This is a genomic window from Streptomyces sp. SD31, assembly GCF_052068475.1.
Taxonomy (GTDB): domain Bacteria; phylum Actinomycetota; class Actinomycetes; order Streptomycetales; family Streptomycetaceae; genus Streptomyces.
Genome location: NZ_JBQHCX010000023.1, coordinates 54,728 through 170,070, shown reverse-complemented (window position 1 = coordinate 170,070; position 115,343 = coordinate 54,728). Strand labels below are relative to the sequence as shown.

97 protein-coding genes, 1 pseudogene and 1 riboswitch (2 of these 99 running past the window's edge) are annotated in these 115,343 nt (G+C 70.8%); of the genes and pseudogenes, 52 read left to right on the top strand and 46 right to left on the bottom strand.

Annotated features, from left to right (window positions below; all coding sequences use genetic code 11):
- Positions 1–1,118, bottom strand: the 5' portion of a protein-coding gene (locus ACTMVF_RS38395) for an endonuclease/exonuclease/phosphatase family protein (protein WP_441275715.1). Its footprint begins 712 nt before the window's first position; the window shows 1,118 of its 1,830 coding nt (coding positions 1–1,118); its start codon is at positions 1,116–1,118; the stop codon falls past the left edge of the window.
- Between the two features lie 317 nt (positions 1,119–1,435).
- On the opposite strand from ACTMVF_RS38395, the gene ACTMVF_RS38390 reads away from it, so the two are divergent.
- The 5 genes from ACTMVF_RS38390 (at position 1,436) to ACTMVF_RS38370 (ending at position 8,199) form a co-directional block, all read left to right on the top strand.
- The gene (locus ACTMVF_RS38390) at positions 1,436–2,872 is read left to right on the top strand and encodes a hypothetical protein (RefSeq protein WP_441275714.1); all 1,437 of its coding nucleotides are present in this window, start codon (positions 1,436–1,438) and stop codon (positions 2,870–2,872) included.
- Between the two features lie 232 nt (positions 2,873–3,104).
- The gene (locus tag ACTMVF_RS38385; RefSeq protein ID WP_441275713.1) at positions 3,105–4,559 is read left to right on the top strand and encodes an alkaline phosphatase PhoX; all 1,455 of its coding nucleotides are present in this window, start codon (positions 3,105–3,107) and stop codon (positions 4,557–4,559) included.
- A gap of 482 nt (positions 4,560–5,041) precedes the next feature.
- Positions 5,042–6,625, top strand: a complete 1,584-nt coding sequence (locus ACTMVF_RS38380; RefSeq protein WP_441275712.1) for a TROVE domain-containing protein — start codon at positions 5,042–5,044, stop codon at positions 6,623–6,625.
- Positions 6,626–6,829: 204 nt separating this feature from the next.
- Complete coding sequence (locus ACTMVF_RS38375) at positions 6,830–7,867, top strand: LacI family DNA-binding transcriptional regulator (protein WP_441275711.1); 1,038 nt, start codon at positions 6,830–6,832, stop codon at positions 7,865–7,867.
- Between the two features lie 200 nt (positions 7,868–8,067).
- Positions 8,068–8,199 (top strand): hypothetical protein, encoded by a 132-nt coding sequence (locus tag ACTMVF_RS38370; protein ID WP_441275710.1) that lies wholly within the window; start codon positions 8,068–8,070, stop codon positions 8,197–8,199.
- Positions 8,200–8,238: 39 nt separating this feature from the next.
- On the opposite strand, the gene ACTMVF_RS38365 is transcribed toward ACTMVF_RS38370, so the two are convergent.
- The 9 genes from ACTMVF_RS38365 to ACTMVF_RS38325 form a co-directional block, all read right to left on the bottom strand.
- Positions 8,239–9,633, bottom strand: a complete 1,395-nt coding sequence (locus tag ACTMVF_RS38365; protein WP_441275709.1) for a TIR domain-containing protein — start codon at positions 9,631–9,633, stop codon at positions 8,239–8,241.
- Positions 9,630–13,073, bottom strand: coding sequence for a TIR domain-containing protein (locus tag ACTMVF_RS38360; RefSeq protein WP_441275708.1), 3,444 nt, complete (start codon positions 13,071–13,073; stop codon positions 9,630–9,632). The genes ACTMVF_RS38365 and ACTMVF_RS38360 overlap by 4 nt, the downstream gene beginning before the upstream one ends.
- Positions 13,074–13,240: 167 nt before the next feature.
- Positions 13,241–14,461, bottom strand: a complete 1,221-nt coding sequence (locus ACTMVF_RS38355; RefSeq protein ID WP_441275750.1) for a TerD family protein — start codon at positions 14,459–14,461, stop codon at positions 13,241–13,243.
- 226 nt (positions 14,462–14,687) lie between these two features.
- On the bottom strand, positions 14,688–15,677 hold the full coding sequence (locus tag ACTMVF_RS38350) for a zinc-dependent alcohol dehydrogenase family protein (protein WP_441275707.1): 990 nt from the start codon (positions 15,675–15,677) through the stop codon (positions 14,688–14,690).
- Positions 15,674–16,522 (bottom strand): carbohydrate ABC transporter permease, encoded by an 849-nt coding sequence (locus ACTMVF_RS38345; RefSeq protein WP_441275706.1) that lies wholly within the window; start codon positions 16,520–16,522, stop codon positions 15,674–15,676. Before ACTMVF_RS38345 ends, ACTMVF_RS38350 begins: the two co-directional genes overlap by 4 nt.
- Positions 16,519–17,457, bottom strand: coding sequence for a carbohydrate ABC transporter permease (locus ACTMVF_RS38340; RefSeq protein ID WP_441275705.1), 939 nt, complete (start codon positions 17,455–17,457; stop codon positions 16,519–16,521). The genes ACTMVF_RS38345 and ACTMVF_RS38340 overlap by 4 nt, the downstream gene beginning before the upstream one ends.
- A complete protein-coding gene (locus ACTMVF_RS38335) occupies positions 17,454–18,824 on the bottom strand; it encodes an ABC transporter substrate-binding protein (protein ID WP_441275704.1) in 1,371 nt (456 codons plus the stop codon). Before ACTMVF_RS38335 ends, ACTMVF_RS38340 begins: the two co-directional genes overlap by 4 nt.
- Before the next feature lie 121 nt (positions 18,825–18,945).
- Positions 18,946–19,725, bottom strand: coding sequence for a DeoR/GlpR family DNA-binding transcription regulator (locus ACTMVF_RS38330; protein ID WP_441275703.1), 780 nt, complete (start codon positions 19,723–19,725; stop codon positions 18,946–18,948).
- A 301-nt stretch (positions 19,726–20,026) separates the two neighbouring features.
- Positions 20,027–20,836 carry an NAD-dependent epimerase/dehydratase family protein gene (locus ACTMVF_RS38325; protein WP_441275702.1) on the bottom strand — a complete coding sequence of 270 codons (810 nt, stop codon included), beginning with the start codon at positions 20,834–20,836 and terminating at the stop codon, positions 20,027–20,029.
- A 177-nt stretch (positions 20,837–21,013) separates the two neighbouring features.
- On the opposite strand from ACTMVF_RS38325, the gene ACTMVF_RS38320 reads away from it, so the two are divergent.
- Positions 21,014–21,967, top strand: coding sequence for a 5-dehydro-4-deoxyglucarate dehydratase (locus ACTMVF_RS38320; protein ID WP_441275701.1), 954 nt, complete (start codon positions 21,014–21,016; stop codon positions 21,965–21,967).
- Entirely contained in the window at positions 21,964–23,127 is a 1,164-nt protein-coding gene (locus ACTMVF_RS38315) for a hypothetical protein (protein WP_441275700.1), read from the top strand. The genes ACTMVF_RS38320 and ACTMVF_RS38315 overlap by 4 nt, the downstream gene beginning before the upstream one ends.
- Here the strand turns inward: ACTMVF_RS38315 and ACTMVF_RS38310 are convergent.
- Positions 23,064–24,302 carry an MFS transporter gene (locus ACTMVF_RS38310; RefSeq protein WP_441275699.1) on the bottom strand — a complete coding sequence of 413 codons (1,239 nt, stop codon included), beginning with the start codon at positions 24,300–24,302 and terminating at the stop codon, positions 23,064–23,066. The genes ACTMVF_RS38315 and ACTMVF_RS38310 overlap by 64 nt on opposite strands.
- 257 nt (positions 24,303–24,559) lie before the next feature.
- Between ACTMVF_RS38310 and ACTMVF_RS38305 the strand changes: the two genes are divergently transcribed.
- The 22 genes from ACTMVF_RS38305 (at position 24,560) to ACTMVF_RS38200 (ending at position 49,037) form a co-directional block, all read left to right on the top strand.
- A complete protein-coding gene (locus ACTMVF_RS38305) occupies positions 24,560–24,772 on the top strand; it encodes a DUF4287 domain-containing protein (RefSeq protein WP_441275698.1) in 213 nt (70 codons plus the stop codon).
- A 116-nt stretch (positions 24,773–24,888) separates the two neighbouring features.
- Positions 24,889–25,098, top strand: coding sequence for a hypothetical protein (locus ACTMVF_RS38300; RefSeq protein WP_441275697.1), 210 nt, complete (start codon positions 24,889–24,891; stop codon positions 25,096–25,098).
- A 601-nt stretch (positions 25,099–25,699) separates the two neighbouring features.
- Entirely contained in the window at positions 25,700–26,287 is a 588-nt protein-coding gene (locus ACTMVF_RS38295) for a TIGR03086 family metal-binding protein (RefSeq protein ID WP_441275696.1), read from the top strand.
- Between the two features lie 40 nt (positions 26,288–26,327).
- Positions 26,328–27,092: an MBL fold metallo-hydrolase gene (locus ACTMVF_RS38290; protein ID WP_441275695.1), complete on the top strand. Its 765-nt coding sequence runs from the start codon at positions 26,328–26,330 to the stop codon at positions 27,090–27,092.
- A gap of 168 nt (positions 27,093–27,260) precedes the next feature.
- Positions 27,261–27,929, top strand: coding sequence for a GntR family transcriptional regulator (locus tag ACTMVF_RS38285; protein WP_403345265.1), 669 nt, complete (start codon positions 27,261–27,263; stop codon positions 27,927–27,929).
- Positions 27,926–28,834: a dihydrodipicolinate synthase family protein gene (locus ACTMVF_RS38280; RefSeq protein WP_403345267.1), complete on the top strand. Its 909-nt coding sequence runs from the start codon at positions 27,926–27,928 to the stop codon at positions 28,832–28,834. The genes ACTMVF_RS38285 and ACTMVF_RS38280 overlap by 4 nt, the downstream gene beginning before the upstream one ends.
- Positions 28,831–30,567 (top strand): L-arabinonate dehydratase, encoded by a 1,737-nt coding sequence (gene araD, locus ACTMVF_RS38275; RefSeq protein WP_441275694.1) that lies wholly within the window; start codon positions 28,831–28,833, stop codon positions 30,565–30,567. The genes ACTMVF_RS38280 and araD overlap by 4 nt, the downstream gene beginning before the upstream one ends.
- A gap of 166 nt (positions 30,568–30,733) precedes the next feature.
- A complete protein-coding gene (locus ACTMVF_RS38270; protein ID WP_441275693.1) occupies positions 30,734–31,669 on the top strand; it encodes a carbohydrate ABC transporter permease in 936 nt (311 codons plus the stop codon).
- Positions 31,666–32,562, top strand: a complete 897-nt coding sequence (locus tag ACTMVF_RS38265) for a carbohydrate ABC transporter permease (RefSeq protein WP_441275692.1) — start codon at positions 31,666–31,668, stop codon at positions 32,560–32,562. The genes ACTMVF_RS38270 and ACTMVF_RS38265 overlap by 4 nt, the downstream gene beginning before the upstream one ends.
- Entirely contained in the window at positions 32,559–33,863 is a 1,305-nt protein-coding gene (locus tag ACTMVF_RS38260; RefSeq protein ID WP_441275691.1) for a pectate lyase family protein, read from the top strand. Before ACTMVF_RS38265 ends, ACTMVF_RS38260 begins: the two co-directional genes overlap by 4 nt.
- Positions 33,860–35,026 carry a Gfo/Idh/MocA family protein gene (locus ACTMVF_RS38255; RefSeq protein WP_441275690.1) on the top strand — a complete coding sequence of 389 codons (1,167 nt, stop codon included), beginning with the start codon at positions 33,860–33,862 and terminating at the stop codon, positions 35,024–35,026. Before ACTMVF_RS38260 ends, ACTMVF_RS38255 begins: the two co-directional genes overlap by 4 nt.
- Complete coding sequence (locus ACTMVF_RS38250; RefSeq protein WP_441275689.1) at positions 35,026–35,871, top strand: PmoA family protein; 846 nt, start codon at positions 35,026–35,028, stop codon at positions 35,869–35,871. Before ACTMVF_RS38255 ends, ACTMVF_RS38250 begins: the two co-directional genes overlap by 1 nt.
- Positions 35,868–37,385, top strand: coding sequence for a family 43 glycosylhydrolase (locus ACTMVF_RS38245; RefSeq protein WP_441275688.1), 1,518 nt, complete (start codon positions 35,868–35,870; stop codon positions 37,383–37,385). Before ACTMVF_RS38250 ends, ACTMVF_RS38245 begins: the two co-directional genes overlap by 4 nt.
- A gap of 28 nt (positions 37,386–37,413) precedes the next feature.
- Complete coding sequence (locus ACTMVF_RS38240; protein WP_441275687.1) at positions 37,414–39,432, top strand: pectinesterase family protein; 2,019 nt, start codon at positions 37,414–37,416, stop codon at positions 39,430–39,432.
- A gap of 79 nt (positions 39,433–39,511) precedes the next feature.
- Entirely contained in the window at positions 39,512–40,864 is a 1,353-nt protein-coding gene (locus tag ACTMVF_RS38235) for an ABC transporter substrate-binding protein (protein ID WP_441275686.1), read from the top strand.
- Between the two features lie 175 nt (positions 40,865–41,039).
- Complete coding sequence (locus tag ACTMVF_RS38230; protein ID WP_441275685.1) at positions 41,040–41,834, top strand: rhamnogalacturonan acetylesterase; 795 nt, start codon at positions 41,040–41,042, stop codon at positions 41,832–41,834.
- 31 nt (positions 41,835–41,865) lie between these two features.
- Positions 41,866–43,179: a pectate lyase family protein gene (locus ACTMVF_RS38225; protein WP_441275684.1), complete on the top strand. Its 1,314-nt coding sequence runs from the start codon at positions 41,866–41,868 to the stop codon at positions 43,177–43,179.
- Positions 43,180–43,305: 126 nt separating this feature from the next.
- Complete coding sequence (locus ACTMVF_RS38220; protein ID WP_441275683.1) at positions 43,306–44,436, top strand: pectinesterase family protein; 1,131 nt, start codon at positions 43,306–43,308, stop codon at positions 44,434–44,436.
- A 1-nt stretch (position 44,437) separates the two neighbouring features.
- Complete coding sequence (locus tag ACTMVF_RS38215) at positions 44,438–45,460, top strand: pectinesterase family protein (protein WP_441275682.1); 1,023 nt, start codon at positions 44,438–44,440, stop codon at positions 45,458–45,460.
- A complete protein-coding gene (locus ACTMVF_RS38210) occupies positions 45,453–46,736 on the top strand; it encodes a pectate lyase family protein (protein ID WP_441275681.1) in 1,284 nt (427 codons plus the stop codon). Before ACTMVF_RS38215 ends, ACTMVF_RS38210 begins: the two co-directional genes overlap by 8 nt.
- Positions 46,729–47,886 carry a dienelactone hydrolase family protein gene (locus ACTMVF_RS38205; protein ID WP_441275680.1) on the top strand — a complete coding sequence of 386 codons (1,158 nt, stop codon included), beginning with the start codon at positions 46,729–46,731 and terminating at the stop codon, positions 47,884–47,886. The genes ACTMVF_RS38210 and ACTMVF_RS38205 overlap by 8 nt, the downstream gene beginning before the upstream one ends.
- A gap of 38 nt (positions 47,887–47,924) precedes the next feature.
- On the top strand, positions 47,925–49,037 hold the full coding sequence (locus ACTMVF_RS38200) for a right-handed parallel beta-helix repeat-containing protein (protein WP_441275679.1): 1,113 nt from the start codon (positions 47,925–47,927) through the stop codon (positions 49,035–49,037).
- A gap of 1 nt (position 49,038) precedes the next feature.
- Here ACTMVF_RS38200 and ACTMVF_RS38195 read toward each other — a convergent pair whose 3' ends face one another.
- The gene (locus ACTMVF_RS38195; RefSeq protein WP_441275678.1) at positions 49,039–51,267 is read right to left on the bottom strand and encodes a family 43 glycosylhydrolase; all 2,229 of its coding nucleotides are present in this window, start codon (positions 51,265–51,267) and stop codon (positions 49,039–49,041) included.
- 245 nt (positions 51,268–51,512) lie between these two features.
- Between ACTMVF_RS38195 and ACTMVF_RS38190 the strand changes: the two genes are divergently transcribed.
- Positions 51,513–52,667, top strand: coding sequence for a right-handed parallel beta-helix repeat-containing protein (locus tag ACTMVF_RS38190; protein WP_441275677.1), 1,155 nt, complete (start codon positions 51,513–51,515; stop codon positions 52,665–52,667).
- Between the two features lie 63 nt (positions 52,668–52,730).
- Here the strand turns inward: ACTMVF_RS38190 and ACTMVF_RS38185 are convergent, their stop codons facing one another.
- From ACTMVF_RS38185 to ACTMVF_RS38170, 4 genes are all read right to left on the bottom strand, one after another.
- A complete protein-coding gene (locus tag ACTMVF_RS38185; protein WP_441275676.1) occupies positions 52,731–54,413 on the bottom strand; it encodes a rhamnogalacturonan lyase B N-terminal domain-containing protein in 1,683 nt (560 codons plus the stop codon).
- 59 nt (positions 54,414–54,472) lie between these two features.
- Positions 54,473–55,303 carry a pectate lyase gene (locus ACTMVF_RS38180; protein ID WP_441275675.1) on the bottom strand — a complete coding sequence of 277 codons (831 nt, stop codon included), beginning with the start codon at positions 55,301–55,303 and terminating at the stop codon, positions 54,473–54,475.
- 84 nt (positions 55,304–55,387) lie between these two features.
- On the bottom strand, positions 55,388–56,239 hold the full coding sequence (locus ACTMVF_RS38175; protein WP_441275674.1) for a hypothetical protein: 852 nt from the start codon (positions 56,237–56,239) through the stop codon (positions 55,388–55,390).
- Entirely contained in the window at positions 56,236–56,802 is a 567-nt protein-coding gene (locus ACTMVF_RS38170; RefSeq protein ID WP_441275673.1) for a SigE family RNA polymerase sigma factor, read from the bottom strand. Before ACTMVF_RS38170 ends, ACTMVF_RS38175 begins: the two co-directional genes overlap by 4 nt.
- A 252-nt stretch (positions 56,803–57,054) precedes the next feature.
- Between ACTMVF_RS38170 and ACTMVF_RS38165 the strand changes: the two genes are divergently transcribed.
- Complete coding sequence (locus ACTMVF_RS38165; RefSeq protein ID WP_441275672.1) at positions 57,055–58,506, top strand: NCS2 family permease; 1,452 nt, start codon at positions 57,055–57,057, stop codon at positions 58,504–58,506.
- 33 nt (positions 58,507–58,539) lie between these two features.
- Here ACTMVF_RS38165 and ACTMVF_RS38160 read toward each other — a convergent pair whose 3' ends face one another.
- From ACTMVF_RS38160 to ACTMVF_RS38135, 6 genes and pseudogenes are all read right to left on the bottom strand, one after another.
- A complete protein-coding gene (locus ACTMVF_RS38160; RefSeq protein WP_441275671.1) occupies positions 58,540–59,985 on the bottom strand; it encodes a peptidoglycan D,D-transpeptidase FtsI family protein in 1,446 nt (481 codons plus the stop codon).
- 55 nt (positions 59,986–60,040) lie between these two features.
- Positions 60,041–60,703 carry a response regulator gene (locus ACTMVF_RS38155; RefSeq protein ID WP_441275749.1) on the bottom strand — a complete coding sequence of 221 codons (663 nt, stop codon included), beginning with the start codon at positions 60,701–60,703 and terminating at the stop codon, positions 60,041–60,043.
- 5 nt (positions 60,704–60,708) lie between these two features.
- Entirely contained in the window at positions 60,709–62,040 is a 1,332-nt protein-coding gene (locus tag ACTMVF_RS38150; RefSeq protein WP_441275670.1) for a sensor histidine kinase, read from the bottom strand.
- On the bottom strand, positions 62,037–63,038 hold the full coding sequence (locus tag ACTMVF_RS38145; RefSeq protein ID WP_441275669.1) for a hypothetical protein: 1,002 nt from the start codon (positions 63,036–63,038) through the stop codon (positions 62,037–62,039). The genes ACTMVF_RS38150 and ACTMVF_RS38145 overlap by 4 nt, the downstream gene beginning before the upstream one ends.
- 80 nt (positions 63,039–63,118) lie before the next feature.
- Positions 63,119–63,588, bottom strand: a pseudogene (locus tag ACTMVF_RS38140) (GNAT family N-acetyltransferase).
- 79 nt (positions 63,589–63,667) lie between these two features.
- Positions 63,668–64,441, bottom strand: a complete 774-nt coding sequence (locus ACTMVF_RS38135) for an IclR family transcriptional regulator (RefSeq protein WP_004002235.1) — start codon at positions 64,439–64,441, stop codon at positions 63,668–63,670.
- Positions 64,442–64,573: 132 nt separating this feature from the next.
- On the opposite strand from ACTMVF_RS38135, the gene ACTMVF_RS38130 reads away from it, so the two are divergent.
- Positions 64,574–66,103, top strand: a complete 1,530-nt coding sequence (locus ACTMVF_RS38130; protein ID WP_441275668.1) for an aldehyde dehydrogenase (NADP(+)) — start codon at positions 64,574–64,576, stop codon at positions 66,101–66,103.
- A 149-nt stretch (positions 66,104–66,252) separates the two neighbouring features.
- Entirely contained in the window at positions 66,253–66,861 is a 609-nt protein-coding gene (locus tag ACTMVF_RS38125) for a DUF1349 domain-containing protein (protein ID WP_441275667.1), read from the top strand.
- On the opposite strand, the gene ACTMVF_RS38120 is transcribed toward ACTMVF_RS38125, so the two are convergent.
- Complete coding sequence (locus ACTMVF_RS38120; RefSeq protein ID WP_441275666.1) at positions 66,821–68,209, bottom strand: MFS transporter; 1,389 nt, start codon at positions 68,207–68,209, stop codon at positions 66,821–66,823. The genes ACTMVF_RS38125 and ACTMVF_RS38120 overlap by 41 nt on opposite strands.
- Positions 68,210–68,280: 71 nt before the next feature.
- Here ACTMVF_RS38120 and ACTMVF_RS38115 point away from each other — a divergent pair, with 71 nt between their 5' ends.
- The 4 genes from ACTMVF_RS38115 to ACTMVF_RS38100 all read left to right on the top strand — a co-directional run bounded on the left by ACTMVF_RS38115 (position 68,281) and on the right by ACTMVF_RS38100 (position 71,724).
- On the top strand, positions 68,281–69,276 hold the full coding sequence (locus ACTMVF_RS38115; protein ID WP_441275665.1) for a GlxA family transcriptional regulator: 996 nt from the start codon (positions 68,281–68,283) through the stop codon (positions 69,274–69,276).
- Positions 69,273–69,779 carry an N-acetyltransferase family protein gene (locus ACTMVF_RS38110; RefSeq protein ID WP_441275664.1) on the top strand — a complete coding sequence of 169 codons (507 nt, stop codon included), beginning with the start codon at positions 69,273–69,275 and terminating at the stop codon, positions 69,777–69,779. The genes ACTMVF_RS38115 and ACTMVF_RS38110 overlap by 4 nt, the downstream gene beginning before the upstream one ends.
- A 76-nt stretch (positions 69,780–69,855) precedes the next feature.
- Positions 69,856–70,572 carry a DsbA family oxidoreductase gene (locus ACTMVF_RS38105; RefSeq protein WP_441275663.1) on the top strand — a complete coding sequence of 239 codons (717 nt, stop codon included), beginning with the start codon at positions 69,856–69,858 and terminating at the stop codon, positions 70,570–70,572.
- 99 nt (positions 70,573–70,671) lie between these two features.
- Positions 70,672–71,724: an aminotransferase class V-fold PLP-dependent enzyme gene (locus ACTMVF_RS38100; RefSeq protein ID WP_441275662.1), complete on the top strand. Its 1,053-nt coding sequence runs from the start codon at positions 70,672–70,674 to the stop codon at positions 71,722–71,724.
- Between the two features lie 93 nt (positions 71,725–71,817).
- On the opposite strand, the gene thpD is transcribed toward ACTMVF_RS38100, so the two are convergent.
- The 6 genes from thpD to ACTMVF_RS38070 form a co-directional block, all read right to left on the bottom strand.
- The gene (gene thpD / locus ACTMVF_RS38095) at positions 71,818–72,720 is read right to left on the bottom strand and encodes an ectoine hydroxylase (RefSeq protein WP_441275661.1); all 903 of its coding nucleotides are present in this window, start codon (positions 72,718–72,720) and stop codon (positions 71,818–71,820) included.
- A 7-nt stretch (positions 72,721–72,727) separates the two neighbouring features.
- Positions 72,728–73,132 carry an ectoine synthase gene (locus ACTMVF_RS38090; RefSeq protein ID WP_030051576.1) on the bottom strand — a complete coding sequence of 135 codons (405 nt, stop codon included), beginning with the start codon at positions 73,130–73,132 and terminating at the stop codon, positions 72,728–72,730.
- 28 nt (positions 73,133–73,160) lie between these two features.
- A complete protein-coding gene (ectB, locus tag ACTMVF_RS38085; RefSeq protein ID WP_441275660.1) occupies positions 73,161–74,432 on the bottom strand; it encodes a diaminobutyrate--2-oxoglutarate transaminase in 1,272 nt (423 codons plus the stop codon).
- Between the two features lie 52 nt (positions 74,433–74,484).
- Complete coding sequence (gene ectA, locus ACTMVF_RS38080; RefSeq protein ID WP_441275659.1) at positions 74,485–74,991, bottom strand: diaminobutyrate acetyltransferase; 507 nt, start codon at positions 74,989–74,991, stop codon at positions 74,485–74,487.
- Positions 74,992–75,296: 305 nt separating this feature from the next.
- Positions 75,297–75,824 (bottom strand): DinB family protein, encoded by a 528-nt coding sequence (locus tag ACTMVF_RS38075; protein WP_441275658.1) that lies wholly within the window; start codon positions 75,822–75,824, stop codon positions 75,297–75,299.
- A gap of 157 nt (positions 75,825–75,981) precedes the next feature.
- Positions 75,982–77,082, bottom strand: a complete 1,101-nt coding sequence (locus ACTMVF_RS38070) for a pyridoxal-phosphate-dependent aminotransferase family protein (RefSeq protein WP_441275657.1) — start codon at positions 77,080–77,082, stop codon at positions 75,982–75,984.
- A gap of 184 nt (positions 77,083–77,266) precedes the next feature.
- Here ACTMVF_RS38070 and ACTMVF_RS38065 point away from each other — a divergent pair, with 184 nt between their 5' ends.
- The 10 genes from ACTMVF_RS38065 (at position 77,267) to ACTMVF_RS38020 (ending at position 88,711) form a co-directional block, all read left to right on the top strand.
- Positions 77,267–78,118 carry a transporter substrate-binding domain-containing protein gene (locus ACTMVF_RS38065; RefSeq protein WP_441275656.1) on the top strand — a complete coding sequence of 284 codons (852 nt, stop codon included), beginning with the start codon at positions 77,267–77,269 and terminating at the stop codon, positions 78,116–78,118.
- Between the two features lie 4 nt (positions 78,119–78,122).
- Positions 78,123–78,965, top strand: a complete 843-nt coding sequence (locus ACTMVF_RS38060; RefSeq protein ID WP_441275655.1) for an amino acid ABC transporter permease — start codon at positions 78,123–78,125, stop codon at positions 78,963–78,965.
- Positions 78,962–79,771, top strand: a complete 810-nt coding sequence (locus ACTMVF_RS38055) for an amino acid ABC transporter ATP-binding protein (protein ID WP_441275654.1) — start codon at positions 78,962–78,964, stop codon at positions 79,769–79,771. The genes ACTMVF_RS38060 and ACTMVF_RS38055 overlap by 4 nt, the downstream gene beginning before the upstream one ends.
- 35 nt (positions 79,772–79,806) lie before the next feature.
- Positions 79,807–80,901, top strand: coding sequence for an amidohydrolase family protein (locus ACTMVF_RS38050; protein WP_441275653.1), 1,095 nt, complete (start codon positions 79,807–79,809; stop codon positions 80,899–80,901).
- Positions 80,902–81,068: 167 nt separating this feature from the next.
- Positions 81,069–82,001, top strand: coding sequence for an SCO1860 family LAETG-anchored protein (locus tag ACTMVF_RS38045; protein ID WP_441275652.1), 933 nt, complete (start codon positions 81,069–81,071; stop codon positions 81,999–82,001).
- 179 nt (positions 82,002–82,180) lie between these two features.
- Complete coding sequence (locus tag ACTMVF_RS38040; RefSeq protein WP_441275748.1) at positions 82,181–83,035, top strand: ABC transporter permease; 855 nt, start codon at positions 82,181–82,183, stop codon at positions 83,033–83,035.
- A 59-nt stretch (positions 83,036–83,094) separates the two neighbouring features.
- Positions 83,095–83,955, top strand: coding sequence for a carbohydrate ABC transporter permease (locus ACTMVF_RS38035; protein ID WP_441275747.1), 861 nt, complete (start codon positions 83,095–83,097; stop codon positions 83,953–83,955).
- A gap of 37 nt (positions 83,956–83,992) precedes the next feature.
- Positions 83,993–85,630, top strand: coding sequence for an extracellular solute-binding protein (locus ACTMVF_RS38030; protein WP_441275651.1), 1,638 nt, complete (start codon positions 83,993–83,995; stop codon positions 85,628–85,630).
- 31 nt (positions 85,631–85,661) lie between these two features.
- Positions 85,662–86,756 (top strand): LacI family DNA-binding transcriptional regulator, encoded by a 1,095-nt coding sequence (locus ACTMVF_RS38025; RefSeq protein ID WP_441275650.1) that lies wholly within the window; start codon positions 85,662–85,664, stop codon positions 86,754–86,756.
- A complete protein-coding gene (locus tag ACTMVF_RS38020; RefSeq protein ID WP_441275649.1) occupies positions 86,753–88,711 on the top strand; it encodes a DUF2264 domain-containing protein in 1,959 nt (652 codons plus the stop codon). The genes ACTMVF_RS38025 and ACTMVF_RS38020 overlap by 4 nt, the downstream gene beginning before the upstream one ends.
- On the opposite strand, the gene cobC is transcribed toward ACTMVF_RS38020, so the two are convergent.
- From cobC to ACTMVF_RS37940, 16 genes are all read right to left on the bottom strand, one after another.
- On the bottom strand, positions 88,659–89,735 hold the full coding sequence (gene cobC, locus ACTMVF_RS38015; protein WP_441275648.1) for an Rv2231c family pyridoxal phosphate-dependent protein CobC: 1,077 nt from the start codon (positions 89,733–89,735) through the stop codon (positions 88,659–88,661). The two genes, ACTMVF_RS38020 and cobC, sit on opposite strands and share 53 nt — an antisense overlap.
- The gene (locus ACTMVF_RS38010) at positions 89,710–90,651 is read right to left on the bottom strand and encodes a sirohydrochlorin chelatase (RefSeq protein WP_441275647.1); all 942 of its coding nucleotides are present in this window, start codon (positions 90,649–90,651) and stop codon (positions 89,710–89,712) included. Before ACTMVF_RS38010 ends, cobC begins: the two co-directional genes overlap by 26 nt.
- Positions 90,648–91,238 (bottom strand): precorrin-8X methylmutase, encoded by a 591-nt coding sequence (locus tag ACTMVF_RS38005; protein ID WP_441275646.1) that lies wholly within the window; start codon positions 91,236–91,238, stop codon positions 90,648–90,650. The genes ACTMVF_RS38010 and ACTMVF_RS38005 overlap by 4 nt, the downstream gene beginning before the upstream one ends.
- Positions 91,235–92,926: a precorrin-3B C(17)-methyltransferase gene (gene cobJ, locus ACTMVF_RS38000; protein ID WP_441275645.1), complete on the bottom strand. Its 1,692-nt coding sequence runs from the start codon at positions 92,924–92,926 to the stop codon at positions 91,235–91,237. Before cobJ ends, ACTMVF_RS38005 begins: the two co-directional genes overlap by 4 nt.
- Complete coding sequence (cbiE, locus tag ACTMVF_RS37995; protein WP_441275644.1) at positions 92,923–94,197, bottom strand: precorrin-6y C5,15-methyltransferase (decarboxylating) subunit CbiE; 1,275 nt, start codon at positions 94,195–94,197, stop codon at positions 92,923–92,925. Before cbiE ends, cobJ begins: the two co-directional genes overlap by 4 nt.
- Positions 94,194–95,012, bottom strand: coding sequence for a precorrin-4 C(11)-methyltransferase (gene cobM, locus ACTMVF_RS37990; RefSeq protein ID WP_441275643.1), 819 nt, complete (start codon positions 95,010–95,012; stop codon positions 94,194–94,196). Before cobM ends, cbiE begins: the two co-directional genes overlap by 4 nt.
- 84 nt (positions 95,013–95,096) lie before the next feature.
- Positions 95,097–95,849: a precorrin-2 C(20)-methyltransferase gene (gene cobI, locus ACTMVF_RS37985; RefSeq protein ID WP_441275642.1), complete on the bottom strand. Its 753-nt coding sequence runs from the start codon at positions 95,847–95,849 to the stop codon at positions 95,097–95,099.
- Positions 95,846–97,369, bottom strand: a complete 1,524-nt coding sequence (locus tag ACTMVF_RS37980) for a cobyrinate a,c-diamide synthase (RefSeq protein WP_441275641.1) — start codon at positions 97,367–97,369, stop codon at positions 95,846–95,848. The genes cobI and ACTMVF_RS37980 overlap by 4 nt, the downstream gene beginning before the upstream one ends.
- 4 nt (positions 97,370–97,373) lie before the next feature.
- On the bottom strand, positions 97,374–97,973 hold the full coding sequence (cobO, locus tag ACTMVF_RS37975) for a cob(I)yrinic acid a,c-diamide adenosyltransferase (RefSeq protein WP_403345757.1): 600 nt from the start codon (positions 97,971–97,973) through the stop codon (positions 97,374–97,376).
- On the bottom strand, positions 97,973–99,970 hold the full coding sequence (locus ACTMVF_RS37970) for a putative cobaltochelatase (protein WP_441275640.1): 1,998 nt from the start codon (positions 99,968–99,970) through the stop codon (positions 97,973–97,975). Before ACTMVF_RS37970 ends, cobO begins: the two co-directional genes overlap by 1 nt.
- On the bottom strand, positions 99,967–103,623 hold the full coding sequence (gene cobN / locus ACTMVF_RS37965) for a cobaltochelatase subunit CobN (RefSeq protein ID WP_441275639.1): 3,657 nt from the start codon (positions 103,621–103,623) through the stop codon (positions 99,967–99,969). The genes ACTMVF_RS37970 and cobN overlap by 4 nt, the downstream gene beginning before the upstream one ends.
- Positions 103,620–105,131 (bottom strand): cobyric acid synthase, encoded by a 1,512-nt coding sequence (locus tag ACTMVF_RS37960; protein WP_441275638.1) that lies wholly within the window; start codon positions 105,129–105,131, stop codon positions 103,620–103,622. Before ACTMVF_RS37960 ends, cobN begins: the two co-directional genes overlap by 4 nt.
- Positions 105,128–106,072 carry a cobalamin biosynthesis protein gene (locus ACTMVF_RS37955; RefSeq protein WP_441275637.1) on the bottom strand — a complete coding sequence of 315 codons (945 nt, stop codon included), beginning with the start codon at positions 106,070–106,072 and terminating at the stop codon, positions 105,128–105,130. Before ACTMVF_RS37955 ends, ACTMVF_RS37960 begins: the two co-directional genes overlap by 4 nt.
- 102 nt (positions 106,073–106,174) lie before the next feature.
- Positions 106,175–106,314, bottom strand: a riboswitch (cobalamin riboswitch).
- A gap of 122 nt (positions 106,315–106,436) precedes the next feature.
- Positions 106,437–106,658 (bottom strand): hypothetical protein, encoded by a 222-nt coding sequence (locus ACTMVF_RS37950; RefSeq protein ID WP_441275636.1) that lies wholly within the window; start codon positions 106,656–106,658, stop codon positions 106,437–106,439.
- 43 nt (positions 106,659–106,701) lie between these two features.
- Positions 106,702–107,937 carry an anion permease gene (locus ACTMVF_RS37945; protein ID WP_441275635.1) on the bottom strand — a complete coding sequence of 412 codons (1,236 nt, stop codon included), beginning with the start codon at positions 107,935–107,937 and terminating at the stop codon, positions 106,702–106,704.
- A gap of 175 nt (positions 107,938–108,112) precedes the next feature.
- A complete protein-coding gene (locus tag ACTMVF_RS37940) occupies positions 108,113–108,862 on the bottom strand; it encodes a lysozyme (RefSeq protein ID WP_441275634.1) in 750 nt (249 codons plus the stop codon).
- A gap of 217 nt (positions 108,863–109,079) precedes the next feature.
- Here ACTMVF_RS37940 and ACTMVF_RS37935 point away from each other — a divergent pair, with 217 nt between their 5' ends.
- From ACTMVF_RS37935 to ACTMVF_RS37925, 3 genes are all read left to right on the top strand, one after another.
- Positions 109,080–109,811 (top strand): class II aldolase/adducin family protein, encoded by a 732-nt coding sequence (locus tag ACTMVF_RS37935; RefSeq protein ID WP_441275633.1) that lies wholly within the window; start codon positions 109,080–109,082, stop codon positions 109,809–109,811.
- Positions 109,812–109,952: 141 nt separating this feature from the next.
- Positions 109,953–111,080, top strand: a complete 1,128-nt coding sequence (locus ACTMVF_RS37930; protein WP_441275632.1) for an alpha/beta hydrolase — start codon at positions 109,953–109,955, stop codon at positions 111,078–111,080.
- A gap of 226 nt (positions 111,081–111,306) precedes the next feature.
- The gene (locus tag ACTMVF_RS37925; RefSeq protein WP_441275631.1) at positions 111,307–112,716 is read left to right on the top strand and encodes a hypothetical protein; all 1,410 of its coding nucleotides are present in this window, start codon (positions 111,307–111,309) and stop codon (positions 112,714–112,716) included.
- Between the two features lie 12 nt (positions 112,717–112,728).
- On the opposite strand, the gene ACTMVF_RS37920 is transcribed toward ACTMVF_RS37925, so the two are convergent.
- Positions 112,729–113,166: a VOC family protein gene (locus tag ACTMVF_RS37920; RefSeq protein ID WP_441275630.1), complete on the bottom strand. Its 438-nt coding sequence runs from the start codon at positions 113,164–113,166 to the stop codon at positions 112,729–112,731.
- Positions 113,167–113,419: 253 nt separating this feature from the next.
- Between ACTMVF_RS37920 and ACTMVF_RS37915 the strand changes: the two genes are divergently transcribed.
- Both ACTMVF_RS37915 and ACTMVF_RS37910 read left to right on the top strand, forming a co-directional pair.
- Positions 113,420–114,238 (top strand): hypothetical protein, encoded by an 819-nt coding sequence (locus ACTMVF_RS37915; protein ID WP_441275629.1) that lies wholly within the window; start codon positions 113,420–113,422, stop codon positions 114,236–114,238.
- A gap of 92 nt (positions 114,239–114,330) precedes the next feature.
- Positions 114,331–115,343 carry the 5' portion of an ABC-F family ATP-binding cassette domain-containing protein gene (locus ACTMVF_RS37910; RefSeq protein ID WP_441275628.1) on the top strand. Its footprint extends 586 nt past the window's final position, so 1,013 of the gene's 1,599 nt are visible here — the first part of the coding sequence; the start codon lies at positions 114,331–114,333; its stop codon lies off the right edge, out of view.

Below are 115,343 nucleotides of genomic sequence, written 5' to 3'. Positions count from 1 at the left end.
CCCGCGGCCACGATCGCGTCGATCAGCTTCCGCATCGTCTGGTCGGCGGCGACCGTACCGTCGTTCGTCGCGCCGTTGTTGTCCTGGATCTCCTCCAGGGACACGATGTCGGGCGACTGGAGGTTGTTCACGATCGCGGAGGCGTGCTCGGCGAAGGTGGCGTCGGACGGGTCGAGGTTCTCGACGTTGTACGTCGCGACCGCCAGCTCGCCGCGCCCCTGCTTCTGGGTCGTCTCCCGCTTGAGGTCACCGCTCTTGAGCGTGCCGAGCTCGCTCGCCACCAGGGTGTAGCCGCCGAACTGGGTGTAGTCCAGCGGACCGGTGGTGGTGCCGGCGAGGGTGTCGCCGACGTTCGCGACCGGGAAGTCGGCCGGGGCGCCCAGCGACTGGATCTGCAGGCGTCCGGTGTTCTGCGAGTCGTAGGAGCCGTAGACCGTGCCGCCGCGGCGGTTGGCGTGCTCGCGCGGCTTCACCGTGACCCACAGCTCGTTGAAGTCGTCGGTGCCGGTGACCACCCGGGCGTCGGCGACCCGGACGTTCATGTGCTCCAGGGACTCGTAGTAGTCCAGGGCGTACGCCGACGGCTGGAGCGTCAGGCCGTTGATCGAGCCGTTCGCAGTGGTGTCGCCGGCGGGGGTGTACGCGGCCGGCACGGACTCGGCGGAGATGACCGCGGCGGCCGGGAGGGCGTTCCCGCTGGAGACGACGGTGAACGTCGGCTTGGTGATCTCGGTGATCGACTGGTTGCCGGTGGCGGCGCCACCCGGGACGTACTCCTGGACCGTGCCCGACACCGTGACCGCGTCGCCGACGGCGACGCCCTTCGGCGTGGAGTTGGTGTAGACGAAGATGGCCTCGCTGGTGGCCGCGTTGTCGTCCGCCTGCGGATCCTGGATCCAGAAGCCTCTGGACGAGCCGTAGGTGCGCACGCCGGTGACGATTCCGGTCACGTCCGTGACCTGCTGGCCGGCGTACGGCGATATTCGAGTACTGCCCTGGATGTCATGGATGCGCACCGAGTCTGCGTGCGCGGGCAGGGTGAGGACGACGGTGGACGCCGCGGAACAGACGGCGGCGACGGTGAGCGCGGCGAGACGCGCGGACTTCTTGCTCGGCAACGGAAATCCCTCCGGGGACGTACATGGGCGCCGGGACGAGGGTGGTGCGTGGAACGGTCGGTGCAGGCGCGACCGGTGGGGCGGTGGCGACGCGCGTAGAAAATACAGTGAACAGATGTCCGCCCGATTTCTACGCGCGTCAATCTCCTGCCTGCTCAGGCCACTTGTCAAGGTTTCGGCCATGTACACATCCTGACGAGGAGATGAACCAGGCGGCATGGGTGGAAATCCGTCTAGGCTGAGCGGTTGAGCCGTGATGTACAGCGGCCGGGCCGTGATGCGTACGGCCCTGCGGAACGCCCTAGGAGAACCAGCCGATGTCAGACAGCTCCCCCCTGCCGCCGGTGCGGCTGCACCCCGAAGCGGAGCTGGCGCGTGACGCCCTGTCCACGCCGTTGCTCTCCCGGGCCGCGCGGCTGGCCCGCTGGGCCGGGCCCGACACCCGGGTCGACGCCGGGGGCGGGCTCGTCGACGAGCAACTCCCGGCCGCCGCCGAGCTGCTCGGGCTGAGCGGGGACGACGCCGCCGCGTACGCGAGCGAGGCCTGGCGGGTGGCCGTCGACACCGGACTGGTCGAGGTCGTCGACGAGGAGGAGGGCACCGTCGCGCCCGGCGCGGAACTGGCCCTGCTGACCGGCGGCTCGCCGCAGGACGTACTCGGCGTGTGGACGGCGGCGCTGGAGACGGTGCTCGCGGACGCGAGCGTGCCCGACCTCGACGACCTGGTCGACGCCATGGACGCGGGCGGCGAGGTCGACCTCTCCTCGCTGGACTGGGACCCGGACGCCGAGGCGGAGTTCCTCGACGGCGTGCTCGGCAACCTGTACCTGCTGACGGTCAGCGAGGACGGGCCGGCCGACGGGCCCGTGCCGCTGCCCGCCCTCGCCGCCTCGATGATCGTGCCCAGCGACATGGGCGAGCCCACCAACGACGTGCTGGAGCAGGTGTCCGACGCGATGATGCGCCTGGACGACCAGTTCCGGCTGCTGGAGCCGGTCGGCCTGGTGGAGTACCAGCCGGTGGACGAGGCGCTGATGGCGGACACCGAAGGCGCCGGCGAGGATCCGTCGGCCGCCGTCGACGACACCGACGTGTCGCGCTACGGCATGGTGCGGCTGACCCCGCTCGGGCTGTACGGGCTGCGGGCCCGGCTGCTGGAGGCCGGGTTCGAGGCGCCCGCCGTCGGAGACCTCGCGGACAAGGGCGCCGACGCGCTGCTCGACGGGACGGCCACGTTCCCGCAGCGGGCCGCGCAGGCCGAGACCGAGCAGTGGCTGGCCCGGCGCGAATCCCGCACCGCGGCACGGGAGTTGCTGGCGGCGGCACGCGGACTGGACGCCGGGGCGCCGCTGCGGCGGCTGCGCTGCCAGCAGGCGCTGTCCCTGGTGGGCGCGGAGGCCGAGCCCGCGCTGCGGGAGGTCCTCGACGATCCTGAGCTGGGCGGGCTGGCCCGGGTCTGGCTGACCGAGGCCGGGTTCGCCGACGTACCCGCGCCCTCCCAGGAGCTGGTGTTCTGGCTGACCGTCGACACGGTGGCTGCGCAGCTGGCGGCCGAGGGGAACTCCGATGAGCTGAGGGCGCTGGTGGAGGGGCTGGCCGCGCAGCACAGTTCGTTCTTCGCGGCGGCCTGGCGGGTCGATCATCCGGCCACCGCGGATGTGCTGGAGGCGATGGGGCGGTTGCATTCGGACAAGAAGATCGCGAAGGAAGCGCGGAAGGCTGCGTTCAAGGCGCGATCGCAGCAGGGGGGTTGACGGCCGGTTGGCGGGTGCGGATGCGTGGGGGCTGGTCGCGCCCACGCGGCGGAGCCGCATAGCGACACAGCCCCGCGGCCCTTCAGGGCGTTGCCCTGGTCCGGTGCGGATTCATCCAGGTAGCTCCACTGAATCCTCTCCGTGTTCAACCGGCATTCAGACATGGGCGGGACCGTTGCGCCGACCGGAGTCCGCCACCTCCCACGGCACACCCACTGTCACAGGAGACACCATGTCGCTCACCCGCAGGGACTTCGCCAGGAAATCCGCGATCACCGGTGCCGGTGTCGCGCTGGCGGGCAGCGCCGGCGTGCTGGCCACCGCACCGAACGCGCTCGCGTCCCAGGAGTCCGAGACCGCGAGCGAGGAGTCCGCGGACGCCCACGGTGGCGGTGTCGGGTACGGACCGCTGATCCCGGACCCCGACGGCATCCTCGCCCTGCCCGCCGGGTTCGCGTACCGGATCCTCACCTACAGCGGCAGGACGAGGCTGGAGTCGGGTGAGTACACGCCCTCCAACCACGACGGCACCGCCACCTTCGACGGCCCGCGCGGCACCACCCTCCTCGTCAACAACCACGAGCTGAAGGGCCCGCGCGCCAACTGGAAGTACCCGGTCCCGCTCACCGAGGGCCTCGTCTACGACCCCGCCGCGGCCGGCGGCTGCACCGTCGTCGAGGTCCGCCCCGGCGGCCAGGTCGCCGAATGGGTCGGCATCGCGGGCACCTCCACCAACTGCGCGGGCGGCAGCACCCCTTGGGGCACCTGGCTCACCTGCGAGGAGAACTCCGACAAGGCCGGCGTCAACGGCATGACCAAGGACCACGGCTACGTCTTCGAGGTCGACCCCGGCGACCGGCGCGCCAACCGCGACCCCAAGCCGCTGAAGTTCTTCGGCCGTTACGACCACGAGGCCGTCGTCATCGACCCCAAGCGTGGCCACGCCTACCTCACCGAGGACGCGGCCTCGCCCAACGGCCTGTTCTTCCGCTGGACCCCGCCGAAGGGCTTCGAGTACGGCCGCGGCAAGTTCCGCACGCTCGCCGACGACGCCGGTGTCCTCCAGGCGCCCAAGTGCTTCGACTCCGGCGGCAAGTTCGTCGACGACCTCTCCCGCGCCACGAAGGTCGGCACGGTCTACGGCGTCGACTGGGTGGACGTCCCTGACCGCGACGCCAGGACCGTGGCCGTGCGCAAGCAGTTCGCCGCAGGCGAGGTCACCCGCGCCCGCAAGCTGGAGGGCATGTGGTGGAGCGACGGCGGCGCCTACATCGTCTCCTCGTACGCCCGTGCGGAGAGCCCCGGCGCCGCGCACGACGGCCAGGTCTGGTTCTACGACCCCAAGCGCCGCACCCTCACCCTCAAGGTCCTCCTCGGCGTCAACCCCGACCCGTCCCAGGACGGCGCCTTCGACGGCCCCGACAACATCACCGTGTCCCCGTACGGCGGCATCATCCTCGCCGAGGACGGCGAGGGCGTCTCGCACCTCTTCGGCGCCACCGACAGCGGCCGTACGTACCCCATCGCCCGCAACGACCTGAACGTCGGCACCGAAGAGGAGCCCGAATACAGCGAGTTCGCCGGCGTCACCTTCTCGCCCGACGGCAGGACGCTTTACGCCTGCATCCAGACGCCCGGCATCATGCTCGCCATCACCGGGCCCTGGAAGCGGCAGAAGCGCGGGTAATTAATTCACTCGCCCGGCCCGCGGCACCCCTCTTAGAGTGATGAACGTCCAGGTGCGAAGGCAGGACCTACTTCCACTCTTAATGGGGAGGCCGCGGGTTCGAATCCCGCCACCGGTTCCACGAGCCGGTGTAGCTCAGTGGCAGAGCACCACGTCGGTTCCGCCGACCTCGATCTCTGGACACCACAACTTCATGCACCTCCCGGTGCGCAGGCTGCGGCTACTTCTTCTCCTAAAAGAATCCCAGGCCGCCGCCGACTTGATCTCGGGAGGCGCAGCTCAAGGTGGGTGCCCGGTGCGCAGGCAACGGTTACTTCATTGGATCTGGCGGTTGCGGGTTCGAGTCCCGTCATCGACTTCGGGTCGGTGTAGCTCAATTCGGCAGAGCACCAGGCTAAAGTCCGTCGCCGACTCCTGAACTCGGGCACCCTCCTTTTGCTGCGCCTCCTCCGAAACACGAATGAATTCGGGGGGAATTCACCATGGCGCGATTCAACACGCGTGCCGCCAAGGCGCGTCCGACCTCGCGGGTCACCTCGACGGGGCGAGTGCTCCGTACGTACCAGGGCGGCCGCGGCCGTGAGCGGGACCCGCGCTCCGAGCTCTTCCTGCTCGCCGTCTCCCACTTCGTCACCCAGCAGACCTTCTACGAGACCGGCGCCGACCGCGACGACCGGTTCGCCAAGCTCGTGCGCGAGCTCGCCGTCACCGACCCGGTGTGGACGGCCGGCCTGCTCGGCTGGCTGCGCGGCGAGGGCAACCTCCGTACGGCGGCCCTCGTGGGCGCCGCCGAGTACGTGCAGGCCCGCCTGGCGGCCGGGGCCGCCGACGGTCCGTCGAACCGGCAGGTCATCGCCTCCGTGCTCCAGCGGCCGGACGAGCCCGGCGAACTGCTCGCGTACTGGACGGCGGTGTACGGCCGTAACGTCCCGAAGCCGGTCAAGCGCGGCATCGCCGACGCCGTACGGCGTCTGTACAGCGGTAAGTCGCTGCTGAAGTACGACACCGCGTCCAAGGGCTACCGCTTCGGCGACATCCTCAACCTGGTGCACGCGGCGCCGGACCCGGACAAGCCGTGGCAGGGCGAGCTGTTCCGGTACGCCCTCGACCGTCGGCACAACCCGGACACCGCTGTGCCGCCCGCGTCCAACCGGACGCTGACCGCGCACCGCGAGCTGATGGCGCTGCCCGTCGCGGAGCGGCGTGCGGTGGTCACGTCCGAGGGCGGTGCCGAGCGGCTCGCGGCGGCCGGGATGACGTGGGAGGCGCTGGCCGGCTGGCTGCAGGGGCCGATGGACAAGTCGGCCTGGGAGGCCGTGATTCCGTCCATGGGTTCGATGGCGCTCGTTCGGAACCTGAGGAACTTCGACGAGGCCGGTGTCTCGGACGAGGTCGCCGCGCAGGTGGCGGCCCGCATCAGTGACCCGGCGGAGGTCGTGCGCTCGCGGCAGTTCCCCTTCCGGTACCTCGCCGCGTACCAGCACGCGCCGTCGCTGCGCTGGGCGTACCCGCTGGAGCAGGCGCTCGGCCACTCGCTGGCCAACGTGCCCGCGCTGCCCGGCCGGACGCTGGTCCTCGTCGACCGCTCGGGCTCGATGTTCTGGTCGCGGCTGTCCGACCGCTCGCAGCTCAACCGGGCCGACGCGGCGGCGATCTTCGGCACGGCGCTCGCGCTGCGGGCGACGGACGCGGACCTGGTCCAGTTCGGCACGGACAGCCGGGGGATCTCCTTCCGTCGCGGCGAGTCGGTACTGAACGTGCTGGAGCGGTTCGGGGACCTCGGCGGCACCAACACCACCGAAGCGGTGCGCCGGCACTACCGGAAGCACGACCGCGTACTGATCGTCACCGACGAGCAGTACGCACCCAGCCACCACGGCGACCCGACCGAGCAGGTCCCGGCCGACGTCCCGGTCTACACCTGGAACCTCGCCGGATACCGGGCGGGGCACGGTCCGTCCGGGAAGGGCAACCGGCACACCTTCGGGGGCCTGTCGGACGCGGCTTTCCGGATGGTGCCGTTGCTCGAGGCCGCCCGGGACGCCGACTGGCCGTGGGCTGTCTGACGGTCCGAGACGCGGGGCCCGCACTCCAGTGCGGGCCCCGCGTGCTCTACACCCACCTCGGTCGGGCAGCCCGTGCTGAACGCGTACAGCGCGCTGCTCCAGGGGCGCCCGGCACTTCGACCCGCTTCGACCTGCGGAGCTCGGGCCGTCCTCGCGGGACCGGGCCCTGCCGTGGTCCGCGCCTGGCCGGATACAGTGCACAGCGTGCGGGCGGACGATCAGCAGTGGGAGCCGAGTGTCGAGCGGCCTGACGGCGCCAGCCGCCGGGCCACGATCCACGACGTCGCACGACTGGCCGGAGTGTCCCGCCAGACGGTCTCCCGCGCGGTCAACGACAAGGGCGAGATCGATCCCGCCACGAAGCAGCGCGTGCTGGAGGCGGCGCGGCTGCTGGACTACCGGCCCAGCCGGTTCGCGCGCGGCCTGGTGCAGAAGGGGACCGTGACGGCGGGTCTGGTGATCCCGGACCTGATGAACCCCTTCTTCCCCGAGGTGGCCGCAGGCGTCCTGGAGGCGGCCGAGCAGCGCGGCTGGCAGGTCGTCGTCTGGGACTCCCGTAACGACGAGGCCCGGGAGCGGGAGGCGCTCGATGTGCTGTCCCATCAGGCGGACGCGGTCGTGGGCTACTTCAAGAGCCCGGACGACGTGCTCGCCCGGCACCTCGGCGGCGTACCGCTGGTGCTGCTGGAGCGTGGCCCGCAGCAGACCCGTTTCGCGGCCGTGGGCATCGACGCCGCCGCCGGTCTCGAACAGGGCATGGCACATCTGGTGGGTGCCGGTCACCGCAGGATCGGCATGCTCGACGGTGTGCACGGGCCCGGTCCCCGCAGACAGGCCTTCCTGGAACAGGCTCGGCGGCACGGTCTGCCGGTCGACGACAGCTGGATCGCGCTGTGTCCCGAGCACAGCGTGGCCGGGGGTGAAATCGGGATGGAGCAACTGCTGGACGCCCGGCCCGACATCAGTGCCGTGTTCGGGTTCAACGACCTGATGGCGGTCGGCGCCATGCGTGCCGCCCGGCGCCGCGGCCGGCGAGTGCCGGACGACCTGGCCGTCCTGGGCTTCGACGGACTGTCGCTGGGCGAGCTCATCGAGCCCGCCCTGACCACCCTGCGCATCGACAAACGGCGGCTGGGACGGCTGGCCGTGGAGCAGGTGGCCCGGCTGCGTGCCGGTGAGGAACCACTGCGGGGCACCGAGGCGTGGGTGGTCCCCGAGCTGGTGGTGAGGGCTTCGGCCTGAGGCGCCGGCGTGCCGCGAACGCCTCAGTGCATGGGCGGTGACGCCTCAGCACACCGCCTGGTGCCACCCTGCTGGGGCTGTCGGGTGCGGAGCCGCCGACGGGTTCGGCCTCCGCGGGCACCGACCACCTCAGCCTCCGGTACGGGAAGGGCGCGCTGAGCGACAAGCTGCTCGCCACCGCCAGGCGCGGCGTCCCCGGGATGCCTGGGCTGAAGGTGCAGGGCTCGCAGATCCCCGACGGCGACATCGACTCCAAGGTGCGCACCGGCCTCGCCGCCCGCGGGGCGCGGCATTTCCTTCGGGATCTGGCGGCGGGGGCGACGAAGATGTGACCGGGGTGACTGGGGCGTCCCGGCGCCCTCCCGTCCCCCTCATGACTCCGAACCGGACTCGTGGCCGTCGACGAGCTTACGTACCTCGGTGCTCTCCGGGCTCTCGGGGGCGACGGCCTGCAGGGCGAGGGCGAGGCGCCGATAGCCGTCGGGCTGCTTCCTGGCGAGTGCCAGGACCGACATGAGCCAAGTGCGCAGGGGGTATCGGGAGTCGGGTTCTGCGGCGGCGTCGAGTCCGGTCGCCTCGAACCAGTCGCGCCGCATGCTCTCGTCCATCAGAGGCGACGCCAGGGAGAGCTTGTCGGTCAGGGCACGTTCGAACTTGGTGACGGAGCCCTCCGGGTAAGCGGGTGCGGTCCGGTGGGCGGTGGCAGGTGTGCGAACGGCAGCGGCGACGGCCTTGAGGAGGATCTCCCGCTTGGAATGCCAGTCGGGGATGCCGTACAGCATGATGCCGCCGTCGGGGGCGAGAGCAGTCGGGAGTTCCTCCTCAGGGACAGGCTCGATGAACATCGGGATGAGCCGTGGCAGATCAGGGGTGAGCGTCGGATCCGCGTAGAGCTCCTCCAGAACCTCTCGGTGCAGACAACGTTCGGTGAGGCTGCCCCGGGACAGCAGCACGACCACGCGCTGCGCGCGGCTCAACGACGATCTGAGGAGTCGGCCAGGTGAGCGGTCGAAGCACTCCGGAGGGAGGACGTCGACCTCGCGTCTCTCCGAGAGCTGGCTGTACGCCCACTCGCCCCAGCGGCGATCCGTGCTCCGGTCGGCGTAGGCGAGTACGCAGTCGACGGGCAGGTCCGACTCGGCCCCGAAGAGCGGGCGCAACCCGTCGACGCCCTCGGCTCTGAGGGGTTCGAGGGCGGCGGCGTGCGCGCCGACCAGGAGGTCGGCCACTTTGGTGACGAGTTTCTCGTACTCGTCCCGCGCCGGCTCGTCTCCGCGCGGAACTATGTAGTAGAGGCCGCGTTTCTCGTAGTCGGTCGTGGGATCGTCGAGTCGCACGTACTGGCGCGCGGTGACGGCGGCCGGCCACTTCCGCCCGCCTCTCTGCCACAGCACCCCGACGAGGCAGCGGGTGTCATCTGTCCGGTAGGGCCCGAGCCGGGCGTTGAACACCGCCCACTCATGGGCGCACCAGTGGCTCTGGAAGTAGCTGGGCGAGTACAGGGCCAGCATGGCCCTGGCCGTGCACACACCGCGCTCCACGACCCGTTCCTCCCAGCGTTCGCCCGGGACGATGTCCTTGAAGTCCACGAAAGCGTCGCCGGGGACCGCGTTGCCGAGCATCAACTTGACTCGCGCCTGGACGTCGTTGTGGAAACGTTCGACCAGGGGGAAGTTGCCCCTGACGTCCGAGTAGCCGGTGAAGAACCAGTGCGGGACGGGTGGCGGGTCCTCGACGACCGCGCCCGGCGGGACGGGGGCGGTCATCGGGGCGCCGCGCCGTGCTCGATCTGCCCGACGATGTGGCGGGCCTCCGCCACCGCGAGACTCTCTCCTTCGATCTCCTCGAGGGCGTTCACGAGCAGCGCCAGACCGCCCGGGCGGGCCTTCAGCCTGCGGACGACCTCGAACAGCTGGGTACGCGCCGACAACTCGTCGCGGACGGGTACGTCGAGATGGGCGACCAGGGCGTGGAAGCCGCCCCGGCTCTGTACGGCGGCCGAGCGCTGCAACGCGTTGACGAGGCGTCGGGTCAGGAGCGCCTCGCCGTCCTCGTCCGACCCGGTCGTTCCCGGGAAGTCGGGGACATGGACAGGGCGGGTCGGCTCGTCGAGGGTGAACCGCAGCAGGTCGCGGGCGGCATCGGGGTCGAGGTCGTACAGGGCCGGAGCGATCCGCGCCCGGAGCACGGGCGGGAGCTGCTCGGTCTCGACGGGATGGACGAAGATCGGCACGAGGCGCCGCCGGCCGAGGGCGTCATCGCGCATCAGCTCGGTCCACTCCTCGGAGGCCCAGGCGGTGGCGGTCATCGACGCCAGATAGCTGGGGGACAGCATGACGAGCACGATGTCGGACTCCCCGGACAACGGCCGCACGAGATGGCTGTCCTCGGCCTCCGCCACCACCTCGTAGCCGAGTTGTTCCAGCTCGTAGGTGACCCAGTCGGCCCAGACGCGGTCCGCCTCGACATGGCTGACCAGCACGCGCTCCCGGCCCGGACGGGACGCCGCAGGACGGGCGGACCGGGACTCCGACGGTTGCGACGGCCTGGTGGCGCGGATGCCCGGCTCGGGGTCGTCACCGATCGTGCGGGACCAGTTGTCGAGGAGCTGGACGACGGCCTGCTCCGCGTCTGCGAGGAGCAGGTCGTCGGCGGGGGGCGGGTCGGCGAAGCGGTTTCCGCGCAGCACCGCCCGTGCTTCGTCCGTCCGACCGGCCGCGTGGAGACACAGGGCCATGAGCGCCGCGCTGTCCCGGGTGCCGGAATGGTTGGCTCCCAGAGTGCGCAGCTGCTTCTCGTGCGTACGGCCGGCCCAGTCCAGCGCGGCGTCGACGTCGTGGGCGCAGAGATGGGCACCGGCCAGCAGCCAGGAGGTCCGCAGGGTGTCGAGGTGATCCGAGCCCAGCGTCTCGGACTGGTGGTCGTACGTGGCATGGAGGAGCCGTTGGGCTTCCTCGTGGCGACCCAGGCGGATCAGCAGCGCGGCCAACGGGCCGGCAGCCCGCAAAGTGGCCGCGTCGCTGGGGCCGAGGGTCAGGTGGAGTTCGCGGAAGATGTGGTCGTTGAGGGACCGTGCCGACTCCAGATCGCCGAGGTCGACGAGCAGGGCGGCCAGCCGGGCGGCGGTACGGAGGGTTTCCGGGTGTTCCGGACCGAGCACGCGCCGCTGCCGCGACAAGGTGTCCTCGCCGAGCAGCCGGGCCTCCGCCCCCATGCCCAACGCCCGCATCGGCTCCAGCAGGTGAGTGGAGAGGCTGAGCGCGAGGGGGTGGTCCGGCTCCAGCATCTCGTGCAGCCGAGCCCGAGTCGTCATGCCGAGGGCCACGGCCGCCGCCGGGTCTCCCGCGGCGGAGAGCAGCGTCGCGAGTTGCGCGGCGGCGCCGAGCGTCATCGCGTCCCCGTCGCCGAAGGTGCCGTGGGCCCAGTTCAGCAGCGTTCCGGCGAGCGGAAGGGCTTGTTCCGGCGCTCCTGTTGCCTGCAGCGCATCGACCAGATAGGACGTGATCGTCATCGTGGTGGGATCGTCCGGGCCGTGCGTGAGCTGTGAGAACTCGCGGAGTTCCGTCAGCCGCGGCACGCTGGCCGACGCTTCGCCGTCCCGCAGCAGACGGGCGCACCCCAGGCCCGCGGCCGCCAGACCCTCGCGCCTGGTCAGCTCCTGGGCTGCCACCCCCAGCAGGTGCGGCATCAGCGGTGCCCACGCCTCCGAGCCGGCGTGCAGGGAAGGCAGGGCCGCCACCAACAGCGCCTGGGCTCCGAGAGCGGCGGCCGGGCGGCCGTCGGGGGACAGCAGGTCGCGCAGCGCGGATTGCGTGGCCGGATGGATACGGAGGATGCCGTCGCCGCCCTGGGCGAGCCCGGACCGGTTCACGGCCCGCAGCACCGACTCCCTCGCCTCCGGATCCCGCAGCAACTCGGCCAGATCCTCGGGGGTCCAGTCCGGTACGCGCACGCAGTCACGGAGCCGGAAAGGCTGCGGTGCCAGCAGCGAGCAGGCCGCCAGGAGCGCGACCGCCCTCGAGTCCTGCTCCGTCAGCCGCTCCAGGCTGATGCGTACGGCGTGCTGGAGCCCCTGTGGGTGGTTCTCCGAATGCTCCGGTGATGACAGGCCCCGCAGGACGATCCCGATGGGGGTCCCGGAGGTGAGGGAGCCGGCCACCATTCCGACGGCCAGCGGACTGTTCCCCACGTCGGCCGCTACCGCCTTGGCCTCTTGATCGCTCAGCGTGGGCACCATGGTGCGGAGCAGTGCGTAGGACTCGGGGGAGGCGAGCGGACCCACAGTGACGTGTTCCCACAAGTCGGCCCGGTCCCGGTCACGGGAGACGGCGAGGAACTGGCCGTGTCCGGTGTCCCGCATCAGCTCCTCGGGCAGTTGGCCGGCGCCCAGGACGTCGTCGAACACCAGCAGCCACCGGTTGCGGGTCCGCAGTTCGTCGGCGAGGGCGCTGACCGCTTCTCCGGGAGCCGAGTCGGGCGAGGCGGCACCGAGCCGCACCGCGAGGTCGGCGAGCTGGGAGGGCACGGAGCCGCGCCCCGGCCCGATCCACCACACGAGTTCGTACTCGCCTGCGAAGCGATGTGCGTACTCGACGGCCAGCTGGGTCTTGCCCATCCCTGGGTCTCCGACGAGGACCACCCGGCACTGCTCGGTCAGCGCGGCCCGCAGCTGCTTCAGCAGGTCGACCCGGCCCACGAACCAACCGTTGCGCTCGGGCACGTTCCACACCCGGGGCCGACTGCCGGGCAGCCGGGGGCTGGTCGCACCGAGGCGGCGCAGCCGGCCGCCGGACGGTGAGTGCTCGGGAGCGACTGCGCGCAGCAGAGCGTCACGGGCGGCCTGGTCATTCAGGCCGCTGAGGCGTAGGGGCTGCCGCTCACGGAGGATGTCGAGTCCGTCCGGGAAGGGGCCGTCGGACAGCAGAACGGGGATCAGCCGCTTGCCCGCGGCGACGGCGGCATCAAGTTCCGCCCGGGCGTACCGACTGAGCGCGTACGACTTCGAGACGAGCACCAGCATGTGACCGGATGCGCGGACCCAGGTCAGGATCGTGTCCTGCCAGTCAGCGCCCGGCGCGAGTGACCAGGTGTCCAGCCACACCTCGTAGCCGGCGTCCTTGAGTTGCCAGGCCGCCCACTCGGCCCAGACCTGGTCGTCCCGCGCGTAACTGATGAAGCACGAGTTCGCTCCGTCGCCAACGGCCATGTGCCCGCCCCCCGTTCACAGCCCGGGCGCAAGGCTACTGTGCGTCTTCCGTCCGACGAGGAGCTTTCGGACTTGTTACGGACGGCGATGGCCGGCCGGGCGGGTCCAGGGCGTCGGCACGCCCGGATCCGCCCGGCTGAGCCCCGCCGAGACCGGCTGATGGCCTCCTACAGCGCCTGCGCCGCCGGCTTCACCATCCCCCTCACCGTGCGGGACTTCACGAACTCGCCCATGGCCGTCATCTCCCACTCGCCGGAGAACTGCTTGATCAACTTCGCCATCATCACGCCCGTTTGCGCCTCGGCGTTGGTGAGGTCGAAGCGGACGAGTTCCTCGCCGGATGCGGCGTCGATCAGCCGGCAGTAGGCCTTGGCGACCTCGGTGAACTTCTGTCCGGAGAAGGAGTTGACCGTGAAGACGAGTCCGGTGACCTCCTGCGGGAGGCGGCCGAGGTCGACGGTGATGACCTCGTCGTCGCCTCCGCCCTCGCCCGTGAGGTTGTCGCCGGAGTGGCGGATCGCGCCCTGCACGATCTGGAGCTTGCCGAAGTAGCAGCTGTCGATGTGGTTGCGCTGCGGGCCGTACGCGATGACCGAGGCGTCCAGGTCGATGTCCTTGCCGCGGTACGCCGGCTCCCAGCCGAGGCCCATCTTGACCTGGGACAGCAGGGGGCGGCCGCCCTTGACGAGGGAGACGGTCTGGTTCTTCTGGAGGCTGACGCGGCCCTTGTCGAGGTTGATCTTGCCGGCGCCGGGCGCGGGAGGTGCGGGCGGGGCCGGGGGCGCGGCGGGGGCCTGGGGCGCCGGGGGAGTGGACATCGGCGGGGCCGGCGGGGCGACCGGAGGCTGCATGGCGGGCTGCGGCGGGGCCACGGGGGCGGCCGGAGCCGGGGCCGGTTCCTCGACCGTGACGCCGAAGTCGGTGGCGATGCCGGCCAGGCCGTTGGCGTAGCCCTGGCCGACCGCGCGGGCCTTCCAGGCGCCGTTGCGGAGGTACACCTCGACGATCACCAGCGCCGTCTCGGCGCCGAGCTGTGGGGGCGTGAAGGTGGCCAGGACGCTGTTGTCGTCCGCGTTGCGGATGGTGGCCGTCGGTTCGATGCCCTGGAAGGTCTGGCCGACGGCGTCCGGGCTGGCGGTGACGACGATCTTCTCGATGCCGGGCGGGACGGCCGCGGTGTCGACGATGATCGCGTCGGGGGCGGTGCCGCCGCCCGAGCGGTACGTCACGCCGGGCCCTGTCGGCTGGTTGTAGAAGATGAAGTCGTCGTCGGAGCGCACCTTGCCGTCGGCGGTGAGCAGCAGGCCCGATACGTCGAGCCGCACCGGGGCGGCGACGTCCACCGTCACGCGCGCGGCGGAGAGAGGGATGTTCGAGCCGGGGGTCATAGCTGTCATGCCGGGTGAACGAGTGGGGGCGCTTTACCGTTCCCTTACCCGGGGCCATTCGGCGGGCCTTGGGTTTCGCCCCCGCCGCCCCTACCCGTCCCATCCTGAAGGGGCTCCGCCCCTTCGACCCCGTCCAGGGGGCTCTGCCCCCTGGACCCCCGCTCCTCAAACGCCGGAGGGGCTGGATTTACCTGGGGGAGGGTAGGGGCGGCGGGGGCGAGGAACGCTACGGCACCACCACGATCTTGCGGCCGACACCGGACGCGAACTGCTCCAGTGCCTCCGGGTACCGCTCCAGCGGGATGCGGTCGCTGATGAAGATGTCCGGGTCCAGGACGCCGCTCGCGAACAGTTCCGCCGCGCGTTCGAAGCTGTGCAGGACCGCCATCGAGCCCGTGATGGTGATCTCCTGGTTGTAGATGCGGTACGGGTCGATCGTCACCCGTGTCGCGTAGTCCGCCACCCCGAACTGCAGGAACGTGCCCGCCTTGGCCACCCGGTCCAGGCCGTCCTGGATCGCCGTCGCGTTGCCCGTGGCGTCCACCACGAGGTCCCAGCCCTGGGGGCGGTCCAGCTCGTCCGGGTTCGCGGCGGACGCCGAGACGCCGAGGCGCCGTGCCGTCTCCAGCCGGGCCGGGTTCACGTCCACCACGTCCACGCTCGCCGCGCCCGTCCGCTTGGCCAGCTCCAGCATCATCAGGCCCATCGTGCCGGAGCCGTAGATCAGGACGTGGGCGCCCAGGCGGGACTGCAGGACGTCGTAGCCACGGACGGCGCAGGACAGGGGCTCCACCAGTGCCGCGTCCTGTGTGCGCACATGTTCCGGCAGCTTCACGCAGTTGGCGACCGGCGCCACCGCGTAGCGCGCCGCGCCCCCCGCCGTCGTCACGCCGATCGCCGCCCAGCGTTCGCAGAGGTTGTTGTGGCCGGTACGGCAGTACCGGCACTCGTAGCAGTACAACGACGGGTCCACCGCGACCCGGTCGCCCACCGACACTTCCGTGACCTGGGTGCCGACCCCGACCACCTCGCCCGCGAACTCGTGACCGGGCACGATCGGCAGCTTGGGTGCGAACTCGCCCTGGAGGATGTGGAGATCGGTTCCGCACAGGCCGCAGGCCGCTACCTCGACCACCACCTCCCGCGGGCCGGGCGTCGGGTCGGGGACCTCGGCGACGACTGCCTTGCCCACGGACTCGATGACGGCGGCCTTCATTTCACGGCTCCCAACGACAGGCCCTGGACCAGCTTGTCCTGGGCGGCGAACCCCGCGGCGAGCACCGGCAGGGAGATGACGAGCGACGCGGCGCACACCTTCGCCAGGAACAGGCCCTGGCTGGTGATGAAGCCGGTCAGGAAGACGGGGGCGGTCTCCGCCACCACGCCGGTCAGTACGCGGGCGAACAGCAGCTCGTTCCAGCTGAAGATGAAGCAGATGAGGGCTGTTGCGGCGATCCCGGGGAGCGCGATGGGGGCCACCACGCGGGTCAGGATCGTGGGCAGCCTCGCGCCGTCCACTGTCGCCGCCTCGATCACCGCGACGGGTATCTCGGCGAGGAAGGACTGCATCATCCACACCGCGATCGGCAGATTCATGGAGGTGTAGAGGATGACCAGCAGCCATATGTTGTCGAGCATGTCTGTGTTCTTCGCGAACAGGTAGAGCGGCAACAGGCCCGCCACCGCGGGCAGCATCTTCGTCGACAGGAAGAAGAACAGGACGTTCGTCCATTTCCTCACCGGGCGGATCGACAGCGCGTACGCCGCCGGGAGGGCGAGGACCAGGACGAAGAGCGTCGACGCGACCGACGCCACCGTCGAGTTGATCAGCGCCGGCCAGGGACTCGCCCCGCCGCCCGCGCCGAAGAACTCGCGGTAGCCGTCCAGCGTCAGCGACGCGGCGAAGGACGGCGGGTTGGTCGCCGCGTCCTCCTCGGAGTGGAAGGACGTCAGGGCCATCCACGCGATCGGCAGGAAGAACATGATCCCGAGCAGCCAGGCCACCAGGCCCAGGCCGACTCCCTTGCGGCGGCTGCGAAGTCGTACGGCCACTGCACTCATGCGCGCGACACCTCCTCGCGGAACAGGGACGACACCACGCGCAGCGCGAAGGTCGCGATGATGATCGAGCCGATGACCACCAGGACGCCCGCGGCCGAGGCGAGCCCGTTCTCGTGGGCCTGGTAGAAGCTCTGGTAGACGGTGTAGGGGAGGTTGGCGGTGCCCAGGCCGCCGGACGTGATGGTGAAGACCGCGTCGAAGTTCTGGACGATGTAGATCGAGCCGAGGAGTGCGCCGAGTTCGAGGTAGCGGCGCAGGTGGGGGAGTGTCAGATGGCGGAAGATCTGCCAGTCGCCGGCGCCGTCGACTCTCGCCGCCTCGATCTGCTCGTTGTCGCGGCTCTGGAGGCCGGCCAGCAGGATCAGCATCATGAACGGCGTCCACTGCCAGACGAGGGAGGCCTCGACCGCGAGCAGCGGGGTGTGGGAGATCCAGTCGGGCTGTGGGCCGCCCACATAGTGCAACAACCCATTGAACAGGCCGTATTCAGGGTTGTAGAGCACATGTTTCCAGAGCAGGGCCGCGGCTACGGGCACCACCAGGAACGGGGCGATCAGCAGGGTGCGGACCACTCCGCGGCCCTTGAACTTCCGGTCCAGGAGCAGTGCCAGGATTAGGCCGAGCACCAGGCTGGCCAGGACCACCGCCACCGTCAGCAGCACGGTCGTCCACACCGAGTGGCGCAGGTCGGCGTCGGTGAGGACTTCCTTGTAGTTGTCGATGCCGGTGAAGTGGCGGGCGTCGGGGTAGAGGGAGTTCCAGTCGAAGAACGAGATCACCAGCGTCGCCACGAAGGGCAGCTGGGTCACCACGATCATGAAGATCAGGGCGGGCAGCAAGGGGGCCCGGGTCGCCCAGGCGCGCAGCCGGGCGGAGGGCGGACGGGTGGTGCGTACGGGAGTCGTGGCCACGGGGGCCGTTGTCGTCGCTGTCATCGCCCCTCGTACTCCTCGGAGATCTTCTCGGCGAGCTGCTGTGACTTCCTCAGGGCCGACTCGACGGACTGGCGTCCGGCGATGGCCGCGCTGATCTCCTGGGAGACCTTGGTGCCGAGGTCGGTGAACTCGGGGATGCCGACGAACTGGATGCCGGGCGCGGGGCGCGGCTGGACGCCGGGGTCGTTCGGGCGGGCGCCCTCGATGGCCTCCTTCGTCATCTCCTGGAAGGCCGCCGCCTCCTTGCGGTAGGCCGGGTCGGCGTAGGTGGAGGCACGTTTGCCGGCCGGGACGTTGGACCAGCCGATCTCGTCGCCGACCAGCTGCTCGTACTGCTTGCTGGACGCCCAGGACACGAACTTCCAGGCGTTGTCGGGGTTGCGGGACGCCTGCTGGATGCCCCAGGCCCAGGTGTAGAGCCAGCCGGAGGACTCCGTCTTCTCGACGGGCGCCGGTGCGTAGCCGACCTTGCCCTTGACGGGGGAGTTCGCCGACTCCAGGGAACCGGCCGCGGAGGTGGCGTCGTACCACATGGCGACCTTGCCCTGCGTCATGTTGTTCAGGCACTCGGCGAAGCCGGACTGGGCCGCTCCCGACTCACCGTGCTCACGGACCAGGTCGACATAGAACTTCGTCGCCTTCTCCCACTCGGGGGAGTCCAGCCGGGCCTTCCAGTCCTTGTCGAACCAGGTGCCACCGAAAGTGTTCACGACGGTGGTGAGCGGGGCCATCACCTCGCCCCAGCCGGGCAGGCCGCGCAGACAGATGCCCTTCATGCCGGGCTCGGCGCCGTCCGTCTTCGCCGCGAGGTCCGCCACCTGCTGCCAGGTGGGGTGCGCGGGCATCGTCAGGCCCTCCTTGGCGAACACGTCCTTGCGGTACATCAGGAAGGACGACTCGCCGTAGAAGGGCTGGCCGTAGAGCTTGTCGTCGTCGCCGGTGAGGGACTGACGCATCGGCCCCAGGACGTCCTGCTCGTCGTACGCCGGGTCCTTGGCGACGTAGGAGTTCATCTCCTTCAGCCAGCCGTTGCGGGCGTAGATCGGTATCTCGTAGTTGGAGAGGGTGGCCACGTCGTACTGGCCGGCCTGGTTGGCGAAGTCCTGGCTGATCTTGTCGCGGACGTCGTTCTCGGGCAGGACGGTGAAGTTGACCTTGATGCCGGTCTCTTCGGTGAACCGTGGCGTGAGCTTCTGCAGCTCGGTCATCTGGGGGTTGTTGACCATCAGGACGTTGATGGCGTCGCCCCCGGAGCCTGCCCCGCCCGCTCCGACCCAGCAGCCGGAGAGCAGTGGGGCGAGCAGCGTCCCTGCGGCGGCCGTGGCGAGCATGGCTCGCGGTGGCCGTCGTCGGCTCTGGGTTCGCATGGATCGCTCCTGGACATTGAAAGGGGATGTACGGGGATGTACGGGGATGTGCAGGTATGTATAGGGAGATAAGGGGTGTCGGCGGGCATGAAAGTGCCCTATGGAGGAGTGAGTTGGCTTTTCAGACGCGGATGACCTGTGGTCCCAGCAGCGAGTAGCGGTGGGCCTCGGCGGCCGGAAGCAGCGTGCTCGTGACGATCGACTCCAGCGCGCCGACATCGGCGAACCGGCAGAAGCTGACCGCTCCGAACTTGTTGTGCGCGCCCGCGAAGACGGTGCGCCGCGAGGCTCGGATGGCCTGCGCCTTGACCTCGCTCACCGCGGGGTCGGGGGTGGTCAGACCGTGTTCGCGGGAGATGCCGTTGGCTCCGATGTACGCCAGGTCGATGACGAAACCGGCCAGCATCTTCGTGGTCCAGTGGTCGACGGTCGCGAGGGTGCCGGACCGCACCCGGCCGCCGAGCAGCAGCACCGAGACGTTCTCCGCCTCGGCCAGCGCGCCGGCCACCGGCAGGGACGCGGTGACCACGGTGAGCGGCCGGTCCCGGGGCAGTGCCTCGGCGATGAGCTGCGGGGTGAAGCCCTCGTCGACGAAGACGGTCTCGGCGTCCCCGAGCTGCTCGGCCGCGGCGGCCGCGATCCGGCGTTTTTCGGGGACATGGCTGGTGGCGCGGAAGGCGAGCGTCGTCTCGAAGGCGGCGCTCTCCACGGGGTAGGCGCCGCCATGGGTACGGCGGAGCAGCCCGTGGTCCTCCAGGACGCGCAGATCCCGCCGTACGGTCTCCTTGGCCACGCCCAGCTCGGTGGCCAGCGCGGTGACGTCGACCGAACCGCTGGCCCGGGCGACCCGCACGATCTCCCGTTGGCGCTCTTCGGCGGTTCTCGCAGTATTCGCCGTCATCGCCGACACCTGCCTTACGTCCTTGCTTGCCCGAGTCCTTGCCTGCCCGTTCGGGCCCGGTGGGGTCCGTGCAGCAAGTTCTACCGGGGGTGCGGGGGGCTGACCAGGCTTGTTGCGGGCTCGATACTGCCCGTTCATGACCGTTCGACTCGGCGTGTGCCCGCGGCGGACCTGCGCCGTCATCGGGTCCGGCGTGGGATCGGGCAGAGGACGTGCCCGAATACGGCGGCGGGCGGGCCCGTTCGGTGCCCGCCCGCCGCCGCGAACGATCGTTTTCCGCCGCGTGGCGGAGTCGGTGACGTCAGTACGGCCAGATCGGCGGGTCGCTGACGAAGTGGCCGCCCAGATGGGCGTGCGCGATGTTGTCCGGTTCGAGGTCGCCCTGCTCGGCGATGAGCTTTTCGGCGTACGGCTCGGAGTCGTCCTGCGGCTCGTAGCCGAGGGCGCGTGCGGTGCCGAGGTCCCACCACAGGCGGGTGTTCGCGGAGGAGCCGTAGACGACGGTGTGCTCGACGTTCTCGGCGGTCAGGGCCGCGTGGAAGAGGCGGGCGCCGTCGGCCGGGCTCATCCACAGCGAGAGCATGCGGACGCTGGTCGGCTCGGGGAAGCAGGAGCCGATACGGACGGACACCGTCTCCAGGCCGTACTTGTCCCAGTAGAACTGCGCGAGATCCTCACCGAAGGACTTGGACAGGCCGTAGAAGGTGTCCGGGCGGCGCGGGGTGTCGATCGGGATGAGGGGATCGTCGCCCTGGGGGCGGGGCGTGAAGCCGACGGCGTGGTTGGAGGAGGCGAAGACGATGCGCTCCACGCCCTCCTCGCGGGCGGCCTCGTACAGGTGGTAGGTGCCCTCGATGTTCGCGCGGAGGATCTTCTCGAACGGGGCTTCCAGGGAGATGCCCGCGAGATGGATGATCGCGTCGACGCCCCGGACGGCCTCGCGCACCGCCTCCTTGTCGGCGAGATCGGCGACGATCGCGTCCGGCTCGCCCTCGACGGGGCGCAGATCGAGCAGCCGCAGCTCGTAGCCGTACGCCGGAAGCAGGTCCCGCATCAGGGTGCCGAGGCCGCCGGCGGCTCCGGTGAGCAGAACGGTGCGGGGTGCGGGCATCCTCGGGGCTCCTTGAGCGATCGGCCGCGTGCGTGCACGGTATTCACATGCGTGGACAAGTTAAGGATCACGACCCTTGCGAGTCAAGGGTGGTGTAGCCGTCGTTCATAAACGTAAACTCTGATCACTATCCTGCACTCGTCCTGTACGTTTCCGTACTTGCCCCAGGGAGAGCCCGTGACGTCAGCCCCCCTTGCCGCACGCCTCAGCATTCCCGGCGGGCCGCTGTTCTTCCCCGTCACCGCCTACGGCCCCGACGGCTCGGTCGACCTCGACACCTACCGCACCCATGTGCGCCGAGGAGTCGAGGCAGGGGCCGCCGCCGTGTTCGCGTGCTGCGGCACCGGGGAGTTCCACGCGCTCACACCCGAGGAGTTCGAGGCGTGCGTGCGGGCGGCCGTCGAGGAGGCGGCGGGACGTGTGCCGGTCGTCGCGGGCGCCGGGTACGGCACCGCCCTCGCCGTGCGGTACGCGCGGCTCGCCGAGGCGGCCGGAGCGGACGGGCTGCTCGCCATGCCGCCGTATCTCGTCGTCGCCGGGCAGGAGGGGCTGCTGCGGCACTACCGGGAGGTCGCCGCGGCGACCGCGCTCCCCGTCATCGTCTACCAGCGCGACAACGCCCTGTTCACCCCGGACACCGTCGTCGAACTGGCCCGCACGGACGGGATCATCGGGCTCAAGGACGGCCTCGGCGACCTGGACCTGATGCAGCGGATCGTCAGCGCCGTACGCACCGAGGTCCCCGGCGACTTCCTCTACTTCAACGGCCTGCCCACCGCCGAACAGACCCAGCTCGCCTACCGGGCCATCGGCGTCCCGCTCTACTCCTCCGCCGTGTTCTGTTTCGCCCCCGAGATCGCCCTCGCCTTCTACCGGGCGCTGGAGGCGGGCGACGACACCACGGTGAACCGGCTTCTCGACGGCTTCTACCGCCCGTTCGTCGAACTGCGCGCCCAGGGCCGCGGATACGCCGTCGCCCTCGTCAAGGCCGGCGTGCGGCTGCGCGGGCCGGCCGTGGGGGAGGTCCGGCCTCCGCTGCACGAGCCGAGCGAGGATCATGTCAAGCAGCTCGCCGACGTGATCGAGCGCGGATACGCGCTGCTGGACAAGGAGCCGGAGGAAACCAAGTGAAGGCGTCGACATTCGTCTACCCCTGGGACGTCAACGGAGACCCGGAGGCACCCGCCAGGATCGCCGCCCTCGGCGTCCGGCAGGCGACCCTCGCCGCCGCCTACCACTCCACCCGCGCCCTCACCCCCCGCCACCCGCGCCACCGCATCGTCACGGCCGAGCACGCCGCCGTGCTCTACCCGACGGACGACCGCTGGAAGGGCCGCGCGTTGCGCCCGTACCCGGCGGGGGGCTGGGCGCCCGGGGACGCGTACGGCGAGGCGGCCGCCGCGCTCGCCGACGCCGGTCTGGAGGTGCACACCTGGGTGGTCCTCGCGCACAACTCCCGCCTGGGCGCCGAGCACCCCGACACCTCGGTCGTCAACGCCTACGGCGACCGCTACCCCTGGGCGCCCTGCATCGCCCAGCCCGCCACGCGCGCGTACCTCGTCGACCTGGCCGCCGAGGCCGCCGTACGCCCCGGGGCGCGCGGCACGGAACTGGAGTCCCTCGGCTGGTACGGCCTCCAGCATCTGCACGCGCACGACAAGACCGGCGGGGTCCCGCTCGGCGACGCCGGGATGTACCTGATGGCGCTCTGCTTCTGCCCCACGTGCCAGGAGGGCTACGGCGACCAGGGCCTGGACGCCGACGAGCTGGCCACCGCCGTACGCGCCGCCCTCGAACCGCTGTGGCAGGGCACGGTCGCCGATGAGGGCTGGGCCGGGGTCGAGAAGCTGCTCGGCGAGTCGAAGGCGGCGGCCACGCGCGCGTGGCGCGACGAAACCGCCCGCACACTCCAGGAGTCGGCGGTCCGGGCGGTCCGCGCCGCCGCCCCCGACGGCTTCCAGATCCTGCTGCACGCCGACCCGGTGACGTACCACGTCGGCGCCAACCCGGGCGTCGATCCCGAGCACATCCTCTCCGTCGCGGACGGCGTGGTCGTACCCTGCGCGGGCGGCCCCGGCCTGCTGACGCCCTTCACCGAGCAGGGTCGCGAGGGCGCGGTCGTCGCCGCCAACTTCGGTGTGGTCTCCGGGATGGGCGGAAGCCCCGGCACGCTGGCGTCGGACGCGGCACGCGCGCGTGAGCTCGGAGCCACGGAAATCCGGCTCTATCACGCGGGGTTGGCCTCGGACGGCGACTTGGAGTCGGTGCGGGAGGCGCTCGCCGCCCTCTGAAGCGGCGGCAGCGCGGTCACCAGCCACACCAGGCCCACTACGGCCGACAGCAGCCGCACGTCGAGGAGTTCGACCAGTGCCGCCCCGGCCGCCAGCCCGATGACGTTCGGCGTGAAGACGAGGGTGTTGGCCGTGGCGGCCGTACGGCCGAGCAGCGCGTCCGGCGTCTCGCGCTGTACGGCGGTGAGCGCGGCGATCAGCACGCAGGGCAGCCCCACGCCGACCGCCGCGCTGCAGAACAGGGCCACCGGGTCGGACGGGATCGCCCGCAGGCTCGCGGCGACGGCCGTGAGGGCGATGCCGTACGCGGCGAAACGGCGTTCGCCGAGGCGGCGCAGCGCGGGGCCGGAGAGTAGGCCGATGGCCACCGAGCCGGCGCCCTGGACGGCGTACAGCACACCGGCGTACGCCGGGGCGTGCCCGAGGCCGTCGATCACGGCATAGGTCAACGCGCCGTTGAGCCCGGCGAAGAGCATGGTGGTGCCGCCGGCCAGGACGAGCGGGCGCAGCCGGGGGTGCGTCCAGAGGTAGCGGGCGCCCTCGGCGGTCTGCGCCCGCCAGCCGTCGGCCGGCGGCTCGGGTGTGCTCTCGCGGACGCGGAGACAGGCGTACAGCCCGGTCGCGACCGCGAACGTCACGGCGTCGAGCAGGGCGACGCTCGCACCGCCGTACGCCGCGTAGACGCCCGCGCCGGCCAGCGGGGCGAGGAGTTTCATGCCCTCGGTCGCCGTCATCCGCAGCCCGTTGAAGTCGCCGAGCAGGGGCGCGGGCACGGCGGAGGCGACGAGGGCGGATTCGGCGGCGTCGTGCACGACGCCCGCGGCGCCGTAGACGAACAGGACCGCGAAGAGCAGCCAGAGGCGGTCCGGGGAGTCGACGGTGAAGAGGGTGAGCAGGAGGGCGGCCATGAGGAGGTTCGCGCCGATCAGCAGCGGTTTGCGGCGGGTGCGGTCCGCGAGCGTGCCGAGGAGGGGGCCGGCCAGGGTGGGCGCCCACATGGCGAGCATGCACAGCGCGGCCAGGCCGTCGGACCCGGTGAGGTCCTTGACCCAGACGCCGGACGCCAGCCACAACGCCGAGGTGCCGAAGCCGGAGACCACGACTCCGGCGAGGTAGAGGGCGGCGTTGCGGTCGCGCAGGACACGCGCGAGTGCCCAGGTGGTGGTCGTCGTCATGGCACGCCATCGTGCGTCTAAGGCGGGGGTGTGCGGATCGGGGAAGTGCCTTAGCCGTTGAGGCCCGGGAGGGTGTGCCGTTCGGTGGGCGTAGGCGGCAGGGGGGATGAACGGTCTCGGAGCCGGCTTCCGGGGCAGGGCTGCCCGAGATCCGTAAGGTGACGCAGCACACCTTCGCGGGGCGATGAGTTCTGTGGAGCCCACTGGTCATAGGTGGTGACAACACGCCGCCCCACAAACGGATGGACGCTGCCGACATGACTGACGCCGTCAAGGGCCCCGCCAGCTACTTCCCCGCCATCGAGAAGAAGTACGGTCGCCCGATCGCGGAGTGGAAGGACCTCATCCGCTCCTCGCCCCTGACCAAGCACATGGAGCTCGTGAACTGGCTCAAGACCGAGCACGGGCTGGGGCACGGCCACGCCAACGCCCTCGTCGCGCACACGCTCACAGAAGCCCGCGGCAAGTAAGCCGCTCATCGAGGCCGGGTGGGCGTGCGAGGTGAACAGTGCGCCAATTCCCTGTGTGCGAACGTAATTTGATCGTGACACCGGCATGGGCGGCAAGGTAATGTTCAGGCAAAGAGGTGTTCGCGGCGGCCAAGGGAGCCGCGACCGGACAAAGCTCGAAGGAGGCAATGGTGTTCGATCTCCGGACCGAGGCGGAAATGAGGCTGTTCTCGGAAAAGACGGCCCGGGAACTCGCTCTGAAGAAGCAGCGGGATGAGGGTGTCGAGTCCGAAGAGTTCACGAGCATGGAGACGTCGGCCACCATTGCCGCGGAGCCGGTCGGCTGACGGTCTGCTCGGAGCACGGTGACGGTCCGTCGGATTCTCGGCGGGCCGTTTTGGCTGTCCGGAAAGGGGAGTCGATGAGGACCTTGCACTTCGGCCTACGCGTCACCGACCTCGAACGATCGCTCGCGTTCTAGACGGCCGTCGGTCATGAGGTGATCGGGAGCGCCCCTGATACCCCGTTCGGAAGCCTGACCCTGCTGAAGCTCCCCGGTGACGAGACAGCCGGAAACCGGGCGCCGGCGCGCCCGTGCCCCTGGGGAGCGCCGGCCCGCCCATGAGCCCACGGGCCGCAGCCGGCCAGGGCAACGGTGACCGGACCGTAATCCGGGGGCGACCGCGTGGCCCGCCCCAGGTGGCCTGCGCGTCCCGCGTGGCCCGTCGGGCCTGTTTCAAGCGGTACCTCTCCTCCCGCGTCGACCGCCCGGCCTGCTCCAGGCAGCACCCCTCCTCCCGCACCACCCCCTCGGCGTCCCCCGAGCGGCACGCCCCGCCTCACGTCAGAGGCCCTCCCACCTCACCGACAGCGTCACCGGCGTCACCGATGAGTTTCGCGACCCGGGACGGTCCACTTCTCAGGAACATATCTGTGAGGAGCCGGCCCATGACCGACACGACCTTCGACCTCGGACCGCAGGCCCGCATCGTGGCCCGTCTCGCGGAGGGCGTCACCGACGAGCAGCTCTCGGCGCCGACGCCCTGTCCCGACATGGCGGTGCGCAATCTGCTGGGCCACCTGATCGGCCTGGCCGTCGCCTTCCGTGACGCCGGGCGCAAGGATCTGGGCGTCACGACCGACACCAGCCCCGAGGCAGCCGTACCGGACATCGGGCCGGGCTGGCGCGCGGAGCTGCCCAAGGTGCTCGACGAACTGGCCGAGGCGTGGCGCGACCCGGACGCATGGGCCGGCATGACCCGTGCCGGCGGCGTGGACCTGCCCGGCGCGGTGGCGGCGGCGGTGGCCGTGGACGAGCTGGTGATCCACGCTTGGGACCTGGCCGTGGCCACGGGCCTGCCGTACGCACCGGACCCGGCCGCCCTGAAGTCGTCGTACGACTTCCTTCGCGCCGCCGCCGACGAGGGCGACCGGGGCGGCGGCATCTTCGGCCCGGTCGTTCCGGTGCCGGAAGGCGCGCCGCTGCTGGACCGGGCCGTGGGGCTCAGTGGGCGGGACCCCGGCTGGGCGCCGTAATCCCGGGCGCACCGAAGCAGCGGGGACATACGCTCCCCGCATGTCTCCCCGCATACCGCTCACCCTCACTGTCCTCGGCACCGCATCGCCGCACCCCGGCCCCGGGCGCCCCTGCTCCGGCTATCTGGTGCGTGGCGGAGGGGCCGAGGTGTGGGTGGACGCCGGGACCGGGAGCTTCGCGGAGTTGCAGCGGCACACCGATCCGGCGCGGCTGAGCGCGATCTGGATCTCCCACCTGCATGCCGATCACAACGCCGATCTGCTCGCCGCCGTGTACGGGCTGGCCTATGGCGGGCTCACTCCGGACGCGCCCATTCCGGTCTATGCGCCGGCGGATTGCGCGCAGCGTCTCGCCGGGTTCTTCGGGCGGCCGGACGCCGGGTTCCTGAGCGGCGTCCTCGACTTCCATGCCCTGTACGACGGCCACACCGCCCGGCACGGCGACATGCTGCTCACCTCGCGTGCCGTCGTGCACGACGTCGAGGCCTACGGGCTGCGGGTGGAAAGCGGCGGGCGGGTTCTCGCGTACTCCGGGGACAGTGGTCCCTGCCCCGCCCTCACCGAACTCGCCCGCGACGCCGACCTGTTCCTGTGCGAGGCCGACATCGACGAGCATCGCGATGGCGAACAGGTTCACCTGACGCCCGAGGACGCCGGAACCGCCGCCCGCCGGGCGGGCGTACGGGAGCTCGTCGTCACGCATGTCGGGCCCACGCTCACCCCGCAAGCGGCGACCTCCCGCGCCGCCGCGGTCTTCGGCGGCCCCACCCGCACCGCGCGTGAAGGCCACATCCTGCACATCTGAGGCAACCTCAACTTCCTTTGCAAGAAGCATTGACGAAACATGCGCCCCCTCTTACCTTCATCGCGTCGTACTTCGTACGTCATATATGAGACGCGATACGTGAGATCCCATACCTGAGATCCCATACGCGAGATCCATCCCGATCCCGCGAAGATCCGAGAGGCGCGCATGACCTCTGTGCCCACGCCGATCCCCTCCCGCACGCAGTACGTGCTGGAGGAGATCAAACGCCGCATCCTCACTGGGCAGTTGACGCCAGGTCAGGCCCTGGTCGAGACCGAGCTCGCCGCGCAGTTCGGCGTGTCGAAGACCCCGGTGCGCGAGGCGCTCAAGACGCTGGCCGGGACCGGGCTGGTCGTGATGAGCCAGTACAAGGGCGTCACGGTGCGCATGGTGGACGCGGACATGGCGCGCGAGGTCTACGACGTACGACTGCTCCTGGAGCCCGAGGCCCTGAAGCGGGCGGTCAGGCGGGGGGCCTCCCTCGACGCCGCCCGGGATGCCCTGACCCGCGCCGACGCGGCCGACGACACCGCCGAACGCTCCCTCGCCAACCGGGAGTTCCACCGCGCCCTCTACCTGCCCTGCGGCAACCCGCTGCTCGGCCGGATGCTCGACGAGGTCCGCGACCAGGCCGCCCTGGTGTCCGCCGTCGCCTGGGCCGCCTCGCCCTCCTGGGAGCGGGAGGCCGGCGAGCACCGGGAGATCCTGCGGCTCGCGCTCGAAGGGGACGCGGACGGCGCCGCGCGCGCCCTGCACGCCCACATCGCGTCGTTCGTCGAGCGGGCCTTCCCCGAAGCGGGTTCCGAGGCCCAGGGAGAGGACGGTCCGGCATGACCACGACGTTCGAGACCCAACGGACGGCCCTGGCCGACGTGGTGGCGATCCCGGTGACCCCGTTCGCCGAGGACGGACGCGTGGACCAGGACGTCCACCGGGCCCTGCTGCGTCGTCTCCTGGACGGGGGCATCACCACGCTCACCCCCAACGGCAACACCGGCGAGTTCTACGCCCTCACCCCCGAAGAGCGCCGCCTCGTCACCGAGTGGACCGTCGACGAGGCCGGCGACCGCGCCGTCATCCTCGTCGGCGTCGGTCACGACGTGCCCACCGCCATCGCCTCCGCCCGGCACGCCCGCGAGCTCGGCGCCCAGATGGTGATGGTCCATCAGCCCGTCCACCCGTACGTCTCCCAGAACGGCTGGGTCGACTACCACCGCGCCATCGCCGAGGCCGTGCCCGAGCTCGGTGTCGTGCCGTACATCCGCAACGCCCAGCTCAGCGGCGCACGCCTCGCCGAACTCGCCGACGACTGCCCGAACGTCATCGGCGTGAAGTACGCCGTGCCGGACGCCGCCAAGTTCGCCGCCTTCGCCCGTGACGCCGGCCTGGAGCGCTTCGTGTGGGTCGCCGGGCTCGCCGAGCCGTACGCCCCCTCGTACTTCTCCGCGGGCGCCACCGGCTTCACCTCCGGACTCGTGAACGTCGCCCCGGCCGTTTCGCTGAACATGATCGAAGCGCTTCGATCCGGTGACTACCCGGCCGCGATGAAGGTCTGGGAGCAGATCCGCCGCTTCGAGGAGCTGCGCGCCGCGAACGGCTCCGCCAACAACGTCACCGTCGTCAAGGAGGCCCTCGCCTCTCTCGGCCTGTGCCGCCGCGACGTCCGCCCGCCGAGCCGGCACCTGCCCGAGGACGAGCGCGCCGAGGTCGCCGCGATAGCCGCCGGGTGGTCGATATGACCGACAGACAGCGAAAGCGCCCCGAGGAACTCCGGAGCCATCAGTGGTACGGCACCGAGGGCCAGCTGCGCACCTGGTCGCACAACGCCCGGATGCGTCAGCTCGGCTACGAGGCGGAGGAGTACCGGGGCCGCCCGGTGATCGCCGTCCTCAACACCTGGTCCGACATCAACCCCTGCCACGTCCATCTGCGTGAGCGTGCCGAGGCGGTCAAGCGGGGGGTGTGGCAGGCCGGGGGCTTCCCGCTCGAGTTCCCGGTCTCCACTCTCTCGGAGACGTACCAGAAGCCGACTCCGATGCTCTACCGCAACCTGCTCGCGATGGAGACGGAGGAGCTGCTGCGGTCGTATCCGATCGACGCGGCGGTGCTGCTCGGCGGGTGCGACAAGTCGACGCCCGCGCTGCTCATGGGCGCGGCCTCGGCCGACGTACCGTCGATCTTCGTTCCCGCGGGGCCGATGCTGCCGGGGCACTGGCGCGGGGAGACCCTCGGGTCCGGTACCGACATGTGGAAGTACTGGGACGAGCACCGCGCGGGCAACCTGTCGGACTGTGAACTGCGAGAACTCCAGGGCGGGTTGGCGCGTTCGCCCGGTCACTGCATGACCATGGGGACCGCCTCGACGATGACCGCCGCGGCGGAGACTCTCGGCATGACCTTGCCGGGTGCCTCCTCGATCCCGGCCGTCGACTCGGGACACGAGCGGATGGCCGCCGCCTCCGGGCGCCGCGCCGTGGAGCTCGCCTGGACCGGGCTCAAGCCGTCCGAGATCCTCACCCGCGAGGCCTTCGAGGACGCCGTCACCACGGTGCTCGGACTGGGCGGCTCCACCAACGCGGTCATCCACCTGATCGCCATGGCCGGCCGCGCGGGCATCAAGCTCACCCTCGACGACTTCGACCGCATCGCGCGTACCGTGCCGGTGCTCGCGAACGTCCGCCCCGGCGGACAGACGTACCTCATGGAGGACTTCTACTTCGCCGGCGGCCTGCCCGCCTTCCTCTCGCGGATCACCGATCTGCTGCACCTGGACCGACCGACCGTGGGCGGCACCCTGGGGGAGCAGATCGAGGGCGCCGTCGTCCACAACGACGACGTCATCCGCACCCGCGAGAACCCGGTCGCCCGTGAGGGCGGGGTCGCGGTCCTGCGCGGCAACCTCTGCCCCGACGGCGCCGTCATCAAGCACATCGCCGCCGAGCAGCACCTGCTCAAGCACACGGGTCCGGCCGTCGTCTTCGACGACTACAAGACGATGCAGCGGACCATCAACGACCCGTCCCTCGACATCACCGCCGACAGTGTGCTGGTGCTGCGCGACTCCGGGCCCAAGGGCGGCCCCGGCATGCCCGAGTACGGCATGCTGCCGATCCCCGACCACCTGCTGAAGCAGGGCGTACGGGACATGGTGCGGATCTCCGACGCCCGGATGAGCGGCACGAGTTACGGCGCCTGCGTGCTCCACGTGGCGCCCGAGTCGTACATCGGCGGGCCACTGGCGCTCGTGCGGACGGGGGACCTGATCACCCTGGACGTCGACGCCCGGGTCCTCCATCTCAACGTGGAGGACGCGGAGTTGGAGCGTCGCAGGGCGGAGTGGACGCCGCCGCCCGCACGGTACGAGCGCGGCTACGGCGCGCTCTACAACGAGCAGATCACGCAGGCCGACACCGGCTGCGACTTCGAGTTCCTGGCCAGACCAGGCAAGGTGCGGGACCCCTACGCCCTCTAGGGGCGCGGGGAACTGCGCGACCAGCCACAAGGCACCCGCAGTCGCCACACAACGTCAAGAGGCACCCCATGTAGCGCGACCAGGGCAACCCCTACTCACCGAGAAAGCGCTTCCTGCACCACGAAAGCAAGCCGCACGCACGACGTACCAAGAACGGAGACCAGTCATGGCCCAAGCCGCAGCCGTGGCGAAACCGCCCGCGCCACCCCGGCGACGCCGTGCCTCCGCCACGCCGCGCAGGCTCCCGTATCTGCTGATCGCCCCGGCGGCCCTGCTCATGCTGGGCTTCATCGCCTACCCGGTCATCAGCGTCTTCTACTACAGCCTGCAGGAGTACAACCCCACCAAGCCCTGGCGGAACGGCTTCGCGGGCTTCGACAACTTCGTCCACGCCTTCACCGAGGACCCGCTGTTCTGGGACACGCTGGTCTTCAGCGCCAAGTGGGTGTTCGTCGAAGTCGGGCTCCAACTGCTCTTCGGACTCGCGCTCGCCCTGATCGTCAACCAGACCTTCGTGGGCCGCGCCCTCGGCCGAGCGCTGGTGTTCTCGCCGTGGGCCGTCTCCGGCGTGCTGACCTCGGCGATCTGGGTGCTGCTCTACAACTCCCAGACCGGCATCACCCGTTACCTCGCGGACGTGGGCATCGGGTCCTACGGCACCAGCTGGCTGTCGGACACCTCCACGGTGTTCCCGGCGGCCGTCGTCGCCGATCTGTGGCGCGGTGTGCCCTTCTTCGCGATCCTCATCCTCGCCGACCTCCAGTCCGTCTCGAAGGACCTGTACGAGGCCGCCGAGGTCGACGGGGCCAGCCGTATCAAGCAGTTCTGGCACATCACGCTGCCCCATCTGAAGGACGCCATCGTCCTGTCCACGCTGCTGCGCGCGGTGTGGGAGTTCAACAACGTCGACCTGCTCTACACCCTCACCGGCGGCGGACCGGCCGGCGAGACCACGACGCTCCCGCTCTACATCGCCAACACCAGCGTCGACGCACACAACTTCGGCTACGCGTCCGCCCTGACCACGGTCGCGTTCGTGATCCTGCTCTTCTGCTCGATGGTCTATCTGCGGCTGAGCAAGTTCGGAGGTGAGGACAAGTGAGCGTCAAGGAAGCCACCAAGGCCGCGCCCGCCCCCATGCGTGCCGCCCCCGAGCCGCCGCGTCCGTCGAAGAAGAACCGTTCCTGGGACGAGGTCCCACGCTGGCAGATCTACCTCCCGCTGTCGATCTACCTGGTCTTCACCCTCATCCCCTTCTACTGGATCCTGCTCTTCTCCCTGCGTCCGGCCGGCTCGACCTCGCTCGTGCCCTGGCCGATGACCTTCGACCACTTCGAGAAGGTCTGGACGGAGCGGGCCTTCGGGACCTACTTCCAGAACAGCGTGCTGGTCGGCGTCGTCACCCTGCTGATGACGACCCTCGTCGCCCTGGCCGGCGGCTACGCCCTCGCGCGCTTCAACTTCAAGATCAAGCGCGCCTTCATGCTCGCCCTGCTGTGCTCCCAGTTCGTGCCGGGCGCGCTGCTCCTGGTGCCGCTGTTCGAGATCTTCGCCGAGCTGCAGATGATCAACTCGCTGGGCAGCGTCATCATCGCCGAGACGGTCTTCCAGCTGCCGCTGTCGATGATCCTGATCAGCAACTTCATCAAGAACGTGCCGTACTCCCTGGAGGAGGCGGCCTGGGTCGACGGCTGCAACCGCTTCACCGCCTTCCGGATCGTCGTCCTGCCGCTGCTGCGGCCCGGTCTGATCGCCGTCGGCTCCTTCGCCTTCGTGCACTCCTGGAACCACTTCCTGTTCGCCCTGATGTTCCTCAACAACCAGGAGAAGCAGACCATCCCGGTCGGCCTCAACACCCTGATGGGCGCCGACAGCGTCGACCTGGGCGCGCTCGCCGCGGGCGGCATCATCGCGGCCGTACCGGTCGTGATCGTGTTCGCCTTCATCCAGAAGTGGCTGATCACGGGCTTCAGCGCGGGGGCGGTGAAGGGATGAGGAGCCGAAGGGGACTTCAACTGGCCGTCGTCGCCGGGATGCTGGGCCTCGCGTTCGGCGCCCCGGCCGGGGCCGAGGCCCGCGACATCAGCCGCGACACCCTCGCCGCGAACGACGGCTGGGCGGCGGCCGACGGTGGTACCACGGGGGGTTCCACCGCCGCCGACGCCCACGTCTTCACCGTACGCAACCGCAGTGAGCTGGTCCGTGCCCTCGACGGCGGCAGCGCCACCCCGAAGATCATCAAGATCGCGGGGACGATCGACGCCAACACCGACGACGAGGGCAACCACCTGGACTGCGCCGACTACGCCACCGACGGCTACAGCACCAGGAAGTACCTGGCCGCCTACGACCCGCGGACCTGGGGCTCGGCCAAGCCCAGCGGCCCCCTGGAGGAGGCCCGCCAGGCCTCGGCGGCCAAGCAGGCCGAGCGGATCGAGCTGCCCGTCGGCTCCCACACCACCATCGTCGGCCTCGGCGACAGCGCGGTCCTCAAGGGCGCCAGCCTCCAGCTCGAGGGCGCGGACAACGTCATCGTCCGCAACCTCGAACTCCGCGACGCCTACGACTGCTTCCCTGTGTGGCAGCCCAACACAGGCGGCCTCGGCGACTGGAAGACGGCGTACGACAACATATGGCTGCGCGGCGCCACACATGTGTGGATCGACCATGTGACCCTCAGCGACAAGGGCCACTCGGACGAGCAGGAGCCCACCTACTTCGGCCGCAACTACCTTCGCCACGACGGCCTGCTGGACATCACCAACGCCTCCGACCTGGTCACCGTCTCCTGGAGCCGGTTCGCCGACCACGACAAGGCGATCCTCATCGGCAACGGCGACACGGCCACCGGGGACCGGGGCAAGCTGCGGGTCACCCTGCACCACAACGAGTTCGAGTCCGTCGTCCAGCGCGCGCCCCGCGTCCGCTTCGGGCAAGTGCACCTCTACAACAACCGGTACGTCGTCCCGGCCGACGCCCACGACTACCGCTACTCCATCGGCGTGTCGACCGAGTCCGCCGTCCACGCCGAGAACAACGCCTTCAGCACCCCCGGCCACATCGAGGTCGCCGACCTGGTCAAGAGCTGGAACGGCACCGCCTTCCACCAGTCCGGCACCCTGTTCAACGGCTATCCGGTGGACCTGCTCGCCATCCACAACGCCTACAACTCCGGCAGCGAGCGTGATCTCACGGCCGACGTCGGCTGGACACCTACCCTGCACACAAAGATCGACAGCGCCGCCACGGCCGACCGAGAGGTGGCACGCGGTGCGGGCGCAGGGAGGACCCCATGAGCACTGCCGTACCCATCGTCCTGGCGGGCGCGCGCGGCCACGGCCGCTGGCACCTCGACAACATCCGCCGGCTCCAGGACAAGGGGATCGTCCGGCTGGCGGGGATCTGCGAGCTGACCCCGCTGAGCGCGGACGAACTCCCCGAAGGTCTGGGATCGCCGGAACAGTCCGCCGACTTCGGTGCCCTCCTCGACGCCACCGGCGCGAGCGTCGCCGTGATCTGCACGCCGATCCCGACCCACACCGACCTGGCGTTGACGGCCGCGCGCAGGGGCGTGCACATCCTGCTGGAGAAGCCGCCCGCCCCGTCGTACGCCGAGTTCCGGCGCATGGCCGACGGGGTCGCCGAGACCGGGGTCGTCTGCCAGATCGGCTTCCAGTCGCTGGGCTCGGGCGCGGTGCCGGCGATCCGGACACTGATGGCCGAGGGCGCCATCGGCGAGATCGTCGGGATCGGCGGGGCCGGGGCCTGGGCACGCGCCGAGGCGTACTACCGGCGGGCGCCCTGGGCGGGCAAGCGGCGCCTGAACGGCGTCGACGTGATCGACGGCGTCCTGACCAACCCGCTCGCGCACACCGTCGCCACCGCCCTCGCGCTGGGCGGCACGGTGCACGCCGAGGACGTCACCGCCATCGAGACCGAACTGCTGCGCGCCAACGCCATCGAGTCCGACGACACCTCCTGCGTCCGCGTCACCACCGCGCACGGCCCGCAGATCGTCGTCGCCGCGACCCTGTGCGCGGAGGACCCGGACGATCCGTACGTCGTCGTGCACGGCGACCACGGCCGGATCACCTTCTGGTACAAGCAGGACCGCGTCCTGCTCCAGCGCGCGAACCACGGCCCAGAAGAGTACGAGTACGGCCGCACCGACCTGCTGGAGAACCTCGTCGAGCACCTCACCGACGGCACCGACCTGCTGGTCACACCCGACGCGACCGGCGCCTTCATGAAGGTCGTCGAAGCGATCCGGCTGGCCCCCGACCCGGCCCCGCTGCCGGACGAGGCCTGGCAACTGCTCCCCGGCGAACCCGACGAGCAGCGCCGGGTCGTGCCCGGCATCGACGGCCTCGTCGCGGCCGCCGCCGACACTCTCGCCCTCTACTCCGAGCTGGGCGCCCCCTGGGCGCCCGAGGCACGAACGAAAGAGGTGAGCACCTGATGACCCCCCACGACACCGCGGTGCTGCGCGTCGCGGGCCGCCCGGTCGGCCGGTACATCACCCGGCCCGAACTGCCGGCCCGGCTCTCCCCGCGCCCGTATCTGCACCCCGTCACCACCCTGGCCGGCACGGCGGTCACCGAGCTCAACCCCGCCGACCACATACACCACCTCGGCGTCGGTGTCGCCGTTCCTGACGTCGAGGGGCACAACTTCTGGGGCGGCCGCACCTACGTCCGCGGCCAGGGCCCGACCGAGCTCGACAACCATGGCGCCCAGCGCCACACCGCCTTCCAGCTGCGCGACCCCGACGGCTTCGTCGAGGAACTGCGCTGGGTGGCCGCGGGGGCCGAGCTGCTGCGCGAGCGCCGCACGGTCGCGGCCACCGAACTCACCGAGTCCGCCTGGGCGTTGGACTTCACCTTCTCCCTGACGAACGTCACCACGGGCCCGCTGTCGATCGGCAGCCCCGCCACCAACGGCCGCCCCGGCGCGGCGTACGGCGGCTTCTTCTGGCGGGCCCGCAAGGAGGCCTCGGCGCCGGACGTGTTCACCCTCGACCGCGAGGGCGAGCAGGAGATCCACGGCACCCGCGCCCCCTGGGTCGCCCTCACCGGCTCCACCTGGACCCTGATCTTCGCCGGCGCCACCGAAACAACCCGCCGGGATCCATGGTTCGTGCGCGCCGGGGAGTACCCGGGCGTCGGTTCCTCCCTCGCCACCGAGGAACGGCTGCCGATCCCGGCCGGCGAGACCGCCGTACGCCGGATCGTCACCGTCGTCGCCGACGGCCGCATCAGCCGGCCCGAAGCGGCAGCCCTGGTCCGCAAGGCGGTGAGCCCGTGACCACCGAGACCGTGGGGACCTACACCAACCCGATCCTCGACGCCGACTGGTCCGACCCGGACGTCGTCCGCGTCGGCGACGACTTCTACCTCACCGCCTCCAGCTTCGGCCGCGCCCCGGGCCTGCCCCTCCTGCACTCTCGCGACCTGGTCAACTGGACCCTGGTCGGCCACGCCGTCGACCACCTCGAACCGGCCGAGGAGTTCGCGACCCCCCGGCACGACCGCGGCGTCTGGGCCCCGTCCCTCCGCCACCACGACGAACGCTTCTGGATCTTCTGGGGCGACCCCGACCAGGGCATCTTCCAGGTCAACGCCCCCGAGATCCGCGGCCCCTGGACCCGCCCGCACCTGGTGAAGCAGGGCAAGGGCCTGATCGACCCCTGCCCCCTCTGGGACGACGCGACCGGCGACGCCTACCTCGTGCACGCCTGGGCCAAGTCCCGGTCGGGGGTGAAGAACCGCCTCACCGGCCACCGTATGCACCCCGACGGCACCGAACTCCTCGACGAGGGCAAGCTGATCGTCGACGGCGACCGGATCCCCGGCTGGTTCACCCTCGAAGGGCCGAAGCTCTACCAGCACGACGGCTGGTTCTGGATCCTGGCGCCCGCCGGGGGAGTGGAGACCGGCTGGCAGGGCGCCTTCCGCTCGCGCGAGTTCTTCGGGCCGTACGAGGAGAGGATCGTCCTCGAGCAGAAGGACACCGACGTCAACGGACCCCACCAGGGCGGCTGGGTGCGCACCCCGTCCGGTGAGGACTGGTTCCTGCACTTCCAGCAGCGGGGCGCGTACGGCCGTGTCGTCCACCTCCAGCCGATGCGCTGGGACGCCGACGGCTGGCCGGTGCTCGGCGACGACGGCGCCCCCGTCGTCGTACACCGCGTCCCCGACCTGCCGCCGCAGCCGCCCGCCGGGCCCGCCACCGACGACGACTTCCCCGGCGGACGCTTCGGCCGCCAGTGGTCGTGGACCGCCAACCCGCAGGACGGCTGGGCCACCCAGCACTCCGGCGACGGCCTGAAGTTGGCCTGCGTCCGCTCGGCCGACGCCCACGACCTGCGCAAACTGCCGAACATCCTCACGCAGCGGCTGCCCGGCACCCCGTGCGCGGTCGAGGTCGAGCTGCGGCTGGACAGCGCGGAGCCGGGAGCGCGGGCCGGGCTCGCGGTGCTCGGGGACGCGTTCGGCTGGATCGGGCTCCAGCGGGGCGCGGACGGGGCGGTGCATGTCGTGCACCGGTTCGCGGAGGCCGTCGCGGAGAGGGAACGGGACGCCGAACACGCGCGGCTCGCGCCTCAGGGGCGGGTGCGGCTGCGGATCGAGATCGGGGCGGGGGCACGCTGCCGGTTCTCCTACGACGTGGGGGAGGGCCCGCGCCCTTCCGGCCCCGTCTTCGCGGCCACCCCCTGGCGCTGGGTCGGCGCCCTGCTCGGCCTGTTCGCCCTCGCGCCCACCGGCCCGGGACACGCCGGCGCGGCGACCTTCACGCAGTTCCGGATCACCCCCTTGTAACCCACCCGTACGCCTGTTGGGAGCCGCAATGACGCACCTCCATGGCAAGCGCTTGCCGAGACCGGGACACGGCAGGGTCGTGGCCGCCGTGCTCGGCCTGGTGGCCGCCCTGTGCCTCGGGGCGGTCGGCGAGGCGCAGGCCGTGAGCCCTGCTCCGACTGCCCCGACCGCATCGTCCGCATCGTCCGCATCGCCCGCCTCGTCGGCCGACCGCTGGACCGATCAGCCGCATGGCTTCGCCTCCCTGGCCGGAGGGACCACCGGCGGCGCGGGCGGCAAGGTCGTGACGGTCACCGACCAGGCCTCGCTCGCGAAGTACGCGGCGGCCGAAGAGCCGTACGTCATCCGGGTGTCGGGGGCCATCGCCGTCGAGCCGTTCGGCTCGGACATCGTCGTTACCTCGAACAAGACGATCATCGGCGTCGGCGACACCGGCGAGATCGTCCACGGCGAGCTGCATCTCAACCCCGGCACGAGCAACGTCATCATCCGCAACCTGACGATCCGTGACTCCTACGTCGAGGGCGACTGGGACGGCAAGACGACCGACTTCGACGCCATCCAGATGGACACCGTCGACCACGTCTGGATCGACCACAACCGCTTCACGCACATGGGCGACGGACTGCTCGACATCCGCAAGGACAGCCGGTACATCACCGTCTCCTACAACCAGTTCACCCACCACAACAAGGCGTTCGGGATCGGCTGGACCACCAACGTCCAGACGGAGATCACGATCGACCACAACTGGTTCAAGGGAACCAAGCAACGCAACCCGTCTGCCGACAACTGCGCCTACGCCCACCTCTACAACAACTACCTCTCGGCGCAGGTGGCCGACGGCGACCCGACGTGGACGTACGGGAACTGGTCACGCGGACGGACCAGGATGGTCATCGAGAACAGCTACTACGACGGTGTCCAGCATCCCTACCAGGCCGACGCCACCGCCGAGCTGGTGCAGCGCGGCTCGATCCTGAAGAACGTCAGCGGGCGTCAGGACGCGTGGGGGACGGCCTTCGATCCACGCGAGTTCTACGACTACCGGCTCGACCCGGCCGCCGCCGTACCGGCGCTGGTGAAGAAGTTCTCCGGACCGCAGCAGCGGATCGGCACGACCCTGCACGTCCCGGCCGACTACCCGACCGTGCAGGCCGCCGTGGACGCCGTCCCGGGCGGGAACGCCGTGCCGGTGACGATCGCGGTGGCTCCGGGGACCTATCGCGCGAAGGTGTTCATCCCCGCGACCAAGCCGAACATCGTGCTGCGGGGGACTGGACACGACCGGTCCGACACCATCATCGTCTTCGACACGCCTGCCGCGTACGGCGGTTCGACGGGGAGCGCGACGGTCCGGATCGCCGCGAACGACGTCACCGCCCGCAACCTCACCTTCAGCAACGACTTCGACGAGGCCGCGCACGAGCTGAACGGCGAGCAGGCTCTCGCCATGAAGACGACCGGCGACCGGATCGTCTTCGAGAACACCGCCTTCCTGGGCAACCAGGACACGCTGATGACCGACAGCCCCAAGCTGGACGTGATCAGCCGGGTCTACATCCGCGACTCCTACATCGAGGGCGACGTCGACTTCGTGTACGGGCGGGCGACCACCGTCATCGAGCGTTCGGTGATCCGGGCGCTGAGCCGGGGTTCGGACTCCAACAACGGGTACATCACGGCCGCTTCGACGTGGACGGGCAACCCGTACGGGTTTCTGATCACCGATTCGAAGGTCGTGAGCGACGCCCCGGCCGGGACGTTCCATCTGGGGCGGCCCTGGCATCCCGGCGGTGAGCCCGCGGCGGTCGCCCAGGTGCTGATCCGGAACACCGAGCTCCCCGCCGCGATCAAGTCCTCCCCGTGGACCGACATGGGCGGCTTCTCGTGGAAGGACGCGCGCTTCACCGAGTACCGGAACTTCGGGCCGGGGGCGGAAGTGACCGCGGACCGGCCGCAGATGAGCGCGGACGAGGCGCGGGTTCACACCGTCGCCGACTACCTCCAGGGCACGGACGGCTGGGCGCCGTACGCCCGCCACTGAGACCCCCACAACTGCATAGCCCACTCGACGCAGAAGCGTTTGATCCAGAAGCGTTGATCCAGAAGAAGAGAGCCGACCAATGAAGATCAGCATTCGCAGAAGCAGGCGCGCCGCCGCGGCCGTCGCCCTGGGTTCCGTCCTCGCCCTGACCGCCACCGCCTGCGGTGACGACGGCAGCGGCGGCGGTGGCGGCGACAAGGGCGCCGAGGGCAGCGGCACGGGGAAGATCGTCTTCTGGGACAACAACGGCGGTGTGCGCACCGACATCTGGAAGGAGGTCATCGCCGACTTCGAGAAGGCGAACCCCGACATCGACGTCGAGTACGTCGGGATCCCGTCCGCCGACTACCAGTCCAAGGTGGACACCGCCATCCAGGGGGGCGGCCTGCCGGACGTCGGCGGTGTCGGCGCGGCGATGCTCGCCGGGTTCGCCGCGCAGAACGCGCTGGAGCCGCTGGACGACCGGCTCGCCAAGTCCTCCCTCAACGGCAAGCTCAACGAGGACATGGTCAGCTCGCTGAAGGCCGCGGGCGGTGGCGACGACAAGCTGTACTCGATTCCCACCTCCGCGAACAACGGTGTGCTGTACTACCGCACCGATCTGTTCGAGAAGGCCGGGCTGGACGAGCCGACCACGTGGGACAAGTTCTACGAGGCCGCGGACAAGCTCACCGACGCCAAGAAGAACGAGTTCGGTTACACCATCCGTGGTGGTGCCGGTTCCATCGCCCAGGCGCTGGACGCGATGTACGGGCAGTCCGGGATCACGTCCTTCTGGGACGCGAGCGGTGAGAAGACGACCGTCAACGACGCGAAGAACGTGGCCGCGCTGGAGAAGTACGCCGCGCTCTACAAGAAGACCACTCCGGCCGCCGACCTCAACAACGACTTCACCAAGATGGTCGCCCAGTGGGATTCCGGCACGATCGGGATGCTGAACCACAACCTGGGGTCGTACCAGGACCATGTGAAGGCGCTGGGGACGGAGAAGTTCCGGGGCATTCCGCAGCCGGTCGGCTCCGCCGGTAAGCGGGTCCAGGTGTCCAACCCCGTTGACGGGATCGGGCTGTTCAAGAGTTCCAAGAACAAGGAGGCCGCCTGGAAGTTCATCGAGTTCGCCCTCTCGCACGACGAGAACTCGAAGTTCAACGAGTCGGCGGGACAGGTGCCGGCGAACAACGACGCCGCCAAGGACGCGTGGATCTCCAAGGCCGAGCCCACGAAGCTGGCTGCCGCCGCGCTGACTGACGGTTCTACGACGATTGTGCAGCTGCCGTACTACCTGCCTGACTGGAACACGATTTCCAAGGCCGACAACGAGCCGAACTTCCAGAAGGTGCTGAACGGTGACATGAGTGCCAAGGAGTTCCTGGACACCATGGCCGACCAGCTGAATGAGGCTCAGGCCGAGTGGAAGTCGCGTAACGGCTGAGAGCTCGGGTGGTTCTGTGCGCGGCCGGCTGCGGGTTGGTTGTGGCTGGTCGCGCCACGCGGCGGAGCCGCAAATCGATGCGGCCCCGCGCCCCTAGGAAGTTGACACCCCCCACGTTTGAAAGGCACCGCCGAACGTACCTCCCCCCGTAGCCCTGTTGAGAAAGGCACACCCCGTGTCACTCACCCGCAGACAGGTCACCCTGGCCGCCCTGGCCGCCGCACCGCTCACCTTCGCGGCCACCGGTACCGCCCAAGCAGCGCAGCGCCCCCGCACTCTCTACATCGCCGGTGATTCCACCGCCGCCCAGAAATACGCCGACGCCGCCCCCGAGACCGGGTGGGGCATGGCACTCCCCTTCTTTCTGCACAAAGACCGGCCCGTTTCCAATCATGCGGTGAACGGGCGCAGTTCGAAGAGCTTTGTCGATGAAGGGCGGCTCGACGTCATTCTCCAGGCCATTCGGCCCGGTGACTTCCTGCTCATCCAGTTCGCGCACAACGACGAGAAGGTCGCCGACCCCACCCGGTACACCGAGCCCTGGACGACGTACCAGGACTATCTGCGGCTGTACATCGACGGAGCCCGTGCCCGAGGTGCCCGGCCCGTCCTCGCCACCGCCGTGGAGCGCCGGAAGTTCGACGCCGCCGGCAACGCCGTGCCGACCCACGGCGACTATCCGGCGGCGATGCGCGCGCTCGCCCAGGAGGAGCGGGTCACGCTGCTCGACATCCAGGCCCTGTCCCTCGCGCTGTGGCAGCGGCTCGGGGTCGAGGGGACGAAGACGTACTTCAACTGGACCGCCACCGAGCAGGACAACACGCACTTCAATCCGCCCGGCGCGATCGCCGTGGCGCGTCTCGTGGCGCGGGAACTGCTGCGCACCCGCGTGCTGGCCCCGCAGGACGTGCGCCGGCTCGACGCGGAGATCCCGGAGTCCTGGATCACCTGGCCGCAGGCCGCCGCGTAACCACCCCGACCGCAGAAGAGAGAGCCGCACAATGAACGCACAGGTATGGCATGGGCATGCCACAATGAAGGCGGCCGTGCTGATCGGCTGCACGGCGCTCGTCCTCGGACTCACCGGCACCAGCGCGGAGGCGGGCCCCCGCGATCTCGGCCGACAGGTCCTGGGAGCGAACGACGGCTGGGGGTCGGAGGGCGCCGGTACGACCGGCGGTTCGGCCGCCGACGCCGAGCACGTCTACACCGTCACCACCTGGGCCGAGTTCAAGGCCGCGCTGAAGGCGGGCGGCGACGCACCCAAGATCATCAAGGTCAAGGGCATGATCGACGCCGTCTCCGAGGGCTGCGAGGCCTTCGTCACCGACGGCTACGACCTCCAGCAGTACCTCAAGGACTACGACCCGGCCGTCTACGGCAACGACGAGGTCGCCAAGGGTCCGCAGGAGGACGCCCGGGTCGCCTCCGCCGCCAAGCAGGACACCGAGATCAAGGCCAACATCCCCAGCAACACCACCATCGTCGGCGTCGGCAGGAACTCCGGCATCCTCGGCGGCAGCCTCCAGATCAAGGGCGTCTCGAACGTCATCATGCGCAACCTCACCATCGAGGCCCCGCTCGACTGCTTCCCCAAGTGGGACCCGACCGACGACAACAAGACCGGCAACTGGAACTCCGAGTACGACGCCGTGGTCGTCTACGGGACGGACCACGTGTGGCTCGACCACAACACGTTCACCGACGGGCGCTACCCGGACAGCGAGCGGCCGGTCTACTTCGGCAAGGTCTTCCAGCAGCACGACGGGCTGACGGACATCGTGCGCGGCTCCAACTACGTGACCGTGTCCTGGAACCGCTTCGAGAACCACGACAAGAACATGCTGATCGGCAACGGTGACGGCCTCGCCGCCACCGACGGCGGCAAGCTCAAGGTCACCATGCACCACAACCGCTTCGACGGGATCCTCCAGCGCTCCCCGCGCGTGCGGTTCGGGCAGGTCGACGTCTACAACAACCACTATGTGGTGACCGAGGAACAGAAGGACGACTACTACATCTTCGGCGTCGGCATCTCCTCACAGCTCCACGCCAGCGACAACGCCATCTCGCTGCCGGCCGGCGCGAGTGTCGGCAAGGTGCTGAAGAAGTGGAACGAGTCGCCGCTGACCGCCGAGAACAACTACGTCAACGGCAAGCTGACGGACCTCATCGCGGTCCACAACGCCGAGATCCCGGCGGAGACCCTCCAGTCCGGCGCCGGATGGACACCGACCCTGCGCACGAAGGTCGACAACCCCAAGGCGCTGCCGGGGATCGTCGACGGCTGCGCGGGCGCCGGCCGCCTGCGCTGACCCACCCGCACCGGGCCGGGGCCCGTGGCCCCGGCCCACCGCACCACCCCCCACGGCGAGGAACTCCCCGATCAACCCGAACACCCCGCTCACCCCTGAAGAGCCGCACCGCGAAGGAGCACCCGCATGCCCTCGCCCGACCGCCAACTCCCCCTGACCAGACGGCGATTCCTGCTGACGAGCGCCGGAGCCGGCGCCGCCCTGGCGCTCGCGTCGGCCCCCGCGCGGGCCACCGCCCGACCGCGTCCGTTCGGCCGCTACGGTTCCCCGGCCGCGCGCCTGACCGCGCAGACCCTGTACGTCGACGCGTCCGGCCAGGGCGACTTCACCTCCGTCCGGGCCGCCGTGACCGCCGCGACCGGCAGCGGCTGGACCCTGGTCATCGCGCCGGGAACATACCGGGAGACCGTCGCCGTCGACGTCACCCGCACGGGGATGACCTGGCTCGGCGCCGGTGACGACCCGCGTGACGTCGTCATCGTCTACGACAACGCCGCCGGCACCCCCAAGCCCGGCGGCGGCACCTACGGCACCACCGGCTCCGCCACCACCACCGTGCAGGCCAACGGCTTCACCGCCCGCCACATCACCTTCGCCAACGACTGGCTGCGCGCCGACCACCCCGGCGTCTCCGGCACCCAGGCGGTCGCCATCAAGGTGCAGGGCGACCGGTCCGCGTTCCACCACTGCCATTTCCTCGGCCACCAGGACACCCTGTACGCCGACTCGATCGCCCTCGGTGTCTTCGCCCGCCAGTACTTCTCGCACTGCTACGCCGAGGGCGACGTCGACTTCGTCTTCGGGCGGGCCACGGCCGTGTACGAGCACTGCCACTTCCGGACCCTGACCCGGACCGACCTGACCTCGGCGCCCTACGGCTTCGTCTTCGCGCCCTCGACGGCGGGCGCCAACCCGCTCGGCTACCTGGTGACCAGGAGCCGGGTCAGCAGCGAGGCCCCGGACGCCTACTACAAGCTGGCCCGCCCCTGGGTTCCCAGCTCCGACACCACCGCCCGCCCGTCCCTCGTCGTCCGGGACACCCACCTCGGTCCCGGCATCGACGCCGTCGCGCCCTACACCAACATGTCGGACGCCTTCCCCTGGCAGCGCCAGCGCTTCGCCGAGTACCGCAACACCGGCCCCGGCGCGGTCGTCCCCGTCCCCGAGAACCGGCCCCAACTCACCGACGAACAGGCCGAGTCGGCGACCCGCGCGGCCTACCTCGGTGACTGGCAGCCGTGGAAGGAGGCGTGCTGACATGCGCAGACGCGCTCTTCTCGCGGCCGGGGTGGGTCTCGTCGCCGCCGGGGGCACCCCGGCCTTCGCGACCGGGTCCCGTCGTGTCCTGCACGTCCGCCCCGGCGACTCCGTCCAGGCGGCGGTGGACGCGGTGGACGGGCCCGGCCGGACGATCGTCGTGCATCCGGGGACGTACCGTGAGGTCGTCAACGTGCCCGCCGACAAGGATGGGTTGACCCTGCGCGGCGCCTCCTGCGACCCGCGCGACACCGTCATCGTCTACGACAACGCCAACGGCACGAAGAAGCCCGACGGCACCCCATACGGCACCGCGGGCTCCGCCACCTTCACCTCGGCCGCCCCCGGCCTCACCGTCCGCGACCTGACCCTCGCCAACGACTGGCTGCGCGCCGACCACCCCGACATCACCGGCACCCAGGCGGTGGCGGCGTACACGTACGGCGACCGCACCCACTTCGAGAACGTCCGGCTGCTGGCCCACCAGGACACGCTGTTCGTCGAGACGAGCGCGCTGAGCGCCTTCGACCGGCAGTACTTCCACCGTTGCTACATCGAGGGCGACGTCGACTTCGTCTTCGGCCGGGCGACCGCCGTCTTCGAGGAGTGCCACTTCCACACGCTCCAACGGGCCGTGGACTTCACCCCCAAGGGCATGGTCTTCGCCCCGTCCACCGCCCGCGCCAACCCGTACGGCATCCTCGCCGTCCGCTCCCGCGTCACCTCCGGCGCCGAGAACGCGGCGTACAAGCTCGCCCGGCCATGGGTGCCGACGTACGAGACGACCGCCTGGCCGTCCCTCGTCGTGCGGGACACCCGGATCGGGCCCGGCATCGACCCGGTGGCGCCGTACACCAACATGCGGGAGCAGTACCCCTGGCAGACCATGCGGTTCCGGGAGTACCGCAACTCCGGGCCGGGTGCGGTGATCTCGGTTCCGGAGAACCGGCCTCAACTGACCGCGACGGAAGCCGAAGTGCACACCAAGCGGACGTATCTCGGCGACTGGCGGCCCGGTGCGTAGGGCCGCCGCCGTTCTGCTCGCCTGGGCGTGCCTGCTCGGGGGAGCACCCGGGACCGCCACCGCCGCCTCCGCCGCCGAGCAGCGCGACCCCGTCGGCTGGGCCGCCACCGGCCCCGGCACCACCGGCGGGGCGGGCGGCACCGCCTGGACGGTGCGCACCCGCGCCGAGCTCAAGGAGGCCCTCGCCAACCACGGCGACCCCACCGCGCCCAAGGTGATCCGGATCGTCGGCGCCATCAACGGGCATGAGGCGGCCGACGGTTCACTGCTCGGCGAGCAGGACTACGCGCCCGGGTACGACCTCGCCAAGTACATGTCCTGCTTCGGCGAGGACGGCGCCACCTGGTCCGACACCCGCTACGACTACTGCAAGCAGCAGCGTCAGCTCCGCCAGACCGGGTCGAACAAGGAGAAGGCGCAGATCCAGCTGACCGTGCCGAGCAACACCACGCTCGTCGGCATCGGCGACGACGCCCGGCTCCTCGGGGTCTTCCTGACCGTCAACACCGGCACGAACATCGTCGTGCGGAACCTGCGTCTCGAAGCCCCCGTCGACCACTTCACCAGCTGGTCACCGGGCGACGGCACCCAGGGCAACTGGGACGCCCGCTTCGACGCGATGACCGTCATCACCGGCAAGCACATCTGGATCGACCACTGCACCTTCACGGACGGACGCTTCCCCGACCGCGACGCCCCCCTCGGCTTCCACGGCGAGCACGTCCAGCGGCACGACGGGCTGCTGGACATCGAGGACGGCTCCGACTTCATCACCGTCTCCGACAGCCGCTTCGACGACCACGACAAGGCGCTCCTCATCGGGTCGGGCGACGGACGCGGCGACCGCGACCGCGGGCACCTGAAGGTGACCTTCGTCCGCAACCTGTTCACCGGCATCGTGCAGCGCGGGCCCCGTGTCCGCTTCGGGCAGGTGCACGTCGTCAACAACGTGTACCGGGGGAGCACCGAGGACACCCTCTACGCGCTCGGTGTCGGCCTGGAGTCCGCGATCTTCTCGGAGCGCAATGTCTTCAGCTACCCGGGGGGCGAGCCGTCCCTCGCCGTCGCCGCCTACGGAGGCGAGCACTTCCACGACACCGGCTCCTGGTTCAACGGCCGCCCGGCCCGGCTGAACGCGGTGGCCGACGGCCTCGGACTCACCGATGACGTCGGCTGGCACCCGGCCGACGTGTACGCGTACCGGCCGCTGATGTCCCGGGCGGCGGTCGAACACTACGTCCTGACCCACGCCGGCGCCGGGAGGCCGCATGCCTGACGCGATGGGACGCCGGACGTTCGTGACGGGAGCCGCCGCCGTGGCCCTCGCGGCGGGCACCGGGAGCACCGAGGCGGCCGACCTCGTCGGCGGCAACCTTCCCGACTTCCACCAGGCTCTCAAGGACGAGCTGACCTTCCCGCTCGCGTGGGGCACTTCACCCATCCGCGACTTCCGGGCCTGGCGGCGCGCCGCCCGCGCCAAGGTCGAGGAGCACCTCCTCGTCGACGGCCAGGACGGGACGCCGTACGCACCGGAGTTCACTGCCGGACCTCAAGGCGACGGGTACACAAGGGAGTTGGTCACCCTCTCCCTCAGCCGCCACGAACGCGTGCGCGCCGCTCTCCTCACCCCACAGGGCGCCGGCCCCTTCCCCGCCGTCCTGCTCCTCCACGACCACGGGGCCAAGTTCGACATCGGCAAGGAGAAGCTCGTCCGGCCCTGGTACGACGACACCCGGCTCGCCTCCGCGCAGGCCTGGGCGGACCGGTACTTCAGCGGGCGGTTCGTCGGCGACGAGTTGGCCCGTCGCGGCTATGCCGTCCTGTGCGCGGACGCCCTCGGCTGGGGCGACCGGGGCCCGCTCACCTACGACCAGCAGCAGGCCCTGGCCTCCAACTTCTACCACCTCGGCTCCTCGCTCGCCGGACTCATGGCCCGCGAGGACGCCCGTGCCGCCGGATTCCTGGCCGGCCTCGATCGCGTGGACGCACGCCGGGTCGCGGCCATCGGGTTCTCCATGGGCGCCTACCGCGCCTGGCAGACCGCCGCGCTCAGCGACCACATCGCCGCCACCGCCGCCGTCTGCTGGATGACCGGCCTGAAGGAAATGATGGTGCCCGGCAACAACACGCTGCGCGGGCAGTCGTCGTACTACATGCTCCACCCCGGGCTGCCCCGGTTCCTCGACTTCCCCGACGTGGCGAGCATCGCCGCACCCAGGCCGATGTTCTTCCTCCACGGCGGACTCGATCCGCTGTTCCCCGCCGACGGCGTCCGCGTGGCGTACGACAAGCTGCGCGCCGTCTGGCGTTCCCGCCGCGCCGAGGAGCGGTTGCATCTCACGACCTGGCCCGACCTCGGCCATGTCTTCGTGGACCGCATGCAGGACGAGGTCTTCACCTGGCTCGACACGGTCCTGTGCACGTGAACCATCCCCCCACCCGCACGAGAAGGGACCCGCACTCCATGTCTCGTCGTACCGCACTCGCCACCATGGCGGCCCTCACCCTGGGCGCCGGCCTGGCCGTCCTCCCCACCCAGGCCCAGGCCGCGACCGTCGTGGTCGACACCTCGGCCGAACTGTCCAGCGCGCTGTCCAGCGCCACCGCCGGCACCGTCATCCAGGTCCGCGGCGGCACCTACTACCCGACGGCCACCCTGCAGTCCACGGCCAACGGCACCTCGTCGTCGCCGGTCACACTCACCGCGTACGGCTCGGAGACCGTGAAGATCGACGGCTCGAACCTCCCCGGCGGCGACTGGATCCTCAAGCTGACCGCCGACTACTGGAACGTCTCCAACATCACCTTCCAGAACTCCCCGGACAGCGCGGTCGTCTGCCAGTCCTGCACCGGCACCAACTGGAACAACATCAAGACCATCAACGGCGGCGACTCCGGCTTCACGCTCACCGGCGACGGTACGGTCAACAACACCGTCCGGAACATCGACTCCTACGGCCACTACGACGCCGCCACTCACGGTGAGAACGCCGACGGCATCGCCGTGAAGTTCGGCTCCGGCACCGGAAACCTGATCACCGGGGCCCGCCTCTACAACAACTCGGACGACGGTCTGGACTTCTGGTCCTTCTCCTCGCCGGTCACCGTCGAGCACACCTGGGCCTTCGGCAACGGCAAGAACCGCTGGTCCGACTCCGCCTTCGCGGGCGACGGCAACGGCTACAAGCTGGGCGGCGACGGCGAGGTCGTCGCGCACGTCGTCAACAACTCCGCCGCCTGGGACAACGCCGGCAACGGCTTCACCGAGAACAGCAACAAGGGCGCGATCGTCATCAACCGCACCACGGCCTACGCCAACGCCAAGTGGGGCTACTACTTCGCCACCGGTGCGGCCCGGCTCGGCAAGAACCTCGCCGTGCGCAACGGCAGCGGCACGGTGAGCAAGGGCTCGTCGGTGGTGTCGGCCGGCAACAACTGGGACTCCGGGACATCGACCCCGGCCTTCCGGTCGACGGACGCGTCGAGCACGTACAACGCCCGGCAGTCCAACGGAGCGCTGCCCGTGACCACGTTCCTGACCACGGGCAGCACCACCATCGGGGCGACGATGAACTGAGCTACCGCCGTGCGGGCTTGATCCCCTCCAGCGTCGGCACCACCGGCTCGATCGTGTCGTCGGCCGCGAAGCGCATCCGGTCGATGGTCGTCTCGCGGTGCATGCCGTCACCGCCCGGCCTGCCGGGGCCGTTCAGGGCGAACCGGTGGTAGACGACGTACCAGTCGTCGGTGCCGGGGGCGTTGACCACGGAGTGGTGACCCGTGCCGAGGATCCCGTACTCGGGACGCTTCTGCAGGATGGTGCCCCGCTTGGTCCACGGGCCGAGCGGGGACGGCCCCGTGGCGTAGGCGACGTGGTAGTTCTCGCTGCGGGTGTCGTCCTCGGACCACATGAAGTAGTAGGTGCCCTTCCGCTTGATCACGAAGGAGCCCTCGCGGAAGTTGTCGGGCGTGATGTCCTGCACCTTCGACGCGTCGTACGACACCATGTCGTCGTTCAGCGGGACCACGTACCCGTGCCCGTTGCCCCAGTAGAGATACGACGTCCCGTCGTCGTCCGTGAAGACGGCCGGGTCGATCATCTGGCCCTTGAGCGCACCGCCCTTGGCGACCAGCGGCTTGCCCAGCGCGTCCTTGAACGGTCCGGCCGGCGAGTCGGCCACCGCCACGCCGATCTGCTGCTCGGCGCAGAAGTAGAAGTAGTACTTGCCGTCGCGCTCGGCGATCGCGGGCGCCCAGGCGTACTTGTCGGCCCAGCTCACGTCCGGCCCCAGGTCCAGGATCACGCCGTGGTCCTTCCAGTGGACCAGGTCCTTCGACGAGTACGCCTTGAACTTGGTCCCGCTCCAGCCCTGGAAGCCGTCGGTCGTCGGGTAGATCCAGTACTCGCCGTCGAGGTAGTGCACGTCCGGGTCGGCGTTGAGGCCCGGCAGGACGGGACTGCCGGTCCGTACCGCCTCGACCGTCCAGGTGCGCTTCGTGCCGTCCGCCGCGGTCACCGTGTACGTCTGCGGCTTGCGGAAGTCGCGCCGGGTGCCGGAGCGTGGGCTGACCGTCGCGCCCTCACCGACCCACAGCTTCGGGGCGAGGCGCCCGAGGTCGGCGTCCGGCCGCATCGGGAGTACGACCTTGGAGGCGCTCTCGGTGACGATCGCGTACCCCTTCTGGTCCCGCGCCGTCGCGTCCACGACCGAGGCCGGGCTCGCGGGGTACGCGGCCAGCAGTCGGTCGTACTCCGCCTGCGTCACCGGAATCACCGTGCCGTGCCGGGGACTTGCGGGCAGCTGGTAGTCGGTGGACGGGGTCCACTTGCCCGAGTCGAGGTCGGTCGTCTCGAAGGGGAGGTAGCCGCGGCCGCCGTACTCGTCGATGAACAGGTACCACTTCTCCTCGGTGTTCGACTTGAACACCGTCGGACCCTCGCCCCGGTCCATCGCGCCGCTGCCGATGCAGTCGGCCACGAAGTCGTACGACGTGTCGGTCAGGCTCGTCGACTTCTCCGCGGTGATGAACTTCGAGCAGGGGCTGGAGGAGCTCGGGTCCCGCTCGTCCTTGGTGTAGCGGTAGTAGGTGTCCTTGTGCTTGACCACGGTCGAGTCGATGACCGAGTAGCCGGGGTCGTCCCAGACCTTCGGCGCGCTGAAGGTGCGGAAGTCCTTCGTGGTCGCGTACAGCATCTTGTTGTACGTCGATCCGGTGTGGTCGGGGTCGTCGTCGGCGTACAGCTTCGACGCCCAGAAGACGACGAACTCACCCAGGCTGTCGTCCCAGTACGCCTCCGGCGCCCAGGTGTTGCCCGCGTTGTCGGGGGAGACCTTCACCAGGCGCTGGTCAGTCCAGTGGACCAGGTCGGTGGACTCCCAGACCATGATCGACTTGCTGCCGTGCCGCTGGACCTGGTCCCAACTGCCGCTGCTGTTCCGGTACATCCGCAGGTCGGTCGCGATCATGTAGAACTTGTCGCCCTCGGGGGAGCGGATCACGAACGGGTCGCGCAGGCCCTTCTCCCCGATCGTGGACGTGAGGACCGGCTTGCCGGCGTTCAGCTCCCGCCAGTGCAGCGCGTCGTTGCCGCGGCTGAGGGCGTAGCGGATCTGCTCGCCGTCGGCGGTGCCCTCGCCGGTGAAGTAGGCGAAGAGATAACCGGCGTACTTGGGCTGGCTGACGGGCTGTGTCACGGGTGGTGCTCCGGAGTTCGCGGTACTGGGGGGTGCGGCCAGCAGGCCGAGCAGGAGAGCCAGGAGGGGGATCAGTGGGGTCAGGAGCGTGCGGGCGGTGCGGGGGCGCATGACACATCCTGTGTGAGTCTGGGGGTTCGGGTGGGGGGTTCTGTTTGTTCGGCTGACTCGGAGTGTCATCGGTGGGGGACAGGGCGTCAATCGGTGCGCAGGTGACGGACGGGGACCGAAAGTTTCGCTCGCTTTCGGCGGGGTGCGGCAACCTTCCTGGTCGCGGCGGCGACCAGATGCCAGAAGCGGGCCGGGGCGGCCCCTCCGGCCCGCTTCGGCCCCATTCCCCAGGAAAGGAACGCTCCGTGCGCTTGAGCACCGGCCGTCACCGCAGGACCCGTACCTTGTCCATCGCCGCGGCGATCGCCGTGGCGTCGGGGGCGGGCGGCGTCTGCGTCGGCCTCTCCGACGGTGGTGCCGAGGCCGCCGCGACGACGGTCACCGTGTCCACCACCGCTCAGCTGGAGTCGGCCGTCAAGAACGCCACCGCCGGTACGGCCATCCAGGTCCGCGGCGGCACCTACCAGCCGACCGCCACCCTCAAGTCCACGGCGAACGGCACCGGTTCGGCCCGGATCACGCTGCAGGCGTACGGCAGCGAGAAGGTGAGGATCGACGGCGCCAAGCTGCCCGCCGGCTCCTGGCTGGCCGGGATCTACGGCGACTACTGGACCGTCCAGAACCTCACCTTCGTCAACGCCCCGGCCCAGGGCTTCGTCGCCACCTCGTCGGTGGGCGGCGTCTTCAAGAACCTGGTCACCGCGAACAACGGCGACTCCGGCTTCACCCTGCGCGGCGACGGTACGACGAACAACCTCGTGCAGAACCTGGACAGTCACGGCAACTACGACCCGTCCGGGCACGGTCAGAACGCCGACGGGATCGCCATCAAGTTCGGCTCCGGAACGGGCAACAAGCTCACCGGGGCGCGCCTGTACAACAATTCCGATGACGGTCTCGACCTCTGGCAGTTCTCCTCGCCGGTCACCGTCGAGCACACCTGGGCCTTCGGCAACGGCAAGAACCGCTGGGCCGACTCCGCCTTCGAGGGCAACGGCAACGGCTTCAAGCTGGGCGGCGGAGGGGCCTCCGTCGCACACGTCGTCAACAACAACGCGGCCTGGGACAACACGCTGCACGGCTTCACGGAGAACTCCAACACCGGGGCGATCGCCCTCAACCGCAACACCGCCTACGCCAACACCGCCTCCGGCTTCTACTTCGCCACCGGCAAGGCGCGCCTCGCCCGCAATCTCGCGGTGAGCAACAAAGGCGGGCTGTCCAAGCTGGGGTCGTCGACCGTCAGCGCGGCGAACAACTGGGACAACGGGGTGGCGACCCCGTCCTTCAAGTCGAAGGACGCGACAACGGCGTATGCCTCCCGGCAGGCGAGCGGGGCGTTGCCGTCGACCACGTTCCTGACGACGGGGTCGGCGACGATCGGGTCGACGATGAACTGACTGCCGCGAACGCCCCCGCCGGTCGTCACCGGCGGGGGCGTTCCACTGCTGACCGAGGGGGGCTCAGGTCAGCAGGTCCAGACAGTCGAACGAGGTGCCCGGGCTGAGGTGGGCCGAGCCGCTCGAACCACTGACGATGTTGATCCTCAGGACGTTGTACTGGGTCGTGTCCGTCTTCCACGCACTCTTAGGGACGTTGAAGACGAACGTGTGGTTGTTCCCGCGGTAGGAACCCGTGGTGAGGGAACGCGTCGAGGGTTGTGTGGGAGCTGTGGGGGCGGCCGAGACCCAGTCGTTCACGGCGATGCGCGGCCGGCCGTTCAGGAACGCGTCCGTCACCCCGACCCGCAGGGTGTGCGCCGCCGCGGCCTGCTCCTTGGTCAGCTTGAAGTAGACCAGGACACCGTCGTTGACGTCCTTCCACAGGTACGCCGGGAAGGCCGCGGCCTCGCTGCCGCCGCCGATCGTGACGTTCCCCGTCCACTTCGCCGCGCGCCCGTCGGACGGATGCGCGTACGTCATCAGCTCGGCGTTCTTGAACCCGCCGGGCGTGCCGTCCCAGTCGCCGAGCCGCCAGATGGCCTTGGCGGCCGACGGGTCGCCGGCGATGGTGATGCTGTGCAGCGACGTCGCGGCGCCCGCGGTCACCTTCACCCTGCCGCTGTGCACGGCGAGTTCGCCCTTGTAGACGGTCATCGTGTACGTCCCCGGCAGCATCCCCTTGCAGGAGAACGCCCCCGACCCGGCCGCGGCCTTCGCCCAGTACTGCGCGTCCTCGTTCGCGAAGCCCACGGTGTACGCGTACTTCGCGTCCATGCCCTTCAGGCCCACGCCCGCCACCTTGCCGCGACCGGACGCGCCGACCCAGCCGGTGATGCCGAGGCCGTCCACCCAGGAGGTGTCGAGTCGCGCGTGGAAGAGGGACGACGACGGTGCCCCGCCGTCCGTGAACGACAGCACGTACGGGCCCTGGAGACCGAAGCGCTCCGGCTCCGTCTGTGCCTGGTTGTAGTGCAGGATCTCGTAGAGGCCGGCGCCCAGGTCGTTCGAGTGGCGCAGCAGTGAGCGGTAGAACGGTCCGCCCGACGCCTTCTCGTGGTTGGAGCGCACCAGCCACAGACCGACCGAGCCGGTGGTGAAGCCGACGTGGTCGTAGTCGATGACGCGCTTGCCCGAGTAGTGCTTGGAGTGGGTCGTACCGTCCGCGCGCTTCCAGACGTCCCCGGCCTCGATGACCTTGTCGGAGGCCTCGATCCAGGTGTCCGGGCCTTCGTTGGGGAAGATCCCCGGCTTCAGACGGACGAGGAAGCGAGTCGCCGTGAAGGAGGCGTCGGCCTTGTTCGTCCACAGGTAGACGTTGTTCTGGCCGCTGCGCGCCGCGTACCACTGGGTGATCGCCCCGTGTACGACCTTCACCAGGATCGTCGAGCCCGACTGCTTGATCGTCACCGTGGACGCGCCCAGCCCGGACTCGACGTGCGAGTGCTTGCCGCCGTACCCCTCGTACTCCTTGCCCTTGTACACGAGGGACGTCAGGTCGCCGGTCGACTTGGAGACCTTGAGGACGAGCGAGGCTCCGGTGTCGATGACGTAGTGGGAACCGTCGTCCTTGTAGCCGAAGGTCGCGGCGGAGGCGGAGGAGAGGAGGCCGGTGCCGCCCGCGACGGCGGCACCGGTGGCGGCGACGCCGATCGCGGAGGCCCCGAGGACCCGCCTGCGGGTGAGGCTTCTCTTGTGCGTGCTCACAGGTCGTGCTCCGGGGGATGGCCCGGGAGACGCCCCGGGGGAGGTGCTTGAACGTTCACTCACTGGTACGTGATGTCAGATGACGAGAACTTGCAGGAGGTTCCGTCAGCGCCGGTGCCGATTTCCGTCGGCTCGTCGCCCGAGCTGTTGCCCTTGAAGCGGACGCAGGTCTTGATCTTCTTGCCGCTGTCGCCGTGGATGCGGACCTTGCGCAGGGCGGCCGTGTCGCCGTAGTTGGCGTTGATGCCGACGATCGAGTTCATCGGCGCGGTGACGTCCACGTCGTTGATGATGATCGTGCGCTTGTACTGCGTGGAGCAGTTTCCGCAACTGCGCACCAGCTTGCCCGAGCCCGCCACCTGGAACTTGCTGACGACCAGCTTGCCCGCGCCGTTGAACTGGAGGACCTTGTCCGACCCGTTCTTCGCGCCGCCGCCGTAGACCGCGTACACGGCCGAGGACGACTTGCCCTTGAACGTCGCCGCGTCCTCGCCGACGTCGTTCCACCACACGTTCCGCAGCGTGCAGCTGCCCAGGCAGTGCACGCCGTCGGCGGCCGGACTGCCGAGGATCACGTTCTTCAGAACGGCGCCGTCCGCCAGCTGGAAGATCGGGTCCTGGCCCTCTTCCTGGCCGTTGCCGCCCAGGGCGCCGCTGCCGTAGTACTCCTTGTAGCCACCGTCAAGCGTGCCGGAGACCTTGATCGTGCTGGTCACGGCCTGCTTGCCCTTGGCCGTCGGCCAGGAGGCGGTGGCACCGGCGGTGGACAGCATCGTCGTCGTGACGATCGCGGCACCCGTGATGCCCAGGGCCGAGGCTCCGGCGATCACCGCCCGCCGCTTCGTGACCTTGCGGCGGTGGCTGACGCGCTGTTCGGCTCGTGCTGTCATTACCCGATTCCTTGCGTGGGGGGATCGTTGCGACTCTTGGTCGCCCCCGGGTGAAGGAAGGGTTGCCGCGCGCTCGGGATTCTTTTACGAATCCCCTTCATCTGTAGCGGAGTTGTCGTCGTGATCTGCGAAGTCGCCCGCCACGGACAGCTGTTCGCCGCCCGCCGTGGCCGTCATCGCATAGCTGTCGTCCTTGGCGTCCCGGCCGCCGCGCTCATGGTCGTACTGCCCCGCGAACACCCACTCGCCCGCGCGGACCGTACGGCCCTCCTTGAGCACCCAGGTGTAGACGAGGAAGCCGTCCTTCTCCTCGACCGTCAGCGTGAAGTCGTCCTCGGGCAGCGAGCGCCAGGCGCCGGCCGAGGTGACCCCGCCGGTCTGGGCGACCTTCAATCGTACGGTGAGCGCGGTGAGCTGCTCGCTCGTCTTGAGGGTGAGATTGCTCTGCGCCCAGAAGTCGTTGCTGTGCGGGTCCACCGAGCCGTCCGACCACAGCGGGCCGTCCTCCGCGCCCTCGGCGGCCGGCAGCGGGGCGGTCACGGACGGCTGCTGCGAGGGGGACCTGCTCGGCTCGGGCGTCTGCCGCGGTTTCTCCGGCGTGGGGTTCACGGGCGGCACCGGCGCGCGGCTCGTCGCGTCCGGCGACGGCGTGGGCGTCGGCGAGGTCGCCACCGTCTGCTGCGGGGTGTCCTCCTTCACGGCGGACGCGACCGCGTACCCGCCGACCGCGAGGACACCGGCGACCGCGGCCGTGGCGGTCACCACCCGGAACCAGCCGTAGACCGGCGGACGGGTCGCCCGGTGGTCGGGGCGGGTCTGTTCGCTCATCCCGCGCTCGATCCGGGCCAGCATCCGCTCCCGGTCGGGCTCGTGCGCCTCGGCCGCCTGGTGCAGCCGGGCGCGCAGCTCGTCGTGCACGTCCCGCCGCATCGTCATCGGTCCCTTCCTCCGGTGTCACCGGTGCGCACCATCGCCGCGTGCACCCTGAGCGGAGCTCCCTGTGCCCCGAGCAGCCGCTGCAACTCGGCCATGCCCTTCGAGGTCTGGCTCTTCACCGTACCGACCGAGACGCCCAGGGCGAGGGCGGTGTCCTTCTCGGACAGGTCGAAGGCGTGCCGCAGCACCACACAGGCGCGTTTGCGGAACGGGAGTCTACGCAACGCCTCCTGGACATCGACGACGCCCGCGACGTCCGGGTTCTCCGTCTTCTCCTCGCGTTGCGACCAGAACAGGGCGATGCGCCGCCGTTCCCGGACCGCGCTGCGGATTTTCGTGCGGGCCAGATTGGCGACCACCCCGCGCGCGTAGGCCACCGGATGGTCGGCCGCGCGTACCCGGTCCCAGCGGTGCCACAGCGCCAGCAAGGCGTCCGCCGCCAGATCGTCCGCGGCGTCCGCCTCGCCCGTCAACAGATGGGCGAGGCGGGACAGTTCGGCGTAGTGGCGTTCGAAGAAGGCGTGGAACTCCACGGAGGCGGTGTCGTCGACGACCGTGCCCACGGGTGATCCCCCTCCTGCCTGTGCGTGCCATGTGAATGACATGTGATCGTCCGGAGGTCATCCGGAATGGAGATCCGGAAGCGTAGCAGTGATCGAGTGCTTGGTCGTACAGAGCTTCGAACGCCGTATGGCAGGCCGTACGGTGAGCAGCACTGATTCCGTAACACGGAGAAAACCTGAAACGCGTTCAACGCGGGAACAATCCAGCCAGCATCCGCACACCGATCAGTCAGGCAACAAGGAGCGACCGCCATGTCCGAATCCCAGAAGGTGACCGACCGGCCAAGTGCCCCGCCACCAGGCGTGAACAGCGTCGACCGGTTCTTCAAGATCTCCGCACGGGGGTCCACCTTCGCCCGTGAGATACGCGGCGGCTTCGCCACGTTCTTCACGATGGCCTACATCCTTGTCCTGAATCCCATCATTCTCGGCAGCGCGAAGGACAAGTTCGGCGACCAGCTGGACGCGGTCCAACTCACCACCGCCACCGCCCTGGTGGCCGCCGTCATGACGATCATCATGGGTGTCGGCGGCAACCTCCCGCTCGCGCTCGCCGCCGGCCTGGGCCTCAATGCCGTTGTCGCCTTCCAGATCGCCCCGTTGATGTCCTGGGACGACGCGATGGGCCTGGTCGTCCTCGAAGGCCTGCTGATCTGCGTGCTCGTGGTCACCGGTCTGCGCGAGGCCGTCATGCACGCCATCCCGCAACCGCTCAAGCAGGCCATCAGCGTCGGCATCGGCCTGTTCATCGCCTTCATCGGCTTCGTCGACGCCGGGTTCGTCAGCCGCATCCCGGACGCCGCGAACACCACCGTGCCGGTTCAGCTGGGCGGCACCGGCCAGCTCACCGGGTGGCCGATGCTCGTCTTCTGCCTCGGAGTCCTGCTGACGATCGCCCTGCTCGCCCGCAAGGTGAAGGGCGCCATCCTGATCAGCATCGTCACCATGACGGTCGTCGCGATGGTCATCAACTCGATCGCCGACATCAAGGCCTGGGGTCTGACCACACCGGCCTGGCCGGACAAGGTGGTCGACACCCCCGACTTCGGACTCATCGGCGACTTCAGCCTGTTCGGCGCGTTCGGCGAGACCACGGCCATCACCGTCGTCCTGCTGATCTTCACGCTGATCCTGTCCGACTTCTTCGACACCATGGGCACGGTCGTCGGCATCAGCGCGGAGGCCGGTCTCCTCGACGAACAGGGCAAGGTGCCCAACCTCGGCCGGGTGCTGCTGATCGACGGCGCCGCGGCGGCCGCCGGCGGTGCGGCCTCGTCGTCCTCCGCGACCTCCTACATCGAGTCGGCGGCGGGCGTCGGCGAGGGCGCGCGCACGGGCTTTGCCAACCTGATCACCGGCGGCATGTTCGCCCTGGCCCTCTTCCTGACCCCGCTGCTCACGATCGTCCCGCTCCAGGCCGCGGCCCCCGCCCTCGTCGCCGTCGGCTTCCTGATGATGACCCAGGTCAAGCACATCGACTGGGACAAGTACGAGATCGCCATCCCGGCGTTCCTGACCATCGCCGTGATGCCGTTCACGTACTCGATCACCAACGGCATCGGGGCAGGGTTCCTCGCCTACGTCGTGATCAAGGTCGTGCTGGGGAAGGCGAAGGAGATCCACTGGTTGCTGTGGGGGACCTCGGTGCTGTTCCTGGTGTACTTCGCCATCAACCCGATCGAGCAGATCCTGGGCGTGAAGTAGGGAAGAGCCCCGGTGTTGAGCCGGGGCCCTTCGCTAGTTCTTCAGCGCGGCCTCCATCACGGCCTTGGCCACCGGCGCCGCCAGCCCGTTACCGCTGACCTCCGAGCGCGCCGCGTTCGACTGCTCGACGATCACCGCCACGGCGACCTCCTTGCCGTCGGCCTTCCCGTAGGACGTGAACCAGGCGTACGGCGTCTTGCTGTTGTTCTCGCCGTGCTGGGCCGTGCCCGTCTTGCCGCCCACCGTCGCGCCCGAGATCTGCGCGTTCGTGCCTGTGCCCTTCTCCACGACCGTCTGCATCGCCGACTGGAGCTGCTCGGCCGTGTCGGAGCTGACGATCTCCTTGGTGTCGGCGTCGTCGTCGTAGTTCTCCAGGACGTCGCCGCCGCCGTCGGTGATCTGGGACACCATGTGCGGCGAGACCAGCTTGCCGTCGTTGGCTATGGCGGCCGACACCATGGCCATCTGGAGCGGGGTGGCGGTGACGTCGAACTGGCCGATGCCGGTCAGGGCGGTCGACGCGTCGTCCATGTCGGAGGGGTACACGCTGGTGTACGCCCGCACCGGCACGTCCTGCTCCTTGTCGTTGAAGCCGAACTTCTCGGCCATCTCCCGGACCTTGTCCTGGCCCAGGGCGACGGCCATGCTCCCGAAGACGTTGTTGCACGAGTACTGCAGCGCCACCCGGATCGAGGCGTTCTCGCACGGGGCGGACAGGTTCTCGTTCGTCAGCTTGTCGCTCGACTGCGGCAGCGGGTACGGGTCCGGACTGTCCGTCTTCTCGTCCACCGACGAGTACAGGCCGTCCTCCAGCGCGGCCGCCGCCACGACCAGCTTGAACGTCGAACCCGGCGGCAGCGGCTGGCGCAGCGCGCGGTTCGTCATCGGCTTGTCGGCGTCCTTGGTCAGCTGCTTCCAGGCGGCGGAGTCACCCGTGGTGATCCGCGACGGGTCGTACGACGGAGTGGAGGCGACCGCCAGGATCTTCCCGGTGGTGGGGTCGATCGCGACGGCGGCGCCCTTGTTGTCGCCGAGCGCGTCGTACGCCGCCTTCTGCACATCCGGGTCGATCGTCGTGATCACGTTGCCCGGATCGGCCCGCTTGCCGGTGACCGTGTCCATCACGCTTTTCAGGCGGTTGTCGCTGCCGTCGAGCAGGTCCTGGTAGATGCCCTCCAACTGTGTGGCTCCGTACGCCTGCGAGCTGTAGCCGGTCACGGCCGAGTACAGCGCGCCGTCGGTGTACGTCCGCTTGTACGCGAGGTCACCGCTCTTCGTCGGCGCCGAGCCGGTGATGGCTTCGCCGCCCACGATGATGTTGCCGAGCGGCTCGCTGTACAGCGCGATCGTGTTCCGCCGGTTGTCCTTGTCGTCCGCGAGCGCCTGGCCTTCGTAGAACTGCACCCAGGTCGCCCTGACCAGCAGAGCGAACACCAGCAGCAGCGCGAAGACGGACGCCCGCCTGATCGTCTTGTTCATCCCACTCAAGAAGACGATCAGGATGGGACGGAACGTTCCCTTCCGCCCTGTTTTCTCATCGAGCGTTCATGAAACCCGCCTCGTACGCGGCGATCACGGCCTGTGTGCGGTCCCGGGTGCCGGTCTTGGCCAGCACCGCAGCCACATGCGACTTCACCGTGGCCGGACCGACCTCCATGCGCCGCGCGATCTCCGCGTTGGTCAGGCCCTGTGCCATCAGCCGCAGCACCTCGCTCTCGCGGCCCGTGAGCTTCGCCACCCAGGGCGGCGGGGCGGGGTACGCGCGCGCGTGCTCGGCCGCGAGGCTGCGGACGGCCGACGGGAACAGCAGGGTGTCGGTGCGCGAGACCAGCCGTACGGCCTGGACGAGCGCGTCGGCCTCCGCCCGCTTCAACAGGAACCCGGCGGCTCCCGCGCGCAGGGCGTCGTACACATAGGAGTCGTTCTCGAAGGTGGTGACGACGACGATGCGGGGAGGTTCGTCGAGCGTGGCCAGGATCTGCTCGGTGGCCCGGATGCCGTCGATCTCCGGCATCCGGACGTCCATGAGGACCACGTCGGGCCGCCGCTCCCGCACCACGGACACCGCCTCGGCGCCGGTCGCCGCCTCACCGACCACCTCCAGGTCCGGCTCGGCGGAGAGGATGGCGCGCAGGGCGGTGCGGACCATGCGCTCGTCGTCGGCGAGGACGATACGGATGGGTGGGCTGGTCGTCATGCTCGTCATGCGGGTCCCTTCATGGGCAGCCGTACGTGCAGTCGCCAGGTGCCCTTCGTCGTGCCTGCCTTCGCCGGTCCCGTCGCTGCCGCCCCGGCCTCCGCCGCTCCCGCCTCCACCGTCCCCGCCTCCACCGTCCCCGCCTCCACCGTTCCGCCCAGCAGCCGCGCCCGGTCGGCGATGCCGCGCAGGCCGTGGCCGCCGCCGGGGCGGCAGGGGGAGGCGTGGGCCAGGGGGTTCTCGACGGTGATCTCCAGGTGCTCGTCGGCGACCTCGATCCGCAAGCTCACCCTCACCTGGTCACCGGCGTGCTTGAGGGCGTTGCTCAGCCCCTCCTGCACGATGCGGTAGCCCTCGCGGGCCAGGACGGGCGGCAGGGCTTCGGCGTCGGCCTCGACCGTGGCGGTCACCCGCGCCCCGCCCGCGCGGGTGCGGCGCAGCAGGCCCTCCAGGTCGGCGGCGAGGGTGGGCGCCGGAGCCGTACCGGGTGTGCCGCCGTCTCTCAACACGCCCAGGACGGCGTCGAGTTCGCCGACCGTGCGCCGGGTGGTGTCCTCGATCGCGGCGAGGGCCTCGCGAACGAACTCCGGGTCCGTGTCGAGGAGTCGGCGGGCCGCGCTCGCCTGGAGGGTGACGGCGCTGAGGGCGTGGCCCACGGAGTCGTGCAGTTCGCGCGCGAGCCGGTTGCGCACGGCGAGGTCGGCGGCGCGTGCCTCGGCCGCCGCGAGCCGGTCCTCGGGCGTGGGCCCGAGCAGCGCGGGCGCCCAGCGGGCGAGGAGCGCGCCGGAGGCGGCCGCGCAGCCGGCGAGCGCCAGCAGGGACGCCACGCCCGCGACCGGCGCGAGCGCCAACACCCAGGGCTGGTCGAGGGATTCGGGCAGCTCGACGGCCTCGGCACCGCCCAGCCGGACGATCAGCGGCAGTGCGGCGAGGAAGCCCGCGAACGGCGGCACCGCCAGCGACATCCCCGAGATGATCCCGCCGAACCCGAGATGCAGCGTGAACCAGGCCGCCGTACGCCCCTTCGCGGCCCGCGTCCGGGCGGGGCCGTGGGCGAGCAGCCCCGCGTCGACACCGCACAGCGACCGCACGGCACCCGCCTCCAGGGACCGGGTCAGCGGGAACAGGGCGGCGGTGAGGGCGGCGAGGGGCAACCCGACGGTGAAGGAGAGGAGTTGCAGGGGCAGGTCCTGGAAGACGTACCTGGAGTCGGTGGCGGGGCCGACGACGAGCTGACCGACGAAGACGTACGGCATGGCGAGCGCGCCGCCGAGGATCAGATGGATCCAGCGCCGGCGCGCCCGCCGCCCGAACAGATGGCGGATGAACTCACTCATGCCGTACGGCACTTCTGCCTCGCGGAGCGCTCCGCGAGGAAGTGGACGCCGAGGCAGGCGACGAGGATGCCGACGATCATCTGGCCAGCGTAGGTGAGGCTCAGCACCGGTGTCGGGCCGTCGGCGATGTCGGTGAGCGGGGCCAGCGACAGCCAGCCCGCCCAGCAGACCGTGGCGGCGGAGCCGACCCAGGCGAGGGTGAGGGGCAGTCCGACGGGCAGCGCCCGGCCGCGCCGGAAGGCGAGGAGGAGGCCGCCGGTGACGGCCATGGCGAGGAACAGGGCGGACAGAGCCTCCATGACGTAGAAGCCACTGGTGCGGTCGGCGAGGTGGGCCTCGGCCAGCCCGGTGGTGCCGCCGCACGCCCACAGCAGGTGGGCGGTCAGCGGCGGCAGCCCGCACCCGGCCGCCGCGACGGCGACGGCACGCTGGGCCGCCCCGATGAGGCCGACCGGAAGCTCCCAGATCCGTCCCTCCCACAGCCGGCCCCAGCGGTCACGGGCGTACAGCACGAGCAGGGCGCCGAGGCTGAGTCCCTGCACGATGAACCCGGTGTAGACGACCCCGAAGACCCAGGCGTCGAGGAACGGTTCACCATCGGCTGCGGTGGTGTTCGCGGGCCCGCCGAGCGCGTCGACGAGCACCTGGAGCGGGAACCCGGCCATGATCGGCGCGAGCAGTCCGGTGGCCACCCAGGCGGGGAGGACGAGCAGCCACGCGGGCACCCGCAGCCCCCACGGCCGGGTCAGCACCAGCGCGAGCACGATGACGGCCGCGTCCATGAGCACGGTGACGCTGTTGGCGACAGCCATGGTCGCCCGGTGCTCCAGCAGGGAGCTGCCGTCCGGGATGCCGATCCGGCTCCCGGCGATCCAGACGATCTTGAGCGAGAGGTACGGCAGGCAGGAGACGATGGCGACGGCCCGCAGGGCGCGACGGGACCTGCCGAGCCCGACGGCGTGGTCGGTCTCCTGGGCGGGAGCGAGTGTCTGCGTCATACGGCCACGCTCCCGCGAGAGCGCCCGTCGGCACCTCCTGCGCGGCGATGATCCGTCTCCGTCTGACGGGGGAGAGGCCCTCAGCCCCCCAGGTGGAGGACGACCTCGTCGATCTCCTCGCCCCGCGCGTTCGCGAAGCCCCTGGCCTGCGCGGTCACCCGGAATCCGCACTTGTGCAGCACCCGCAGCGAGCCCGCGTTGTCCGCCGCCGCCCGGGCGTACAGCGGGCGCTCGGGGACCTCGGTGAGCAGCCCGCGCAGCGCGGCAGTGGCGATGCCCCGCCCCCAGTACGCCCGGTCCCCCAGTACGTCACCTCCCGCTCGCCCGGCTCCCCGTACACCGCCGTGCTGCCCACCACGTCACCGTCGGCCAGGATCGTCCGCAGCACGGCGTCCGAGGACCGGATCCGTTTCCAGTGCGCGTCGAAGGCGTCCCGGTCGGCCGGGTCCTTGGGGGTGAAGGCCGCCATGCGCAGGGCCTCGGGGTCGTTCATCTGCCGGTAGAAGACCGGCAGGTCGCTGTCGTGTACCTCGCGGAGTTCCACATCCATGGGGTCAGAGCCTAGGAGGGAGATCAGGGCCCGCGGGGGAGATCTGGGTCTGCGGGCGAGATCTGGGTCTGCGACGGAGTCAGAGCCTCCGCGTGGCCAGCGTCAGTCTGTCGCGTGCGTCGAACAGCGCGTCCTTGACCATCTGCTCGTGGGCGGGCGTCAGTCGGGCCACCGGCACCGAGCAGCTGATCGCGTCGCGGGCCGGGGTGCGGTACGGAATCGCGACGCCGAAGCAGCGCAGCCCCAATGTGTTCTCCTCACGGTCGACGGCGAAGCCCTGCTCGCGGACCTGGTGGAGCTCCTCGATGAGCTTCTCGCGGTCGGTGATGGTGTTCTCGGTCAGCGCGGGGAGCGTCTCCGGGAGCATCTTGCGGACCTGTTCGTCCGTGTAGGTGCTCAGCAGCGCCTTGCCGAGGGAGGTCGAGTGGGCGGGCAGGCGACGGCCGACCCGGGTGAAGGGGCGCAGGTAGTGCTGGGACTGGCGGGTGGCCAGGTAGACGACGTTCGTGCCGTCCAGACGGGCCAGGTGGATGGTCTCGGTTGTGTCGTCCGACAGCCGGTCCAGCGTCGGACGGGCCGCCGCGACCACCTCGTCGCCGTCGATGTAGGAGGTGCCGACCAGCAGTGCCCGTACGCCGATGCCGTACCGCGTGCCCGTCGCGTCCGTCTCCACCCAGCCCAGCTCGACGAGCGTGCGCAGCAACATGTAGAGGCTGGACTTGGGGTATCCCACGGCCTCCTGGACCGACGCGAGGGAGTGCATGCCGGGGCGTCCGGCGAAGTATTCGAGCAGTTCAACCGTCCGTACCGCGGACTTGACCTGCGCCCCGCCGCCCGTCTCGCCAGCCGACATCGCCCTTGACCCCTTCGTTCGACGGGAAATAGTCTCCGAAGCATATTCATCATCAGAGACAGCGTTCAGCATATCGAACGACCCTGGTGGATGACCCCGTACTGCGGCAATACATGTGTGGAGGGACCCGCGGTGGCAGCAGCACCAGTCTGGAGTGTCGACCCCCGAACCGGGAAGCAGCGTGAACAGGTTGCGGTGGAGGCCACAGCCCGGGAGGTGGACGCCGCCGTCCGCGCCGCGGACGACGCGCGCGGCGCGCTCGCCGACCGCACGGTCCGCGCGGCCTTCCTGCGCACCGCCGCCGACCAGCTCCAGGCGGCCAAGGACCAGCTCGTCGAGGCCGCCGACGCGGAGACCGCGCTAGGCCCGGTCCGCCTCACCGGCGAACTCGCCCGCACCTGCTTCCAGCTGCGGTCGTTCGCGGACATCGTCGACGAGGGCGCCTTCCTCGACGTCGTCATCAACCACCCCGACGACACCGCGACCCCGCCGATCCCGGACCTGCGCCGCTACAAGGTGCCCCTCGGCGTGGTCGCCGTCTACTCGGCGTCCAACTTCCCCTTCGCCTTCTCCGTCGCCGGCGGCGACACCGCGAGCGCGCTGGGCGCGGGCTGCCCGGTCGTCGTCAAGGCCCACCCCGACCACCCGGCGCTGTCCGAGCTGGTCGCGGCCGTCCTGCGGCGGGCCGCCGGTGAGCACGGCATCCCCGAGGGTGTCATCGGCCTCGTGCACGGCTTCGAGTCGGGCATCGAGCTGATCAAGCACCCGCTGGTCACCGCGGCCGGCTTCACCGGTTCGATCCGGGGTGGCCGCGCCCTCTTCGACGCGGCGGCTGCGCGGCCGGTGCCGATCCCGTTCCACGGTGAGCTGGGGTCACTGAACCCCGTCGTGATCACCGAGGCCGCGGCCGCCGAGCGCGCCGAGGCGATCGGTACGGGGCTCGCGGGCTCGATGACGCTGGGCGTCGGGCAGTTCTGTGTGAAGCCGGGGCTTGTGCTGGTGCCGTCCGGTGCCGCGGGTGACGGCCTGGTCAAGTCGCTCACGGACGCCGTGAGCGACACCGACGCCGGTGTCCTCCTCGACCACCGCATGCGGGACAACTTCGTCGCCGGGGTCGCCGAGCGTGCCGGGCTCGCCGAGGTGGAAGCCCCGGTGACGCCGGGTGCGGGGGGCGAGCACACGGTCAGCGCCGGGTTCCTGACGGTCGCGGCCGAGAAGCTGACGAGTGAGGGGGAGTACGACCTGCTCCTCGAGGAGTGCTTCGGTCCGGTGACGGTGGTGGCCCGCTACGACGACGACGCGCAGGCGCGGGCCGTGCTGTCCCGGCTGCCCGGCAACCTCACGGCGACGGTCCACCTCTCCGCTGAGGAAGCGGCGGGTGAGGGCCGTGGTGCGGAGATCCTCGCGGAGCTGACGCCGCTGGCCGGGCGTGTGCTGGTGAACGGGTGGCCGACGGGGGTCGCCGTCGCGCAGGCGCAGCATCACGGTGGGCCTTACCCGGCGACGACCTCGACGTCGACGTCGGTCGGCGGTACGGCGATCGAGCGGTGGATGAGGCCGGTTGCCTATCAGGGGGCGCCCGAGGCGCTGCTGCCCAAGGAGCTCCGGGACGACAATCCGCTGGGACTGCCTCGCAGGTTCAACGGTCGTTTGGAGCGGTGACGCTCCGCGGGATTCGCCACAGGGGTGCGGGTGTGATGCGCGGTGCCGGTCCGCAGTGGCCGGTCGCGCAGTTCCCCGCGCCCCTTTGGGGCGTGGCAGATCCCGGCGCTGCCAGGATGCCGCGCGAGTTCTACTGAGACACTGTGGCGATGGACGTCGAACTTCCCCAACTGCCTTTCCCGCTCCGTAGCTACGGCCCCGACGGTCACTGGGCCTACGAGGACGGCATCCTCTCCGGATGGGCCGGCCCCCGGCAGGACCGGTTCGTGCCGCCCACCGGGGAGGCTCTGGATCCCGCCTCCGATGCGCCGCGGCTCCTCGGGGCGCCCGAGGGCGACTTTCAGCTCATCGCCCGTGTCACCGTCGGGTTCGCCGCCGCCTTCGACGCCGGAGTGCTCTACGTCCATGTCGGCGACCGCGCCTGGGCCAAGCTCTGCCTGGAGTACTCCCCGGACGTGCCCACCGTCTGCACGGTGGTCACCCGGGGGCACTCCGATGACGCCAACTCCTTTACGGTGGAGGGAAGTTCGGTGTGGCTCAGAGTCAGCCGCACCGGGCGTGCCTTCGCCTTCCACGCCTCCCGGGACGGCCGGCACTGGACCTTCGTCCGCCTCTTCACCCTCGGTGACGAGAAGGAGAGCGACGCCGCCCTGGTCGGTTTCATGACCCAGTCGCCGATGGGGGAGGGGTGTGTCGTGACGTACGACCACATCGAGTTCAGCCCGAACTGGCCGAAGGACCTGCGAGACGGCAGCTGAGCAGGCCCGTCACCGCCAGCAGGCCCGCGCTGATCACCAGGCTCAGCCGCATCCCCGCCACGAAGCCGTCGGAGATCAGCGCCCCGAAGACGGCGATGCCCAGCGCCCCGGCCGTCTGCCGCGCCGAGTTGAGGACACCGGCCGCCAGCCCCGCCCGCTCGGCGGGTACGGCGTCCAGCATCGCCGCCGTCAGCGGCGGCACCGTCAGGGCGCAGCCCAACGCCATGGGGACGAGGAGCAGGGCCACCAGGACGGGAGACGTCCCGGAGTCTGCGTACAGCATCGCGAGCAGCCCTACGACGGCCAGGCCCTGCCCCACCACCATGGGCACCCGGGCGCCATAACGGCCCGCGAGCTTGCCCGCCACCACGTTCGTCACCGCGATCAGGCCCGTCATCGGCAGGAACATCAGCCCGGCCTGGAGTGCGGAACGGCCCTGCACCTGCTGGAAGAAGAGCGAGAAGACGAACACCATGCTGTAGAAGGCCACGCTCACGGCCGCTCCCGCGGCCACCGTCACCGCGACGGTCCGGTTGCGGAAGAGGCCGAGGGGGACGACCGGGTGCGGCCCGCGTGCCTCGACCCGGAAGAAGGCCACAGCGGCCACCACGGCCACCGCCAGCGCCGCCCAGCCCGCCGTCCCGCCCTCGATCACCGCGAACGTCAGCGCCGTGAGCGCCACCACCGCCGTCACCTGACCGGGCACGTCCAGCGGCGCCGGGCGGCGCGCCGAGCGCGGGGCCCGGAGCAGCAGCAGGAGGATCAGCGCACCGACGGGAAGGTTGACGAAGAAGATCCCGCGCCAGTCCCAGGCCGAGGTCAGCACACCGCCCGCCACCGGACCCAGCGCCACCGCCGCGGAACCGCCCGCCGCCCACACGGCCACCGCGCGCGCCCTCCGCGCCGGATCGGCGTACGCCTGCCGCACCAGCGACAGCGAGGCCGGTAGTACGACGGCCGCCGCCACCCCCTGCACCACCCGCGCGCCGATCAGCGCCGGCAGGTTCGGCGCCAGACCGCAGGCCGCCGAGGCGAGCGTGAACACGGCGGTACCGAGCGCGTACGCCCGGCTCGCTCCCACCCGGTCCGAGAACGCCCCCGTGGACAGCATGAGCGCGGCGAAGGCCAGGGTGTAGGCGTCGACCACCCACTGAAGGCCGGACATCCCGCCCCCGAGGGAGGAACCCATCGCGGGCAGGGCCACGTTCACGATGGACGCGTCGAGGCAGACCAGTGCGAAGCCGAGGAGTCCGGCGGTCAGGGTGAGGGCGGCGGAGCGCCTGTCGGGCTCCAACCCGCCGTCCGGCAAGGCGACTTCGCCGCCCTTCAGGGTCTGGTTCGTTGACATGCCCTCCATGCTGCGGATCCGGACCGTCGTACAGTAGTGGCCGGAATGCCATGTACCCGGAGGTTCTGGCCATGTCCCAGTCGCGCGCCCCGCACCGCATCGCCGTCGTCGCGCCCTCGCCGGTCTCGATGTTCAACCTCGCCATCCCGGAGATGCTGTTCGGCAAGGTCGAGGTCGACGGGCGGCCCGGCTACGAGGTGGTCATCTGCGCGGCCGAGCCGGGACCGGTGCCCACCACCGGCGGCCTCGACCTGTACGTGCGGCAAGGGCTCGACGCCGTGCGCGAGGCGGACACGGTGCTCGTCGCCGGGACCGGGGAACCCTTCGAGCCGGAGCCGCGGATCGTCACCGCCGTACGTGAGGCGGCCGCCGACGGCAGGCGGATCGCGTCGCTGTGCACCGGCGCCTTCCAACTCGCCGAGGCGGGCCTGCTGCACGGGCGCAGGGCGACGACGTACTGGGCGCACGCCGAGGAGTTGCGCCGCCGGTACCCGCAGGTCCAGCTGTGCGGAGACGTGCTGTACGTCCAGGACGGGCCGTATGTGACCTCCTCCGGTTACGCCGCCGGCATCGACCTGTGCCTGCACATCATCCGCACCGACTACGGCGCCGCCGTCGCCAACGAGGTCGCCCGGCGTGCCCTCGTCGCGCCCGTACGGCCCGGCGGCCAGACCCAGTTCACGCAGACCCCGCTGCCGCCCGAGCGCGGCACGGCCTGCGCCGACACCCGCGGCTGGGCCATGCGCAACCTCGACAAGCCGCTCACCCTCACCGACCTGGCCCGCCACGCCGGTGTCAGCGTCCGCACCCTCACCCGCCGCTTCCACGCCGAGAGCGGGGTGAGCCCGCTGCAGTGGCTGCTCCACCAGCGCATCGAGCGCGCCAAGGAACTGCTGGAGACCACCGCCCTGCCCATGGACCAGGTGGCCCACGCCAGCGGCCTGGGCACGGCCGACTCGCTGCGGGGACATCTGGTCCGGCGTACGGGGTTGACGCCGAGCGCCTACCGGGCGCAGTTCAGTCGGCTAGGAACCGGAGCGGCGGCGGTCACGTCCTCCGCTGCATGATCAGCGAACGAGCAGTGATGCCGGGCAGAGTCATCCGCACCGCCGTGCCCGCCGAGGTGGAGTCCATCGTCACGCTGCACGCGCGGGCCCGGGCCACGTACTACCCCGACGGCGTCCCGGACGACGGCACCGACTGGCACGGCGCCTGGCGCAGTGCCGTCGAGCGGCCCGACGGACACGTCCTGTGTGTGGTCGAGCGGGGCCGGATCATCGCCCTCGCCTCCTTTCGCACCCCCGAGGGCGGCGCCGCGGACACGGTCAAGCTCTTCCAGTTCCACGTCGACCCCGACCACTGGCGCGGCGGCGTCGGTACGGCCCTGCACACCGCCTGCGTCGAGGAGTGGCGGGCGGACGGCAAGCGCACGGCCGTCCTCGACGTGCACGTCGACAACCGGCGCGCCCAGGCCTTCTACGCCCGCCAGGGGTGGATCCCGGACCCCGAGAACCCGCCTGTCGAGGGTGACCACCATCTGTTCCTGCGCTTCTCCGTGACCGGGGAATGAACGCGGCTACTTGAACGTTCACGTATGGGAGCGGAGAGAGCCTCCGCATCCCTACGAGCCGGAGAGAGCCACAGACATGCGCGTCGAGATCTGGAGCGACATCGCCTGCCCCTGGTGCTATGTGGGCAAGGCCCGCTTCGAGAAGGCGCTGGAGGCCTTCCCGCACCGCGACCAGGTCGAGGTGGTGCACCGCTCGTTCGAGCTGGACCCCGGGCGCGCCAAGGGCGACATCCAGCCCGTGATCACCATGCTGACCAGGAAGTACGGCATGAGCGAGGCGCAGGCGCGGGCCGGGGAGGAGAACCTCGGCGCGCAGGCCGCCGCGGAAGGCCTCGACTACCGCACCGAGGGGCGCGACCACGGCAACACCTTCGACATGCACCGCCTTCTGCACCTCGCCAAGGAGCACGGCAAGCAGGACGAGCTGATCCAGATCCTCTACCGGGCGAACTTCGCCGAGGAGCGGTCCGTCTTCTCCGAGGGCGACGAGCGGCTGGTGGAGCTGGCCGTCGCGGCCGGGCTGGACGCCGACGACGTCCGCAAGGTCCTCGCCGACCCGGACGCCTACGCGGACGACGTCCGCGCCGACGAGCGCGAGGCCGCCCAGCTCGGTGCGAGCGGCGTGCCGTTCTTCGTTCTCGACCGCAAGTTCGGCGTCTCCGGCGCCCAGCCCGCCGAGGTCTTCCAGCAGGCGCTGACGCAGGCTTGGGGTGAGCGGTCGCCGCTGACGTTGATCGACCAGGGTGACACGGACGGGTGCGGTCCGGAGGGGTGCGCGGTGCCGCAGCGCTGAGCAAGTCCGCAGGTCAGGGCCGTTCTATAAGCGTTGCTTAGCGGAACCACGCAAAGACTCGCAATGGACTGAGAGGTCTTCAGGGCACACAGTGGAGCCATGGAGAACTTCGAGAGCCTGGTCCGTGCCGAGTTCGCCCCGAAGAACGTCTATCTCAACACCGCGAGCACCGGGCTGCTCCCGGCCCGCACCGTGGCCGCCCTCGCCGAGGCGGCACGCATGCGGGCCGAGGGCAGGCCGCTGGGCCCCCTGCACGCGGACGTGGAGGCCGCCCGGGCCGCCTTCGCCCGGCTGGCCGGCGTTCCCGTCGAGCGGGTGGCGGCAGGTTCGTCCGTCGCCGCCTACACCGGGCTGGTCGCGGCCTCGCTGCCCGCGGGCGCCGAAGTTCTCACCGCCGAGGACGACTTCACCTCCGTCGTGAACCCCTTCCACGCCCGCGGCGACCTCAAGGTGCGCATCGTGCCCCTGGAGCGGCTCGCCGAATCCGTGCGGCCCGGCACCGCGCTCGTCGCGGTCAGCGCCGCGCAGTCCGCCGACGGCCGGATCGCCGACCTGCCCGCCCTGCGCGAGGCGGCCCGCGAGCACGGCGCGCGTACGTGCATCGACTTCTCCCAGGCCGGCGCCTGGCTGCCGATGGAGGCCGACGCGTACGACTTCACCGTGTGCGTCTGCTACAAGTGGCTGATGGGCCCGCACGGCGCGGGCTTCCTCGTCGTGCCGGAGGACTTCGGCGGACTGCTGCCGCTCCTGGCCGGCTGGGTCGCCGGGGAGAACCCGTGGGACAGCTGCTACGGCCCGGTGACCGAACTCGCCCACTGCGCCCGCCGGTTCGACCTGCCCCCCGCCCTGTTCAGCTTCACGGGACTGCGCCGCTCCCTCGAACTCCTCGAGGAACTCGGCGTGGACGCCGTACGCGCCCACGACCTCGCCCTCGCCGACCGCTTCCGGTCCGGTCTCGCCGACCTCGGCCACGCACCGGTGCCGGCACTCGGCTCGGCCATCGTGTCCGTACCCGGACTCGGCCACCGCCAGCCCGAGTTGAGCGCGGCCGGAATCGAGGTCTCCGACCGCATGGGCAACCTGCGCGCGTCCTTCCACCTCTACAACACGCCCGACGATGTCGATCGGCTGCTGGACGCCCTGTCTCCCTGAATGCCGAGGGACGAAACGGGCGACGCGGCCGCCGTACGGAACGTACTGGAGCGGGCCGCGTCGCCGGTGTGGCTGTGAGGGCACTACACGGGATCACTTCACCGGCGTGAAGTCCCTCGCGCCGATGAACTCCGGTCGCCGTACGGGAGCCGCGAAGGGCTCGACGGCCGTGTTCTCCACGCTGTTGAACACGATGAAGACGTTGCTGCGCGGGAACGGCGTGATGTTGTCCCCGGAGCCGTGCATGCAGTTGCAGTCGAACCAGGTCGCCGAACCGGCCTTGCCCGTGAAGAGCTTGATGCCGTACTCGGAGGCCATGGCGGTGAGCGCCTCGTCGGACGGGGTGCCCGCGTCCTGCATCTGGAGGGACTTCTTGTAGTTGTCCTCCGGGGTGGCTCCCGCACACCCGAGGAAGGTCTTGTGCGAGCCGGGCATGATCATGAGCCCGCCGTTGGTGTCGTAGTTCTCGGTCAGCGCGATCGAGACGGACACCGTCCGCATGTTGGGCAGACCGTCCTCGGCGTGCCAGGTCTCGAAGTCGGAGTGCCAGTAGAAGCCGCTGGCCCCGAAGCCAGGCTTGACGTTGATCCGCGACTGGTGGACGTACACGTCGGAGCCAAGGATCTGCCGGGCCCGCCCCACGACCCGCTCGTCGCGCACCAGGGAGGCGAACACCTCGCTGATCTTGTGCACTTCGAAGACGGACCGGATCTCCTTGGACTTCGGCTCGATGATCGAGCGCTCGTCCGCACGGATCGCCGGGTCGGTGACCAGACGCTCCAACTCCTGCGCGTAGACCGCGACCTCGTCCTCGGTGATGAGCTGGTCGATGGCGAGGAAGCCGTCGCGCTCGAAGGACTGCAGGTCGGTGGTCGTGATCGGACCGGGCGTGTCGGGGGAGCCCCACACGACGGGGTCCTGACGCGGGGTCGCCACCTCGGTGGCGCCGCGGCTGGGGTAGAGATCGGTGACGTTCGCGGTCATGGCGGTGGTCATGGGTTTCTCACACCTCCTCGGGCTCGGTGAGCAGCGGGTACACACCGTTCTCGTCGTGGTCCTCCCGGCCGGTCACGGGCGGGTTGAAGACACAGAGGCAGCGGAAGTCCTCCTTGATCCGCAGCGTGTGCCTCTCGTGCCCGTCCAGGAGGTACATGGTCCCGGGCGTGATCGCGTGCGTCCGCCCGGTCTCGTGGTCGGTCAGCTCGGCCTCGCCCTCGACGCAGACGACGGCCTCGATGTGGTTCGCGTACCACATCGACGTCTCCGTACCCGCGTACAGGATCGTCTCGTGCAGGGAGAAGCCGACCTTCTCCTTGGCGAGGACGATGCGCTTGCTCTCCCAGGTACCGGACGCCGATTTCACATGGCGGTCGGTTCCTTCGATGTCCTTGAACGAACGGACGATCACGGTGCTGCGATGCCTCCTAGGTGGTGTTTCAGATGGTTTCCCGGACGGAGCGGGCGAGGACGCTGAGTCCCTCGTCCAGCTCCTCCGGGGTGATCGTGAGCGCCGGAAGCAGCTTCACGACCTCGCTCTCGGGGCCCGACGTCTCGATGAGCAGCCCGAGTTCGAACGCGCGGTGCGCGACGCGTCCGGCGCGCTCCTTGTCGTGGAACTCCAGGCCCCACACGAGCCCGCGCCCGCGGTACTCCTTCACGTCGGCGAGGTTCTCCTCGGTGATGGAGATGAGCGCCTGCTCGATCTGCTCGCCGCGCCCCCGGGTCTGCTTCTCCATCGCGGACCCATCCGCCCAGTACGTCTCCAGGGCGGCGGTGGCCGTGACGAAGGCGGGGTTGTTGCCGCGGAAGGTGCCGTTGTGCTCGCCCGGCTCCCAGATGTCCAGCTCGGGCTTGAACAGGCAGAGCGACATGGGCAGTCCGTAGCCGCTGATCGACTTCGACACGGTGACGATGTCGGGCGTGATGCCCGCCTCCTCGAAGGAGAAGAAGGCACCGGTACGACCGCAGCCCATCTGGATGTCGTCGACGATGAGCAGCATGTCCTGCCGCTCGCACAGCTCGGCGAGCGCCCGCAGCCACTCCGGGCGGGCGACGTTGATGCCGCCCTCGCCCTGCACGGTCTCCACGATCACGGCGGCGGGCTTGTTCAGCCCGGACCCCTGGTCCTCGAGCAGCCGCTCGAACCAGAGGAAGTCCTCGACCTTGCCGTCGAAGTAGTTGTCGAACGGCATCGGCGTGCCGTGCACGAGCGGGATGCCGGCACCGGCCCGCTTGAAGGCGTTGCCGGTGACGGCGAGTGAGCCCAGCGACATGCCGTGGAAGGCGTTGGTGAACGAGACGATGGCCTCGCGCCCCTTCACCTTCCGCGCCAGCTTGAGCGCCGACTCGACGGCGTTCGTCCCGGTCGGCCCCGGGAACATGACCTTGTACGGCAGGTCGCGCGGCCGCAGCACGATGTTCTGGAAGGACTCCAGGAACGCCCGCTTGGCGCTGGTGGACATGTCGAGCCCGTGCGTGACGCCGTCCCGCTCCAGGTAGTCGATCAACGCCCGTTTCAGGACGGGGTTGTTGTGCCCGTAGTTCAGCGAACCGGCGCCGGCGAAGAAGTCCAGGTACTCGTGGCCGTCCTCGTCGTACATACGGCTGCCGCGCGCGCGGTCGAACACGGTGGGCCAGCCGCGGCAGTAGCTGCGCACTTCGGACTCCAGGGTCTCGAAGACGCTGAGGTCGGGCTGGGTGATGGTCACGACGAATCGCTCCTCGGTGCGTGGGGGGAGTCGGGGAAGTCAGTGGGGGAGGTCACAGGGAGAGGGGACCGATGCGGTACAGGACCTCGGGGTCGTGGGGCCCGTCCGGGAACACACTCGTGGGGAACAGCACCTCGCGCTCCAGGGCGGCCCCGTGCCGCTCGGCGAAGGAGCGGAACAGCCGCTCGGAGGCGGTGTTGCCGGGTGTGATGGTGGTCTCGACGCTGGTGACGCCGTACTCGGCGCCGACGCGTGCGACGAGCCCGTCGAGCAGCGAGGCGGCGACCCCGCGTCCGCGCTGGGCGTCATCCACGGCCACCTGCCAGACGAGCAGGGTGCGCGGGCGCTCCGGCCGTACGTACCCGGTGACGAAGCCGACCGGCTCCCCGCGCTCGTCGCGGGCGACGGCCGATGTGCCGGCGAAGTCGCGGCACCACAGCAGATAGCTGTACGACGAGTTCAGGTCGAGGGCCTTGGAGTCTCTGGCAATCCGCCACAGCGCGGCCCCGTCGGCCACCGCCGGACGGTCGATTTGCAGGTCTGCTTGTGCGGCAGTCATGCGAATTGAATTTACCGAGGGAAATTCGAAATTGCATGGCCGTGAGGGGTTACGTGTGCGGACCGGGTGTGTTATCACGCGGGCGTGAGTGGCAGCGCGGGGCGGGGGTGAATCACACTGTTTGTCCGGTTAATACCGGGCAAAAAGGTCGCGATGTGGAACGCGTCACAGCCATGTAACTCCCACGAGATCTGCCCGAATTCCCCCGGTTGGTGTTCGCGGAATCTTTGCGTTTAGGTCTGGCGAAAGCGGGCAGAAGAGAATGGGAAGCTGCCCTGGAAAGGAATTCGAGAATTGCGCCGAATTCAGGCTCCGGTAACTCCGTCGATACGCTCGCGCAGAATGTCGGCGTGGCCGTTGTGCCGCGCGTACTCCTCGATCATGTGAATGAGCACCCATCGCAGACTGACCTCGACCCCGGCCATCGGCCCGTCCACGATCCGCCCGACGCTGTCCGGCGTCCGACCGGCGTACACCTCCCGGCCCCGCGCGATCTCGTGCCGCCACGCCGTGAGCGCCTCCTCGATGCCGCGCCCGGGATCGAGGGCGTACCCCGTCTTCTCCTCGAACACCGGTGGCACGTCGAGTCCCCCCACCACCCGCTGGAACCAGTTCCGCTCGACCTCGGCGAGGTGCTGCACGAGCCCGAGCAGCGTCAACATGGACGGCTCCGCCGAGGCCAGCCGCACCTGTGTGTCGTCCAGCCCCGCGCACTTCAGCGCCAAGGTGGCCCGGTGGAACTCGAGCCAGCTCTCCAGCATGGGGAGCTCGTCGCCGGTCGTGACGGGGATGGGGCGGCCGTCGGGGAGGGTCTGGGGCGTGTCGGTGGTCATGCGGGCAGCATGGCAGGAGGGACTGACAGCGGCACAGGCTTCAGTCCCTCCGGCGTTTGAGGAGCGGGGGTCCAGGGGGCGGAGCCCCCTGGCGGGGGCGAAGGGGCGGAGCCCTTTGAGGATGGGATGGGCAGGGGCGGCGGGGGCGAAGAGCCCACTACCGCCGGCCGGCATCCACCGCCCGCAACGCCCCCTCCAGATCCACACCCAGCCCCTTCTCCGCCAGCGCAGCCCCCAGCGCCGCCACACACCCCCGCACCACATCCACCGTCGCATCCACCCCGTAGTGATTGACCCGAATCATTTCCTTGGCCAACGCCCCGCCCCCCGCGGCCAGCGGCAACGCGGGATCCGACGCCAGCGCCCGAGCCACCACCTCCGACGCCACCACCCCCGCCGGCGCCCGAAGCGTCGTAGCGACCGGCGCAGCCTCCGCGCAGTCGTACACGTACGGCTCCAACCCCCCACCCAGCGCAACCGCCCCGGCCCGAGCAGACAGCGCGGCGGCCCGGTGCCGGGCCATCACCGCATCCAGCCCGGCCACCTCGATCCGCTCCACACACGCCTCCAGCGCCAGCATCTCCAGCTGCGCGGGCGCATGCAGCAGCGCCTTCCGCCCCCCGTCGATCCACCGCTCCTTCCAGTCGAGCAGCGACAGATACGACCGCCGCGGCGCCCTGGGATTCGCCGCCATCCGAGCCCACGCCCGCTCGCTCACCGACACCGCCGACACCCCGGCCGGCCCGCCCATCGCCTTCTGCGCCCCGATGACGCACAGGTCCACGCCCCACGCGTCCGGCAACACCGGCTCGGCCCCGATCGACGCCACGGCGTCCAGGTAGAACAGCGCCCCGTGCGCCTTCACGACTTCACCGATCTCCGCGACGGGATTGGTGTTGCCGGTGGCCGCCTCCGCGTGCACCAGGGACACGAAGTCGATCTCCGGATGCTCGGCGAAGGCCTGCCGGATCTGGTCCGCCGTGACCGCCGTATGGAAGGGCACCGCCAGATCGATCACGGTCGCGCCGCAGTCCCGCAGCCAGTCGCCGAAGGTCTGCCCGTACGGACCGGTGATCACGTTCAACGCGACCGTGCCGGGCCCGGCCGTCCCCCGGATCGCCCCCTCCAGCGGCAGCAGCGCCTCGCCCTGCATGATCACGACGTCCTGCCCGGTCCCGAGCAACCGCGCCACCCGGTCCTCGATGGCGGCGAATCGGGCGGCGCTCAGCGGGGCCAGGTCCAGGAAGGGATGGGTCACGGCGGGGCTCTCTTCGCTCTCTACGCTCCGGGGATCGACGTGACGAGCGTAACCGCGAACCCCAACACCCCTTCCCGTGCCCGACTTCTTAGGTCGAACGGCCCCTTAACCATCGGTTTGGTTTGGGGATCCCAAACCTCTCCTTATAATCGGAACCCACAGTTCCCTGACAGGAGGCCCCCCCGTGAAGACGACCCTCGGGCGCCGGACCCGCATTCTGGCCGCCACCACCGCGACGGCCGGGCTGGTGCTCGTGGCCGGCTGCTCCTCCGACGACAACGGCGGCAGCGCTACGAAGACCGCGGCCGGCGGTGTCGAAGTCGTCAAGGCGGGCCAACTCACCACCTGCACCCACCTGCCTTACCCGCCCTTCCAGTCGGAGATCGACGGCAAGGTGCAGGGCTTCGACGTCTCCCTCGTCGACCTGGTCGCGGAGGACCTCGGCGTGAAGCAGGCGATCGTCGACCAGCCCTTCGAGAACTTCAAGACCGGCGGTTCCCTCAACGCCGGCCAGTGCGACCTCGCCGCCGCCGGCATGACCATCACCGAGGAGCGCAAGAAGAACGTCGACTTCTCGGACCCGTACTTCGAGGCCACCCAGGCCGTCCTCGTCGACAAGAAGAGCGGCATCTCCTCCTTCGCCGACCTCAAGGGCAAGAAGGTCGGCGCCCAGGCGCAGACCACCGGCGAGGACTACGCCAAGAGCAAGGGCCTGGACCCCGTCTCCTTCGAGTCCTCCGACGCCGTGATCAACGGCCTGCGCACCGGCCAGGTCCAGGCCGTCGTCATCGACTACCCGGTCGTCCAGGGCTGGCTGAAGGACAAGGCCAACGCCGCCGCCTTCGAGGTCGCCGAGCAGATCAACACCGGTGAGCAGTACGGTTTCACGGTGAAGAAGGGCAACGACAAGCTCCGCGAGGCCATCAACAAGGCGATCAAGGACGCGAAGGCCGACGGCACGTATAAGAAGCTCTACGAGCAGTGGATCGGCCCGTACGACGAGTCCGCCGCCTCCGCCTCGCCCGCAGCCTCCTGACCTCATGACCGACACAACCGGCAACGACGTACGACTCCAGCCGAAGAAAAAGGGCCTGACCCGGCGTCAGAAGCGCAGCCTGTCGCGCGGCGTCCAGTACGTCGTCTTCGTCGCGGCCGTGATCGCCTTCGCGGTCGCGGCCGACTGGGACCGGCTGCGGAACCAGTTCGCGCAGAAGGCCATCGCGGAGCAGATGTTCCCCGAGGTCCTCACCCTCGCGCTGAAGAACACCGTGCTGTACACCGTCTCCGGCTTCGCCGTCGGACTGGTCCTCGGCATGGTGATCGCGCTGATGCGGCTGTCGTCCGTGGGGCCGTACCGCTGGCTCGCGGGTGTCTACATCGAGATCTTCCGCGGTCTGCCCGCCCTGCTGATCTTCATCTTCATCGGGGTCGCCGTACCGCTGGCCTTCCCGGGGACGGAGATTCCCGGCGGCACCTACGGCAAGGTGGCCCTCGCGCTCGGCCTGGTGGCGGCCGCGTACATGGCGGAGACGATCCGCGCGGGCATCCAGGCGGTGCCCAAGGGGCAGATGGAGGCGGCGCGTTCGCTCGGCTTCTCGCCGGCCCGCGCCATGATCTCGATCATCATCCCGCAGGCGTTCCGGATCATCCTCCCGCCGCTGACCAACGAACTCGTCCTGCTCTTCAAGGACTCCTCGCTGGTGCTGTTCCTCGGTGTGACGCTGGAGGAGCGGGAACTGTCCAAGTTCGGCCGCGACCTGGCCAGCCAGACCGCCAACTCCACGCCGATCCTGGTCGCCGGCCTGTGCTATCTGCTGGTCACGATCCCGCTCGGCTTCGTCGTACGCCGTATGGAGGCGAAAGCCCAGGAGGCCGTGAAGTGACAGAGAAGACGCTTGGCTCCCGACCGGAGATCGAAGTCCGCGGCCTGCACAAGTCCTTCGGCGACAACCAGGTGCTGCGCGGCATCGACCTGGAGATCGGCCAAGGCGAGGTCGTGTGCGTCATCGGCCCGTCCGGCTCCGGCAAGTCGACGCTCCTTCGCTGCGTGAACCTGCTCGAAGAGCCCACCAAGGGCCAGGTCTTCGTCGGCGGCACCGAGCTCACCGACCCGGACGTCGACATCGACGCCGTACGCCGCCGGATCGGCATGGTCTTCCAGCAGTTCAACCTGTTCCCGCACCTCACGGTGACCGAGAACCTCAGCCTGCCGCAGCGCCGGGTCCTCAGGCGCGACAAGGCCGCGGCCGCGAAGGTCGCCGCCGAGAACCTGGAGCGGGTGGGCCTTGCGGAGAAGGCGACGGCGTACCCGTCCTCCCTCTCCGGCGGCCAGCAGCAGCGCGTCGCCATCGCCCGCGCGCTCGCCATGGGCCCCGAGGTGATGCTCTTCGACGAGCCGACGTCGGCGCTGGACCCGGAGCTGGTGGGGGACGTCCTGGCCGTCATGCGCATGCTCGCGAACGAGGGCATGACGATGATGGTCGTCACCCACGAGATGACCTTCGCCCGCGAGGTCGCCGACCGCGTCGTCTTCATGGACGGCGGAGTGATCGTCGAGGACGGCACCCCCGACCAGGTCATCGGCAACCCGCGGCACGAGCGCACCCGCCACTTCCTGTCACGGCTCCTGGACCCGGCGATGGCCGAGGTGGAGGAGGAGACCTCGGACCAGGTGGGCAAGGGGGACTAGCCGGTCATCCGGGTCCGGTCACTAAGGTGCAGTACATGAGCGATCGCGCGGGTGTGCTGCACGTGAAGGGCCGGGTCCTCGTCGGGCCGGACGATGTCCGGGACGAGCTGTGGGTCGTCGACGGCCGGATCTCGTACGACCGGCCCGTCGGCGCCCGCGACATGCGGACCGTCGAGGGCTGGGCCCTGCCCGGCCTCGTCGACGCGCACTGTCATGTGGGCCTCGGCGCGCACGGCCCGGTCGACGACGGCACCGCGGAGAAGCAGGCGCTGACCGACCGCGACGCGGGCACCCTGCTGATCCGTGACGCGGGCTCGCCCTCCGACACCCGCTGGGTCGACGACCGCGAGGACCTGCCGAAGATCATCCGGGCCGGCCGGCACATCGCCCGCACCCGCCGCTACATCCGTGGCTACGCCCACGAGATCGAACCGGAGGACCTGGTCGCCTATGTCGCCCAGGAGGCCCGGCGCGGTGACGGCTGGGTCAAGCTGGTCGGCGACTGGATCGACCGCGATCTCGGAGACCTCGCGCCCACCTGGCCGCGGGAAGCGGTCGAGGCCGGCATCGCGGAGGCGCACCGGCTCGGCGCCCGGGTCACCGCGCACTGCTTCTCCGAGGACTCGCTCCAGGACCTGGTCGAGTCGGGCATCGACTGCATCGAGCACGCGACGGGACTGACCGACGACCTGATCCCGCTGTTCGCCGAGCGCGGGGTGGCGATCGTCCCCACCCTCGTGAACATCGCGACCTTCCCGAAGCTGGCCGACGGCGGCGAGTCCAGGTTCCCCCGCTGGTCGGCCCATATGCGCCGGCTCCACGAACGCCGCTACGACACGGTCCGCGCCGCTTACGACGCCGGCATCCCGGTCTTCGTGGGCACCGACGCGGGCGGCACCCTGCCGCACGGTCTGGTGGCGGCCGAGGTGGCGGAACTGGTCACCGCCGGCATCCCCGCGGTCGAGGCGCTCGCGGCGACGACCTGGTCGGCCAGGGCGTGGCTCGGCCGTCCCGGCCTGGAGGAGGGGGCGGCGGCGGACCTCGTGGTGTACGACTCCGACCCGCGGGCAGACGTACGGGTGCTGGCGGCGCCTCGGCGGGTCGTCCTGAACGGGAAGATCATGGGCTGAGGCGGCCGTTGCGCCCGTGGCTGTGGAGAACGTGCGTGCCCTGAGGTTCGAAAACCTGCACGGGAGACACACGTAGGGGTGAATGCCCGTCAGGAAGCTGACCGGGCACCCCGCATGCGTGATTCTTGGCAGGTCCCGAGCAAGTCTCCCTCCGAGGGGTCCCCACCTTGAACGGCAAGAACCTCCCCATGCCCGCACGCCGCCTCGCCACCGTTGCGACGGCCACCGCCCTGGCCGTCGGCCCCGCGGCCCTGGTCGCCGCGGGACCCGCGTACGCGACCGGTGACGAGGGTCGCGCGAGCGCCGTCGTGCTGCGCACCGGGCTCGACGTGTCCCTGCTCAACAAGACCGTGAACGTCCCGCTCGCGGTCTCCCTGAACGAGGTGCGGGCGCCCGAGAGCGCCGAAAAGTCCACGCTGACGGCCCAGTTGAACGGCGTGGACGGCGGAAAACCGTTCAGCGTGCTGAGCGCGGAGGTCGCCTCGTCGAAGGCCACGGTCGCCGACGGCAAGGCCGAGGGGTACACCAACCTCGCCCACGCCAAGGTCCACGTCCCCGGCCTGCCGCTGCTTTCCCTCATCGAGGTCGGCCAGGTCACCTCCAAGGCGACCTGTGAGGCCGGGAAGACGCCGACCGCCTCGTCCAACCTGCTGGGCGACGTCACCGTGCTGGGCAAGAAGGTCACCCTGACCGCGGGCGGCACCACGCAGGTCGAGGTACCGGGCGTGGGCGACGTGCGGCTGGACTACTCCAAGACGCAGACCACGTCACGTACGGCCGCCGCCACCGCCCTCGAACTCAAGGTCTCCGTCAACCCGTCGAAGCTGAACGTGGCCGAGGTCGAAGGCGCTCTGACCCTGGCCGAGGCGACTTGCGAGACGCCGGACGCGCCCGCGCAGGAAGCCGCCCCGAGCGCCGACCCCAGTTCCACCCCGGGCAGCGGTTCGGTCGGCGACGTCAAGCCCCAGGGTGAGTCCGCGGAGGGCGGCCTCGCCGAGACCGGCGGCAGCCCCATGACGCCGTACATCGCGGGCGGCGCGGTCGCTCTGCTCCTCGCGGGTGGGGCAGCGGTGGCCCTGGCGCGGCGCGGCCGGAGCTGATCCCGCCGGGGGGCGACCCCGTCCGGGAGAGTCCGGCCAGTCAACCCAGTCAACAGCCCTTCTTGTCAGGGCTGTTGACTGGCGTCTGAAAACGTTTTAGCTTCCCCTCACTCCGACTTCGAGAGACGAGGGGATCAGTGGAGCGCAAACGCTTTCAGTCCCGCGCCCTCCTCCTGCTCATGCTCCCCGGCCTCGGCTACTTCCTGCTGTTCCATTACGGCGCCCTGGTCGGCAATGTCATCGCCTTCAAGGAGTACGTCCCCTTCGACGGCCTCTGGGGCAGCCCCTGGGTGGGCCTCGGCAACTTCCGGCGGATGTTCGAGGACGCCGCGTTCTGGGACGCCGTCCTGAACACCGTGTGGATCGCGGTCCTCCAGCTCGTCTTCTACTTCCCGGTGCCGCTCGCCCTCGCCCTGCTCCTGCACAGCCTCACCTGGAGCACGGTCCGCCGCTTCGTGCAGTCGGTGGCGTATCTGCCGCACTTCATCTCGTGGGTGATCGTCGTCGCCCTCTTCCAGCAGGTCCTCGGCGACACCGGGCTGCTCAACTCCGGCCTCGACGGCATGGGGCTGCGCACCGTCGACATCATCGGCGACCCCGACGCCTTCCGTCCGCTGGTCGTCGCCCAGGTCATCTGGAAGGACGCCGGCTGGGGCACGATCATCTTCCTCGCCGCCCTCGCCCAGGTCGACGACCAGCAGTACGAGGCCGCCGCGATCGACGGCGCCGGCCCCTGGCGGCGCTTCTGGCACGTCACCCTGCCGGCCATCCGCCCGGTGATCGTGCTGCTGCTGATCATGCGGCTCGGCGAGATCCTCTCCGTCGGCTTCGAGCAGATGCTGCTCCAGCGCGACGCGGTCGGCCCCGAGGCCGCCGAGATCATCGACACCTTCGTCTACTACCAGGGCATCGTCGGCGGCGACTACGGATTCGCCGCCGCCGCGGGCCTGTTCAAGGGCGTCATCGGCGCGCTGCTCGTCTACGCCGCCAACAAGGTCGCCCACCGCCTCGGCGAACAGGGGGTCTACAAGTGAGCAGCCGGGTCCGTCCGGTCCGCCCGGTCCGTCCGGTCCGCCCGGTCCGTCCGGGGTGGATGGAGAAGCCGAAGCCGGTGACCCAGGCCGGCAAGGCGCTCGCCCTCGCCGCCGTCGTCCTCCTGGTCTGTGTGCCGTTCCTCGTCATCGTCTCGACCTCGCTGGCCTCCACCGACGAGGTCGTCGCAGGCGGCGGCTGGGTGCTGTGGCCGACCGAGCCGACCCTCGACGCCTACCGCGACATCCTCGACGGCGGCATCGTCACCCACGCCCTCGGCGTCAGCGCGGGCGTCACGATCGTCGGCACCCTGCTCAGCCTCGCCTGCACCGTCGCCCTCGCCTACGCCCTCTCCCGCCCCGGCGTCTTCGGCGGCAGGCCGGTCCTGCTGCTCGTGCTGTTCACGTTCCTCTTCCCGCCCGGCATGATCCCGAGCTTCCTGCTGGTCAAGGAGCTGGGACTGCTGGACAGTTACGCCTCGCTGGTCCTGCCCGTCCTGGTGAACGTCTTCAACCTGGTCGTCCTGCGCGGCTTCTTCCAGGGCATCCCCGAGGAGCTGTACGAGGCCGCACGGCTGGACGGCGCGGGGGACTGGCGGGTGCTGTGGTCGGTCGTACTGCCGCTGTCCAAGGCCGCGTTGGCCGTCGTGGGCCTGTTCTACGCGGTGGCGTACTGGAACTCCTGGTTCTACGCCTCGCTCTACCTGGAGAGCGACCACTGGCCCCTCCAGCAGGTCCTGCGCGCCTATGTGATCTCGGGCTCCGGACTCACCGACGCCACCACCGGCGAGCAGACGGTCACCGCCCCGCAGACCGTGCAGATGGCGGTGCTCGTGATCGCCACCGTGCCGATCCTGCTGGTCTACCCCTTCCTGCAGAAGTACTTCACCAAGGGCGTGCTCACCGGCGCCATCAAGAGCTGACACAAGCTGAGACAAGCCGACACGAGGTGATTCACCCATGCACCGCATGTCCCGACGAACCCTGCTCGGTTCCCTGGCCGCGGCCTCCGTCCCGGGTGTGCTGACCGCCTGCTCCCCGGGCTCCGGCGACAGCGACGTCTCCAACGCGGGCAAGAAGCTCGCGCCCTGGCCCGCCCACACGCCCGCCCCCGGCCCCAAGCCGGACCTCGCCCCCACCGAGGCCGGCGTACAGGCGGGATACACCGCCTACCCCTCCGACCTGGTGCGGTCCGTCTCCCGCCCGCCGGGCGACGGCTCCACCGTCAAGGTCATGTCGGTGTCGTTCGGCACGCCCCCGAAGCCCGCCTCCGCCAACCGGTTCTGGGCGGCCGTCGAGAACGCCCTCGGCGTGAAGATCGAGTACACGATCATCTCCCAGGCCGACTACCAGAAGAAGATGGCCACGGTCATGGCCGGTGACGCCGACACCCTGCCGGACATCATCAACCTCTTCTCCGGGTTCGTCCTGCCCCGCGAGGCCGAGTTCGTGCAGCGGCGCGCCGAGGACCTCACGCCGTACCTCTCCGGCGACGCCATCGCCGACTACCCCAACCTCGCCAACATCCCCACCCACGCCTGGCGCGACATGGGCCGCATCGGCGGCCGCATCCACGGCATCCCGCTGGAGCGCCCGCTGCCCGGCTCCACGCTCTGGCTCAACCAGGGCATGTTCACCGACGCCGGCATGAAGGAGGGCTGGACGTCCGGGGACTTCGCCGCCGTGGCGAAGCGGGCGACCGGTGGGAAGACGTACGCCCTCGGCGCCGCCAACGGCTCCCTGTTCGGCAACGCCGTGCACTCCGCCGCCCACAACGCGCCGCAGAACTGGGCGGTCACCGAGGACGGCACGTTCCGGCCGGGCTGCGCCGACGAGCGCTACAAGGCGGCCATCGCCTTCCAGGCGCAGCTCCGCAAGAACGGCTCGTACCACCCGGACGCCACATCCATCTCCCAGATCGACCTGACCACCCTCTTCTACAACGGCACCGTCGGCTCCATGCAGGACGGCTTCGGCGCCTACCTGCCCAAGTACCAGGAGGCCCCGGACGGGATGACCCCGGCCGCCGCCCTCCCGTACAGCGTCGACGGCACCCCCGGCGGTGTCGTCGCCGCCCGCCGCTCCTTCGGCTACACCGTCCTGAAGGCGGCGAAGAAGGAGCGCGTCGAGATGCTGCTCCGCGTCCTGGACTTCCTCGCCGCCCCCTTCGGCAGCAAGGAGTGGGAGCTCGTCCACTACGGCGTCGAGGGCACCCACTTCACCCGCGGCAAGGACGGCTCACCCGAGCCCACGAAGCTCGGCGAGGTCGAGAACAACACCAACCTGCCGCTGAAGTACCTCGCCGAGGGCCCGCAGGTGCTGTTCGTGCCGGGCATGCCCGATGCCGTACGGGCCCTGCACACCTGGCAGCGCAAGGTCGTGCCGCACGCCGTCCGCGACGCCTCCTTCGGCCTGCAGTCCCGCACCAGGAACGCGCAGGGCACCACCCTCAAGGCCCTCCTCGACGACACCGTCACCGGGATCGTCGCCGGGCGCATCCCGCTGTCGGAGTGGGACGCGACCGTGCAGAAATGGCGGGCCCGGGGCGGCGACAGAATGGCCGAGGAGCTTGCGAAGGACTACGCGGCCAACACCTGAACAGCCGCTCGTGGAACAGGAGATGCGGGGGATGGGGAACGACATGGCGGACACCGGGTCCAAGCGGCGGGTCACGATCCGCGAGGTCGCCGAACGGGCGGGCGTGTCGATCGCCACGGCGTCGCGCGCGCTCAGCGGCAACCATCCGGTGCCCGCCTCGACCCGGGCCCGCGTGCAGCGCGCCGCACGTGACCTCGACTACGTCGCCAACGCGCACGCCCGGGCGCTGGTGGGGGGCGGCCGGAAGATGGCCGCCGTCGTCGTCCGCCAGGTCACCAGCCCCTTCTACGCCCAGGTCGCCGAGGGCGTGGAGGCGGAGGCCGCCGACCGGGGCTGGCTGTGCGTGGTCGGCGCGACCGGCGGGGATCCGCAGCGCGAGATGGAGTTCGTGCAGCTGATGCGGGAGGAGGGGGCGCGGCTGGTGATCCTGGTCGGCGGGGTCGTCGAGGACGACGCCTACCGGGAGCGCGTCGCCCACTACGCCCAGGCGCTCGACTCCTCCGGCGCCCGGCTCGTGCTGTGCGCACGCCCGGCGCCCGACCCCGAGATCCCCGCGCTGGTCGTGGAGTTCGACAACGAGGCGGGCGCCCGGGCGATCACCGGTCACCTGCTGTCCGCCGGGCACCGCCGCATCGTCTTCCTCGGCGGGCTGCCCGGCAACACCGCGCTGGAGGCGCGCGTCGCCGGCTACCGGGCCGCGCTCGCCGAACACGGGGTGCCCGCGGCGGCCGCGCGGGTCGTCGACTGCGGGCTGGGGCGGGCGGCGGGTCTGCGCGCGATGACCGAACTCCTGAAGGAAACGCGGGAGTTCACCGCCGTCTTCGCCGGGGACGACATGGTGGCGGCGGGCGCCCTGCGGGCCATCGCGGACGCGGGGCTCAGCGTGCCCGACGACATCTCCGTCGTCGGCTACAACGACATCCCCCTCGCTGAGGACTTCAACCCGCCCCTCACCACCGTCCGCACCCCCGCCGAGGAGCTCGGCCGCGCCGCCGTCCGCATCGCCCTGCGCGACCCCGAGCACGCCGGCGGCGGCCACCACCTGCTCGGCACCCACATCGTCGTACGCCGAAGTGTCGCCACACCCCGGCTACGACCGACCGACGGAGGATCCGCCCCCGTATGACCGCGCCGCATGTGTCGCCCCCCGACGACCCGACGCACCCGCCGAGTCCACCGAACCTCCCCGACCTGCCGAACCTTCCCGGCCTGCCCCCCGCCGACCCGGTGCTCTCGCCCCGCACCGGCTGGACCCGTGCCCACTGGGAGGCGATCGCCGACCGGCTCCTCGACGGGCTGCTGCCGTACGCTGCACCGGGCTTCGCCCAGTACCGCCTGCCCGGACCGCCCAGCCACTCCGGCCCCTGGTCCGACGGCCTGGAAGGCTTCGCGCGCTCCTTCCTGCTCGCCGCCTTCCGCATCGCGGGCTCCGGCGGCCGCGTCGGCCCGGCCCTCATCGAGCGGTACGCCACCGGACTGGCCACCGGCACCGACCCGCACCACCCCGAACACTGGCCCCCCATCACCGACCGCGCCCAGCCCATGGTCGAGGCGGCCTCCATCGCCATCGCGCTGCACGAGTCCCGCCCCTGGCTGTGGGACCACCTCGACGACGGCGTACGGCAGCGGGTGTGCGCCTGGCTCGGCGCCTTCGTCGGCGCGGACGTCAACGACTCCAACTGGCGGCTGTTCCAGGTCATCACCGAGGAGTTCCTCGCCTCCGTGGGCGCCCCGCACAGCCGGGCCGAGATCGACGCGGGGCTGGCCCGCCTGGACGACTGGTACCGGGGCGGGGGCTGGTACACCGACGGGGACGGGCGGAAGTTCGACTACTACAACGCGTGGGCGCTGCACCTGTATCCGGTGCTGTGGGCGCGGATCGCGGGGCCGCGGTCGGACCCGGCCACCGTGGCGCGGCACCGTGCCCGGCTGCGCGATTTCCTCGCCGTCCACCAGCACTTCTTCGGCTCCGACGGCGCCCCCGTCCACCAGGGCCGCTCCCTCACCTACCGCTTCGCGACCACCGCCCCGCTGTGGGCGGGCGCCCTCGCCGACGCCACGCCGCTCCCGCCGGGCCGCGTCCGCCGGCTGGCGTCCGGTGCGCTGCAGCACTTCGCCGAGCGAGGGGTGCCCGATGCGCGGGGCCTGCTCACCCTCGGCTGGTACCGGCCCTTCCTCCCCGTCACCCAGCGCTACTCGGGCCCCGCCTCCCCGTACTGGGCGAGCAAGGCCTTCCTGGGGCTGCTGCTGCCCGCCGGCCACCCCGTCTGGACGGCACCGGAGGAGCCCGCCCCCGTGGACACGCAGGACATCCGCCTGGCCCTGCCCGCCCCCGGCTGGCTGCTGCACTCCACCGCCACCGACGGGATCGTCAGGCTGGTCAACCACGGCAGCGACCGCCTCCCGCCCCCGCCCGCCACGGCCGACGACAGCCCCCACTACGCCCGGTTCGCCTACTCCAGCGCGACCGCCCCCGAAACGCCGGGCGCCGACAACCACATCGCCCTGATGGGCCCCGACGGAACGCCCTCCCGGCGCGGACGCATCCATCCCCTCGGCGCCGACGGCCGGCGGGCCGGATCCTGGCAGCACGGCCGTATCGAGACCGTCAGCGTCGTGCACGGCCCGTGGGAAGTGCGGGTGCACCGACTCGACGTACCGCCCGACACGCCCGTGCGGGAAGGCGGCTGGGCGGTGGCCGACGACACGGCACCCCCGGTCGCGCGCACCGGCCCCGGCCGGGCGCTGGCCCGCCGCGCGGACGGGCTGACCAGCGCCGTCGTCGGCCTGTACGGCTGGGACGACGCCGAGGCGGTGGTCGTGCGCGGCGTCGGCACGAATGCCGTGGGCCACCACTCGGCGACTCCGGTACTGCAACTGGCCCGAGCAGACCCGCTGTTGGTGACTCTCGTGGCGCTCAGTGGCGACCCGCACACGCCGCTCACGGGAGCGAGCGCGACCGTCACCGCCGACGGCACCGTGGAGATCCGCTTCCCGGACGGCACCCCGGAGCGGGTGCCCGCCGGGCTCAGCGGCGCGCCAGAGCCATCGCCTGATCCAGCGCCCGGAGGAACCCGTTGACCGTCCCCCGGTCCCGCACCGCCAGCCGCAGCCACTCCTCGCCCAGCCCGGGGAAGGTGTCCCCACGCCGGACCGCGAACCCGAGCTCGCGCAGGTGCCGGCGTACGGCGGCCGCCCTGGGCAGGCGTACGAGGACGAAGGGACCCTCGGCGGGCTCGACGACCCGGAGTCCGGCCGACGCGAACTCACCGAGCCCCGCGACGAGATGGGCCCGGTCGGCGGCGATGCGGTGGGCCGCGTGGCCCGCCTCCGCCAGGGCCGGGGACGACACGCAGGCCTCGGCGGCGGCGAGCGCGGGCGTGGAGACCGGCCACAGGGGCTGGGCGCGTTCCAGGTCGGCGATGGTGTCCGGGGCGGCGAGGACGTAGCCGATGCGCAGGCCGGCCAGGCCCCACGTCTTGGTCAGGCTGCGGAGCACCACCAGCCCCGGCACGTCCGTGCGCCCCGCCAGCGCCTCCCGCTCACCGGGCACCGCGTCCATGAACGCCTCGTCCACCACCAACGTCCGCCCGGGCCGGGCGAGTTCGGCGAGGGACGCGGCCGGGTGCAGCACCGACGTCGGATTCGTGGGGTTGCCGATCACCACCAGGTCCGCGTCCTCGGGGACGGCCGCCGTATCGAGCCGGAAGCCGTCCGCCTCCCGCAGCAGCACCCGGTCGACGGTGTGCCCCGCGTCCCGCAGGGCCGCCTCCGGCTCCGTGAACTGCGGGTGCACGACGACCGGCCGGCGCACCTTCAGCGCGCGGGCGAGGAGGACGAACGCCTCCGCCGCCCCCGCCGTCAGCAGCACCCGTTCCGGCGGCAGCCCGTGCCGCGCCGCCACCGCCGCCCGCGCGGCCCGCCCGTCCGGGTAGGCCGCGAGGGAGCCCAGCGACCCGGCGATCCGCTCGCGCAGCCAGGTGGGCGGCGTGTCCGCGCGGACGTTCACGGCGAGGTCGACGAGCGCCGAGCCGTCGTCGCGGACCTCGGCGTCGCCGTGGTGGCGCAGGTCGTGCGCCTCAGTGGGCATGGGAGTGGCTGCCATGGTGGTGGCCGTGGTCGTGATGACCGTGCCCATGGTGGTGGCCGTCGTCGTCCGGGTGGAAGTGCGGCTGCTGGGGCATGCCGACCTTGTCCTCGAAGCCGGGCAGCGCGATGCGGTACACGCACGAGTCGCAGTTCATCCGCAGGTCGCCCTTGAGGGCCTCCTCGTACCGCTCCATCACCAGGTCGAGCAGCTCCGGCTCCGGGCCGATGACGTCCGCCGAGCGCACCTCGACCTCCGGGTGCGCGGCCGCCCAGCCCTCCGTCTGCTGACGCACCCGGTCCGGCAGGATGCCCGTGAACAGGAAGTAGGGCAGGACGACGATCCGCTTCGCCCCCAGCTTCACGCACCGGTCGAGACCGCTCGGCACATCCGGCGCCGCGAGCGACACGAACGCCGTCTCCACGCCCGCGTATCCGCGCCCCTCCCACAGCAGCCGCGCCGCCTTGTGCACCTCGGCGTTGGCGTCCGGGTCGGTCGACCCGCGCCCGACGAGCAGCACGGTCACATCGGCCCGGTCCCCGGGCGTGCGGCCCTCGGTGCCGAGCGCCTCGTCGAGGCGCCGTTCGAGGACGGCCAGCAGCGACGGATGCGGGCCGAGCGGGCGGCCGTAGGTGTACGAGATCCCCGGGTGCCGCTCCTTCTCACGGGCCAGCGCCGCCGGGATGTCCCCCTTGGCGTGGCCGGCGGACACCAGCATCAGCGGCACCGCGGCGAAGCGCCGTACGCCCCGCTCGACCAGCTCGGTCACGGCCTCGCCCAGTGGCGGCGGGGACAGCTCGATGAAGCCGCCCGCGACGGGCAGGCCGGGGTGGCGGGCCCCCAGCTCCCGGACGAAGTCGCGGAACGCCTCGGCTCCGGCATCGTCCCGGGTGCCATGACCGGCGATGAGCAGGGCGGGCGGCGGGGTGGTCACGATTTCTCCTCGGAATGTGAAGTGGGGTGGTACAGCAGGGCGTTGAGCGCGGCCGCGGCGACCGCCGAACCGCCCTTCTCGGACACGTTGCTCACGGCGGGCAGCCCGCTCTCGCGCAACGCGGCCTTGGACTCGACCGCGCCGACGAAGCCGACGGGCAGGCCGATGACGAGTGCGGGGGAGGCATCGAGGGTCAGCAGCTCCTCCAGCGCGGTGGGTGCGTTGCCGATCACCCAGAGCGCGCCCGGGCCGACCTGCTCGTAGGCGAGCCGGATCGCGTGCGCCGAACGGGTCAGCCCCGGCCCGGCCACGGCATCCCTGAGCCGGCACACGGTCTCGCGCCGGGTGATGCCGGCCCCGACCATCTCCACATCCACGACGACGGGCGCGCCCGTGTGCAGGGCCTCGTGCGCCTTCTCCAGGTCGCCCTCGTCCATGACGAGATCGGTGGCGTACTCCAGGTCGGCCGCGGAGTGGATGACCCGCTCCACCACAGCCCGGGTCAGCGGCGGGAAGTGCGAGGTGTCCAGGCGGGCGCGCAGCCGCCGGTAGGACTCCTCCTCGATGGGATGAACGACGCGGTTCACTCGGCCTCCTGCCAGCGGTAGCCGCGCGGCGTCACCATGCGCCCCGCGATGTCCCGGGTCGCCGTGTTGCCCACCGTCACGACCGTCATCATGTCGACCGTCGCCGGGTCGAGGGCGCCCAGTGTCGTGAGCCGAGCGGACTCGTCCGGCCGCGACGCGTTGCGTACGACACCGACCGGCGTCGTCGGCCCGCGGTGCTCGGCGAGGATCGCGAGGGCCTTGGGCAACTGCCAGTCGCGCCCCCGGGAACGGGGGTTGTAGAAGGTGACCACGATGTCCGCCTCGGCCGTGGCCCGCACCCGCCGCTCGATGACCTCCCACGGGGTGTGCAGGTCGGAGAGGCTGATCGACACATGGTCGTGCCCGAGCGGCGCACCGAGGATCGCGGCGGCCGCGAGGGCGGCCGTGACACCCGGCACCCCGATCACGTCGATGTCGTCGGAGGCCTCGGCGAGCGCGGGGGAGGCCATGGCGTACACACCGGCGTCCCCGCTGCCGATCAGCGCGACCGCCTGCCCCTTGCGGGCCTCCGCGACGGCAGTGCGGGCCCGCTCCTCCTCGGCGCCGAGCCCCGACTCCAGGACCCGCGTGCCGGGCCGCAGCAGATCGCGGATCTGGTCGACGTACTGGTCGAGCCCGACGAGCACGGAGGCCCGCCGAAGCTCGGCCTTCGCACGCGGGGTGAGCAGATCACGGGCACCGGGCCCGAGGCCGACGACCGCGAGCCGCCCGCGCGCAGGCCGCCGTACGACGGCACAGGTCGCCATCGCCGGCTGCCCGTCGGCGCGCTCCGACTTCCGCTTGGGTACGAGGAGTTCGCCGCCGCCCACGAGAGCGGCGGCCTCGGCGACCGAGGGGGTGCCCACCGCGGCGAGGGGCGCGTCGGAGGGGTTGGGGACCTCGACGGCGGCCAGTTCCTCGGCGGAGTGGGTGACGAGGGGGACGCCGAGGCGTTCGGCGGCCTGGACGATGCCGGGCTCGTCGGCCTTGGCGTCGACGGTGGCGAGTTCGGCGAGGGACTTGAGGGAGAGGCCGGCGTCGCCGAGCGCGCTCTCGATCAGCCCGAGCACCTCGTCGACGGGGGCGCCCTTGGAGGCACCGACGCCGACGACGAGGGACGGCGGGCGCAGGACGACCTCGCGCTCGGCGACGCGCTCGACGAGCCGATCCGTCAGACGGACGGTGTAGGAACCCTCGGCGGCGACCGGGAGCGGCGGCAGCGGCCAGGCCAACTCTGCTCTCAGAGCCACCGCTTCACCGTCGAGCAGGGCCCGCGAGACCCCGGCGACATCGCCCTCCACCGGGAACCCGAGCGTGTCCAGACCGGGCAGCCCCACGGCATCGGTCGCCGTCGTCACCACGGGCTCCGCCCCCAGCAACTCCCCGACCTCCCGGGCGAGTTCATTGGCCCCGCCGCCATGTCCGCCGACCAGCGACACGGCGAACCGCCCGCCCTCGTCGACGCACACCACGCCCGGGTCGGTCGCCTTGTCACCCAGCAGCGGGGCGATCAGCCGGACGACCGCTCCCGTCGCGAGAAAGCACACGAGCTGCTCGCACTCCGCGAACGCCCGCCGTACGGCGTCCCCGACGGGCCCGTCGTACACGCGCACGCGGTCCGGCCACGCCGCGGCCAGCCGGTCGCGCGCCGCCGCCCCCGCCGCGGTGGCGGAAATGAGGCCGATCACTGGGCAACTCCTTCTTCAGTACGTACTGGAGGCCGGACGCCCCACAGCAGGAACACGGGATTGGTCGCCGCCAGCCGGGTCACGTCCCCCGGCAGCGGCGCGAGCCGCGACGACTGCAACAGCACCCCGGCGCAGTCGAACCCGGCACTCTTCAGCGCCTCACGGGCCGCCGGCACCCGGTCCAGCGCCGCCATGGCCACCACGACCGCCCGCCGCGCCCGCCGCGCGCACGCGGTGACGATGGCGGGCAGCTCACGCCCCCCGCCCCCGATGAACACGGCGTCCGGATCGTCGAGGTCGGACAGCACGGTGGGCGCCGCCCCGTGCACGACATGGACGTCGACGCCGTGCGCGGCGGCGTTGGCGCGGATCCGCTCCACGCCGTCCGGGGTCTTCTCGACAGCGGTGACGGCGGCACCGAGCCGCGCGCACTCCACGGCCACGGACCCGGAACCGGCGCCGACGTCCCAGACGAGGTCGCCGAGGCGCGGCCCGAGCCGGGCCAGGGCGAGTGCCCGCACCTCAAACTTGGTGATCATGGAGTCGCGGTGCGTGAACTCGGCCTCGTCCAGGGCCCATGGGGCGGGTGCGGCGCCCGCCCCCGCGACCGTACGCACGCCCCGCGTCGCCCGCGTCTCGTCCAGGCAGAGCACGACACTCACCGCCGTACCCCAGTCCCGCCGCGCGGCCTCGCCCGGGGAGACCCGCTCCACGCGCTCGCGGCCGGGATCGCCCAGCGCGGACGCGACGACCAGGACCCGCTCCGGGACGGTACGGGCGAGCGCCGCGCCCAGCTCGGCAGGTCCGGCGCCCGGTCCGGTCAGCACGGCCACCTTCGGATGCGCCCGGCAGACGTTGACGGCCGTGCGCGGCTTCCGCCCGTGCGCGCTGACGACGACCGCGTCGTCCCAGGTCAGCCCGAGTCGCGCGAAGGCGGCGGCGACGGAGGACACACCGGCCCGCACATCGAGCCGGTCCGCCCCGAACCGCTCGGCCAGCACCCGCACGATCCCGAAGAACCCGGGGTCACCGGAGGCCAGCACGACCACCCGCCGGTCCTTCGCGACGTACTCCGCGATGGTGTCGAGGGCAGGAGCCAGCGCCCCGAGCACGACCCGCTCCACGCCCTCGGCCGGTCGTACGGCATCCAGATGCCGCCGCCCGCCGACCACCAGCTCGGCCCCGGCGAGGATGTCCTCGGGAAGCGGCGCCCCCGTCCCCGTCCCGACGACCGTGATCGGCCGCTCGGGGATCGGCCGTTCGGAGATCACGTGCTTGCCCCGCGCTCGCGCAGCGCCCGCCGCGCCTGCGGGTCGGCCTTCCGGTACCCGTGGAAGTGACCGGGGTGGTAGAGGTGCGAGCGGGTGCCGTGCGCGTCGAGGGCCGGGCCGACCAGGAACAGGGTGTGCTTCCAGAGCTTGTGCTCCTTGACGGTCTCCTCCAGCGTGCCGATCGTGCACTTCACGACGAGCTCCTCCGGCCAGGTCGCCTGGTAGGCGACGACGACCGGCGTCGACGTCGGATACCCGCCCTCCAGCAGCTCCCGCACGAGCTGCCCGCTACGGGCGGCCGACAGGAAGATCGCCATGGTGGTCCCGTGCTTGGCGAACTCCCGCACCTCCTCGCCCGGCGGCATCGGCGTCTTGCCGCCACCGAGCCGGGTGAGGACGACGGACTGCGCGACCTCGGGGATGGTCAGCTCCCGCTGGGCGAGCGCGGCGACGGCGGAGAAGGCGGAGACCCCGGGCACGATCTCGGTCTCGACGCCGATCCCGGCACACCGGTCGAGCTGCTCCTGCGTACCGCCCCAGAGAGCGGGGTCGCCGGAGTGGATGCGCGCGACCTTGAGCCCGGCCTCATGGGCCCGCTCGTACACGGCGACGACGTCCTCCAGGGACATGGTGGCCGAGTCGAGGATCTCGGCGTCCTCGCGCGCGTGCTGGAGGACCTCCGCCTGCACCAGGCTGGCCGCCCAGATCACGACGTCGGCCTCGGCGATGGCACGCGCGGCACGGAACGTCAGCAGATCGGCGGCGCCGGGGCCGGCACCGACGAAGGTCACCTTGCCGGTGGGGGCATCGGCCATGGGGAATCGGTCCTCTCCTACAAGGGGGTTCAGGGGATCAGCGGGGACGGGCGGCCGGGCGTCGCCCGGGACGTCGTACGGGCGTCAGAGCTTGCCGCCCCGCCCGCCGTCGCGCCGCGCGGGGGCGATGAGCGTCGAGAGATAGGGAAGGGGCGTGCCGTCGAGCTCGGCGGCCGACCGGATCGACTCCTCCTCCAGCCCGAGCGCCGACCCCCACACCGCGTCCTCGATCCGCCCGGTCTCCCGCAGAGCCTCGGCGACCTCCTGCGCCTGTCGGCCGAACTTGTAGGCGACGACGGTCCCGGGCCCGGCGAGAGCCTCCTTGAGCACGGTCGCCCCCGCGGTCACGGGTACGAGCGTGAGCGGCTCGGTCCCCTCGGTCAGCACAGCGCCCGACCGCGCGGCGAGGTCCTGCATGGCGGTGATGCCGGGCACGGTCTCCACGACGGTGTCGGGCACCGACTCGCCGATGGTCTGGGCGAGATAGGTGAAGGTCGAATAGACATTGGGATCGCCGATGGTCGCGAAGGCCACGGCGGCATGCCCGCGCAACAGCTCGGCCACCCGCTCGCCCGCCGCATCCCAGGCGGCCTCGCGCCGCCCCCGGTCGGTCCGCTCGTTGAGCGCGAACACGACCCGCACGACCTTCTCCTCGGGCACGTAGTGCAGCACCGTCGCCTCGGCCCGCCCCCGCTCTCCGCCATCCTTTCCATCAGGTCCAGCCATGACCGGTACGACGACGACATCGGCGGCGCGCAGAGCGTTGACGCCCTTGACGGTCACCAGCTCCGGGTCGCCGGGACCCACCCCGACTCCGATCAACCTGCTGCTGCTCATGACGTCCGGCACCTCTCCACGAACCGACGGGCGACACCGGGCTGCGAGGCCCAGTGCGTGTGCAGATAACTCGCGTGCACGCCCTGCTGTACGAAACCTTCGACCCGCCGTTGAGGGGCGCGCACCCCCCAGGCGGGCGCCGCCCCCGAGCCGGGCTCGACGACGGTCCGATGAAACTCGTGTCCCCGCATCCGAATCCCGGCCGCCGCGAGGGAACTGTCGCTGACGGCAACGGCGTCCCGATACCCGAGCGTGAGCCGCTCGCTCATCCGGGCGCCGGCATCGAGCACCCCGCACATGGGCTGCCCGTCCAGCTCCCGACAGAGATAGAGCAGCCCGGCACACTCGGCGGCGACGGGAGCGCCGCTCAACGCGAAGTCACCGATGGCCTTGCGCAGGGGTTCGTTGGCGGACAGCTCGGCGGCGTACACCTCGGGGAACCCGCCCCCGATGATCAACCCGCGCGTACTGTCCGGGAGTTGCTCGTCCCGCAGGGGGTCGAAGGGAACGACTTCGGCACCGGCGGCGGCGAGAAGCTCGGCGTGCTCGGCGTAGGAGAAGGTGAAGGCGGGACCGCCGGCGATGGCGACTCTCACACGCCGGTCGCCATTCTTCAGCCCGTCCGGGGGTGCCCCCTCCGGGGGAGTTTGAGGACGAGGCCGTTCAGGCCGATCGGGGGCCCAGGGGGCGGCGGAGCCCCCTGGCGGGGTCGAAGGGGCGGAGCCCCTGGAGATCGGGACGGGAAGGGGCGGCGGGGGCGAGGAAGCCAAGACCTCACCCGCATCCCAAGCCGCACACGACAACGCACCGGCACCCCTGGCCAGCCCCAGCAACCCTTCCAGATCGCACCCTTGCTCAACCTGCGCCGCCATCGCCCCCACGGCCTCCACAGCGGCAGCGTGCCGCTCGGCAACCGGCACCAACCCGAGATGCCGCGAAGGCGTATCGACCTGCGCAACCCGCCGCAGCACCCCCAGCACAGGCACTCCGGCCGAGTCCAACGCCTCCCGCAGCAACTCCTCATGCCGATCCGACGCGACCTTGTTCAGGATCACGCCCCCGACCCGCACCTGCGGATCCCACGAAGCGAACCCATGCACCAGCGCCGCCACGGACCGAGACTGCGACGACGCGTCGACGACGAGCACCACCGGCGCCCGCAGCAACTTCGCCACATGCGCGGTGGACGCCAGCTCCCCTTCCCCCGCGGCCCCGTCGTACATCCCCATGACGCCCTCGACGACAGCGACGTCACACCCCCGCGCCCCATGCACGAACAACGGCCCGATCAACTCCGGCCCGCACAGATACGCGTCGAGGTTGCGCCCCACCCGCCCGGTGGCGAGCGAGTGATACCCGGGATCGATGTAGTCCGGCCCCACCTTGTGCGGAGACACGGCAAGCCCCCGCGCGGCGAACGCGGCCATCAACCCCGTGGCCACGGTGGTCTTGCCACTGCCGGAGGCCGGCGCGGCGATGACCAACCGGGGGACGGACGAGGACGAGGAGGAGGACATCACGCGATCACCACTCGATGCCTCTCTGGCCCTTCTGACCCACATCCATGGGGTGCTTCACCTTGGACATGTCGGTCACGAGGTCGGCGAAGTCGACGAGCTTCTCGGGCGCGTTCCGCCCGGTGATGACCACATGCTGGGTCCCGGGCCGATTCCGCAGCACATCGACGACCTCGTCGGTGTCCACCCAGCCCCAGTGCATCGGGTACGCGAACTCGTCGAGGACGTAGAGCTTGTACGTCTCGGCAGCCAGGTCCCGCTTGACCTGCTCCCAGCCCTCCCGGGCCTTCTCCTCGTTGTCCATCTGATCGTCACGCTGCACCCACGACCAGCCCTCACCCATCTTGTGCCAGTCGACGGACCCGCCCTCCCCGGACGCCCCCAGCACCCGCAGCGCGTTCTCCTCGCCGACCTTCCACTTGGCCGACTTGACGAACTGGAACACCCCGATGGGCCACCCCTGATTCCAGGCACGCAGGGCAAGCCCGAACGCAGCGGTCGACTTGCCCTTCCCGACGCCCGTGTGCACGACGACAAGCGGCCGATTACGACGCTGACGAGTCGTCAGCCCATCGTCCGGCACCACACTCGGCTGCCCCTGAGGCATTACGCGGCCCTCCTCTGTACGTCCTTCACCAGTCCGGCGATCGAGTCCGCCCGCAATTCGTCCAGCGTCACCGCCGTACCGCCCAGCTCACCCGCGAGCTGCCCCGCGAGCCCCAGCCGTACCGGCCCCGACTCGCAGTCCACGACCACGGACGCGATCCCCTCGGCGGCGAACAGCCGCGCCGCCCGCCCGGCCAGCGCGACCGGCTCCGGCCCACCGGTGGCCCGGCCGTCGGTCACGACCACGACGAGCGCCCGCCGGGCCGGATCCCGCAGCCGCTCCACCCGCAGCACGTCATGCGCCTTCAGCAGTCCAGCCGCGAGCGGCGTCCGCCCACCGGTCGGCAGGGATTCCAGCCGGGCCGCCGCCGCGTCCACGGACGACGTGGGAGGCAACGCCACATCGGCAGCAGCCCCACGAAACGTCACCAGCCCCACCTTGTCCCGCCGCTGATAGGCGTCCAGCAGCAGCGACAGCACAGCGCCCTTCACGGCACTCATTCGCTGCCGCGCCGCCATCGACCCCGAGGCATCCACGACGAACAGCACGAGATTCCCCTCGCGCCCCTCCCGCGTCGCCTGCCGCAGATCGTCCCGCCGCAGCACCAGCCCCGGACCCGACCGCCCCCGCGCCCGCTGATGCGGCGCTGCGGCCTGCACGGTCGCCGCCAGATGCAGCTTGGTCAGCGCGCCCCGGGGCCGCCGGGCCCCGGTGGTCCGCCCGTGCTCGGTCCGGGCCCGCGAGCGCCGCCCGGCGGCACCCTCGCCGATGCCCGGCACGCTCAGCACCTTGGCCCGGAAGGGCTCGGCGGCGCGCACGGCCTGCTGCTCGCCCGAACCGGCCCCCGAAGGCTGCGGCTCCCCGCTCTCCCCGGCCTCGGGACGCGCGGCGGTGTCTCCACCCTGAGGCCCGCCGTCGCCGGACTGCGGTGGCTGCCCGCCACCCCCGCCCCCGGGCCCGTCCGGGTCGGGATCCTCGTCCCCCTCCCCGGCGAACTGCTCCAGCGTGTCGTCCAGCTTGTCCTCGTCAAGTCCCGGCGCATCAAAGGGATTACGGCGCCTGCGGTGCGGCAGCGCGAGCAGCGCCGCCTGCCGCACATCCTCGGCGAGCACATCCGTCCGCCCGGCCCACGCGGCCAGCGCGGTGGCCGTACGGGCCATCACGATGTCGGCCCGCATGCCGTCCACCTCGAATGCGGCACAGGTCGCCGCGATCTGCCGCAACGCCCCGTCACCCAGCCGCACCGACGGCAGCAGCTCCCGCGCCGCCACGATCCGCGCCCGCACGGCGGCTTCCTCGTCCGCCCACCGCGCGGCGAAGCCGGCCGGGTCGTCGTCGTACGCGAGCCGCCGCCGTACGACCTCCACCCGCTGGTCCGGCTCCCGCGAGGCCGCGACCTCGACGGTCAGCCCGAACCGGTCGAGCAACTGCGGCCGCAGCTCGCCCTCTTCGGGGTTCATCGTGCCGACGAGCAGGAAACGGGCGGCGTGCCGCACGGAGACACCCTCGCGTTCGACGTACGAAGCGCCCATCGCGGCCGCGTCCAGCAGCAGGTCGACCAGGTGGTCGTGGAGGAGGTTGACCTCGTCGACGTACAGGATTCCGCGGTGGGCGTCGGCGAGGAGGCCCGGCTCGAAGGCCTTCACGCCCTCCGACAGCGCCCGTTCGATGTCCAGCGCGCCCACCAGCCGGTCCTCGGAGGCGCCGACGGGCAGTTCGACCATGCGGGCGGGGCGCTCGGTGCCCGCCCCGGCCTCGTGCGGCCCGTCCGGGCATGCGGGGTCGGGGGTGCTCGGGGCGCACGAGAAACGGCATCCGGGGACGACCGGCACCTCGGGCATCAGCGCCGAAAGCGCCCGTACGGCCGTCGACTTGGCCGTGCCCTTCTCGCCGCGCACCAGCACACCGCCGACCGCCGGTGACACGGCGTTCAGCAGCAGCGCCAGCCGCAGGTCGTCCTGGCCGACAACGGCCGTAAAGGGGAAGGGAGTTGTCACTTCTCGTCGCCCTCCAAGTCGCCTTCCAGCTCCAGGTAGGTGGCCCGCAGCCGCTCCAGCGTGTCGGCGTCCGGCTCGGCCCACAGCCCGCGGTCGGCGGCCTCGAGCAGTCGCTCGGTGATGCCGCGCAGCGCCCACGGGTTGGACTTCTTCATGAAGTCCCGGTTCTCGGGGTCGAAGACGTACTCGGCCGACAGCTTCTCGTACATCCAGTCGTCGACGACCCCGGCCGTGGCGTCGTACCCGAAGAGGTAGTCCACGGTCGCCGCCATCTCGAAGGCGCCCTTGTAGCCGTGCCGGCGCATGGCCGCCATCCAGCGGGGGTTGACCACGCGGGCACGGAAGACGCGGTGCGTCTCCTCGCCCAGCGTGCGGGTCTTCACCTGGTCCGGAGTCGCCGAATCACCCACGTACGCCTCGGGGTTCGCGCCGGTCAGATGCCGCACCATGGCGACCATGCCGCCGTGGTACTGGAAGTAGTCGTCGGCGTCGACGAGGTCGTGCTCACGTGTGTCGACGTTCTTCGCGGCGACGTTGATCCGCTTGAAGGCGGTCTCCATGTCCCCGCGCGCCGCCCGCCCGTCGAGCCCGCGCCCGTAGGCGTAACCGCCCCAGACGGCGTACACCTCGGCCAGGTCGGCGTCCGAGCGCCAGTTCCGGGCGTCGATCAGCGGCAGCAGACCGGCGCCGTACGCGCCCGGCTTGGAGCCGAAGACACGGGCCGTCGCGCGCCGCCGGTCGCCGTGCTCGGCGGTGTCCTCGTCGGCGTGGGCGCGGACGAAGTTCCGGTCGGCCGGCTCGTCCAGCTCGGCCACCGTCCGCACCGCGTCGTCGATCAGGCCGACCACATGCGGGAAGGCGTCCCGGAAGAAGCCGGAGATGCGCACCGTGACGTCGATGCGCGGCCGCCCGAGCTCCGCCAGGCCGATCACCTCGAAGCCGGTCACCCGGCGCGAGGCGTCGTCCCACACCGGACGGCAGCCCAGCAGCGCGAGGATCTCGGCGATGTCGTCGCCCTGGGTGCGCATCGCGGACGTGCCCCAGACCGTCAGGCCGACGGACTTCGGGTACTCGCCGTTGTCCTGGAGGTAGCGGGCGACCAGCGAGTCGGCGAGCGACTGGCCGACCTCCCAGCTCAGCCTGGACGGGATGGCCTTGGGGTCGACGGAGTAGAAGTTCCGGCCGGTCGGCAGGACGTTGACCAGGCCGCGCGTGGGCGAGCCGGACGGACCGGCCGGGACATAGCCGCCGTCGAGGGCCTTGAGGATGTGGCCGATCTCGTCGGTGGTCCTCGCCAGACGAGGCACGACCTCGTCGCAGGCGAACTCCAACACGGCGACGGCGTCGGGGAGCTCGGCGCCGATGACGTCACGGACGAGAGCCGGGACGGCCGCCACGTCCCACGACCGGGACTCCATACCCTCCGCGAGCCGCCGGCACAGCTGCTCCAGCAGGTCGATCGCGTCGGCCGCCGTACGCGACGGGCCCTCGACGAGGTCGGACAGCTCCACCGGCACCTTCACCGGCGCCCCCGGCTCGGCCAGCAACTCCTTCTCGTCGAGCCCGAAATGAGCGGCCAGCGAAGCCCGTAGCCCCGGCAGGGCGTTGGCCTGCCCGCCCCACACCTGTGCGGCGCGCAGCACGGCGAGCACGAGGTTGACGCGCGGTTCGGCGACCGGCCCGCCGCCGAGGATGTGCAGCCCGTCGCGGATCTGCACGTCCTTGATCTCGCACAGATAGCCGTCGATGTGCATGACGAACTCGTCGAACGCCTCGTCGTCCGGCTGCTCGTCGACATGCAGGTCGTGGTGCAGCTCGGCCGTCTTGACCAGGGTCCAGATCTGCGCCCGGACCGCGGGCGCCTTCGTCGGGTCCAGGTCGGAGACGAGCGCGTACTCGTCGAGGAGCTGCTCCAGCTTGGCCAGGTCGCCGTAGGTGTCCGCGCGTGCCATCGGCGGCACGAGGTGGTCGACGACGGTGGCGTGACCGCGGCGCTTGGCCTGGGTGCCCTCGCCGGGGTCGTTGACGATGAACGGGTAGATCAGCGGCAGATCACCGAGAACGGCGTCCGGCGCGCAACCGCCGCTGAGCCCGAGCCCCTTGCCCGGCAGCCACTCCATCGTGCCGTGCTTGCCCATGTGCACGATCGCGTCGGCGCCGAACGAGTTCTCCAGCCACCGGTAGGCCGCCATGTAGTGGTGCGACGGCGGCATGTCCGGGTCGTGGTAGATCGCGATCGGGTTCTCGCCGAAGCCGCGCGGCGGCTGGATCATGACGACGACGTTCCCGAACCGGAGGGAGGCGAGGACGATGTCCTCCCCGTCGACGTACAGCGAACCCGGCGGTTCTCCCCACGCCTCCAGCATGGCGTCCCGCAGCTCCGGGTCGAGCTTGTCGAACCACGCCCGGTAGTCGGCGAGCGGCACCCGCGCGGGCGCGGCGGCCAACTGGTCCTCGGTCAGCCACTCGACGTCGTGACCGCCGGCCTCGATGAGCCGGTGGATCAGCTCGTCGCCGTTGTCGGGGTACTCGGTGAGGCCGTACCCGGCAGCCTTCAGCGCGTCCAGGACCTGTACGGCCGACGCGGGCGTGTCGAGGCCGACCGCGTTGCCGACGCGCGAGTGTTTGGTCGGGTAGGCGGTGAAGACGAGCGCGAGCTTCTTCTCGGCGTTCGGCTTGTGCTTCAACCGCGCGTGCCGTACGGCGATCCCCGCGACGCGCGCCGCCCGCTCCGGGTCGGCGACGTACACGGGCACGTCGTCCGGACCCTGCTCCTTGAAGGAGAAGGGGACGGTGATGAGGCGGCCGTCGAACTCGGGGATCGCGACCTGCATCGCCGCGTCCATGGGGGAGAGGGCGGCGTCGGACTGCTCCCAGGCACTCTTCGACGACGTCAGGCACAGGCCCTGCAGCACAGGGACGTCGAGCTCGGCGAGCCTGCCGATGTCCCAGGCCTCCTCGTCGCCGCCCGCCGACGCGTGCGAGGCGTGCGTGCCGCCCGCCGCGAGGACGGTGGCGACCAGGGCGTCGGCCTTGCCGAGGATCTCGTAGAGCTCCGCGTCCGCACCGCGCAGCGAACCGCAGTACACGGGCAGGGCGTTGGCGCCCCGCGCCTCGATGGCGTCGCACAGGGTGTCCACGAAGGCGGTGTTGCCGCTCAGCTCATGGGCCCGGTAGAAGAGCACGCCGACCGTCGGACGGCCGTCGAGGAGGGGACGCTCGCCGTGGACGCCGTACTCCGGCATCTTCTGCGGCTCGACGAACCCCTCGCCCGTCAGCAGCACGGTGTCGGAGAGGAACCGGGCGAGCTCGGTGAGGTTGGCGGGCCCGCCCTCGACGAGGTACTTCAGTGCCTCGGCCACCACACCGGCCGGCACCGACGACTCGGCCATCAACTCGGCGTCGGGCACGGCCTCGCCGCCCAGCAGCACGGTCGGGACGCCGGACGCCTTCAGCTTGGCGAGCCCGTCCTCCCACGCCCGCTTGCCGCCCAGCAGCCGTACGACGGCGATGTCCGCGCCGTCGAGCAGCGCGGGCAGCTCACCGTCGACGTCCACGCGGGTCGGGTTGCCGATCCGGTAGTCGGCACCGGAGGCGGCGCGGGCCGCCAGCAGATCCGTGTCGGCGGTCGACAACAACAACACAGTGCTCATGCGGGCGCTCCCGGTGGAATGAAAGGCAGTCCTTGCGGCGCGCCCGACTCGATGAGCCGCCAGAGCGCGTCCGTGTCCGCGTGCTGTTCGATCAGGTCGCCGAGCCGGTCGAGCTGCTCCTCGCGCAGCGCGGCGAACGACGTGTCGGCGGCCGGCACGAAGCGACGGCCCGCGGCGGCCGCCACCTCACGCAGAAAGGCCCGCCGGAAACCGTCCGACTCCAGCGAGCCGTGCCAGTGCGTGCCCCAGGTCTGGCCGACCCGGCAGCCGTCGAGGAAGGGTTCGCCATCGGTGATGGAGGCGAGCCCGTGATGGATCTCGTACCCCTCGACATGCTCGCCGAGGGCTTCCCCCACCGGCCGGGTGAGGGTCTTCTCGCGCGCGAACCGCACCCGCACGGGAAGGACACCGAGCGCCTCCACATGCCCCTTGCGGCTCTCGACCTCGTCCTCGATGTGCTCGCCGAGGACCTGGAAGCCGCCGCAGATGCCGAGAATGGGCCTGTGCTGAGCGGCCCTTCGGACCAGCGCGTCCGCAAGTCCCCGCTCCCGCAGCCACTCCAGGGCCTTGACCGTCCCCCTGGTCCCCGGAATCACGACGAGATCGGCGTCGGTGAGTTCCTCCGGCCGGTCCACGAACCGCACCACGACACCCGGCTCGGCGGCCAGGGCGTCGACGTCGGTGAAGTTCGACATGAGGGGGATCGCACAGACGGCGACACGGAGCACGTCCTCGCCGACGGGGGCGGAGACCTGGGACTCCCTCACCGCACCCCGCAGGGAGACCCGCAGCCCGTCCTCCTCATCGATACCGAGCCCGTGCTGAAAGGGGAGGACGCCGTACGTGTGCCGACCGGTGAGGCCGTGCAGCATGTCGAGCCCCGGTTCGAGCAGCGAGACGTCCCCACGGAACTTGTTGACGAGGAACCCGGCGACGAGCGCCTGATCCTCGGGGGAGAGAAGCGCGACCGTCCCGAAGAAGGAGGCGAAGACCCCGCCACGGTCGATGTCACCGACGACGAGCACAGGCAGCCGCGCATTGCGCGCGATCCCCATGTTCACGATGTCCGTCCGCCGCAGATTGATCTCGGCGGGAGAACCGGCCCCCTCACAGATCACCGCGTCATACGTGCCCCGCAACTCGGCGAGACAGTCGAGCACGGTCCCGAGGAGTTGCTGCTGCCGCCCGCCGTGATAGCCGCGCGCACTCAGCTCACCGACCGGCTTGCCCATGAGCACGACCTGACTGCTCTGCTCGCCACCGGGCTTGAGCAGCACGGGGTTCATGAGCGCGGTCGGCTCGACGCGGCAGGCCTGCGCCTGCATGGCCTGCGCCCGCCCGATCTCGGCCCCCTCCCGCGTCACGAACGAGTTGAGGGACATGTTCTGCGCCTTGAAGGGCGCGACCTTGACCCCCTGCCGCACCAGCCACCGGCAGATCCCGGCGGTGACGACGCTCTTGCCGGCGTCGGAGGTGGTACCGGCGACGAGAAGCCCACCGACCGTCATGACGTACGCCCCTTCACGATGCGGCGCGCGGCGACACTGACGCCGAGCGCGAGCCAACCGACGCGCCGGGAGAGCCGTACGGCACGCTCGATGTCTTGGGTGACGACGGCACGCCCGGCGGCACCGTTGAGCACCGGCCGGTGCTCGACCCGCCCCCGGTACGACAGGGTTCCGCCCAGCCGCACCCCGAGGGCGCCGGCGAACGACGCCTCGACCGGCCCGGCGTTGGGACTCGGATGCTTGCCGGCATCGGCGCGCCAGGCCTGCACGGCCCCCCGCGGATCGTCCCCCGCCACAGCCGCGAGCACGGCGGTGAGCCGCGCCCCGGGCCACCCGGCGACATCGTCGAGCCGGGCCGAAGCCCACCCGTACCGCCGGTACTTGGGCGACTTGTGCCCGACCATGGCGTCGAGCGTGTTCACGGCCCGAAACCCGACCAGCGCCGGCACTCCTCCCAAGGCCCCCCACACCAGCGCTCCCACGACCGCGTCGGAGGTGTTCTCGGCGACGGACTCGACCACGGCCCGGGCGATCCCGTCAGCATCCAGCGCCTGCGGATCCCGCCCGCACAGATGCGGCAGCCGCGCCCGAGCCGCCTCGACATCGCCGGCCTCCAGGGCACGCCCGATGCCCCGGGCCTCCCGGGCGAGCGAAGTCCCCCCGACCACGGCCCAGGTGGCGGCGGTGGTCAGTGCGAGGGAGGCGGCGGGAGAGGTACGTACGGCACGAGCGGCGACGGCTGCGAGCGCTACGGCGCCACCGGCGCACACGGCGGTGTGCAGCGCGCCCCACCCCCGGTGGTCCCGCCACAACACCCGCTCCACGGCGCCGGCGGCACGCCCGAACGCGGCGACCGGATGCCCCCGGCGAGGGTCGCCGAGCAGCAGATCACCGAGAAGTCCGGCGGCGGCGCCGTACGCGAAGACGCGATCGGCACGCATCGGAGTCAGCCGACCGTGGGGTCAGACGCGGGTCTGATACTGCATGTCGATCGGCAGGCGAGCATCGCGTTATGTCCTCACTCAGGGTGTCCACGCCCTGGTTCGACGAGACCGGCGGCGAGAGTTCCTGGCTCCCGGGGCTATCTACCCCGGTGACAGTGGCGGGACCGCGCCGGACTTTCACCGGCTTCCTCTTCTGCCGCCGTACATGGCTCCGGAAGTCCACCACGGGGTTGGAAGGGGCGTCAACTTGCCGTTGACCTGCGACAGCGGAGTGTGCAGAACCCCACACCGGAGTCGAAAGCGCCCTGCCCGCCACCGTCGTGAGACGGAGGCGGGCAGGGCGGATGCGGAGGCCGGTGTGTCAGGCCACGATCAGATAGATGCCGTAGGCCACAGCCGCCGCACACGCGGCGAAGCACGCGTACGCGCCGGTGACCGCCAGGGCGGCCGAACCGCCCTGGGCCGAGGCCTTCTCCTGGCGGGACAGGCCCGCGATACCGAGGGTGAACAGGCCCACCAGGGCCACCGTGACCACGAGGCTGACGCCGAAGACGGAGCCGAGGGCCACCCAGTCGATCTTCATGATTCTTCTTTCCGGGTAACTGGGGTGAGTAAACGGCCGGGTGTCAGACCGTGGCCTGCGAAGGCGTCGGCTCGGAGGACGGGGCCGGGATCGTGGCCGCCAGGTCCTCGGTCACCGTGCCGCCCGTAGGAGGCGGGGTCACGGCGGCCATCGCCGTGGTGACGACACCCGCCGGCTCGTCGGTCTCGTTGACGTTCGTGTGGTCGACGACCTCACGGCGGGAGATCTTCCAGATGGCGGCGCTGGAGGCGACCAGGAACACCGCGACGAGGGCCGTGCCCCAGGCGCCGAAGCCGGTCACGTACTCGGCGAGCGCGCCGACCAGTGCGGCGGCCGGGAGCGTGAGGCCCCAGGCGACGAACATGCGGGTGGCCGTCGACCAGCGGACCACGCCGCCCTTGCGGCCGAGGCCCGCGCCCATCACCGCGCCGGAGACGGAGTGCGTGGTGGAGAGGGAGAAGCCCAGGTGGGAGGAGGCCAGGATGACCGTCGCGGCGCTGGTCTGGGCGGCGAAGCCCTGCTGCGGCTGGAGGTCGGTCAGGCCCTTGCCCATGGTGCGGATGATGCGCCAGCCGCCGAGGTAGGTGCCGAGCGCGATGGCGATGCCCGCGGAGAGGATGACCCACATGGGCGGGTCGGAGTCGGGGGCGAGGGTGCCGCCGGCGACCAGGGCGAGGGTGATGATGCCCATCGTCTTCTGCGCGTCGTTCGTGCCGTGGGCCAGCGAGACCAGGCCGGCGGAGGCGATCTGACCGGCGCGGTAGCCCTTCTTGGACGCGTTGCCGTCGGCCTTCTTGCCGAGGGAGTACGTCAGGCGCGTGGCCAGCAGCGCGGCGATGCCCGCGACCAGCGGGGCGGCGATCGCCGGGATCAGCACCTTGGTGACGAGCACGTCGCCGTGGACCGCGCCGACGCCGGCCGAGGCGATGGTGGCGCCGATCAGGCCGCCCATGAGGGCGTGCGAGGAGCTGGAGGGCAGTCCGACCAGCCAGGTCAGCAGGTTCCAGAGGATCGCGCCGACCAAGGCGGCGAAGATGACCTCGGGACGGATGCCGGTCTCGTCGACGAGACCTTTGGAGATCGTGTTGGCGACCTCCACCGAGAGGAAGGCGCCGACAAGGTTCAGCACGGCGGACATGGCCACCGCGACCTTGGGCTTGAGCGCACCGGTCGAGATGGTCGTGGCCATCGCGTTGGCGGTGTCGTGGAAACCGTTCGTGAAATCGAACGCGAGTGCGGTTACCACCACAATCGCGAGGATCAGCGAGAAGTTTTCCATTTACCCAGGCAATCGTTCGAGGTCGTTGTCCGGACGAACGTAGGTAACCTGAGTGAACGGAAGATGAACTGAGGCAGGCCGCACGGTGTCCTGCGGAGGGGGTTGTTCTGACGGAAGCGGAGATTGCTGCTCCGCCGGTCTCGTCGGTCATCGCACGGCCCAGGCGCCGCAAGGCTCAGGAGCCCCGGGCGAACTTCCTCAGCTGGGTCATCGACCCGTTGAAGAGATTCTGGTCACCCGGCAGGCTGCCGCTGCCGTTGTCGTACTGCCAGATGGTCCAGAACTGCCATCCGGCCGGCAGTGCCCCCGCGGTCGCGGAGTCGTAGCGGGCTATCCACAGTGCGTGATTCGAGGCGAAGGCGCGGCTGGCGCCGGTGCAGGTGTTCCACCAGTGCGTGGTGGTGTAGATCACCGGACGACGGCCGGTCAGCCGTTTCACCTCGTTGCTGAAGGACTGGATCCAGCTGACCATCTTCGCCTTGCTCAGCCCGTAGCACTTGTGCCTGCTGTACGGGTTGTACTCGATGTCGAGCGCGGGCGGCAGCGTCCAGCCGTCCGACGTCCAGCCGCCGCCGTTGCGCACGAAGTGCGCCGCCTGCGTCTTGCCCGACGACTTGTTCGGCAGCGCGAAGTGGTACGCGCCGCGCATCAGGCCCACGTTGCGCGAGCCGTTGTACTGCTGGTTGAAGTACGGGTTGCGGTAGGTGTGGGACTCGGTCGCCTTGACGTAGACGAACTTGGCGCCCTTCGCCTTCGCGCTCTGCCAGTTGACGTTCTTCTGGTGGGACGAGACGTCATGCCCCTTGGGCTTGCCGGCCGCCGCGGCCGGAATCTCGACGAGTGCGGTCCCCCCAAGGGCGAGCGCTGCCACGGATGCCGCTATGAGGCGGGAGCGGTGGCGGGACGGTTTGCGATCACGAGCCATATTTCCCCCCGGAATGGCGACGTGCACGACAAATCCCCCAGAGATTACTGGAGGGTCGTTGAATGCCGATCGATCCCCGGCCAAGCATGGGAAGAGGGTGATGTATCCGCATATGTGTACTTCCGGACGCCCGTCTTCCGCCCTAAAGTGCCCCGCCCCGGTCGTGAGTTGAGGCCGCGTCGCACTCTCGGCCGACCCCGGCTGGCAGGATCGCGGTATGGCTGAGGAGCGGCGGGACCAGCGAGGCGCGCGGGATGCGCGGGAGGGTGCACAGGAAGTGGGGGAGCCGTGGGGCAGGCGTGTGCGCCCCGAGGAGGCGGACGCCTGGGAGTCCCTCGTGGCGACGGCCCGCCGGACCGTGTCCGAGGGGCTGGTCGTCGGCACGTCCGGCAATGTCTCGGTGCGCGTCGGTGACACGGTGCTGGTCACGCCGTCCGGAGTGCCGTACGACCGCCTGACGCCGCAGGACGTGACGGGGGTCGACCTGGACGGCAGGCAGGTGCTCGGCGCGCTGGTGCCGACGAGCGAGCTGCCCATGCACCTCGCCGTCTACCGCGCCACGGACGCCGGCGCCGTCGTCCACACCCACGCGGTCCACGCGACGGCCGTCTCGACCCTGGTCCCGGAGCTCCCGCTGATCCACTACATGGCGGGCGCCCTCGGCGGTCCCGTCCGGGTTGCCCCGTATGCGACGTACGGCACCCAGGAGTTGGCCGAGAACATGCTCCGTGCCCTCACCGACCGCACCGCCTGCCTCCTCCAGAACCACGGCACGATCACCTACGGCACGACCCTGGACCAGGCCTACGACCGCACGGCCCAACTGGAGTGGATGTCCCGCCTGTGGCTCACGGCGTCGTCGGTACCGGGTCTCGCGCCGACGCTGCTGTCGGAGGGGCAGGTGGCGGAGGCGGGGGAGAGGCTGCGGGGGTATGGGCAGCGGGGGTGACGGTTACCTCGACGCCGGTCCAGGCATTTCAGCCCTCAGGGACGGGACGGGTAGGGGCGGCGGGGGCGAGGAAAACGGGACCCTCACTCCAACCCGCCCTCCCACTGGCCGCTCCACCCGTCCGCCCGGACACTGGAACACGTGCGCACTGTCAAAGCGACGGCCGCCGCCGTCACCGTGGCCCTGGCCGCCGGTGCCGCCACCGTGGCGGCCGGCCGATTCGCCAGCGGAGCCGCGCTGACCGCGCCCGCGGGCCGCCCCCTGCCCACCGAACCCAAACTCACCGTGCACGCCACGGCCGCCGGCCAGATCGCGCTCACCCGCGACCTGGCCTCCCTGCGCCCCGGCACCTACGGCCTCTCCGGCGACGGCTCACACGCGGTCGTCGGCCCCGTCCTCGCCGCGGCGAACCACTCCGCCGACACCGTCATACGCCGTCTGGAACGCGTCACGCACGGCACCCTCCGGCCCGGCGACAGCGTCTGGCTCACCCCCAACGTTCACGTCGGCAACCCGAGCGCCGCCCTCGGCCTCGACCACGCCGACGTCGACATCCCCGGCGAACTCGGCGGCCTGCCCGCATGGTTCGTCCCCGGCGCCCGCGACACCTGGATCATCGCGGTGCACGGCCTCGGCACCACCCGCGAACACGCCATGAACGTCATGGAGTTCCTGAGCGGCCGCCACTTCCCGGTCCTCGCCCTCGCCTACCGCGGCGACCTCGGCGCACCCCGCCCGCCGGACGGCCTGAACCACTTCGGCGAGACCGAGTGGCGCGACCTGGACGCGGCCATGCGCTACGCCGTGCGGTACGGCGCCAAGCAACTCGTCCTGCTCGGCTGGTCCACCGGCGCGACGATGGCACTGCGCGCCGCCGCGCACTCGGGGCTGCGTGACCATGTCTCGGGCCTCGTCCTGGACTCCCCGGTGCTCAGCTGGGAAGCCACCCTGCGCGCTCTCGCCACGGCTCGCCACACGCCGAGCGCGTTGCTGCCGCTCGCGGTCCGCGCGGCACAGGGCCGCACCGGCCTGCACGCCGACCGCGGCCACGACACAGGCGCCCCCGACCGCCTCACGGTGCCGACGCTGATCTTCCACGGCCCCGACGACAGGGTCGCCCCCTGGACCCTCTCCCGCCGGCTGGCCGACGCCCACCCCAACCTGGTAGCCCTCAACACGGTCAAGAATGCTCCCCACGCCGCCATGTGGAACGCCGACCCGGAGTCCTACGAGGAGTCCCTGCGCCGCTTCATCACACCGCTCATGTGACGCAACACCGCTCATGTACGCGGCCGAAGCGGCACCCCTCCGCACCTGCTCGGACCTTGCCCGCCACCCGGCTCCCCGCACCGGTCCCACAGATTCCGTTTAACCCCGTACCACTGGCCTGTTATGAGTCCCTCGCCACCCGCCGGGCCCCGTGCGTTGGCCCTCTCCGTCGCCCCTCGTGACATTCCGTTTGGGTTTTCGGACCGTCAACCGGAAGACTGCACCCGTGACGTCCCGTATCCCGCGCGACTCCAGGCTTCGACTCGTCCGCCCGCGACCCCTGGCCGCCGCCCCCTCAGCTGTGAACCAGCGGCGCCCACGCCGCCCCGCGCCCCGTCCTCCGGAGGGCACCCCGGCCCGGTCCGAGCTGGCCAGAATGGCTCGCTCCGGTCTGGCCGGCGCGGCCCGCGTCGCCCACTGGGCCGACGCCGCGCTGCGCCCCGGCCGTGACGGTGGGAACCCCGACGGCAAGGGCACCCTCTCCGACGCGACCGCCGAACGCGCGGCCCAGGACCTCGGCCTGACCGTCGCTCAGGTCCGCGCCGACTGGGACACCGCCCGCCTCGCGGGCCTCGTCGAGGTGCACGGCGACAGCGCCCGCCCCGGCTGGCGGCTGCGCGCCTGGGACCGCGACGACAGCGCCGTACTGCGCGGCTGGGTCGCCTTCTTCGACGCCTGGTCGCTCGCCCACCCGGAACCCGAGCAGCACGAGCACGCCGCCGCCGTGGCCGACGTCGTCTCGGCCATGCCCCAGGTGCTCTCCTTCCTGCAGCTGTCCGCCGGGCCGGTCCCGGTGGAGCAGCTCCTGGACCTGCTGGAGCAGCGGGTCACCGAGCTGCGCACCGAGCGCTGCGAGATCCCCTACGGTCCCCAGCCCGAGCCGGCCGCCGACGCGGCAACGGCCGCTGAGGACACCCCCCTCGCGCCCCTCCTCGACTGGGCCCTGCACGCTCTCGCCTCCGTCGGCGCCCTCACCTACGGCGACGGCCAAGCCACGCTCACCCCGCTCGGCAACTGGGCGGTCTGGGTCAAGCTGGAGCAGATCTGCGTCGCCGCCCAGAGCCCCGCCGGGAACATCGAGCGGTCCGCCGAGGACATGCTCCGCGGCTGCGCCCAGCTCCGCCCGAACGCCGCCCGCGACGAATACCGCGCCTGGCTCGCCGCCCGCCCCGTCGGCAGCGCCGTCACCGAACTCCTCGACGCCGCCCGGGGCGAGGACGCCCTGCTGCGCGGCCTCGCCTTCGAGGCGCTGCGCGTCGTCGGCGCCCCCGCCGAGCCCGATGTGCGTGCCGTCCACGACGAGCCGACGCTGCGGCCCTACGCCCTGCTGTGGCTCGCCGAGCACGACGGCGTCGACCCCGAGGACGCCCACGAGGTGCTCACCCGGGAAGAGGCCACCTGGCTGTGGGTCGACACCGCCGCCGCCGTCGCCGACCACGGTGAGGCCCCGATGCTCGTACGGCACCTGGAGTCCGCGGTGCAGCCGACGGTGCCGATGCTCCTGGACGAGGTGCGTGCCGTCGGCCATCCCCGCACCGTGCAGGTCCTGGTCGCGCTCGCCGCCGCGCACCCCGACCCGGCGCTCGCGAAGGCCGTACGCCGCGCCGCCTTCCAGGTGCACACCGGGGGGAACTGAGCCGGACCGGCGTCAGCCCTTCATTTCCGGGGCGTAGGTGCCGAAGCTCCACACATTGCCCTCGACGTCCCGGGCCATGTAGTCCCGCGAGCCGTAGTCCTGGTCCGTCGGGGGCATCAGGATCTCCGCGCCGTGCTCCACGGCTCGTCGGTGGTGTGCGTCGACGTCGTCCACGACGACGTACACCCCGGTGGTGCCCGCGTCCTTCATCACCTTGTCGAAGACGCTGCCGGTGCCCTTCGAGCCGAGCATCACCGCGCCGTTGCCCTGCATCAGCTCGGCGTGTGCCACCGAGCCGTCCTCGCCCTCGTACACCGCCAGCTCCGTGAAGCCGAAGGCCTCCGTGAGCTGCTTGATCGCCGCCTTCGCGTCCGCGTACAGCAGCGTCGGGTAGATGCTCGGACGCCCACCGCTCGTGCCCGCCATGCCGATCACCCCTTCGTGATCCATCGCAGTGATCCTTGCTCGTGATCCTTGCTGTCGACGGCCGGAATTCCGACCCGCAGCCAGTCTTGCAGCGATCACTGACAACGGCCCGCGAGCCGAGGCCGCCATGCGGGGGACAGGCCGGGGCCTCCCCGCCGTGTCCCGACGGTAAGGCCCGCGACTCCCCGCGGGGGTGACTACGCTCTGCGCCGGGTCCGCTGGAAGGCGGGTCCGGGACGGGCCCAGAAGGCTCCGAGACGGGCTCCAAGGGGGCGTGATGGCCGCTCTGCCGGTCGAGGCAGTCGACGCGACCGCGGCTCTCGGTGCCGCTCCCGAGCCCCCGGAGCCCCCCGCGGCCACCCGCTCCCGGCTGCTGCCGACCGCTCTGGCCCTCCTCGCGATCCCGCTCCTGGCGCTCGCCCACCACGCACGCCCCACCCCCTACGGCGACCACCTCACCGTCCACGCCGTCCATGCCGACCACGCGCGCGTGGATCACGCCGCCCCCCGGCACCCGACCCCACCGCCCCCGACAGCACTGCGCACCCGCGCCGCGACCCTGGAGGCCTACGCTCCCCGCACCGGCACGACCCTGTGGCGCTACACCCGCGAAGGACGCCGCCCCTTCACCTCACTCCACGCGCGCGGGGAGACCATCACGCTCTGGGACGACGGCATGGTCACCGACACCGACGGCCGTTCCGTGCGCTGGCACCGCGCCCTGCCCGCGGCCGCCGAGTGGCTCCCGGCCCAGGGCGGCACCGGAGTCCTGCGCCCCCTCGGCCGCGGCATCCTCGGCGTCGTGACGCCGCGCGGCGTCCTGGCGTACCGCATCGCCGACGGCGATCTGCGCTGGGTGCTGCCCGCCCGTGAGGGCTGCGCCTTCGAGCCCGCACGTGCCGTACATCACGATGGGGCGCTTCTCGTCGCCCAGCCCTGCCCCCACGCGGCCTGGACCGCCCAGCTCATCGCCGTGGACGACCTGGGACGAGTCGTCCCGCACCGCAGACCGCTCGGCAATGAAGTCGTCGAGGAAGGCGGCAGTCCCCGGCTCGAACACCCGAACCCAGAAAAAGTGGTTGCACAGCCCCGTTAGACTGACCGCATGGCCATTCTCCTCGCGCATTAGACGGCGGGAACGTCCTCAGCCGCCCTTCCCGCCACCTACCCCCGCTCTGGAGTCTGTCCGTGATCTCCGCCTCCGGTATCGAGCTGCGCGCCGGTGCGCGCGTCCTCATCGAGTCCGCGACCTTCCGCGTAGCCAAGGGCGACCGCATCGGTCTCGTCGGCCGCAATGGCGCCGGCAAGACGACCCTCACCAAGTGCCTCGCCGGCGAGGGCATCCCCGCCGGCGGCACCATCACCCGCTCCGGCGAGGTCGGCTACCTCCCGCAGGACCCCCGCACCGGCGACCTCGACGTCCTCGCCCGCGACCGCGTCCTGTCCGCGCGCGGCCTGGACGTACTGATCCGCAAGATGCGCGAGAACGAACAGCGCATCGCCAACGGCCAGGGCGCGACCCGCGAGAAGGCGCTGAGGCAGTACGAGCGCCAGGAGACGGAGTTCCTCACCAAGGGCGGGTACGCCGCCGAGGCCGAGGCCGCCACCATCGCCGCCGCGCTCAACCTGCCCGACCGGGTGCTCGGCCAGCCCCTGCACACCCTCTCCGGCGGTCAGCGCCGCCGTATCGAGCTCGCCCGCATCCTGTTCTCGGACGCCGACACCCTGCTGCTCGACGAGCCGACCAACCACCTCGACGCGGACTCGATCGTCTGGCTGCGCGACTACCTGAAGACCTACCGCGGCGGCTTCATCGTCATCTCCCACGACGTCGACCTGGTCGAGACGGTTGTCAACAAGGTGTTCTACCTGGACGCCAACCGCGCCCAGATCGACGTCTACAACATGGGCTGGAAGCTCTACCAGCAGCAGCGCGAGGCCGACGAGAAGCGCCGCAAGCGCGAGCGGCAGAACGCCGAGAAGAAGGCCGCCGCACTCCACTCGCAGGCCGACAAGATGCGCGCCAAGGCCACCAAGACCGTCGCCGCGCAGAACATGGCCAAGCGCGCCGACCGGCTCCTCGCGGGCCTCGACGCGGTGCGCCAGCAGGACAAGGTCGCCAAGCTGCGCTTCCCCGAGCCCGCGCCCTGCGGGAAGACCCCGCTGATGGCGGAGGGCCTGTCGAAGTCGTACGGCTCGCT

Excerpts from the sequence above, each read along its gene's own strand:
- ACTMVF_RS38390 (WP_441275714.1), top strand. The coding sequence starts at position 1,436 with ATGTCAGACAGCTCCCCCCTGCCGCCGGTGCGGCTGCACCCCGAAGCG.
- ACTMVF_RS38385 (WP_441275713.1), top strand. The coding sequence starts at position 3,105 with ATGTCGCTCACCCGCAGGGACTTCGCCAGGAAATCCGCGATCACCGGT.
- ACTMVF_RS38380 (WP_441275712.1), top strand. The coding sequence starts at position 5,042 with ATGGCGCGATTCAACACGCGTGCCGCCAAGGCGCGTCCGACCTCGCGG.
- ACTMVF_RS38370 (WP_441275710.1), top strand. The coding sequence starts at position 8,068 with ATGCCTGGGCTGAAGGTGCAGGGCTCGCAGATCCCCGACGGCGACATC.
- ACTMVF_RS38365 (WP_441275709.1), bottom strand. The coding sequence starts at position 9,633 with ATGACCGCCCCCGTCCCGCCGGGCGCGGTCGTCGAGGACCCGCCACCC.
- ACTMVF_RS38360 (WP_441275708.1), bottom strand. The coding sequence starts at position 13,073 with ATGGCCGTTGGCGACGGAGCGAACTCGTGCTTCATCAGTTACGCGCGG.
- ACTMVF_RS38355 (WP_441275750.1), bottom strand. The coding sequence starts at position 14,461 with ATGACCCCCGGCTCGAACATCCCTCTCTCCGCCGCGCGCGTGACGGTG.
- ACTMVF_RS38350 (WP_441275707.1), bottom strand. The coding sequence starts at position 15,677 with ATGAAGGCCGCCGTCATCGAGTCCGTGGGCAAGGCAGTCGTCGCCGAG.
- ACTMVF_RS38345 (WP_441275706.1), bottom strand. The coding sequence starts at position 16,522 with ATGAGTGCAGTGGCCGTACGACTTCGCAGCCGCCGCAAGGGAGTCGGC.
- ACTMVF_RS38340 (WP_441275705.1), bottom strand. The coding sequence starts at position 17,457 with ATGACAGCGACGACAACGGCCCCCGTGGCCACGACTCCCGTACGCACC.
- ACTMVF_RS38335 (WP_441275704.1), bottom strand. The coding sequence starts at position 18,824 with ATGCGAACCCAGAGCCGACGACGGCCACCGCGAGCCATGCTCGCCACG.
- ACTMVF_RS38330 (WP_441275703.1), bottom strand. The coding sequence starts at position 19,725 with ATGACGGCGAATACTGCGAGAACCGCCGAAGAGCGCCAACGGGAGATC.
- ACTMVF_RS38325 (WP_441275702.1), bottom strand. The coding sequence starts at position 20,836 with ATGCCCGCACCCCGCACCGTTCTGCTCACCGGAGCCGCCGGCGGCCTC.
- ACTMVF_RS38310 (WP_441275699.1), bottom strand. The coding sequence starts at position 24,302 with ATGACGACGACCACCACCTGGGCACTCGCGCGTGTCCTGCGCGACCGC.
- ACTMVF_RS38305 (WP_441275698.1), top strand. The coding sequence starts at position 24,560 with ATGACTGACGCCGTCAAGGGCCCCGCCAGCTACTTCCCCGCCATCGAG.
- ACTMVF_RS38295 (WP_441275696.1), top strand. The coding sequence starts at position 25,700 with ATGACCGACACGACCTTCGACCTCGGACCGCAGGCCCGCATCGTGGCC.
- ACTMVF_RS38290 (WP_441275695.1), top strand. The coding sequence starts at position 26,328 with ATGTCTCCCCGCATACCGCTCACCCTCACTGTCCTCGGCACCGCATCG.
- ACTMVF_RS38285 (WP_403345265.1), top strand. The coding sequence starts at position 27,261 with ATGACCTCTGTGCCCACGCCGATCCCCTCCCGCACGCAGTACGTGCTG.
- ACTMVF_RS38280 (WP_403345267.1), top strand. The coding sequence starts at position 27,926 with ATGACCACGACGTTCGAGACCCAACGGACGGCCCTGGCCGACGTGGTG.
- araD (WP_441275694.1), top strand. The coding sequence starts at position 28,831 with ATGACCGACAGACAGCGAAAGCGCCCCGAGGAACTCCGGAGCCATCAG.
- ACTMVF_RS38270 (WP_441275693.1), top strand. The coding sequence starts at position 30,734 with ATGGCCCAAGCCGCAGCCGTGGCGAAACCGCCCGCGCCACCCCGGCGA.
- ACTMVF_RS38260 (WP_441275691.1), top strand. The coding sequence starts at position 32,559 with ATGAGGAGCCGAAGGGGACTTCAACTGGCCGTCGTCGCCGGGATGCTG.
- ACTMVF_RS38255 (WP_441275690.1), top strand. The coding sequence starts at position 33,860 with ATGAGCACTGCCGTACCCATCGTCCTGGCGGGCGCGCGCGGCCACGGC.
- ACTMVF_RS38250 (WP_441275689.1), top strand. The coding sequence starts at position 35,026 with ATGACCCCCCACGACACCGCGGTGCTGCGCGTCGCGGGCCGCCCGGTC.
- ACTMVF_RS38240 (WP_441275687.1), top strand. The coding sequence starts at position 37,414 with ATGACGCACCTCCATGGCAAGCGCTTGCCGAGACCGGGACACGGCAGG.
- ACTMVF_RS38235 (WP_441275686.1), top strand. The coding sequence starts at position 39,512 with ATGAAGATCAGCATTCGCAGAAGCAGGCGCGCCGCCGCGGCCGTCGCC.
- ACTMVF_RS38225 (WP_441275684.1), top strand. The coding sequence starts at position 41,866 with ATGAACGCACAGGTATGGCATGGGCATGCCACAATGAAGGCGGCCGTG.
- ACTMVF_RS38220 (WP_441275683.1), top strand. The coding sequence starts at position 43,306 with ATGCCCTCGCCCGACCGCCAACTCCCCCTGACCAGACGGCGATTCCTG.
- ACTMVF_RS38215 (WP_441275682.1), top strand. The coding sequence starts at position 44,438 with ATGCGCAGACGCGCTCTTCTCGCGGCCGGGGTGGGTCTCGTCGCCGCC.
- ACTMVF_RS38205 (WP_441275680.1), top strand. The coding sequence starts at position 46,729 with ATGCCTGACGCGATGGGACGCCGGACGTTCGTGACGGGAGCCGCCGCC.
- ACTMVF_RS38200 (WP_441275679.1), top strand. The coding sequence starts at position 47,925 with ATGTCTCGTCGTACCGCACTCGCCACCATGGCGGCCCTCACCCTGGGC.
- ACTMVF_RS38195 (WP_441275678.1), bottom strand. The coding sequence starts at position 51,267 with ATGCGCCCCCGCACCGCCCGCACGCTCCTGACCCCACTGATCCCCCTC.
- ACTMVF_RS38180 (WP_441275675.1), bottom strand. The coding sequence starts at position 55,303 with ATGACAGCACGAGCCGAACAGCGCGTCAGCCACCGCCGCAAGGTCACG.
- ACTMVF_RS38175 (WP_441275674.1), bottom strand. The coding sequence starts at position 56,239 with ATGACGATGCGGCGGGACGTGCACGACGAGCTGCGCGCCCGGCTGCAC.
- ACTMVF_RS38165 (WP_441275672.1), top strand. The coding sequence starts at position 57,055 with ATGTCCGAATCCCAGAAGGTGACCGACCGGCCAAGTGCCCCGCCACCA.
- ACTMVF_RS38160 (WP_441275671.1), bottom strand. The coding sequence starts at position 59,985 with ATGAACAAGACGATCAGGCGGGCGTCCGTCTTCGCGCTGCTGCTGGTG.
- ACTMVF_RS38155 (WP_441275749.1), bottom strand. The coding sequence starts at position 60,703 with ATGACGACCAGCCCACCCATCCGTATCGTCCTCGCCGACGACGAGCGC.
- ACTMVF_RS38150 (WP_441275670.1), bottom strand. The coding sequence starts at position 62,040 with ATGAGTGAGTTCATCCGCCATCTGTTCGGGCGGCGGGCGCGCCGGCGC.
- ACTMVF_RS38145 (WP_441275669.1), bottom strand. The coding sequence starts at position 63,038 with ATGACGCAGACACTCGCTCCCGCCCAGGAGACCGACCACGCCGTCGGG.
- ACTMVF_RS38135 (WP_004002235.1), bottom strand. The coding sequence starts at position 64,441 with ATGTCGGCTGGCGAGACGGGCGGCGGGGCGCAGGTCAAGTCCGCGGTA.
- ACTMVF_RS38125 (WP_441275667.1), top strand. The coding sequence starts at position 66,253 with ATGGACGTCGAACTTCCCCAACTGCCTTTCCCGCTCCGTAGCTACGGC.
- ACTMVF_RS38120 (WP_441275666.1), bottom strand. The coding sequence starts at position 68,209 with ATGTCAACGAACCAGACCCTGAAGGGCGGCGAAGTCGCCTTGCCGGAC.
- ACTMVF_RS38115 (WP_441275665.1), top strand. The coding sequence starts at position 68,281 with ATGTCCCAGTCGCGCGCCCCGCACCGCATCGCCGTCGTCGCGCCCTCG.
- ACTMVF_RS38110 (WP_441275664.1), top strand. The coding sequence starts at position 69,273 with ATGATCAGCGAACGAGCAGTGATGCCGGGCAGAGTCATCCGCACCGCC.
- ACTMVF_RS38105 (WP_441275663.1), top strand. The coding sequence starts at position 69,856 with ATGCGCGTCGAGATCTGGAGCGACATCGCCTGCCCCTGGTGCTATGTG.
- ACTMVF_RS38100 (WP_441275662.1), top strand. The coding sequence starts at position 70,672 with ATGGAGAACTTCGAGAGCCTGGTCCGTGCCGAGTTCGCCCCGAAGAAC.
- thpD (WP_441275661.1), bottom strand. The coding sequence starts at position 72,720 with ATGACCACCGCCATGACCGCGAACGTCACCGATCTCTACCCCAGCCGC.
- ectA (WP_441275659.1), bottom strand. The coding sequence starts at position 74,991 with ATGACTGCCGCACAAGCAGACCTGCAAATCGACCGTCCGGCGGTGGCC.
- ACTMVF_RS38075 (WP_441275658.1), bottom strand. The coding sequence starts at position 75,824 with ATGACCACCGACACGCCCCAGACCCTCCCCGACGGCCGCCCCATCCCC.
- ACTMVF_RS38060 (WP_441275655.1), top strand. The coding sequence starts at position 78,123 with ATGACCGACACAACCGGCAACGACGTACGACTCCAGCCGAAGAAAAAG.
- ACTMVF_RS38050 (WP_441275653.1), top strand. The coding sequence starts at position 79,807 with ATGAGCGATCGCGCGGGTGTGCTGCACGTGAAGGGCCGGGTCCTCGTC.
- ACTMVF_RS38040 (WP_441275748.1), top strand. The coding sequence starts at position 82,181 with ATGCTCCCCGGCCTCGGCTACTTCCTGCTGTTCCATTACGGCGCCCTG.
- ACTMVF_RS38035 (WP_441275747.1), top strand. The coding sequence starts at position 83,095 with ATGGAGAAGCCGAAGCCGGTGACCCAGGCCGGCAAGGCGCTCGCCCTC.
- ACTMVF_RS38030 (WP_441275651.1), top strand. The coding sequence starts at position 83,993 with ATGCACCGCATGTCCCGACGAACCCTGCTCGGTTCCCTGGCCGCGGCC.
- ACTMVF_RS38025 (WP_441275650.1), top strand. The coding sequence starts at position 85,662 with ATGGGGAACGACATGGCGGACACCGGGTCCAAGCGGCGGGTCACGATC.
- ACTMVF_RS38020 (WP_441275649.1), top strand. The coding sequence starts at position 86,753 with ATGACCGCGCCGCATGTGTCGCCCCCCGACGACCCGACGCACCCGCCG.
- cobC (WP_441275648.1), bottom strand. The coding sequence starts at position 89,735 with ATGGCAGCCACTCCCATGCCCACTGAGGCGCACGACCTGCGCCACCAC.
- cobM (WP_441275643.1), bottom strand. The coding sequence starts at position 95,012 with ATGGCCGATGCCCCCACCGGCAAGGTGACCTTCGTCGGTGCCGGCCCC.
- cobI (WP_441275642.1), bottom strand. The coding sequence starts at position 95,849 with ATGAGCAGCAGCAGGTTGATCGGAGTCGGGGTGGGTCCCGGCGACCCG.
- cobO (WP_403345757.1), bottom strand. The coding sequence starts at position 97,973 with ATGCCTCAGGGGCAGCCGAGTGTGGTGCCGGACGATGGGCTGACGACT.
- cobN (WP_441275639.1), bottom strand. The coding sequence starts at position 103,623 with ATGAGCACTGTGTTGTTGTTGTCGACCGCCGACACGGATCTGCTGGCG.
- ACTMVF_RS37960 (WP_441275638.1), bottom strand. The coding sequence starts at position 105,131 with ATGACGGTCGGTGGGCTTCTCGTCGCCGGTACCACCTCCGACGCCGGC.
- ACTMVF_RS37955 (WP_441275637.1), bottom strand. The coding sequence starts at position 106,072 with ATGCGTGCCGATCGCGTCTTCGCGTACGGCGCCGCCGCCGGACTTCTC.
- ACTMVF_RS37950 (WP_441275636.1), bottom strand. The coding sequence starts at position 106,658 with ATGAAGATCGACTGGGTGGCCCTCGGCTCCGTCTTCGGCGTCAGCCTC.
- ACTMVF_RS37945 (WP_441275635.1), bottom strand. The coding sequence starts at position 107,937 with ATGGAAAACTTCTCGCTGATCCTCGCGATTGTGGTGGTAACCGCACTC.
- ACTMVF_RS37940 (WP_441275634.1), bottom strand. The coding sequence starts at position 108,862 with ATGGCTCGTGATCGCAAACCGTCCCGCCACCGCTCCCGCCTCATAGCG.
- ACTMVF_RS37935 (WP_441275633.1), top strand. The coding sequence starts at position 109,080 with ATGGCTGAGGAGCGGCGGGACCAGCGAGGCGCGCGGGATGCGCGGGAG.
- ACTMVF_RS37920 (WP_441275630.1), bottom strand. The coding sequence starts at position 113,166 with ATGGATCACGAAGGGGTGATCGGCATGGCGGGCACGAGCGGTGGGCGT.
- ACTMVF_RS37915 (WP_441275629.1), top strand. The coding sequence starts at position 113,420 with ATGGCCGCTCTGCCGGTCGAGGCAGTCGACGCGACCGCGGCTCTCGGT.